Annotated in this window: 78 protein-coding genes, 1 tRNA gene and 1 pseudogene; 37 read left to right on the plus strand and 43 right to left on the minus strand. The window is 73.6% G+C overall.

The annotated features are described in order from the left end of the window. From ACFV04_RS08655 to zapE, 4 genes are all read right to left on the minus strand, one after another. Positions 1-989 (minus strand): TerC family protein (locus tag ACFV04_RS08655; RefSeq protein WP_380527722.1); only part of this gene is annotated, 989 nt, incomplete at its 3' end. 192 nt (positions 990-1,181) lie between these two features. Beyond that, entirely contained in the window at positions 1,182-1,760 is a 579-nt protein-coding gene (locus ACFV04_RS08660) for a TerD family protein (RefSeq protein WP_380339043.1), read from the minus strand. A 252-nt stretch (positions 1,761-2,012) separates the two neighbouring features. Further along, entirely contained in the window at positions 2,013-4,097 is a 2,085-nt protein-coding gene (gene uvrB / locus ACFV04_RS08665) for an excinuclease ABC subunit UvrB (protein ID WP_380527727.1), read from the minus strand. 149 nt (positions 4,098-4,246) lie between these two features. Beyond that, positions 4,247-5,293, minus strand: coding sequence for a cell division protein ZapE (gene zapE / locus ACFV04_RS08670; RefSeq protein WP_380527824.1), 1,047 nt, complete (start codon positions 5,291-5,293; stop codon positions 4,247-4,249). A 113-nt stretch (positions 5,294-5,406) separates the two neighbouring features. Here zapE and ACFV04_RS08675 point away from each other — a divergent pair, with 113 nt between their 5' ends. From ACFV04_RS08675 to msrB, 4 genes are all read left to right on the plus strand, one after another. Continuing rightward, positions 5,407-6,177 (plus strand): pyrimidine reductase family protein, encoded by a 771-nt coding sequence (locus tag ACFV04_RS08675; RefSeq protein ID WP_380527729.1) that lies wholly within the window; start codon positions 5,407-5,409, stop codon positions 6,175-6,177. Between the two features lie 73 nt (positions 6,178-6,250). Beyond that, on the plus strand, positions 6,251-6,712 hold the full coding sequence (locus ACFV04_RS08680; protein WP_360255912.1) for an indole-3-glycerol phosphate synthase: 462 nt from the start codon (positions 6,251-6,253) through the stop codon (positions 6,710-6,712). A gap of 208 nt (positions 6,713-6,920) precedes the next feature. Beyond that, the gene (murC, locus tag ACFV04_RS08685; protein WP_380527731.1) at positions 6,921-8,330 is read left to right on the plus strand and encodes a UDP-N-acetylmuramate--L-alanine ligase; all 1,410 of its coding nucleotides are present in this window, start codon (positions 6,921-6,923) and stop codon (positions 8,328-8,330) included. Positions 8,331-8,358: 28 nt separating this feature from the next. Then, entirely contained in the window at positions 8,359-8,763 is a 405-nt protein-coding gene (gene msrB, locus ACFV04_RS08690; RefSeq protein ID WP_380339026.1) for a peptide-methionine (R)-S-oxide reductase MsrB, read from the plus strand. A gap of 63 nt (positions 8,764-8,826) precedes the next feature. On the opposite strand, the gene ACFV04_RS08695 is transcribed toward msrB, so the two are convergent. The 7 genes from ACFV04_RS08695 to ACFV04_RS08725 all read right to left on the minus strand — a co-directional run bounded on the left by ACFV04_RS08695 (position 8,827) and on the right by ACFV04_RS08725 (position 15,491). After that, positions 8,827-10,023 (minus strand): cytochrome P450, encoded by a 1,197-nt coding sequence (locus ACFV04_RS08695; RefSeq protein WP_360255919.1) that lies wholly within the window; start codon positions 10,021-10,023, stop codon positions 8,827-8,829. Further along, positions 10,020-10,583, minus strand: a complete 564-nt coding sequence (locus tag ACFV04_RS08700) for an ATP/GTP-binding protein (protein ID WP_380339139.1) — start codon at positions 10,581-10,583, stop codon at positions 10,020-10,022. Before ACFV04_RS08700 ends, ACFV04_RS08695 begins: the two co-directional genes overlap by 4 nt. 103 nt (positions 10,584-10,686) lie before the next feature. Then, on the minus strand, positions 10,687-11,040 hold the full coding sequence (locus ACFV04_RS08705; protein ID WP_380339021.1) for a DUF742 domain-containing protein: 354 nt from the start codon (positions 11,038-11,040) through the stop codon (positions 10,687-10,689). After that, positions 11,037-11,471 (minus strand): roadblock/LC7 domain-containing protein, encoded by a 435-nt coding sequence (locus ACFV04_RS08710; protein ID WP_380527734.1) that lies wholly within the window; start codon positions 11,469-11,471, stop codon positions 11,037-11,039. Before ACFV04_RS08710 ends, ACFV04_RS08705 begins: the two co-directional genes overlap by 4 nt. Further along, positions 11,468-13,447, minus strand: coding sequence for an ATP-binding protein (locus ACFV04_RS08715; protein ID WP_380527736.1), 1,980 nt, complete (start codon positions 13,445-13,447; stop codon positions 11,468-11,470). Before ACFV04_RS08715 ends, ACFV04_RS08710 begins: the two co-directional genes overlap by 4 nt. A gap of 105 nt (positions 13,448-13,552) precedes the next feature. Then, positions 13,553-14,566 carry an MBL fold metallo-hydrolase gene (locus ACFV04_RS08720; RefSeq protein ID WP_380527738.1) on the minus strand — a complete coding sequence of 338 codons (1,014 nt, stop codon included), beginning with the start codon at positions 14,564-14,566 and terminating at the stop codon, positions 13,553-13,555. 121 nt (positions 14,567-14,687) lie between these two features. Beyond that, entirely contained in the window at positions 14,688-15,491 is an 804-nt protein-coding gene (locus ACFV04_RS08725; protein WP_380339011.1) for a hypothetical protein, read from the minus strand. 498 nt (positions 15,492-15,989) lie between these two features. On the opposite strand from ACFV04_RS08725, the pseudogene ACFV04_RS08730 reads away from it, so the two are divergent. The 3 genes and pseudogenes from ACFV04_RS08730 to ACFV04_RS08740 all read left to right on the plus strand — a co-directional run bounded on the left by ACFV04_RS08730 (position 15,990) and on the right by ACFV04_RS08740 (position 19,346). After that, positions 15,990-17,293 (plus strand): annotated as a pseudogene (locus ACFV04_RS08730) (DUF692 domain-containing protein). A gap of 30 nt (positions 17,294-17,323) precedes the next feature. Continuing rightward, entirely contained in the window at positions 17,324-18,436 is a 1,113-nt protein-coding gene (locus tag ACFV04_RS08735) for a TIGR04222 domain-containing membrane protein (protein WP_380339008.1), read from the plus strand. 127 nt (positions 18,437-18,563) lie between these two features. Next, a complete protein-coding gene (locus ACFV04_RS08740) occupies positions 18,564-19,346 on the plus strand; it encodes a TIGR04222 domain-containing membrane protein (protein WP_380339005.1) in 783 nt (260 codons plus the stop codon). Positions 19,347-19,579: 233 nt separating this feature from the next. Here ACFV04_RS08740 and hemQ read toward each other — a convergent pair whose 3' ends face one another. Genes hemQ through ACFV04_RS08755 form a run of 3 tightly spaced genes read right to left on the minus strand, consistent with a single transcriptional unit; the run spans position 19,580 to position 22,357 of the window. Continuing rightward, positions 19,580-20,305 (minus strand): hydrogen peroxide-dependent heme synthase, encoded by a 726-nt coding sequence (hemQ, locus tag ACFV04_RS08745; RefSeq protein WP_360255937.1) that lies wholly within the window; start codon positions 20,303-20,305, stop codon positions 19,580-19,582. Then, a complete protein-coding gene (gene hemG, locus ACFV04_RS08750) occupies positions 20,302-21,732 on the minus strand; it encodes a protoporphyrinogen oxidase (protein ID WP_380339002.1) in 1,431 nt (476 codons plus the stop codon). The genes hemQ and hemG overlap by 4 nt, the downstream gene beginning before the upstream one ends. 34 nt (positions 21,733-21,766) lie before the next feature. Then, positions 21,767-22,357: a Uma2 family endonuclease gene (locus tag ACFV04_RS08755; RefSeq protein WP_380527743.1), complete on the minus strand. Its 591-nt coding sequence runs from the start codon at positions 22,355-22,357 to the stop codon at positions 21,767-21,769. Positions 22,358-22,412: 55 nt separating this feature from the next. On the opposite strand from ACFV04_RS08755, the gene ACFV04_RS08760 reads away from it, so the two are divergent. After that, a complete protein-coding gene (locus tag ACFV04_RS08760) occupies positions 22,413-22,853 on the plus strand; it encodes a DUF523 domain-containing protein (protein WP_380338998.1) in 441 nt (146 codons plus the stop codon). Positions 22,854-22,970: 117 nt separating this feature from the next. After that, a complete protein-coding gene (locus tag ACFV04_RS08765) occupies positions 22,971-23,936 on the plus strand; it encodes a DUF4349 domain-containing protein (RefSeq protein ID WP_380527746.1) in 966 nt (321 codons plus the stop codon). Between the two features lie 61 nt (positions 23,937-23,997). Here the strand turns inward: ACFV04_RS08765 and hemE are convergent, their stop codons facing one another. Next, positions 23,998-25,011 carry a uroporphyrinogen decarboxylase gene (hemE, locus tag ACFV04_RS08770; protein ID WP_380527827.1) on the minus strand — a complete coding sequence of 338 codons (1,014 nt, stop codon included), beginning with the start codon at positions 25,009-25,011 and terminating at the stop codon, positions 23,998-24,000. Between the two features lie 236 nt (positions 25,012-25,247). Between hemE and ACFV04_RS08775 the strand changes: the two genes are divergently transcribed. From ACFV04_RS08775 to ACFV04_RS08795, 5 genes are all read left to right on the plus strand, one after another. Continuing rightward, positions 25,248-25,910, plus strand: a complete 663-nt coding sequence (locus ACFV04_RS08775; protein ID WP_380338992.1) for a DUF3000 domain-containing protein — start codon at positions 25,248-25,250, stop codon at positions 25,908-25,910. A gap of 320 nt (positions 25,911-26,230) precedes the next feature. Next, positions 26,231-26,947 carry a response regulator transcription factor gene (locus ACFV04_RS08780; protein ID WP_360255951.1) on the plus strand — a complete coding sequence of 239 codons (717 nt, stop codon included), beginning with the start codon at positions 26,231-26,233 and terminating at the stop codon, positions 26,945-26,947. Between the two features lie 199 nt (positions 26,948-27,146). Beyond that, positions 27,147-28,388 carry an HRDC domain-containing protein gene (locus tag ACFV04_RS08785; protein ID WP_380527750.1) on the plus strand — a complete coding sequence of 414 codons (1,242 nt, stop codon included), beginning with the start codon at positions 27,147-27,149 and terminating at the stop codon, positions 28,386-28,388. A gap of 230 nt (positions 28,389-28,618) precedes the next feature. Beyond that, positions 28,619-29,836, plus strand: coding sequence for an acetyl-CoA C-acyltransferase (locus tag ACFV04_RS08790; RefSeq protein WP_360255955.1), 1,218 nt, complete (start codon positions 28,619-28,621; stop codon positions 29,834-29,836). A gap of 2 nt (positions 29,837-29,838) precedes the next feature. Further along, positions 29,839-31,968: a 3-hydroxyacyl-CoA dehydrogenase NAD-binding domain-containing protein gene (locus ACFV04_RS08795; RefSeq protein WP_380527752.1), complete on the plus strand. Its 2,130-nt coding sequence runs from the start codon at positions 29,839-29,841 to the stop codon at positions 31,966-31,968. Positions 31,969-32,094: 126 nt separating this feature from the next. On the opposite strand, the gene ACFV04_RS08800 is transcribed toward ACFV04_RS08795, so the two are convergent. The 3 genes from ACFV04_RS08800 to ACFV04_RS08810 all read right to left on the minus strand — a co-directional run bounded on the left by ACFV04_RS08800 (position 32,095) and on the right by ACFV04_RS08810 (position 37,125). Beyond that, the gene (locus ACFV04_RS08800) at positions 32,095-33,621 is read right to left on the minus strand and encodes an ArnT family glycosyltransferase (protein WP_380338983.1); all 1,527 of its coding nucleotides are present in this window, start codon (positions 33,619-33,621) and stop codon (positions 32,095-32,097) included. A gap of 148 nt (positions 33,622-33,769) precedes the next feature. Beyond that, entirely contained in the window at positions 33,770-35,677 is a 1,908-nt protein-coding gene (gene dxs / locus ACFV04_RS08805; RefSeq protein ID WP_380338981.1) for a 1-deoxy-D-xylulose-5-phosphate synthase, read from the minus strand. A 269-nt stretch (positions 35,678-35,946) separates the two neighbouring features. Then, entirely contained in the window at positions 35,947-37,125 is a 1,179-nt protein-coding gene (locus ACFV04_RS08810; RefSeq protein ID WP_380338978.1) for an ROK family protein, read from the minus strand. Between the two features lie 680 nt (positions 37,126-37,805). Here ACFV04_RS08810 and ACFV04_RS08815 point away from each other — a divergent pair. After that, a complete protein-coding gene (locus ACFV04_RS08815) occupies positions 37,806-39,446 on the plus strand; it encodes a PQQ-binding-like beta-propeller repeat protein (RefSeq protein WP_380338975.1) in 1,641 nt (546 codons plus the stop codon). A gap of 258 nt (positions 39,447-39,704) precedes the next feature. After that, positions 39,705-42,290: an aminopeptidase N gene (pepN, locus tag ACFV04_RS08820; protein WP_380527756.1), complete on the plus strand. Its 2,586-nt coding sequence runs from the start codon at positions 39,705-39,707 to the stop codon at positions 42,288-42,290. A 274-nt stretch (positions 42,291-42,564) separates the two neighbouring features. Here pepN and ACFV04_RS08825 read toward each other — a convergent pair whose 3' ends face one another. Then, positions 42,565-42,795, minus strand: coding sequence for a hypothetical protein (locus ACFV04_RS08825; protein ID WP_360255970.1), 231 nt, complete (start codon positions 42,793-42,795; stop codon positions 42,565-42,567). A 97-nt stretch (positions 42,796-42,892) separates the two neighbouring features. Beyond that, a complete protein-coding gene (gene malQ, locus ACFV04_RS08830; RefSeq protein WP_380527758.1) occupies positions 42,893-45,019 on the minus strand; it encodes a 4-alpha-glucanotransferase in 2,127 nt (708 codons plus the stop codon). A gap of 1,217 nt (positions 45,020-46,236) precedes the next feature. Here malQ and ACFV04_RS08835 point away from each other — a divergent pair. Next, the gene (locus ACFV04_RS08835; RefSeq protein WP_380527761.1) at positions 46,237-50,184 is read left to right on the plus strand and encodes a beta-N-acetylglucosaminidase domain-containing protein; all 3,948 of its coding nucleotides are present in this window, start codon (positions 46,237-46,239) and stop codon (positions 50,182-50,184) included. 120 nt (positions 50,185-50,304) lie between these two features. Here the strand turns inward: ACFV04_RS08835 and ACFV04_RS08840 are convergent, their stop codons facing one another. Further along, positions 50,305-50,949, minus strand: a complete 645-nt coding sequence (locus ACFV04_RS08840) for an HNH endonuclease (protein ID WP_380338963.1) — start codon at positions 50,947-50,949, stop codon at positions 50,305-50,307. Positions 50,950-51,440: 491 nt separating this feature from the next. Between ACFV04_RS08840 and ACFV04_RS08845 the strand changes: the two genes are divergently transcribed. The 8 genes from ACFV04_RS08845 to ACFV04_RS08880 all read left to right on the plus strand — a co-directional run bounded on the left by ACFV04_RS08845 (position 51,441) and on the right by ACFV04_RS08880 (position 60,886). Continuing rightward, positions 51,441-52,610 carry a mechanosensitive ion channel family protein gene (locus ACFV04_RS08845; RefSeq protein ID WP_380338960.1) on the plus strand — a complete coding sequence of 390 codons (1,170 nt, stop codon included), beginning with the start codon at positions 51,441-51,443 and terminating at the stop codon, positions 52,608-52,610. Between the two features lie 302 nt (positions 52,611-52,912). Continuing rightward, entirely contained in the window at positions 52,913-54,103 is a 1,191-nt protein-coding gene (locus ACFV04_RS08850) for an ROK family protein (RefSeq protein WP_380527765.1), read from the plus strand. Between the two features lie 210 nt (positions 54,104-54,313). Beyond that, complete coding sequence (locus tag ACFV04_RS08855; RefSeq protein WP_380339133.1) at positions 54,314-55,633, plus strand: ABC transporter substrate-binding protein; 1,320 nt, start codon at positions 54,314-54,316, stop codon at positions 55,631-55,633. A gap of 27 nt (positions 55,634-55,660) precedes the next feature. Next, on the plus strand, positions 55,661-56,677 hold the full coding sequence (locus ACFV04_RS08860) for a carbohydrate ABC transporter permease (protein ID WP_380338954.1): 1,017 nt from the start codon (positions 55,661-55,663) through the stop codon (positions 56,675-56,677). A gap of 21 nt (positions 56,678-56,698) precedes the next feature. Next, entirely contained in the window at positions 56,699-57,619 is a 921-nt protein-coding gene (locus ACFV04_RS08865; protein WP_380527767.1) for a carbohydrate ABC transporter permease, read from the plus strand. Then, entirely contained in the window at positions 57,619-58,932 is a 1,314-nt protein-coding gene (locus ACFV04_RS08870; protein WP_380527769.1) for a 6-phospho-beta-glucosidase, read from the plus strand. The genes ACFV04_RS08865 and ACFV04_RS08870 overlap by 1 nt, the downstream gene beginning before the upstream one ends. Positions 58,933-59,080: 148 nt before the next feature. Continuing rightward, the gene (locus ACFV04_RS08875) at positions 59,081-60,100 is read left to right on the plus strand and encodes an N-acetylglucosamine kinase (RefSeq protein WP_380527771.1); all 1,020 of its coding nucleotides are present in this window, start codon (positions 59,081-59,083) and stop codon (positions 60,098-60,100) included. A gap of 123 nt (positions 60,101-60,223) precedes the next feature. Further along, positions 60,224-60,886, plus strand: a complete 663-nt coding sequence (locus tag ACFV04_RS08880) for a hypothetical protein (protein WP_380527773.1) — start codon at positions 60,224-60,226, stop codon at positions 60,884-60,886. 106 nt (positions 60,887-60,992) lie between these two features. Here ACFV04_RS08880 and ACFV04_RS08885 read toward each other — a convergent pair whose 3' ends face one another. Then, on the minus strand, positions 60,993-61,655 hold the full coding sequence (locus ACFV04_RS08885; RefSeq protein WP_380338946.1) for a response regulator: 663 nt from the start codon (positions 61,653-61,655) through the stop codon (positions 60,993-60,995). After that, entirely contained in the window at positions 61,652-62,830 is a 1,179-nt protein-coding gene (locus ACFV04_RS08890; protein ID WP_380338943.1) for a sensor histidine kinase, read from the minus strand. Before ACFV04_RS08890 ends, ACFV04_RS08885 begins: the two co-directional genes overlap by 4 nt. A gap of 134 nt (positions 62,831-62,964) precedes the next feature. On the opposite strand from ACFV04_RS08890, the gene ACFV04_RS08895 reads away from it, so the two are divergent. After that, the gene (locus ACFV04_RS08895) at positions 62,965-63,876 is read left to right on the plus strand and encodes an ABC transporter ATP-binding protein (protein WP_380527776.1); all 912 of its coding nucleotides are present in this window, start codon (positions 62,965-62,967) and stop codon (positions 63,874-63,876) included. Then, positions 63,873-64,718, plus strand: coding sequence for an ABC transporter permease (locus ACFV04_RS08900; protein ID WP_380527778.1), 846 nt, complete (start codon positions 63,873-63,875; stop codon positions 64,716-64,718). Before ACFV04_RS08895 ends, ACFV04_RS08900 begins: the two co-directional genes overlap by 4 nt. 283 nt (positions 64,719-65,001) lie before the next feature. On the opposite strand, the gene ACFV04_RS08905 is transcribed toward ACFV04_RS08900, so the two are convergent. Continuing rightward, the gene (locus ACFV04_RS08905) at positions 65,002-65,763 is read right to left on the minus strand and encodes a tyrosine-protein phosphatase (RefSeq protein WP_380527781.1); all 762 of its coding nucleotides are present in this window, start codon (positions 65,761-65,763) and stop codon (positions 65,002-65,004) included. A 223-nt stretch (positions 65,764-65,986) separates the two neighbouring features. Between ACFV04_RS08905 and ACFV04_RS08910 the strand changes: the two genes are divergently transcribed. The 7 genes from ACFV04_RS08910 (at position 65,987) to ACFV04_RS08940 (ending at position 78,184) form a co-directional block, all read left to right on the plus strand. Further along, complete coding sequence (locus tag ACFV04_RS08910) at positions 65,987-66,793, plus strand: GntR family transcriptional regulator (protein ID WP_380527783.1); 807 nt, start codon at positions 65,987-65,989, stop codon at positions 66,791-66,793. Between the two features lie 172 nt (positions 66,794-66,965). Further along, a complete protein-coding gene (locus tag ACFV04_RS08915) occupies positions 66,966-68,081 on the plus strand; it encodes a PucR family transcriptional regulator (RefSeq protein ID WP_380527785.1) in 1,116 nt (371 codons plus the stop codon). A 207-nt stretch (positions 68,082-68,288) separates the two neighbouring features. Then, positions 68,289-69,089 (plus strand): hypothetical protein, encoded by an 801-nt coding sequence (locus ACFV04_RS08920; protein WP_380338929.1) that lies wholly within the window; start codon positions 68,289-68,291, stop codon positions 69,087-69,089. Between the two features lie 108 nt (positions 69,090-69,197). Then, positions 69,198-71,228 carry a flotillin family protein gene (locus tag ACFV04_RS08925; RefSeq protein ID WP_380338927.1) on the plus strand — a complete coding sequence of 677 codons (2,031 nt, stop codon included), beginning with the start codon at positions 69,198-69,200 and terminating at the stop codon, positions 71,226-71,228. A gap of 151 nt (positions 71,229-71,379) precedes the next feature. Next, positions 71,380-76,164, plus strand: a complete 4,785-nt coding sequence (locus ACFV04_RS08930) for a DNA repair ATPase (RefSeq protein WP_380527788.1) — start codon at positions 71,380-71,382, stop codon at positions 76,162-76,164. A 191-nt stretch (positions 76,165-76,355) separates the two neighbouring features. Further along, positions 76,356-77,210 (plus strand): methyltransferase domain-containing protein, encoded by an 855-nt coding sequence (locus ACFV04_RS08935; protein ID WP_380338922.1) that lies wholly within the window; start codon positions 76,356-76,358, stop codon positions 77,208-77,210. Continuing rightward, on the plus strand, positions 77,207-78,184 hold the full coding sequence (locus ACFV04_RS08940; protein ID WP_380527790.1) for an aromatic ring-hydroxylating dioxygenase subunit alpha: 978 nt from the start codon (positions 77,207-77,209) through the stop codon (positions 78,182-78,184). Before ACFV04_RS08935 ends, ACFV04_RS08940 begins: the two co-directional genes overlap by 4 nt. Here the strand turns inward: ACFV04_RS08940 and ACFV04_RS08945 are convergent. The 10 genes from ACFV04_RS08945 to ACFV04_RS08990 form a co-directional block, all read right to left on the minus strand. Continuing rightward, positions 78,157-78,477, minus strand: a complete 321-nt coding sequence (locus tag ACFV04_RS08945) for a hypothetical protein (RefSeq protein WP_380527792.1) — start codon at positions 78,475-78,477, stop codon at positions 78,157-78,159. The two genes, ACFV04_RS08940 and ACFV04_RS08945, sit on opposite strands and share 28 nt — an antisense overlap. A gap of 418 nt (positions 78,478-78,895) precedes the next feature. Next, complete coding sequence (locus tag ACFV04_RS08950; protein ID WP_380527794.1) at positions 78,896-80,569, minus strand: FAD-dependent oxidoreductase; 1,674 nt, start codon at positions 80,567-80,569, stop codon at positions 78,896-78,898. Positions 80,570-80,636: 67 nt separating this feature from the next. Next, positions 80,637-81,572: a diiron oxygenase gene (locus ACFV04_RS08955; RefSeq protein ID WP_380338910.1), complete on the minus strand. Its 936-nt coding sequence runs from the start codon at positions 81,570-81,572 to the stop codon at positions 80,637-80,639. 419 nt (positions 81,573-81,991) lie between these two features. Then, positions 81,992-83,044 (minus strand): alpha/beta hydrolase, encoded by a 1,053-nt coding sequence (locus tag ACFV04_RS08960; RefSeq protein ID WP_360262417.1) that lies wholly within the window; start codon positions 83,042-83,044, stop codon positions 81,992-81,994. 786 nt (positions 83,045-83,830) lie between these two features. Further along, on the minus strand, positions 83,831-85,093 hold the full coding sequence (locus ACFV04_RS08965) for an RNA polymerase sigma factor (protein WP_380527798.1): 1,263 nt from the start codon (positions 85,091-85,093) through the stop codon (positions 83,831-83,833). Further along, positions 85,090-85,512 (minus strand): YciI family protein, encoded by a 423-nt coding sequence (locus ACFV04_RS08970; RefSeq protein WP_380527800.1) that lies wholly within the window; start codon positions 85,510-85,512, stop codon positions 85,090-85,092. Before ACFV04_RS08970 ends, ACFV04_RS08965 begins: the two co-directional genes overlap by 4 nt. Before the next feature lie 167 nt (positions 85,513-85,679). Beyond that, positions 85,680-89,072, minus strand: a complete 3,393-nt coding sequence (locus tag ACFV04_RS08975) for a tetratricopeptide repeat protein (RefSeq protein WP_380527802.1) — start codon at positions 89,070-89,072, stop codon at positions 85,680-85,682. A 14-nt stretch (positions 89,073-89,086) separates the two neighbouring features. After that, entirely contained in the window at positions 89,087-90,139 is a 1,053-nt protein-coding gene (locus ACFV04_RS08980) for an RNA ligase family protein (protein ID WP_380527804.1), read from the minus strand. A 148-nt stretch (positions 90,140-90,287) separates the two neighbouring features. After that, positions 90,288-91,535 (minus strand): 3-phosphoshikimate 1-carboxyvinyltransferase, encoded by a 1,248-nt coding sequence (gene aroA, locus ACFV04_RS08985; RefSeq protein ID WP_380527806.1) that lies wholly within the window; start codon positions 91,533-91,535, stop codon positions 90,288-90,290. A 223-nt stretch (positions 91,536-91,758) separates the two neighbouring features. Next, the gene (locus ACFV04_RS08990) at positions 91,759-92,373 is read right to left on the minus strand and encodes a TetR/AcrR family transcriptional regulator (protein ID WP_380527808.1); all 615 of its coding nucleotides are present in this window, start codon (positions 92,371-92,373) and stop codon (positions 91,759-91,761) included. Positions 92,374-92,510: 137 nt separating this feature from the next. On the opposite strand from ACFV04_RS08990, the gene ACFV04_RS08995 reads away from it, so the two are divergent. Next, complete coding sequence (locus ACFV04_RS08995) at positions 92,511-93,953, plus strand: amidase (RefSeq protein WP_380527829.1); 1,443 nt, start codon at positions 92,511-92,513, stop codon at positions 93,951-93,953. A 95-nt stretch (positions 93,954-94,048) separates the two neighbouring features. Here ACFV04_RS08995 and ACFV04_RS09000 read toward each other — a convergent pair whose 3' ends face one another. The 9 genes from ACFV04_RS09000 to ACFV04_RS09040 all read right to left on the minus strand — a co-directional run bounded on the left by ACFV04_RS09000 (position 94,049) and on the right by ACFV04_RS09040 (position 98,524). Next, positions 94,049-94,723, minus strand: a complete 675-nt coding sequence (locus tag ACFV04_RS09000) for a response regulator (protein WP_380527810.1) — start codon at positions 94,721-94,723, stop codon at positions 94,049-94,051. Then, the gene (locus ACFV04_RS09005) at positions 94,720-95,961 is read right to left on the minus strand and encodes a histidine kinase (protein ID WP_380527813.1); all 1,242 of its coding nucleotides are present in this window, start codon (positions 95,959-95,961) and stop codon (positions 94,720-94,722) included. The genes ACFV04_RS09000 and ACFV04_RS09005 overlap by 4 nt, the downstream gene beginning before the upstream one ends. A 61-nt stretch (positions 95,962-96,022) precedes the next feature. Next, positions 96,023-96,205 carry a hypothetical protein gene (locus ACFV04_RS09010; protein ID WP_380338885.1) on the minus strand — a complete coding sequence of 61 codons (183 nt, stop codon included), beginning with the start codon at positions 96,203-96,205 and terminating at the stop codon, positions 96,023-96,025. A 187-nt stretch (positions 96,206-96,392) separates the two neighbouring features. Continuing rightward, positions 96,393-96,476 (minus strand) — tRNA-Leu (locus ACFV04_RS09015). A gap of 70 nt (positions 96,477-96,546) precedes the next feature. Further along, positions 96,547-96,951 (minus strand): type II toxin-antitoxin system VapC family toxin, encoded by a 405-nt coding sequence (locus ACFV04_RS09020; protein ID WP_380338883.1) that lies wholly within the window; start codon positions 96,949-96,951, stop codon positions 96,547-96,549. 9 nt (positions 96,952-96,960) lie between these two features. Continuing rightward, complete coding sequence (locus tag ACFV04_RS09025; protein ID WP_380338881.1) at positions 96,961-97,158, minus strand: hypothetical protein; 198 nt, start codon at positions 97,156-97,158, stop codon at positions 96,961-96,963. 109 nt (positions 97,159-97,267) lie between these two features. Next, positions 97,268-97,462, minus strand: coding sequence for a DUF397 domain-containing protein (locus ACFV04_RS09030; protein WP_380527816.1), 195 nt, complete (start codon positions 97,460-97,462; stop codon positions 97,268-97,270). Between the two features lie 20 nt (positions 97,463-97,482). After that, positions 97,483-97,614: a DUF397 domain-containing protein gene (locus ACFV04_RS09035; protein ID WP_380338876.1), complete on the minus strand. Its 132-nt coding sequence runs from the start codon at positions 97,612-97,614 to the stop codon at positions 97,483-97,485. After that, a complete protein-coding gene (locus ACFV04_RS09040; RefSeq protein WP_380527818.1) occupies positions 97,577-98,524 on the minus strand; it encodes a Scr1 family TA system antitoxin-like transcriptional regulator in 948 nt (315 codons plus the stop codon). Before ACFV04_RS09040 ends, ACFV04_RS09035 begins: the two co-directional genes overlap by 38 nt. A 159-nt stretch (positions 98,525-98,683) precedes the next feature. On the opposite strand from ACFV04_RS09040, the gene ACFV04_RS09045 reads away from it, so the two are divergent. Next, positions 98,684-99,166, plus strand: a complete 483-nt coding sequence (locus ACFV04_RS09045) for an ATP-binding protein (RefSeq protein ID WP_380527821.1) — start codon at positions 98,684-98,686, stop codon at positions 99,164-99,166. A 15-nt stretch (positions 99,167-99,181) separates the two neighbouring features. Further along, a partial coding sequence (locus tag ACFV04_RS09050; protein ID WP_380527822.1) for a hypothetical protein occupies positions 99,182-99,484 on the plus strand: 303 nt, incomplete at its 3' end.

Here is a 99,484-nt window from a genome sequence, read left to right on the forward strand (position 1 = left end):
GCGTCGAGCTTCTCGGGCTCGGGCTCGGGCTCGCGCTCGGCCGCAGCGGCCTTCTTCGAGGCCCGCAGGCTGGTGAACGTGGTGACGGCCAGCACCACCACGATGAAGCCCAGCGAGAACGGGATGCCGATCTCCGGAACGTTCGCCCCGGCCTCGTGCGCGGCGTGCAGCACCAGCTTCACGCCGATGAAGCCGAGGATCACCGACAGGCCGTACGACAGGTGGACCAGCTTCTTCAGCAGGCCGCCGATCAGGAAGTACAGCTGGCGCAGCCCCATCAGGGCGAAGGCGTTGGCCGTGAAGACGACGTACGGGTCCTGGGTGAGGCCGAAGATGGCCGGGATCGAGTCCAGGGCGAACAGCACGTCCGTGGTGCCGATCGCCAGCATCACGATCAGCATCGGGGTGATCAGCCGGCGGCCGTTCTCCCGGATGAACAGCTTGGTGCCGTGGTACTTGTCGGTCGACGGGAAGCGCTGCGTGATGGACTTGAGCAGGCGGTTCTCCTCGAACTCCTCCTCCTCTTCCTCGGCCCGGGCCTCCTTGATCAGCTTCCAGGCCGTCCAGATCAGGAAGGCGCCGAAGATGAAGAACACCCACGAGAACTGGGAGACCAGCGCCGCACCGCCGGCGATGAACACCGCCCGGAGCACCAGCGCGATGATCACGCCGAACATCAGCACGCGCTGCTGGTAGATCCTCGGCACCGCGAACTTGCCCATGATCAGGATGAACACGAAGAGGTTGTCGACGCTGAGCGACTTCTCGGTGATGTAGCCGGCGAAGAACTCACCGGCCGGCTGGGCGCCGGAGTGCCACCAGAGGAACCCGCCGAAGATCATTGCCAGCACGACCCAGACGGCCGTCCAGATCCCGGCCTCCTTGATCGAGACCTCGTGCGGCTTGCGGCCACCGATGAAGAAGTCGGCCACGATCAGCGCGATCAGCACACCGATCGTGGTGACCCACATGGTTACGGAAACGTCCACTACTGCTCCTCCGGCAGGTAGGCGAGACAGTCATCGTCACTTGCCGGAGGTCTCTTCCGCCCATCGGGCCAGCGCCCCGGGGTGCCACGACGGGCACCCGTGATGACGGGGTCGGCTGTCGAGGAATACTCCCCTCCGCTGCCGTCAACAGTAACAGGGAAGGCAAAGAAAGGTAAAGAAGGTAAAGGACCGTCAGAGGTAGGGCTCGATCGCCGGCAGCAGGTCCTGGAAGGTGCGCCCCTTCGCCGGGGCGCCGATCGCCTGCATCTCCCAGCCGCCGTCGCCGTCCCGCACCACCTTGGCCATGATCTGCCCGGTGTGCGGCCCGCCGCCCGCCAGCTCGTAGCGGGCCAGTTCCAGCCCGGTGGTCTCGTCCACCAGGCGGCAGTGCGCCCGCTGCACCTCGGCGAAGGTCTGCCCGGTGTAGGAGCTCACCGTGAACACCACCTGGGTGATGTGCGGCGGCACGTGCATCAGGTCGACCAGGATCGCCTCGTCGTCCTCGTGCCCCGAGCCGCCCTCCAGGTTGTCCCCGGTGTGCCGGACGGAGCCGTCGTTGCTCTCCAGGTGCTGGAAGAACACCACGTCGGACGGGGTCCGCTCGGCGTACAGCAGCGCCGAGGCGTCCAGGTCGATCGTCCTGGTGCGGCTGCCGAACAGGCCCCGCTTGGGGGCGGCCTGCCAGCCGAGGCCCATCCGGACCACGGTCAGGGCCGCGCCCGCCCCCTTCTGGAGGCTGACCCGCTGCCCCTTGGCAAGGTTCACCGACACGACGTTGTCCTCTCTGCCGGCCACGCGGTCGCTGCCGCCCGGCTCCCCGGTGGAACACCCCGTCGCCGTCCCCCGGCTGAGGCCCCCCTCTACTACGGCCCGCGCCCGTCCCGTGGGCGCGATGCCGCAGGCCAGCCTAGGCCCTGCGACACCCCGACCTCCCCAGGGTTTCCCCGTTTGTGGCAAGGCTGAGACACCGCCGGGCTTGACCGGTGCCATTCCGGCCAAGCCCGGACCCCGCCCTCTGGTCGGCTACGCCACACCCGCCTCGCGCATCTGCCGCAACTCCTTCTTCAGCTCCTTGACCTCGTCCCGGAGCCGGGCCGCGACCTCGAACTGCAGATCGGCGGCGGCCGTGTGCATCCGGTCGGTCATCTCCTGGATCAGGTCCGCCAGCTCGGCGGCCGGCAGGGACTTGGCGGGCTTGCGCTCCGCGCCCAGCGACGGCACCGGGGCCTTGCCCTTGCCGCGGTAGCCGGTGGACAGCAGCTCGTCGGTGTCCACGTCCTCGCGGGCGAGGGTGTCCAGGATGTCGCCGATCTTCTTCCGCAGCGGCTGCGGGTCGATCCCGTGCTCCTTGTTGTAGGCCTGCTGCACGGCCCGCCGGCGGTTGGTCTCGTCGATCGCCTTCTCCATCGAGGGCGTGATCCGGTCCGCGTACATGTGGACCTGGCCGGAGACGTTGCGGGCCGCGCGGCCGATCGTCTGGATCAGCGAGGTGCCGGAGCGCAGGAAGCCCTCCTTGTCCGCGTCCAGGATCGCCACCAGCGACACCTCGGGCAGGTCCAGGCCCTCGCGCAGCAGGTTGATGCCGACCAGCACGTCGTACCGGCCCGCCCGCAGTTCGCGCAGCAGCTCCACCCGGCGCAGGGTGTCCACGTCGCTGTGCAGGTACCGGACCCGGATGTCCAGGCCGAGCATGTAGTCGGTGAGGTCCTCGGCCATCTTCTTGGTCAGCGTGGTGACCAGCACGCGCTCGTCCCGCTCGACCCGCCGGCGGACCTCGTGCACCAGGTCGTCGATCTGGCCCTCGGTCGGCTTGACGATCACCTCGGGGTCGATCAGGCCGGTCGGGCGGATGATCTGCTCGACCTGGCCGTCGCCGCGCGACAGCTCGTACGGGCCGGGCGTCGCCGACAGGTACACCGTCTGGCCGATCCGCCCCAGGAACTCCTCCCACTTCAGCGGGCGGTTGTCCATCGCGGACGGCAGCCGGAAGCCGTGCTCGACCAGGGTGCGCTTGCGCGAGGCGTCGCCCTCGTACATCGCGCCGATCTGCGGGACGGTGACGTGCGACTCGTCGATGACCAGGAGGAAGTCCTCCGGGAAGTAGTCGAGCAGGGTGTTCGGCGGGGAGCCGGGCTCGCGGCCGTCGAAGTGCATCGAGTAGTTCTCGACGCCCGAGCAGGTGCCGATCTGGCGCAGCATCTCGATGTCGTACGTGGTGCGCATCCGCAGCCGCTGGGCCTCCAGCAGCTTGCCCTGCTTCTCCAGCCTGGCGAGCGTCTCCTCCAGCTCCTTCTCGATGCCGGTGACCGCGCGCTCCATGCGTTCGGGGCCGGCCACGTAGTGCGAGGCGGGGAAGACGTACACCGACTCGTCCTGGCTGATGATCTCGCCGGTGAGCGGGTGCAGGGTGTACAGGGCCTCGATCTCGTCGCCGAACATCTCGATCCGGACGGCGAGCTCCTCGTAGACCGGGAAGATCTCGATGGTGTCGCCGCGCACCCGGAAGGTGCCGCGGGTGAAGGCGACGTCGTTGCGGGCGTACTGGATGTCCACGAAGCGGCGCAGCAGGTCGTCCCGGTCGATCTCCTGGCCGATCCTGAGCGGCACCATCCGGTCCACGTACTCCTGCGGCGTGCCGAGGCCGTAGATGCAGGAGACGGACGCGACCACGATCACGTCCCGGCGGGTGAGCAGCGAGTTGGTCGCCGAGTGCCGCAGCCGCTCGACCTCCTCGTTGATCGAGGAGTCCTTCTCGATGTAGGTGTCCGTCTGCGGGACGTACGCCTCGGGCTGGTAGTAGTCGTAGTACGAGACGAAGTACTCGACCGCGTTGTTCGGCAGCAGTTCGCGGAACTCGTTGGCCAGCTGGGCGGCCAGCGTCTTGTTCGGCGCCATCACCAGGGTGGGCCGCTGCAGCTTCTCGATCATCCAGGCCGTGGTGGCCGACTTCCCGGTGCCGGTGGCACCGAGCAGCACGACGTCCTTCTCCCCTCCCCTGATCCGCCGCTCCAGCTCGGCGATCGCCGCCGGCTGGTCGCCGTTCGGCTGGAAGGGACTGACGACCTCGAAGGGCGCCACGGACCGCTCAATACTCGTGATGGGACGCACGACTCCACCGTACGACCCACCACTGACAGGAGGTGCCGGTTCGCTCAGGCCGCGTGCGCCTCGAAGCTCATGGCCGGCTCGCGGGCAGGGTCGATGCGGACGACCGAGTCGAAGGCGGCGGCGAGGCGCCCTCAGCGGGAGGTCACGGCTCAGGCCTTGGCGCTGTCCCGGGCGAGGGCGACGAGGCGGGAGATCGCGCGCAGGTACTTCTTGCGGTAGCCGCCGCGGAGCATCTCCTCCGGGAAGACCCGGTCGAAGGGCAGGCCCGAGGCGGTGATGGGGAGTTCGCGGTCGTACATGCGGTCGGCGAGCACCACCAGGCGCAGGGCGGTGGACTGGTCGTCGACCTGGTGCACGCCGCGCAGGCAGACGGCGGTGACGTCGTCCAGCAGCGCGCCGTAGCGGCTGGGGTGGACGGCGGAGAGGTGGGCGAGCAGGGCATCGAAGTCGTCCAGGGAGGCGCCGGGGGTGCCGACGGCGGCGACCTCGACGGCCTCGTCGGAGTACGGCGGCGGGGCGTCGGGCAGGCCGCGGTGGCGGTAGTCCTGGCCGTCGATCCGCATCGGCCGGAAGTGCGCGGACAGGCCCTGGATCTCGCGCAGGAAGTCGGCGGCGGCGAAGCGGCCCTCGCCGAGCTTCTCGGGCAGGGTGTTCGAGGTGGCGCACAACTTGACGCCGTTGTCGACCAGGCGGCCGAGCAGGGTCGAGACCAGCACGGTGTCGCCCGGGTCGTCCAGCTCGAACTCGTCGATGCAGAGCAGCGTGTGCCCGGAGAGGGTCTGCACCGCCTGCTGGAAGCCGAGCGCGCCGACCAGGTTGGTCAGCTCGACGAAGGTGCCGAAGGCCTTGGGGCCGGGGGCCGTGTGCCACAGCGAGGCGAGCAGGTGGGTCTTGCCGACGCCGTAGCCGCCGTCGAGGTAGACCCCGGCCGGGCCGGTGGGCGCGGGGGCGGAGCGGCGGAACCAGCTGCGCTTGGGTGCCGAACCGTTTCCTCCGGAGAGGGTGGCCGCGAACTGCTCCAGGACCTGGACGGCCTCGTACTGGCTCGGCTGGGTCTGGTCCGGGATGTACGACCCGAAGCTCACGCCCGCGAACCGGGGCGGCGGGACCATCTCGGCGACCAGCCGCTCGGCGGGCACCACGGGGCGGCGGTCGGTGAGCGCGATCGGGGAGCCGGCCGCGCCAGCGGTGGCTATGGACTCGGTCGCGGTGTCGGGGCGGGAGGCTGCGGGCACATCAGTAGAGGGTACGCCTGGTCCCGGCCGCCTCCGAACCGTCTCCGGGCGACGCCCGGTGGAACACTGAGGGCATGCAACAGTTGATCAGCCCGCTGGGTGCGCCGGTCTCCGATCCGGCCGCGCTGGAGTCGCTCGCCGCCGTGTACGCGTACCCCGAACAGGTGAATCGGGGCCGTCCGTGGCTGCGCGCCAACATGGTGTCGGGCCTGGACGGCGGGGCGCGGCTCGACGGCCTCTCCGAAGGGCTCTCCGGCGACGCCGACAAGCGGATCTTCGGGGTGCTGCGCGCCCTGTCCGACGTGGTGCTGGTGGGTGCGGAGACGGTCCGCGCGGAGGGCTACCGACCGGCCCGGGCCCGCAAGGAGTTCGCGGCGGCCCGGACGGCGGCGGGCCAGGCGCCGGCCCCGGTGATCGCGGTCGTGACCCGCTCGCTGCAGCTGGACCTGACCGCGCCGCTGTTCACGGAACCGCTGGTCAGGACGGTGGTGATCACCACCGAGGACGCCCCCGCGGAGCGTCGCCGGGCGGTCGCCGAGGTGGCCGACCTGGTGCTCGCCGGCACCGGTTCGGTGGACCTGCGGGCGGGCGTGGCGGCACTGGCCGAACGGGGCTGGACGCGGCAGCTGACCGAGGGCGGCCCGCGGCTGCTGGGGCAGTTCGCGGCGGCGGGCCTGCTGGACGAGCTGTGCCTGTCGCTGGCCCCGCTGCTCACCGGCGGCGACGCGCCGCGCATCCTCCACGATGCGCAAATGCCTGACGTGCAGCGGATGCGACTGGTCTCATTGATCGAGCAGAAAGGATTCCTCTTCACCCGCTACCTGCGTCACCCGGGTTCGGAATGACCCCGTGACCCCCCGGTCGTGATGCCGTTATGCGATGCCGGGGCCCGGGGGCCGGCCACTGGAAGGGACTCACGTGTTCAAGACGGTACTGATGATCGAAAAGGCTCTCTCCGACGCGGACGTGGAGCTCGTCACCACGCTCCACAGCGACGAGGAGGTCTCCTTCGTCGTCCTCATGCAGCCGCGCGGCAGGCAGGACGAGCTGCTGCGGGCACTGGACGACGTCGCCCTCGGCCACCTCGACAAGGTGAGGCACGAGCACGACGAGTCCGAGACCGGGCCGACCGTGGCCACCGAGTCGCTGGAGCACAGCCTGCGCCACCTGCGCTCGGCCGGGGCCGAGGCGGTGGGCGAGCTCGTCGAGGACAAGCCCCTGGAACGGCTGCGCGCGGTCGTCGAGGAGCACCGGGCGGACGAGGTGGTGGTGCTCACCTCACCGCACTTCGTGGAGGAGTTCTTCCACCGCGACTGGGCCTCCCAGGCCCGGCACAAGGTGGGGGTCCCGGTGCTGAGGCTGTTCGCCAGCGACTCCTAGACGAGCCCTGGGGACCGCCGCCCGCGGGCGGGAGGTCCGGCGACGGACCCCGGCTCCGCGCGCCGGTGGTGCAGAATCGTCCTTGCGGTCCGCCCGCGAGGACGGTTCTGACGTGCGTGACGTGTGTGACGTCCCTGACGTCCGTGCCGTCGACGCGCACCGAACCGTCCGCCCGACCTGTCTGCCCCCGCCCGTACGGAGCCACGCCTTGAACGACGCCGCGCACGACCTGCACGCCCCGCACTTCATCGGCATCGGCGGCGCCGGGATGTCCGGCCTGGCGAAGATCCTCGCAGTGCGCGGTGCCAGCGTCTCCGGCAGCGACTCCAAGGAGTCCGAGACCGTCCTCGCGCTGCGCGCCCTCGGCGCCACCGTGCACGTCGGCCACGCCGCCGAGCACGTGCCGGACGGCACCAGCAGCGTGGTCGTCTCCAGCGCGATCCGCGCCGACAACCCGGAGCTGGCCACCGCCCGCGAGCGCGGCATCCCGGTGGTGCACCGCTCCGACGCGCTGGCCGCGCTGATGGGCGGCCGCCGCGCGCTCGCGGTCGCCGGCACCCACGGCAAGACCACCACCACCAGCATGCTCGCCGTCGCCCTCGGCGAGCTGGGCCTGGACCCGTCCTACGCGATCGGCGGCGACCTCGACGCCCCCGGCTCCAACGCCCACCACGGCACCGGCGAGGTCTTCGTCGCCGAGGCCGACGAGAGCGACCGCAGCTTCCACAAGTACGCGCCCGAGGTGGCGATCGTGCTCAACGTGGAGCTGGACCACCACGCCAACTACGCCTCGATCGACGAGATCTACGAGTCCTTCGAGACCTTCGTCGGCCGGATCGTCCCCGGCGGCACCCTGGTGGTCTCGGCCGACCACGACGGCGCCCGTGAGCTGACCTCCCGGGTGGCCGGCCGCGAGGGCCTGAACGTGGTCACCGTCGGCTCCGCCGAGGACGCCGACGTGCGCGTGCTCTCGGTGGTCGCCCGCGGAATGACCAGCGAGGTCACCGTCGTCCTGGACGGCACCGAGCTGACCTTCACCGTCTCGGTGCCCGGCCGCCACTACGCCCACAACGCGGTCGCCGCGCTGGCCGCCGGCGTCGCGCTGGACGTCCCGGCCGCCGACCTGGCCAAGGCGCTCGGCGCCTACACCGGCGTGCGCCGCCGCCTGCAGCTCAAGGGCGAGGCCGCCGGCGTCCAGGTGATCGACTCCTACGCCCACCACCCGACCGAGATGACCGCCGACCTGGAGGCGATCCGCGAGGGCCTGGAGGGCGAGGGCCGGGTGCTGGTGGTCTTCCAGCCGCACCTGTTCAGCCGCACCCAGCAGCTCGCCGAGGAGATGGGCCGGGCCCTGGCGCTGGCCGACGCCTCGGTGGTGCTGGACATCTACCCGGCCCGGGAGGACCCGATCCCGGGCGTCACCAGCGAGCTGATCATCGACGCCGCCCGCCGGGCCGGCGCCGAGGTCACCGCCGAGCACTCCTTCGCCGCCGCCCCCGCCCTGCTGGCAGGCCTCGCCCGCCCGGGCGACCTGCTGCTCACCATGGGCGCGGGCGACGTCACCAACCTCGGGCCCGAAATTCTCGAACACCTCGCGAACGTTGCCTCCAACGTCTGACGTACGTCCACCGCGACCGGGAGCCGTGATGAGCTACGAGATCGAGAAGTCCGACGCCGAGTGGCGCGCCCAGCTCAGCCCCGAGGAGTACCACGTGCTCCGCGAGGCGGGCACCGAGCGCCCGTTCACCGGCGAGTACACCGACACCAAGACGGTCGGCGTCTACGGCTGCCGGGCCTGCGGCGCGGAGCTGTTCAGCTCCGAGACCAAGTTCGACAGCCACTGCGGCTGGCCGTCGTACTTCGCGCCGCTGGCCGAGGACCGGGTCCAGTACATCGAGGACACCTCGCTCGGCATGCGCCGGGTGGAGGTGCGCTGCGCGCGCTGCGGCGGGCACCTGGGGCACGTCTTCGAAGGCGAGGGCTACGGCACGCCGACCGACCAGCGCTACTGCATCAACAGCATCTCGCTGACGCTCAAGCCGGCCGAGTAGCGGCGGCCGCACCGAGGGCCCGGACACCACTCGCGGTGTCCGGGCCCTCGGGCCGTCCGGGCGCTACCCGGCGACCGGCTCGAAGCGGACCGGGAGGTGCACCAGGGCGCGGTGGAACGGGCCCGGGCGCCAGAGCAGTTCCTCGGCCGGGGCGGCCAGTTCGAGGTCGCTGAGCCGACTGCCGAGCTGCTCGATCGCGGTGATCGAGATCAGCAGGGCCGGGTCCCGGGCCGGGCAGGCGTGCGGGCCGGCCGCCCAGGCCAGGTGGGCGCTCTCCCCGCTGCGCAGCGCGCCGGCGTCGTCGGTGGGCGGCGCCGCCTGGGAGTTGGCGGCCGCGTAGGAGACCAGCAGGAGGGTCCCGGCCTTGATCTCGCGGCCGTGGAAGACGATGTCGTAGCGCGGGTAGTGGGCGGAGAGGTTCGCCAGCGGCGGCTCGTGCCAGAGCACCTCGTCGATCGCCTGGTGGGCGGTCATCGCGCCACCGAACAGCGAACCGGCGTAGCGGGCGTCGGTGAGCAGGCGCAGCAGGGCGTTGCCGATCAGGTTGGTGGTCGGCTCGTGCCCGGCGATCATGGTCAGGGTGATCTGGCGGATCGCCTCGTCGTCGTCCAGTCCGAGCGGGTGGGTGACGAACCAGGAGGCGAGGTCGTGCCGGGGGCGCGCGCGGCGCTCGGCGACCATGGCGGTGACGACCGCGAGCAGCTTCCCGTACGCGGCGCCGGCCTGCGCGGTGGACTCGATCAGCCCGGTGATCGCGGCGACCACCTCGGCGTGCTGCGCCTCGGGCACCCCGAACCAGGTGGTGAGCACGGAGGCGGGCAGCTGGCGGGCGTACTCGGCGATCAGGTCGGCGCGGCCGACCGCGGCGAAGCGGTCGATCAGCCGGTGGGCGGTCTCGGCGACCTGGCGCTGCAGCCGGTGCGGTTCGAACAGCGCGAGGGCGTCGGTGATCACCGCGCGGTAGCGCGCGTGCGTCTCGCCGTCGCTGAACAGGGCCGTCGGACGGTAGCCGAGGACCGGCAGCAGCGGGGAGTCCGGCGGCACGGTCCGCTGCCAGGCGCGGGAGTCCTTGGAGAAGGTGTCGCTGTCGCGCAGCAGGTCCAGGGCGGCCTGGTAGTCGGTGACCAGCAGGGCCTCGACGCCGGGCGCGACCTCCACCGGGGCGACCGGGCCGTGCCGGCGCAGCCGCTCGTAGACCAGTTGGGGGTCGGCGGCGAAGACCGGGCCGTGGATCGGGGTCGGGCGGGTCTCGACGGTCACGGGCGCTCCTGGGTGGCGGTGGAGGCGGCGGCGGGCAGGGCGTCGAGGACGTGCTCGGCCAGGGCGATCAGCGCGTCCAGGCTGGCCTCGCGCTCGCGGGCGTCGCAGAGCAGCAACGGGGTGGCGGGGTGCAGGTCCAGGTGCGCGCGGAGCACCTCGACCGAGTGGACCGGCGCGTCCGGGAAGCAGTTGACGGCGACGGCGTACGGCAGGCCCTGCTCCTCGACCATGTCCATGATCTCGAAGGAGTCGGCCAGCCGGCGGGTGTCGGCGAGCACCAGGGCGCCCAGGGCGCCCCGGGCGATGTCCTGCCAGAGCGGGAAGAACCGGCGCTGGCCGGGGGTGCCGAACATGTAGAGCACGACGTTGCCGGGCAGGGTGAGGCGGCCGAAGTCCACCGCGACGGTGGTGGTGGTCTTCTCGGGCAGGCCGGCGAGGTCGTCCACCGGCCGGCCGGTCTCCGTCATCGCCTCCTCGGTGTGCAGGGTGGCGATCTCGGAGAGGGTGCGGATGAGCGTGGTCTTGCCGACGCCGAACGGGCCGGCCACCACCAGCTTCATCAGGGTCTGGTCCCGGTCGGGCAGGTAGCCCACCCGGTCCGGCTGGTCGGCCGAGCGGTCGGCGGGCCGTCCGACGGGCTGGTCGACCGGGTCGCCGGCCCGGTCACCGGAGCGCACGGAGTCCAACGAGGAGCCTCTCGACGAGGGAACGGTCGGTCTGCTGGGCGGGCGGGATCGGCGCGCGGGCGTGCAGGCAGCCCGCCTCGACCAGATCGGCCGCGAGGAAGACGGTGGCGCTGACCGGCAGGCGCAGGTGCGCGGCGGCCTCCACCACGGTCAGCGCGCCGGGGCGCAGCAGTTCCCAGAGCCGGCGGTGTTCGGGTTCGAGCCCGGTCGGCGGTTCGGCGCGGTCGGCGAACAGGACGGTCAGCCGCTCGAAGCCCTCGGTGCCGGGGCGGCTGCGGCCGCCGGTGGCCAGGTAGGCGGGCACCATCCGCCTGCGGGGGACGGCGGTCATGACCGGGCTGTGTCGTCGTCCTGTCGCCGGGACGGGCTCGCGAGCGCGCGGCCCAGCGCGGCGACCTGCACCTGCATCTGGTAGGACACGTTGCCGAGTTGGGCGTCCGGGGTGGTGAACACGGCGAGCGAGGTGTTCTCCCCGGCCGGGACCACGATGGCGTAGCCGAGGTCGGACTCCACCACGGTCTGGGCCAGCCGGGGCCGCTCGGAGTCGGTGAACGCGGTGGTGAACGCGCGGGCGGAGGCGTGCACGGTGGCGGTCATCGCGGCGACCCGCTCGGCGGAGGCCCGGCCCAGGCCCGCCGAGGCGCCTTCGACCAGGCCGTCCCCGGTGGCGATGACCGCGTGCAGCACCCCCGGCAGCTCCAGCAGCGGGGTCAGCACCCACGAGATCTCGTCGGTGGCGGTCGGGCTGGGCGAGCTGCTCACTGCTCGGCTCCTTCTAAGGTCGTCGGGCCGGTGGCGTGGTCACCGGTGGGGCGGTCGGCGGTGGTGTCGCCGGGGATGGTGGGCGTGCTGGTTCCGGTTCCGGTGCTGCAGGCGGGGCTCGTGCCGGCCCCGGTCGCGGCGCTCCCGCGGGCGGCCTCGGCGACGGCGGCGCGGCCGGAGTCGGTGCCCCGCTGCAGCGCCTGCCAGTGGGCGGCGGCCCGCTCGGGGGTGCGGCCGGGTACCGGGGTGGTGGCGGAGGCGGAGGCGGAGGCGGCGGCGGTGGGCGCACCGGTCTCCTCGGCGGCCAGCGGGCGGCGGCGCCGCCGGGTGGGCAGGCCGGTGCCGTCGTCCGCCGGGGAGTCCGGGAAGTCCGGGGTACCCGAGGCGTCGAGGCCGCCCGAGGAGGCCGGACGGCCCGGGAGGGGCGGGAAGCCCGGTGAGCCCGGTGAGCCCGGTGAGCCCGGTGAGCCCGGTGAGCCCGGTGAGCCCGGGACGCCTGCCGGGCCGGCGGCGTTCGCGGCGTCCGCACCGCCCGCGCCCGGGTCGGGCACCACGTGGATGGCGGGTGCCGGGTGCGGTCCGGGCTGGTTGTGGCGGTCGGCGAGCTGCGGGCCGTCCTGCTCGTCGGTGTCGCGCATCGGCGGTACCGCGGCGACGGCGGGCGCGAGGACGGGCCCGGAACCCGCCCGCAGCGGCAGCGGGGTGAGCACCGACAGCGGCTGCTCGTCGTCGACGACGGTCACCAGCCCGGCCGGGATGCGCAGGATGGTCCGCATGCCGCCGTACGGCGAGGGCTCGATGTGGCAGGCGAAGCCGTACTGGCGGGCGAGCTTGCCGATCACCGCGAAGCCGGTCTTGGGCGGGTTGCCGAGCTCGGTGAGCAGGAGGTCCGGCGGGCCGGCGAGCAGTCGGCGGGCCCGGCGCAGCTGGTCCTCGTCCATGCCGATGCCGCTGTCGTCGACGATCACCAGCGCGCCGCGGCCGCCCTGCTGGACGGTCACCGGGACGTCGGTCTCCGGGTGGGAGTAAGCCGTGGCGTTGGCGAGCAGTTCGGCGATGGTGACGGCGATCGGCTCCGCGGCCCGGGCGACCACGGCGAGCCGCTGCTCGCGCAGGTGGTTGGCGACCTTGATCCGGGCGTAGCCGGGCACCCGGGACAGCGCGCCGACGACGACCTCGGCGAGCGGCGAGTCGGTGCGGGCCAGGCCCGGCCAGGCCTCGCAGAGCACCGCGACGGTCTGGATCCGGCGCAGCGCGACCTCGTTGCGGAAGTCGACCTCCAGCAGCCGGGGGTCGTCGTTGTCGTGCTGGAGTTGCTGGACCAGGCTCTGGATCTGGTAGAGCAGGGTCTGGATCCGGGAGGTGGCGCCGCGCATGGCGGCGCGGGCGGCGGCGTCGACCCGTTCGCGCTCGTCGGCGAGGGCGGCGGCGGTGGCGTCGAGGACGGACTGCAGCGCCCGGACGGCCTCCGGGCCGACGGTCTGCGGGGCCAGCGGGCCGACCAGCGGGGCGTTGGTGTGGGTGAGCCGTACGGCGGTGGCGGCGACCCGTTCCTGGGCGAGGTGGCCGATCTCGGCGAGCAGCGCGGCGGCGCGCGCCTCGGCGGCGGCGAGGCGGTGGTCGGCCTCCTCGGCGCGGGCGGCCGCGGCGGCGCCCTGCCGGCCGGCGTCCCGGACGGCGTCCTGCGCCTCCAGGGCCGCCTCCTGCGCTTCGCGGACGGCGTCCTCGGCGGCGCGGGTGCGGCCCTCGGCCCGCCGGGCCTCGTCGGTGGAGCGCCGCGCGGTCTCCTGCGCCTCGCGCAGCTGCTGCTCGGCGCGGGCGAGGCGGCCCTCGGCGACCCGGGCGCGCTCCTCGCCCCGGGTGAGCGCGGTCTCGGCGGCCGCGGCCCGGGCGACGGCCCCGGCCCGGCCGCGGGCGAGCAGGACCGTGGCCACGGCGGCGACCAGCGCCAGGGCGGTCAGCGCGATCTGCGTCATCGGAGTCCTCGGGGTGCGGGCGGGTCGGGCCGGGCAGGGGTGGTTCCGGGCCGGGGCCCGGGCCGGTTCCGGGGTCGATTCCGGCGGCCGGTTCCGGGCCCGGGGTCAGTTCCGGGCGGTGCGCGGGCGCGGGATCCGGGCGGCGGCGTCCTCGGCCAGCTCCCGGGCGACCAGGGCGACCTGTCCCATGGCGTCCAGCACGCCCGGCGTCGCCGAGCCGTCCAGGTGCCGGTACTCGGCCGCGACGGTGAGCACCAGCCGCTCGGGCAGGCCGAGTTCGGGGTGGCGCTGCTCGGCGATCACCCGCCGGGCGGCGTCCAGGGCGGGTATCCCGGCGGCGTGCAGGGAGTGGGCGCGGTCGCGGACGTACGTCAGGTAGCCGATGTGCTCGTGGACGCCCGCGCGGTCGAGCACCGGGCCGTGGCCGGGGACGAAGATCTCCGCGCCGGTGGCCAGGGCCTGCTCACAGGCGCCGATGACGTTCTCCAGCGGGCCGGCCCAGTGCGAGGGGTGGTCGCCGGGCTGCTCGGGCGTCGAGGAGAAGATCACGTCGCCGGTGAACACCGCGCGCTGGTGCGGGAGGTGGACCATCAGGTCGCCGCCGGTGTGGGCGGCGGGCAGGCTGGTGATCTGCACGGGGTAGCGGCCGATCCGCAGCTCCAGCTCGCCGGTGAAGACGGTGTCCGGGTGGACCGGGTCGGTGGCGGACCAGTCGAAGCGCCCGAAGTGCTCCTTGAGGTAGCCGCCGAGCGGGGAGTCGGGGTCGCTGTCGGCGACCAGCGCGTGCTGCTGCTGCGGGGTGGGCTCCCAGTGGATGTGCTCCAGCGCCTCGCGGGTGGCGATCACCTCGGCGTCCGGCACCACCCCGGCGCCCCACAGGTGGTCGCCGTTGGCGTGGGTGACGACCACCCGGTCGACCTCGACCCCGGCGGGCATCAGCCGGCGGCTCGCGGCGAGGAACTCCCCGGCCATCGAGGGGTCGTAGGGGGTGTCGATCCAGAGCGCGGTCGTCTCGGAGACCAGCAGGCCGCAGTTGGCCAGGCCCCAGCCCCGCTTCGGGGGGAGCCACACGTACAGGTCCTCGGCAATCGCGCTCACGTTCGCGCGGTTGATCGTCATGTGCGCGATTATGCCCATGATGTGTCAAGAGCGGGGCAAAACCTGTACGACCGACAGGAGTTCGTGACCCGGTCTCTCCCGTGCTGTCCCGATTCGCACCACGTGGTCGAGACCAATTGTCTCACTGCTCGGGACGACTGGCGGACACCTCGCCCCGGAAGCCCGACGGGACGTCGGCCCGGGGCGCGGGCAGGGCGCGGCAGACCTCGACCGTGACGTCCACGGTGTCCAGCCCGATCACCCGGCCCTCGACCGCGACGAATCCTTTCTCCCCCGAGCGGAAGAGCGCCGCCAGCGGCGAGTTCCGGTTCGCCGTGGTCAGCGCCTCCACCGCCATCGCGGAGCCGAAGGCGAACACCCCGCAGAGCACGACACAGGGCGCGTGCCGCGGGGTGCGGGTCACGAAGACGAAGCCGTGGTCGCGGATCAGCTCCCCGGCCGGGTTGAACAGCGCCTCGAAGGTCATTCCGCCCCAGCGGGCGCGGGCCTCCTCCGGGTACTCGATCGCGAAGTCCGGGAAGACCGCGTCCAGCACGCCGGCGGAGTACGCGTTGACGCTCGGGCCGCCGATCGAGAAGGTCGGCATCCGCGGGTCCTGCGCGCCCGCCACCACCAGCTCGATCGTCGCCTTCCGGTTGACCTTGCGCAGCAGGTCGGTGAGTTCGGCTATCGCCCTGGCCTCGGCCATCGGCATGAACAGCACGTTCTTCGGCCCGCGGCTGGTCAGCTGGCAACCGTCCGAGGTGAAGGCGAACTCCGCGACCTCGATGCTCGGCGTGATGATCTGCACCCGGCCGTACGGCGCCAGCAGCGCCCGGAGGAAGCCGTAGCGCAGGAGCAGCCTGGTCCGGGCGAGGGAGCGGGCCGCGAGGAAGCCGATCACGGCCGGAACCGATGCGATCAGCACCTGGAGCAGGATGTCCATATCATCCCCCCGGAGGAAGACTCGACCACGAACGGTACGCCCTGGTTAAGTCCCCTCCCGTGGCCGGAAATACCCCCCTCGCGGCGATTCTGCACGTCAGAATCACCGTCCCGAGGGTCACTTCGGGCGCTTGCTCCCCTTGCGCTCCCCCGCACAGCGCTCGTACCCCAGCCACGCGTCGATCGCGATCGATGGATCGTCAAAGAGGTCATCGATCCCGACGCCGGACAGGTCCTGGCCGCAGCCGTTCCAGCCCCCTCGCCGCCTCCGAATTCCGCCTCGGCGGGGCGTTCTTCCGGCGGGGACGTCCGCCGCCCGGGGCCGGGGTCCCGCAGCACCGTGACGGCAAGCTCAAATAATGCTCTGAGAAGACCGGTTGAGGCTTGGCAGCCACCCCGCCCGGGGACATCCTCAGCAACACGGCCGCGTGGTCCTGGCGACGACGCCCGCACCACCCGACGGCCCTTCCCACCCCAGCCCTCCGAAGGGGGCGAACCGATGACTTCCCCTGCCCTGGACCTGCCCGCACGGGCCGCCTCCGGCGACACCGCCCCCACCCGCCTGGGCGTCGGCCTCGGCTGGCGCCCCGAGATCGACACCGTCGTCGAACGCCAGCCCGGCCTGGACTGGGTCGAGGTGGTCGCCGAGAACGTCTGCGCCGGCCACCTGCCCGACTCACTGGCGGTGCTGCGCGAACGCGGCGTCACCGTCGTCCCGCACGGCGTCGGCCTCGGCCTCGGCGGCGCCGACCTGCCCGACCCCGGCCGTCTCGCCCGGCTCGCCGACACCGCGCTGGCGCTCGGCTCCCCGCTGGTCACCGAGCACCTGGCCTTCGTCCGGGCCGGCGGCCTGGAGGCCGGCCACCTGCTGCCCGTCCCCCGGACCCGGGACTCGCTGCGGGTGATCGCCGAGAACGTCCGGATCGCCCAGGACCAGCTCCCGGTGCCGCTCGCCCTGGAGAACGTCGCCGCCCAGCTCGCCTGGCCGGACGACGAGTTCACCGAGGGGGAGTTCCTCGCCGAGCTGGTCGGGCGCACCGGTGTCCGGCTGCTGATCGACGTCGCCAACCTGCACACCAACCGGGTCAACCTCGGCGTCGACCCGGCCGCCGAACTCGACCGCCTGCCGCTGGAGGCGCTCGCCTACGTCCACGTCGCGGGCGGCACCCTGGTCGACGGGACCTGGCACGACACGCACGCCCACCCCGTCACCGAACCGGTGCTGGAGGTGCTGGCCGAGCTCTGCGCCCGGGTGGCGCCCCCCGGCGTCCTGCTGGAACGGGACGCGAACTTCCCGCCGCCCAGCGAGCTGGCCGGTGAACTGGACGCCATCCGCCGGGTGCTGGAGGGGAGCACCCGGCGATGAGCGACCCCACCACGGACCGGGAGCACCCCGGCGACCGGGACACCGCCGCCGCCCGGGAACGCCTGGCCCGCCGCCAGGCGGAGCTGCTGGCCGCCCTGGTCGCCGGCGGGCCCGTCCCGCCCGGCTTCGACCCGGCCCGGGTCCGCGCCCAGTCCACCGGCCTCGCCGCCAAGCGGCGGGACACCACCGCCAAGGTCGCCCCGGACCTGCCCCGCCTCCTCGGCGAGCGGTACGGTCCGCTCTTCCTCGGCTACGCCCGCACCCACCCGCAGACCGGCGGCTACCGCGCCGACGCCCGGGCCTTCGCCCAGTGGGTGCTCACCGACGGCGGCCCGCTCGCCGCCGACCACCGCCGGGCCCTGGAGCAGTGGCTCCACCCGGCACCCGTACGGCCGACCGGCCCGCTGGCGCGTCTGCGCCGGGCCCTGCGCGGCTAGCGACCCATCGTCACCCCGGGGGAACCGCCCATGTGGCACAACAGCTACTTCATCGTCCCGGCCGTCCTGCTGGCGGCCGCCACCCTGTACGCCGTCCGGGCCCGGCAGCGCATCGGCCACGTCCCGCACGCCAAGGGCCTGCCCGGCCGCGGTCTGCCGCTGCTCGACGCCGCGTTCCTGGCCGGCGGACCGGGCCGGGTGTTCGACACCGCGCTGGTCCGGATGCACATGAGCGAGCAGGTCGTGATCAGCCGCTCCGGCCTCGTCACGCTCGTCGGTGCCAAGCCGTACGACGCCGTCGACCAGGCGATCCAGGAGGCCGCCGGGCCCACCGGCAGCCGCGAGATCGCCCCGCTGCGCCGGATGGTGATGCGCTCCGCCGCCGTCCAGCGGGTCGGCGACCGGCTCGCCGACCGCGGCCTGCTGCGCCGCCCCGAGCGGATGCGGCGGGCCCGGACCGCCCGCCGGCTGCTCTGGCAGGCGATGCTCGTCGTCGTGGCCTTCGCCGTGGCCTCCGAACTGCTCGACGACGGTGCCCCCGGCCACGACCGCCCCAACCTGTGGATCCCCGGCTTCCTGCTGTTCGCCGGCGCCGTCGCGCTGCTCGCCACGCCGCTGGTCAAGGGCCGGATCACGCCGGCCGGGGCGCGTCAGCTGACCCTGATGGACGGCTCGCCGTGGACGCCGCACTCCGGCGTGTCGCCCAGGCTGGCGGGCGGCGCGCTGCTGGGCGCGCTCGCCCTCGGCGGACTGGCCGCCGCCGGGCTGGACGACCAGGAGCTGGAAGCCGCGATGCTGGCGGCCACGGCCGAGGAGGAGGCGATGCGGCAGGCCGCCGCGAACTCGTCCTCGTTCATGTCCTCCTCGTCCTCGTCCTCGTCCTCGTCGTCCTCCTCCTGCGCGTCGAGTTCCTGCGGCGGCTCCGCCTCCTGGTGCGGCTCCTCCGACTCCGGGTCCTCCGGCAGCAGCTGCGGCTCGTCGAGCTGCGGGTCCTCGTCCAGCAGCTGCGGATCCTCGTCCTCCAGCTGCGGCTCGTCCTCTTCCAGCTGCAGCTCGTCCTCCTCCAGCTGCGGGTCCTCGTCCAGCTGCAGCTCGTCCTCCAGCTGCGGGTCGAGCTGCGGCGGCGGCGGTTGCGGCTCCTGACAGCCGCCCCGCACGGGTGCGGGGCGGCCCCCGCGGCCGCGGCCCGTCCCCGGGCCGACGTCACAGTTCGGTATCGCGGACCGGGAAGTCGTTCCCCGCACCGGCGGGCCAGGCATACAACAAGGCCATGTGGTTGCTGTTCCTCATACCGGCCTGTGTCGCGGCGGTGCTCTCCTGCCTCCGGCTGGTCCGGATGACCGCCACCGCCGACGCCCTCGCCGAACAGGACGGGCTGCGCCCGCCGGAAGCCGTCGGCATCGGCCTGTACGAGACCGCCTACCTGGCCGGCGGCCCGGACCGGGTGGTCGAACTGGCCCTCGTCCTGATGGCCGGCCGGGGCCGCCTGCACCTGGCGCACACCGGCTGGACCACCGTCGTCGACCCCCGGGGCCGCAGCCGGCTGGAACGGGCGGTCATCGCCACCGTCGGCCCCGAGGGCCAGTGCCGCACGGACGAGCTGCGCCGCGCGATGGCCGAGCACCCCACCGTGCTGGAGATCGGCGCCCGGCTCTCACTGGCCGGCCTCGCCACCCCGGCACTGGTGCAGCGCAGCACCGTCGTGGTGGTCCGGCAGGTCCGCCACGCGCTGCTGCTCTCCCTGCTCCTGCTGGCCGCCTCGCTGGCCGTCAACGGCTTCACCGGCGGAAACGCCCTCGCCCCGCTCGCCTGGTTCTCGCTGCCGCTGGTGCTCACCTCGGGCACCCTGCTGATGGCCCGGGTCGACGTCTACCCCTACACCCGCTGGGCCTCCCCGATCGGCCAGGAAGTGCTGCGCGAGGTCCGCCCCGCCCGCCAGCGCGGCCTCGCCGACGACGAGGAGCGCGAACTGCTCACCGCCGTCGCCATGAACGGCCCCGCCGTCCTCCCCGACGCCCGGCTGCGCGCCGCCCTGCGCCCGCACCGCACCTGAGCCCGCCCCGGGACGGAAGACCGGCTGCGCCCCGACGAGCGGGGCACGCTCCCGCCCACGGACGAACGCGGCCCCGCCGAGCACCGCAACCCGGGAGTCCTGCCGGGTCGGCACCGGCACCGCCGCCGTGCTGCGCGAATTCGCCGGGCCGCTCCGACAGGGACGCCCGCGGGAACGCCGGGAGGCCGGTCCCCGTGCGTACGGGGCCGGCCTCCGGGGGGAACCGCGGTCGCTCAGACCAGACCGTTGAGCAGCTCGATGAGCGGCTTGCGGCGGCCGGTGAAGAACGGCACCTCCTCGCGGACGTGCAGCCGGGCCCGGGACGGGCGCAGGTCGCGCATCAGGTCCACGATCCGGTGCAGCTCGTCCGCCTCGAAGGCGAGCAGCCACTCGTAGTCGCCGAGCGCGAACGAGGCCACCGTGTTGGCCCGCACGTCCGGGTAACCGCGCGCCATCTTGCCGTGCTCGGCGAGCATCGCGCGCCGCTCCTCGTCCGGCAGCAGGTACCACTCGTAGGAGCGGACGAACGGGTACACGCAGACGTAGTCGCGGGCACGCTCGTCGGCGAGGAAGGCCGGGATGTGCGACTTGTTGAACTCGGCCGGGCGGTGCAGCGCCATGTTCGACCAGACCGGCTCCAGCCGGCGGCCCAGGCCGGTGCGGCGGAAGCGGTTGTACGCCTCCTGCAGGTCGTCCGAGTCCTCGGCGTGCCACCAGACCAGGATGTCGGCGTCCGCGCGCAGACCGGAGACGTCGTACGTGCCGCGCACGATCACGTCCTTGGCGGCCAGCTGCTCGAACAGCCCGTCCACCTCGGCGGCCAGGGCGGCGCGGTCCTCGGGCAGGGCGTCCTTGAGCTTGAACACCGACCACATGGTGTAGCGGATGACCTGGTTCAGGTCGCGCGCCTTCTTCTTCTCGGGCCGCTGCTCCGGCTCCCGCTCAACGCTCTCAGTCATGCGCCCATTGTCCTCTCCGTGGAACCTTCCCCGGTCGCCGGGGTCAACAGTCTGTCGACGGCGGCGGCCGCGGCCGCCGCCGAACCGATGCACGCCGGAATGCCCACCCCGTCGTACGCGGCGCCGCACAGCGCCAGCCCGCCCACCCGCTCGGCCGCTGCCCGGGCCCGGGCCACCTTGTCCGGGTGACCGACCGGGTACTGCGGCAGGCCCGCCGCGAACCGTGAGACGAAAGTGTCGTACGGCCGGGCGGTCAGCCCGATCGCCTCCCCCAGGTCCGCCAGCGAGCGGGCCACCAGCTCCTCGTCCGGCAGGCCCAGCGCCTCCTCCTCGCGGTGCCGGCCCAGCGAGGTGCGCAGCAGGAACGCGTCCGGCGCGGAACGCTCCAGCCAGCCCCACTTGTTGGAGGAGAAGGTCGACGCCTTGATCCGCCGTCCGTCCACCGGCGGCACCAGGAACCCGCTGCCGCTCGGGAGTTCGGCCAGGTCGGAGCGCCGGAACGCCAGCGTCACCAGCGCCATGCCCGCGTACTCGACGGTGTCCAGCTCGGCGGCGGCCGCCGGGGCGTCCGCGCGCAGCAGCCGGGCCGCGGCCGGGGCCGGGACGGCCAGCACCACGGCGTCGGCGCGCAGCACCTCGCCGCCGGTCACCACCCGCCAGCCGTCAGGGGTACGGCGCAGCTCGTCCACCGGGGCGTCCGTCCGCAGGTCCGCCCCCGCCGCGACGCAGGCCGCGGCGACCGCCTGCGGCAGGGTGCCGAGACCGCCGCGCAGGCCGTTGAACACCGGGGTGCCGACCGTCTTCGGCCGGGACGCCAGCTCGTGCACCCCCTCGACCAGCGAACCTCCGCCCCGGGCGATCGCCAGCAGCTGCGGCACGGCGGCCCTCAGCGAGATCTCGTCGGCGCGCCCGGCGTAGACGCCGCCCAGCAGCGGTTCGACCAGCCGGTCCACCACCTCCCGGCCCAGCCGGTCGGCGACGTAGCGGCCGATCGCGACGTCCTCCCCCACCTCGGTGCTCCGCTCGTGCCGGGCCCGTTCCAGGCCCTCGGCGGTGAGCACCCCGGACGCCGCCAGCGCCTCCAGGTCACCCGGCACGCCCATCACCTGCCCGCCCGGCAGCGGCCGCAGCGCCCCGCGCGTCCAGATCGCCGCCTTCGCGGTGGTCGGCGGCTCCAGTTCCCCGCCCAGCCCGACGGCCCGCGCCAGCTCCACCGCCTCCGGCCGCCGGGCCAGCACCGACTCGGCCCCGAGGTCCACCCGGACCCCGCCGACCTCGCCGCCCCACAGCTTCCCGCCGAACCGTCCCGACGCCTCCAGCACCGTCACCCGGGCCCGGGCGGCGCCTCCGGCCGCTCCGCTCAGAAAAGCGGCCGCAGCCAGCCCCGCGATCCCACCACCGACGACGACGACGTGTGCATCCGACATGGTCCGAAGTCTCGCAGGTCCTTACGCCGGAGCCTCAATCCCCTGCACGCCCGCTGCTCGGTACCAGGCCGTCCAGGTCGATCGTGACCGGGAACGGCACCGGGCGTTCGAGCGTGCCCCGGAAGATCCCGGCCGGGGCGTAGGTGCCCGTCGCCCCGTCCAGCTCGTAGACGTGCACGACCGGCAGGCCCTCCTCGTCCTCGACGATCCAGTAGTGCGGGATGCCCGCCTCGGCGTACTTGCGGACCTTGACGGTGCGGTCCCGGTGCGCGGACTCCGGCGAGAGGACCTCGACGACGAGCAGTACGTCAGCCGGGGCGTACCAGGTGCGGTCGGGGTCGTACTTCGCCGTGGCGACCACCACGTCCGGTTCCGGCCGGTTGCGCCGGTCGAGCTTGATCGTCATCTCACCCTCGGCCAGCACTCCGTCCGGCACCGACCGCTCCAGCGCGTCGGTCAGGCGTCGCACGACCCGGGTGTGCCACGACCGCTGCGGGGACATCATGAAGACCAGGGCTCCGTCGATCAGTTCGGTGTGCCGCGGTGCCTGCGGCAGGTGGTCGAGGTCGTCGGCAAACCAACCCTCGGCTCTGGGCGCGTACATCCAGTCCGGCAGCTCGCTCATGACCCCAAGATAGCGAGTTCGAGGGCACGACAGACCGCCGCCTACGCTGTGTGCCATGGAACCGATCGTGGTGAGCGCGTGCCTGGCCGGGATCCCCTGCCGGTACGACGGACGGGCGAGGACCTCGGCGGATGCCGTGCGCCTGGTCGAGGAGGGGCGGGCCGTCGTGGTGTGCCCGGAGGGGGCGGGCGGGCTGCCGACGCCTCGGCCGCCGGCGGAGATCGTGGGCGGGGACGGCGCGGACGTGCTGGACGGGCGGGCGCGGGTGGTGGACGCGACCGGGGCGGACTGCACCGGGGAGTTCCTGGCCGGCGCCCGGGCGGCGCTCGCGGCGGCCGAGGCGGCCGGCGCACGGCGGGCCCTGCTGATGGCGCGCAGCCCGTCCTGCGGCTGCGGGCGGGTCTACGACGGCACGTTCACCGGGGAGTTGCGGCCCGGTGACGGCGTGACGGCGGCGCTGCTGCGCCGGGCGGGGTTCGAGGTGACCGCCGGGTAGGTCGTGCTCGCCCTGCTCCCGAGCCGTGATGGAGTCGCGATCTCCCGGACGGGTCCGTACGGCAGGCTCTTCCGTCCAAGGGGGAGACCCGTCAACGGAGTTGGGGAGGGGCCGGGAATGCGGAGACGGACGAGAGCCGGGGCACTGGGGACGGCGGTGGCCGCGGTGGCGCTGCTGGTCGGGGGGTGCAGCGCGGGCGGCGCGGGGGAATCGGCCAAGGTCGACCCGGCGGTGGCCCCCGCCAGGCAGGGCGGTGCGGACGCGGCGGCGGCCGCGACCGGCACCCAGCCATCCGGCGCCCCCGCTGCGGCCGGGGTGACCCCGGCGGCCGACAGCAGTCGGCTGATCGCGTACACCGCGCAGCTCAGCCTGAGCGCCGGGGACGTCGGCCAGGCGCTGGCCAGGGCGCGGGAGTTGGCCACGACGGCCGGTGGCTACGTGAGCGCCGAGTCGGTCGCCGGCAGTGGCGCGAACCAGGCGGGCCAGCTGACGCTCAAGATCCCCTCGGCCGTCTACCAGCAGACCCTGGACCAGCTCGCCGCCCTCGGCGAGGTGTCCTCCCGCAAGAGCCAGGCGGACGACCTGACCCAGCAGGTCGCCGACGTGGCGAGCCGGGTGCAGACCCAGCAGGCGAGCGTGGACCGGGTGCGGGCGCTGATGGCACAGGCGAAGTCGCTGAGCGAGGTCACCTCGCTGGAGACGGAACTGAGCCGCCGTGAGGCCGACCTGGAGTCCCTGCAGAAGCAGCAGAAGGAGCTGTCGGCCCGGACCTCGTACTCCACCGTCACCCTGGAGGTCCGCCGCGAGGCCGCCTCCCCGACGCCCGCCCCGGTGCCGAAGGCCGAGGCCGAGGGCTTCGGTGACGCGGTCGGCTCGGCGCTCGGCGGCGGCCTGCACGCCCTGGCGGTCATCGCCCGCGGCCTGTCCGTGGCCTTGGCCGCGGTGGCACCGTTCCTGCTGGTGCTGGGCGTCCCGGCGGCCCTGGCCTACCGCTACCGGGCGCGCCGCCGCCCGGCGGCTGCCGCACCCAACGCCGCGGAGCCGGACCCGTGGGCGGCGCAGGACCCCGGCGCGGAGGGCTGAACGACGGCGGTGCCGGGCCCTCCGCGATCGGAGTCGCCCGGCACCGCCGTACGTCGGCGCCTCAGCGCGCGCTGGCCTCGTGGACGAAGGCGACCAGACGGCTGAGCGCGTCCGGGTCCATGGACGGCATGACGCCGTGGCCGAGGTTGAAGATGTGGCCGCTGCTGCCGACGGCGCGGGCGGCGTCCAGCACCTCGCGGGCCTTGGCCTCCACGACCCCGGTCGGGGCGAACAGCACGGCGGGGTCGAGGTTGCCCTGCAGGCCCTTGCCCGGGCCGACCCGCTCGGCGGCGACGTCCAGCGGCACCCGCCAGTCGACGCCGACGACGTCCGCACCGGCCTCGCCCATCAGCCCGAGCAGTTCGCCGGTGCCGACGCCGAAGTGGATCCGCGGCACGCCGTACCCGGCGACGGCGTCGAAGACCTTGGCGCTGGCCGGCATCACCGAGCGGCGGTAGTCGGCCGGGGCGAGCGAACCGACCCAGGAGTCGAACAGCTGGACCGCCGAGGCACCGGCCTCGATCTGCACCTTCAGGAAGGCCGAGGTGATGTCCGCGAGCCGGTCCACCAGGGCGGCCCACAGCTCGGGCTGCCCGTACATCATGGCCTTGGTGTTCTCGTGGTTCTTGGACGGCCCGCCCTCGACCAGGTAGCTGGCCAGCGTGTACGGCGCGCCGGCGAAGCCGATCAGCGGGGTCCCGCCGAGTTCGTCGACCAGGAGGCCCACGGCCTCGGTGATGTAGGGGACGTCGTCCGGTTCGAGCGGCCGCAGCCGCTGGAGGTCCTCGAAGGTGCGGATCGGGTCGGCGATGACCGGGCCGACACCGGCCTTGATGTCGACGTCGATGCCGACGGCCTTGAGCGGCACCACGATGTCGCTGAAGAAGATCGCCGCGTCGACCTTGTGCCGGCGCACCGGCTGCAGGGTGATCTCCTTGACCAGCTCGGGCCGCATGCAGGAATCCAGCATGGGGATGCCCTCGCGGACCTTCAGGTACTCGGGCAGCGAGCGGCCGGCCTGGCGCATGAACCACACGGGCGTGTGCGGCACCGGCTCGTTCCGGCAGGCGCGCAGGAACGCGGAGTCGTACGCGGCGCCGCGGCGCGCGGGGGTGGACGGGCCGCCGTGGGTGCCCGCCGTCGTGTCTGCCGTAGTCTCGCTCACGCGTCAAATCTTCGCACGCGTCCCGGGGGCCTCTCCCCGGCCGGTCTCGTCGGTTCCTCCAAGATCTGCCCGGGTTTGCCGTTCCGGCACGCCGCTGGGAGAGAAGTTGCGGCGATAACCCGGGTCTTCGACCTAGTCTTCGAGACATGGCAGCGGTCGGAGGGCACCCCGCGCAGGGTGGCGGAGCAGGTGGCGGAACGGGTCGCGAGGGGGCGCCGAGCGAGTTCCGGGCTGCCGTGGCGGCCCTGGACGGGGCCCGGCTGCGGCCCGAGGTGCAGCTCTCCCCCGCGCCGGCCCCGCGCCGGCTCGCCCCGCACTCCTTCGCGGTGACCGCCGCGGTCGAGGTGGACGGCGAGGAGCTGGCCGACGGCCGGCTGGTGCTGCTCTACGACCCGGCCGGGCAGGAGGCCTGGAACGGCGAGTTCCGCGTGGTCACGATGACCCGGGCCGAGCTGGAGCCGGAGATGGCCGGCGACCCGATGCTCTGCGAGGTCGGCTGGGCCTGGCTGCTGGACTCCCTCCAGACGCACGGCGCCGGGTACGCGGAGCCGTCCGGCACGGTGACCAGGTGCGCGTCCCAGTACTTCGGCGGTCTGGCGGAGCGCCCGTCGTCGACCGAGATCGAGATCCGGGCCTCCTGGACGCCCGCCGACGGCCGCTTCGAGCGGCATCTGGCGGCCTGGGCGGACCTGCTCTGCATCAGCGCCGGCCTGCCGCCGGCCGCGCCGGCGCCGCAGGGCCCCGCCGAGGCCCCGTCACTCGGTGGAGTGGTCCCGATGCCCGCCCGGCGACGCCCCCGGTCGCACTGACGAGTGGTGTCCGGGCCCGACGGCACCGAACGGCCGGACGCCACCCCCAGGGCTGACGGAGTGTGACTTCGGATCCGCTCTGCGTCAATTAGGCGGTCGACACCGACCGATCGGCATCGAATCTGATCGATTTTGTGCGAATACCAGGCATGTCGCATCAATCATTTGCGCGATTTGTCCGTATTGTTACTCACTAGATCGTGATCTTTCGCTAAAGCCGGGCACGGTAGCTGCCGAAGCAGACTGTGACCCTTTCCGAACGCGGAACACTCCGACCGCCCCCATCGGGGTTCCGTCCGCCACTCCCCGCAGGAGGCCTGGTGTCGGTCCTTCTTGAGCACCCCGCAAACGTGGTCGCCTACCGGCCGACCAAGCCCACCGCCATGGTGGTCATCGCCGATCCCCGCGTCCGAAACACCGTCACCCGTCACCTGTGGGCGCTCGGCGTCCGGGACGTGATCGAGGTGTCCTCGATCGCCGAGGCCCGTCCCCGGGTCTCCACCCCACGCGACATCTGCGTCGCCGACGTGCATCTGCCGGACGGTTCCGGACTGACCATCCTCGCCGAGACCCGCGCCGCGGGCTGGCCCAACGGCCTGGCACTGTCCGCCGCCGACGACATCGGCGCGGTCCGCAGCGCACTGGCCGGCGGCGTCAAGGGCTACGTGGTCACCGGCACCCGGACGAACGTCGCGATGCCGGGCCGCCCGGGCCTGCCGATCGGCGCCGCCGGGCTGGCCGGCCGGATGCGCCGCCCCGGGATGCCGGGCATGCCGGGCGCCGCCGGTGCTCCGGGCGCCCCCGGTGCCCCCGGTCAGCCGGGCCCGCAGCAGGCCGCCTACCGCGAGCTGTCCGGCCGCGAGGTCGAGGTGCTGCGCTTGGTCGCCGAGGGCCAGTCGAACAAGGCGATCGGCGTGGCGATGGGGCTGTCGGCCCTCACCGTGAAGAGCCACCTCGCCCGGATCGCCCGCAAGCTGGGCACCGGCGACCGCGCAGGGATGGTCGCCGTCGCACTGCGCACCGGAATCATCCACTGAGCCGAGCGCTCCGGACCGCCGCGGCGGCCGAGGAGGAACGTTTCCTCCTCGGCCGCTGTGGCGCTGTCCGCGCCCGGGACGTCGAGCGCACGCCGAGCCGAAGCGTCGGACCCGGAGCGTCCTGCGGGGGAGCGGGCGAGTGACTGTCTGACCAGTCCGACAACACTCCCGGCCGCGAGGACCGTCGTACCCTTGGGGGGTGACCGACGCCGTAGCAGCCATCCCAGAAGAAGCAGCCCCGGTCCCGCTCCTTGAGCCGAAGGAGGGGATCCCGCCCGTCGTGGCGGACGAGCAGGCGCTGGCCGCCACGATCGCCGCCTTCGCCGCGGGCTCCGGACCGGTCGCCGTCGACGCCGAGCGCGCGTCCGGCTACCGCTACGGGCAGCGGGCCTACCTCATCCAGCTGCGCCGCGCGGGCTCCGGCTCCGCCCTGATCGACCCGATCGCCTGCCCCGACCTGAGCGCGCTCGACGCCGCCATCGGGGACGCCGAATGGGTGGTGCACGCGGCCACCCAGGACCTGCCCTGCCTGGCCGAGGTCGGCATGAGACCCCGGCTTCTGTTCGACACCGAGCTGGCCGGCCGGATCGCGGGCTTCGCCCGGGTCGGCCTCGGGCCGATGACCGAGAACGTGCTCGGTCTGAGCCTGGCCAAGGAGCACTCGGCGGTCGACTGGTCCACCCGCCCCCTGCCCGAGCCGTGGCTGCGCTACGCCGCTCTGGACGTCGAGGTGCTGGTCGAGCTGCGCAACGCACTCGAACAGGAGCTGGATGCCCAGGGCAAGCTCGAATGGGCCCTGGAGGAGTTCGCCGCGATCGCCGCCGCGCCCCGCCCGGCCCCGCGCACCGACCCGTGGCGGCGCACCTCGCAGCTGCACAAGGTCCGCCGGCGCCGCCAGCTGGCCGTGGTGCGCGAGCTGTGGCAGGCCCGCGACCGGATGGCGCAGGAGCGCGACGTCTCCCCGGGCCGGGTGCTCTCGGACGCCGCGATCGTCAACGCCGCGCTGGCCATGCCGCTGAACATCGCCGCGCTGCAAGCCGTGCAGGGCTTCGGGCCGCGGGTGCACCGGCGTCAGCTGGAGCAGTGGCTGGCCGCCGTGCAGCGCGGCCGGGAGATCCCGGAGGGCCAGCTGCCGCCGGCCGCCGCCCCGCACGACGGTCCGCCGCCGCCGCGGGCCTGGGCCGAGAAGGACCCGGTGGCCGCCGCCCGGCTCTCCGGCGCGCGCAGCGCGGTCAGCGAGCTGGCCGAGCGGCACCACCTGCCGGCCGAGAACCTGATCACCCCGGACCTGGTCCGGCGGGTCTCCTGGGAGCCGCCGACCGACCGCGGCGCGGAGGGCGTGGCCGCCGCGCTGCGCCGGCTCGGTGCCCGGCAGTGGCAGGTGGACCTGGTGGCGCCCGCGATGGCCGCCGCGTTCGCCTCGGCCGTGGCCGAAGGCTGATCCCGGCAGGACCGAAAGGGGATGTCGTCCGTACCGGCGGCATCCCCTTCGTCGTCCCCGGGAACAGCTCTCCTGGTCCGACGTGTTGCGGGACACACCGTCGGATCCGTCCGAGGGGCCTGGGCAGGTTGGTTACCGACCGGTAGCATGGCCGTGATGCGGCGCCGCTCGGGTCTTCGCCGGCGGCAGCCTGCCCACCTCAAATGTTGGTCCCTGGGAGGAGAGCCCCCGTGCCTCGTACCGCGAGGGACGTCGTCTTCGTCGATGGCGTCCGCACCCCGTTCGGCAAGGCCGGCCCGAAGGGCATCTACCACGAGACCCGCGCCGACGACCTCGTCGTCAAGTGCATCCGGGAGCTCGTGCGCCGTAACCCGAACCTGCCCGTCGAGCGCATCGACGAGGTCGCCGTGGCGGCCACCACGCAGATCGGCGACCAGGGTCTGACCATCGGGCGCACCGCCGCCCTGCTGGCGGGCCTGCCGAAGTCCGTGCCCGGCTACTCGATCGACCGCATGTGCGCCGGTGCGCTGACCGCCGTCACCGCGACCGCCGGCGGCATCGCCTTCGGCGCATACGACGTGGTCGTGGCCGGCGGCGTCGAGCACATGGGCCGCCACCCGATGGGCGAGGGCGTCGACCCGAACCCGCGCTTCGTCTCCGAGAAGCTGGTCGACGAGTCCGCCCTGTTCATGGGCATGACCGCGGAGAACCTGCACGACCGCTTCCCGCACATCACCAAGGAGCGCTGCGACGCCTACGCCGTGCGCTCCCAGGAGAAGGCCGCCAAGGCGTACGCCAACGGCGACATCCAGCCCGACCTGGTGCCGATCTCGATCCGCAACACCAACCCCGAGGTCGGCGAGACCGGCTGGGGCCTGGCCACCGTGGACGAGCCGCTGCGCCCGGGCACCACGATGGAGTCGCTGGCCGGTCTCAAGACCCCGTTCCGCCCGCACGGCAACATCACCGCGGGCAACTCGGCCGGTCTGAACGACGGTGCCACCGCCTCGCTGCTGGCCGCCGAGGACGTCGCCGAGGAGCTCGGTCTCCCGGTCAAGATGCGCCTGGTCTCCTACGCCTTCGCCGGCGTCGAGCCCGAGGTCATGGGCATCGGCCCGGTCCCGGCCACCGAGAAGGCGCTGGCCAAGGCCGGTCTGACCATCGACGACATCGACGCGTTCGAGGTCAACGAGGCCTTCGCCGTCCAGGTGCTGGCGTTCCTCGACCACTACGGCATCGCGGACGACGACGAGCGGGTCAACCCGTTCGGCGGCGCGATCGCCTTCGGCCACCCGCTGGCCTCCTCCGGCGTGCGCCTGATGAACCAGCTGGCCCGCCGCTTCGAGCAGCGCCCGGACGTCCGCTACGGCCTCACCACGATGTGCATCGGCTTCGGCATGGGCGGCACCATCATCTGGGAGAACCCGCACTTCGAGGGTGGTAAGTGACCATGAGCACCACGACTGAGCTGCTCCAGCACGGCGCCGAGCTGTTCCCGGGCGAGGTCGTCACGACCGCCCACGTGCGCCACCTGGACCTGCCGCTGCAGGCCGGCAAGCTGGCCCTGATCACCCTGGACAACGGCTTCGACCACACCAAGCCGACCACCTTCGGCCCGGGCTCGCTGCTCAAGCTGTCCGCCGCGCTGGACCAGGTCGAGGCCGAGGCCGCCGAGGGCAGGATCGTCGGTGCCGCGATCACCGGCAAGCCGTTCATCTTCGCGGTCGGCGCCGACCTCAAGGGCGTCGAGCTCCTCAAGGAGCACGAGGACGCGCTGGCCATCGGCAAGGGCGGCCACGAGGTCTTCAAGCGGATCGCCGCGCTGCCCGTCCCGACCTTCGCCTTCTACAACGGCGCGGCCATGGGCGGCGGCGTCGAGGTCGGTCTGCACGCCACCTACCGCACGGTCAGCTCGGGCGTCCCGGCGTTCTCGCTGCCGGAGGTCTTCCTGGGCCTCGTCCCGGGCTGGGGCGGCTGCAGCATCCTGCCGAACCTGATCGGCCCCTCGAAGGCGATCAAGGTCATCATCGAGAACTCGATGAACCAGAACAAGCAGCTCAAGGGCAAGGACGTGTTCGAGCTGGGGATCGCCGACGCGATCTTCGAGCCGGCCGACTTCCTGGAGCAGTCGCTGCTGTGGGCCGCCAAGGTCCTCAAGGGCGACGTCGTCGTCGAGCGCGAGGAGATCGACCGCGGCAAGGCCTGGGACGACGCCGTCGCCTGGGGCCGCCTGGTCGCCGACGCCAAGGTCCACGGCGCCGCCCCGGCCGCCTACAAGGCGCTGGACATCATCGCCCGGGTCAAGGACGCCGACCTGCAGGCCGGCTTCGACGCCGAGGACGCGGCCCTGGCCGACCTCATCATGAGCGGCGAGCTGCGCAGCGGCATCTACGCCTTCAACCTGGTGCAGCGCCGGGCCAAGCGCCCGGTCGGCGCGCCGGACAAGTCGCTGGCCCGCCCGGTCTCCAAGGTCGGCGTCGTCGGCGCCGGCCTGATGGCCTCGCAGCTCGCGCTGCTGTTCGCCCGCCGTCTGGAGGTGCCGGTGGTCCTCACCGACATCGACCAGGCGCGCGTCGACAAGGGCGTCGGCTACGTCCACGCCGAGATCGACAAGCTGCTCTCCAAGGGCCGCATCGGCAAGGACAAGGCCAACCGCCTCAAGGGCCTGGTCTCCGGCTCGCTCGACAAGGCCGCCGCCTTCGGCGACGCGGACTTCGTCATCGAGGCCGTGTTCGAGGAGATGGGCGTCAAGCAGACCGTCTTCGCCGACCTGGAGAACGTGGTCTCGCCGACCTGCGTGCTGGCGACCAACACGTCCTCGCTGTCGGTCACCGAGATGGCCTCGAAGCTGAAGCACCCCGAGCGGGTCGTCGGCTTCCACTTCTTCAACCCGGTCGCGATCCTGCCGCTGCTGGAGATCGTCCGCGGCGACGAGACCGACGACGCGTCGCTGGCCACCGCCTTCGCCGTGTCGAAGAAGCTGAAGAAGACCTCGGTCCTGTGCAAGGACGCCCCGGCGTTCGTGGTGAACCGGATCCTGACCCGCTTCATGGGCGAGATCCAGGGCATCATCGACGAGGGCACCCCGATCGCCGACGTCGAGAAGGCCGTCGAGCCGCTCGGCCTGCCGATGTCCCCGATCGTGCTGCTGGAGCTGGTCGGCCCGGCCATCGCCCTGCACGTCTCGGAGACCCTGCGCGGAGCGTTCCCGGAGCGGTTCACCGTCTCCGAGAACCTCGGCAAGGTGGTCAAGGCCGGCAAGCGCGGCTTCTACACCTGGGTGGACGGCCAGCAGGTCCTCGACCCCGAGGTGCTGGAGCTGCTGACCTTCGGCGACACGGTGCTCACCGCGGAGCAGGTCCGCGCCCGCGCCCTGGAGGCCGTGGCGCAGGAGATCGGCCTGATGCTGGAGGAGGGTGTCGTCGCCGAGGCGCAGGACATCGACCTCTGCATGATCACCGGCGCCGGCTGGCCCTTCCACCTGGGCGGGATCACCCCGTACCTGGACCGTGAGGGCGTCTCGGAGCGCGTGAACGGCAAGCCGTTCCTGGCCCCGGGCGTGGCCTCGGTGCCCGCCTAAGGCGTAGCGGTACGGAGGAGCCCCGGTGACCTGCTGGTCACCGGGGCTCTTGCGTGTTCCAGGCCCCGCGTGTTCCGGGGCCCTGCGTGTTCCGGGGGTCCCGCGCGGGCCGGTGGTGCGGGCCGCTCAGTGCTTGAGGCGGTAGACCACGGTGTCGGCGAAGACACCGACCATCTCGTAGTGGGTGTCGAGCAGGTTCTCGATCCGCGGGACCATGACCGGCTGGTACGGAGCGATGCCGGAGTCGTCGACCACGACCTCGGGCAGGCCGTTGGCCAGCTCCTTGTCGAAGGTCTGCCAGGCGTTGGAGACGCTGAACTGCTCACCGACGTTGGCGCTGCCGTCCTTGCCGCCGCTGTAGTTCGTGAGGAAGCCGGCGGTCAGGTAGCGGGAGGCGGGCTTGCGGTCGGCCAGCCAGTACAGCTCCGGGTGCATGCCCCAGACCAGCACGGTGTCCTTGGGGGTGGTCTGGGCGGCGACGGCGGTGGCGACCTCGGTGGTGCGGTCGAGCCGCTCCCCGGGCCAGGCCAGTGCCAGGCCCCAGAACACCGTGGCGGCGACCGTGGTGTACACCAGGACCGGCTTCCAGCGGACCGCCGAGGTGGCGACCGCGCCGGTGCCCAGCAGCACCAGCGGCGGGATCAGCTGCAGGTAGTAGTGGCCGAAGAAGTGGAAGCCGACGCTGACCGCGACGACCGAGGAGAGCAGCCAGACCCACAGGTCGGTGGTCGAGCCGTGCTCCTCGCCGGCCACCGGCAGCGGGCGGTGGCGGTGCTTGAGCCAGAGCCGGCGTCCGACCGGGAGCAGGAAGCCCAGGCCGGCCGCGGCCAGGATGGCGGAGTTGCCGAGCGCGCGGCCGACCATCTGCAGCCAGGCGCCGCCGAAGGAGGCGTAGTCGCCGCTGCCGGTGACCACCCAGAAGAGGAAGCCCTTGGGCTTGGTGAGGATCACCGCGACCAGCGCTATCGGCAGGGTGAAGCCGAAGGCGATCTTGAAGAGCGCGGGCGGCCAGCGCACCCCGCGCCGGCGGGTGTCCTGGAACAGCATCCAGAGCACCGGCAGCAGCACGGCGCCGCCGGTCTGCTTGGTCAGCGAGCAGAGCGCCACGGCGATCCCGGCGGCCAGCCAGCGGCGGCGTTCGGCGTAGCGGAAGGCCGCCACCATCGCGGGCAGCATGAAGACCTCGAAGGTCGCCGCCTGGGTGTCCTCCGGGGAGAGCCCGATGGAGACCAGCAGGTAGAGCAGTCCGGCGCCGGCGCCGGCCCGGTTGCCCCACCGGCCGCGGGCGATCGAGGCCAGCAGGATCGCGGTGACCAGGTGGGCCACGACCGCCAGGGTGCGCAGCGGCCAGAGCGAGGCGGAGCCGAACACCGCGAAGCAGGCCTGGTAGAGCCAGGGCAGCAGCGGCGGCTTGCGGTCCACCACGGTGTCGTACAGCACTCCGCCGTCGGCCAGCATCCGGGCCTGGGTGGCCAGGAAGCCTTCGTCCGGGCTCCAGACGGGCCGGGCGAAGGAGGGGATGTGGGTGATCAGCGCGACCAGCGCGAGCACCGGCACCAGCCTGGTCCAGTACCCGACGCGGACTCGGGTCAGGACGCTCTCGGGCAGGCGCTCGGCCAGTCCGGCGGGGCGGAGGCGGGTGGGGGTCGGCACGGTTGACAACCTACCGGGCGGGATCGGCGCGGGTGGCGCCGGTCCCGCCTTTCCGTAGGATCATCAGCTTGTTCCGTGACGAACTGTTACGGAGTTACGACAAATGGTCGTCGCCGGAACAGGGGACGGCCCCGCCGACGGCCTCCGGTCAGGCCTTGACCGGCGCCGCGTCCAGCTTGGCGACCAGCGCGGTCACCTTCCGGGCGATGTCCGGGGCGTTCAGGCCGATCTCGGCCAGGATCTCGGCCCGGCTGGCATGGTCCAGGAACTCCTGCGGGATGCCGAAGTCGCGCACCGGCAGATCCACGTCCGCGTCCCGCAGCGCCTGCGCCACGGCGGCGCCGACACCGCCCACCCGGCCGTTGTCCTCGATGGTGACGACCACCCGGTGCTCGGCGGCCAGACCCGGCAGGGCCGGGTCCACCGGCTTGACCCAGCGCGGGTCCACCACGGTGGCGGTGATGCCCTGGGCGGCCAGCAGGTCGGCGACCTCCAGGCTGGTCGGGGCCATCGCGCCGACCGAGACGATCAGCACGTCGGCGCGGTGGGCGCCGGAGGGCTCCTCGGCGGCGCGCAGCACGTCCATGCCGCCGACCCGGCCGACCGCGGGAACGGCCGGGCCGACCGTGCCCTTGGAGTAGCGGACGACGGTCGGGGCGTCCTCGACCTCGACGGCCTCGCGGAGCTGGGCGCGCAGCTGGTCGGCGTCGCGCGGGGCGGCCAGCCGCAGGGTCGGGATGATCTGCAGCATCGACATGTCCCACATGCCGTTGTGCGAGGCGCCGTCGTCACCGGTGACACCGGCCCGGTCCAGCACGAAGGTGACGCCCAGCTTGTGCAGGGCGACGTCCATCAGGACCTGGTCGAAGGCCCGGTTGAGGAAGGTCGCGTAGACCGCGAACACCGGGTGCAGACCGTTGGTGGCCAGGCCGGCCGCGCTGGTGACGGCGTGCTGCTCGGCGATGCCGACGTCGAAGATGCGCTTCGGGAAGGCCTCCGCGAACGGGGCCAGGCCGACCGGGTGCAGCATCGCGGCGGTGATGCCGACGATGTCCTCGCGCTCGTGGCCGAGCGCCACCATCTCCTCCGCGAAGACCGAGGTCCAGCTCCGCCCGCCACCGCTCTGGATCGGCAGGCCGGTCTCCGGGTGGATCTTGCCGACCGCGTGGAAGCGGTCCTCGTCGTTGTTCTCGGCGGCGTGGTAGCCGCGACCCTTCTCGGTGAGGCAGTGCACGATCACCGGGCCGCCGAAGCCGCGCGCCTTGGTCAGCGCGGACTCCAGGGCGGTCATGTCGTGGCCGTCGATCGGGCCGATGTACTTGAGGCCGAGGTCCTCGAACATGCCCTGCGGGGCGATGAAGTCCTTGAGGCCCTTCTTGGCGCCGTGCAGCGTCTCGAACAGCTGCTGGCCGACCACCGGGGTGCGCTGCAGCGCGTCCTTGCCCCAGGACAGGAAGCGCTCGTAGCCCTGGGTGGTGCGCAGCGTGGCGAGGTGGTTGGCCAGGCCGCCGATGGTCGGCGAGTACGAGCGCTCGTTGTCGTTGACGACGATGACGACCGGGCGGTCCTTCGCGTCGGCGATGTTGTTGAGCGCCTCCCAGGCCATGCCGCCGGTGAGCGCGCCGTCGCCGATGACGGCGACCACCGGGTCGTTCTTGCCCTTGAGCTGGTTGGCCTTGGCCAGGCCGTCCGCGTACGAGAGCACGGTGGAGGCGTGCGAGTTCTCGATCACGTCGTGCTCGGACTCGGCGCGGGACGGGTAGCCGGACAGGCCGCCCTTCATCCGCAGCTGCGAGAAGTCCTGGCGCCCGGTGAGCAGCTTGTGGACGTAGCTCTGGTGACCGGTGTCGAAGAGGATGCGGTCGCGCGGCGAGTCGAAGACCCGGTGCAGCGCCATGGTGAGCTCGACCACGCCGAGGTTGGGGCCGAGGTGGCCGCCCGTCTTGGAGACCTCGGTCACCAGGAAGGTCCGGATCTCCTGGGCCAGTGCGGCCAGCTGTCCGGGCGTGAGCCGGTCGAGATCGCGCGGTCCCCGAATGCGGGTCAGCAGGGCCACCCGTTCCTCCTCGTTCAGTGTTCGCGGACCGCGGGCGGTCCGACGGGCGTCGCTGCCCGGTCCGGCGGCAGGCCGGCGGTCGCGGCCGGTACCGACCGGTCGAGTCTAATGTCCGCTTGCCGGACACCGAGCGGCGCGCCCGGTGCCACCGTTCGGTTGCGGCCATTCCGGGAGGTCGGCCGGGGTGGACGGGTCACGCCGGGTTGACGCACGGACGTTCGATCGCCTTTATCCCGGCGACCACGGCGCCGGCCCCGCCGCCGGCGGCGTCAGGCGCGGCCCAGTGCCCCGGACTCGCCCATCTCGCTCATCACCAGCGCCAGCGCGCCGAGCACCTCGGCCCGGCCGCCGAGGGTGCCGGGGACCACCGAGAGCTGCCGGGCGGCACTGGGGATCGCGTAACGGGCCACCGAGTCACGGATCGGGGCGAGCACCAGCTCACCGGCCTCGGCGAGGTCCCCGCCGAGGATCACCCGGCGCGGGTTGAGCAGGTTGCACAGGGTCGCGACGCCGGTGCCGATCTGCCGGCCGGCGTCGGCGATCACCCGGCGGCAGCCGAGGTCGCCCTGGTGGGCCAGCTCGACCACCCGGGGCAGCGTGAGGTCCGGGCCGAGGGTGGAGCTGAGCAGGGAGAGCAGGTAGCGGGAGCCGACGAAGGTCTCCAGGCAGCCCCGGTTGCCGCAGCGGCAGACCGGCCCGGCCTCGTCCAGCGTGATGTGCCCTATCTCACCCGCCGTACCGCCCGGGCCGCGGTAGATCTGGCCGTTGACCACCAGGCCGGCGCCCACGCCGCTGGCGATCTTGATGTACGCGAGGTCGCTCAGTCCGCGGCCGGCGCCCCAGACCAGCTCGCCGAGCGCGCCCAGGTTGGCGTCGTTGTCCACGTGCACCGGCATGCCGAGCCGCTCCCCCAGCTCCCGGCCAGGGGCGATGCCCGTCCAGCCGGGCAGGATCGCGGTGGACCCGAGCGCGCCGGTCTCCACGTCGATCGGGCCGGGCACGCCGAGGCCGACGCCGATCACCTTGTCCGGCCGGAAACCGGCCTGCGTCAACAGCCGCTCGACCATCGCCTCGGCGCGGTCGAAGCCCTGCTGGGCGGAGACGTCCACGTCGATCGGGGCGCTCTCCTCGGCCAGCACCCGGTGCGCCAGGTTGCCGACCGCGACCCGCAGGTGGGTGTGGCCGAAGTCGATGCCGACGACGATGCCCGCGTCACCGCTGAGCGAGACGCTGCGGGCGCGGCGGCCGCCGGAGGAGGTGTCGGCGACCACGACGGTGCCGCTCTCCTTCAGCTCCCGCACGATGTTGGACACGGTGGCCGCGGAGAGACCGGTGCCGCGGGCGATCTCGGCCTGGGTCAACGAGCCGGCCATCCGCACCGCGCGCAGCACCCGCTCCAGGTTCGCCCGGTGCAGGGACGACTGCGAGCCCGGTGTGTCCGTCGACATGATCCACCCTCCCAGGGCGGGGAACCCTCCGCCGGGCGTCCCCTTCAATTCCTGAAGGGTACGGCCCGGGGCCCCGGGCGGGGGCGTCGACGGGGACGGCCGGGTGCGGGAGGAGCCGGGCGGCGCGGGCGGCCCGACGGCGCCGCAGAGGCGGGGGCGGGGCACCGGCCGGGGGCTGCCGGGTGCGGGGGCACCGGCGCTCGGGGTGGATGCGGGACAGGTGCGGGACGGGCCCCGGGGTGGATGCGGGACGGGCCCCGGGGCGGGTGCGGGACGGGCCCCGGGGGTTGCTCCGGACGGGTGATGCCCGCCCGGGAGACGGAGGCCGGGCCAGCCGGGCCGGCGCCCCCGGTCACGCGGCGGTGTCGGCGGTGGGGGCCGGGTGATCGGGCAGTGAAGGTGTTGCACGGCCTGGACCTGCGGGGACTGGGTTCGGCGGTCCTGGCGGCGGCCGAAATGCGCGCACCACTAGCATGGTGCCCAATTCTCACCCGTCCCACCGGAACCGAGGACGGTACCGGCAGGGGGCGCTTCCAGACATGACGGGGAATCAGATGGCAGGGGATCACCCTACGCCGGGGGCAGGCGAAGCGCCCGGCAACGGTCCGCAGGACAACCGGGGCGTCTCGTTCGGACGTCCGCCAGCGGGCGGTGTGGATCCGGCCGCGGTCGCGGACCAGATGACGCAGCTCGACGGATCGGCCGTCCCGGGACCGGCCGCCCCCGCCGGGCCGCCGCCCGCACAGCCGCCGGCACCGCCCGCGCAGCCCCCCGCCGGCGCCGACTACGCCGCGTACGCGCCGACCGCGACCGGCTTCCCCACCCAGGCCCCGCCGCCTCCGGGCGCCGCACCCGTCGGCCCGTACGACCCGGCGCCCGGCGCCCCGTACGCCACGGACGGCGGGCAGGGCTACAACACCGGCGGCTACAACTTCCCGCAGCAGCCCGGGTACAGCTACCCCGTCGCCCCCACCCCGCCCAAGCGCAACCCCGTCATGCTGTGGGGCGGCATCATCGGCGGCGTGCTGGCGATCGCGATCGTGATCGCCCTGGTCGTCCTGCTCAAGGACCCCTCCCCCGCGCCGAACCCGGGCCCGGGCCCCGTCAGCACCGACGGCACCAGCGACGGCCCGACGAACGACCCCGCCCCCGGCCCCGCCGCCAAGGGCGCCACCTTCAACGTCGCCTGGACCGCCCCCAAGGGTGCCAACACGGACGGCGCGAACCAGATGCTCGGCGTCTGGGGCACCGACAAGCTCGCCGTCCGTGCCGACAGCACCGGCATCAAGGCCTACAACCTGACGGACGGCAAGGAGGCCTGGACGATCCCCGTCCCGGCCGGCAGCAAGGAGCTGTGCACCGCCTCGTACGCGGCCAACTCCAAGAGCATCGCCGCCGTCTCCTTCAACACCGGTGACAGCGACTGCTCCACCGTCGGCGCCGTCGACCTGACCCAGGGCAAGCTGCTCTGGAGCGTCAAGGTCTCGGCCGACCGGATGTCCTCGCCGACCCTGAGCGTCACCGACAACGTCGTCGCCATCGGCGGCAACATGGTCGGCGCCCTCAACGTCACCACCGGACAGCCCGCCTGGCAGTACCAGCCGCGCGACAAGGACTGCAGCGTGCGCGGCCGCGCCGCCGGCGCCCAGATCGCCGTCAGCGACCGCTGCTACGGCGGCAGCGGCCCGAAGTCCCAGCTGGTCATCGTCAACGCCGAGACGGGCAAGGCGACCAGCACGCCGATCACCCTGACCGGCAGCATCGAGCAGGTCGACCAGGTCGTCCAGGACAAGCCGCTCGTCCTGCTGATGTCCAGCGGCCCGCAGGGCGACTACATCCTGCCGTTCGACAAGGACAACAAGCCGGGCAACCAGATGTCCGTCAAGGAAGCCGGTTCGGACAGCCTGCGCCTGTCCGGCCAGGACGAGGCCCTCAGCCGCAACGTGGTCAGCGGCTCCACGCTGTACGTCCAGGTCAGCGGCACCAAGCCGGGCATCAACGCCTACGACCTGAACACCGGCAAGCGCCTGTGGGCGGCCACCACCTCCTCGGCCACCAACGACATGCGCCTGGTCTCCGGCACCGACAAGGACGGCAAGGTCCGCGCCGTCGTCGAGCAGGGCTACGACAAGCCGGCCCGCCTGGTGACGCTCTCGCCGACCGACGGCTCGATGACCGACATCGGCACCATCGCGATGTCGAACGGCCTGGACATCGGCAGCAGCACCTCCGAGTACGTCATCTCGGACGACGGCCTCGCGGTGTACGCGTTCCGCCGCTACAGCTCCACCGACGGTCCGCTGACCAAGTGGAAGAAGTGACGACGGGAGCGATGACGGGAGTGACGTCGGGAGTGACGTCGAGGTGATGCCGGGGGCGTGACCCCTCGTCGCGGCCGACCGGGCCACGACGGCACACGGGCGGGACCACGACAGCACACGGACAGGTCACGACGGCACACACGGGCGGGGCGGGAACGGGCGAACAGCCGGTTCCCGCCCCGCCCGTGAATTTCCGGCGGGTCCGTTCACCGGACGTGCGAGGATTCGGACCACCAGCCTGACAAAGGAGTGCAGCGAGTGCCCGGCACAAACCTGACCCGCGAGGAGGCCCGCACCCGGGCCGATCTTCTCCGTGTGGACGCGTACGACATCGAGCTCGACCTCGGCTCGGCCCGTGAGGGCGGCACCTTCCGGTCCACCACCGTCGTCCGGTTCACCGCCACCACGCCCGGCGCGGACACCTTCATCGACCTCGTTGCGCCGAGCGTCGAGGAGATCACCCTCAACGGCGCGTCGCTCGACCCGGCGAGCTTCTCCGACAGCCGCATCCCGCTGCCGGGCCTGGCCGCCGAGAACGAGCTGCGGATCGTCGCCGACTGCGCGTACACCAACACCGGTGAGGGCCTGCACCGGTTCGTCGACCCGGTCGACGGCGAGACCTACCTGTACACCCAGTTCGAGGTGCCGGACGCCCGCCGCGTCTTCGCCACCTTCGAACAGCCCGACCTGAAGGCCGCGTTCACGTTCACCGTGACCGCCCCCACGGGCTGGGTCGTGGTCTCCAACTCGCCGACCCCGGAGCCGGCCCCCGCCGGCGATGGCTCCACCCAGGTCTGGAAGTTCGAGCCCACCGGCCGGATCTCCAGCTACATCACCGCGCTGATCGCCGGCCCGTACGTCGGCGTCTTCGACAGCTACGAGAACGGCGAGCAGACGGTGCCGCTCGGCGTCTACTGCCGGCCCTCGCTGCGCGAGTTCCTGGACCCGGAGGCCATCTTCGCGGTCACCAAGCAGGGCTTCGACTACTTCCAGGAGAAGTTCGACTTCCCGTACCCGTTCGCGAAGTACGACCAGCTGTTCGTCCCGGAGTTCAACGCCGGCGCGATGGAGAACGCGGGCGCCGTCACCCTGCGCGACCAGTACGTCTTCCGCTCCAAGGTCACCGACGCCGCCTACGAGGCCCGCGCCGCGACGATCCTCCACGAGCTCGCCCACATGTGGTTCGGCGACCTCGTCACCATGGAGTGGTGGAACGACCTCTGGCTGAACGAGTCCTTCGCCACCTTCGCCGAGGCCGTCTGCCAGGCCGAGGCCCCCGGCTCCAAGTGGCCCCACTCCTGGACCACCTTCGCCAACCAGATGAAGACCTGGGCCTACCGGCAGGACCAGCTGCCGTCCACCCACCCGATCATGGCCGACATCAACGACCTGGAAGACGTCCAGGTCAACTTCGACGGCATCACCTACGCCAAGGGCGCCTCGGTGCTCAAGCAGCTGGTGGCCTACGTCGGCCAGGACGCCTTCTTCCAGGGCGTGCAGGCCTACTTCAAGCGCCACGCCTGGGGCAACACCCGGCTCAGCGACCTGCTGGGCGCCCTGGAGGAGGCCAGCGGCCGCGACCTCAAGGCCTGGTCCAAGTCCTGGCTGGAGACCGCCGGCATCAACGTGCTGCGGCCCTCGATGGTGCTGAACACCGACGGCGAGATCGAGTCCTTCGCCGTCCTGCAGGACGCCCCCGCGCTGCCCGCCGGCGCCAAGGGCGAGGCCGTGCTGCGGCCGCACCGCATCGCCATCGGCCTGTACGAGCTCGACGGCGACACCCTGGTGCGCACCGACCGCATCGAACTCGACGTCGACGGCCCGCGCACCGAGGTGCCCGAGCTGGTCGGACGCCACCGCCCCGCCGTCGTCCTGCTCAACGACGACGACCTCTCGTACGCCAAGATCCGGCTCGACGAGGACTCGCTGGCCGTCGTCACCGAACACCTCGGCGGCTTCACCGACTCGCTCCCCCGCGCGCTCTGCTGGGCCTCCGCCTGGGACATGACCCGCGACGGCGAACTCGCCGCCCGCGACTACCTGTCGCTCGCGCTGTCCGGCATCGGCCGCGAGTCCGACATCGGCGTGGTGCAGTCCGTGCAGCGCCAGGTCAAGCTCGCCCTCGACGCGTACGCCGACCCGGACTGGCGCGAGGAAGGCCTCACCCGCTGGGCCGCCGCCGCCGAGGAGCACCTGCGCGCCGCCGACCCCGGCAGCGACCACCAGCTCGCCTGGGCCCGCACCCTCGCCTCGGTCGCCCGCACCGACGGTCAGCTCGCGCTGCTCGCCGGACTGCTGGACGGCTCCGTCGAGGTCAAGGGCCTCGCCGTGGACACCGAGCTGCGCTGGACGCTGCTCACCCGCCTCGCGGCCACCGGCCGCGCGGACGAGGCCCGGATCGCCGCCGAGCTGGAGCGCGACAACACCGCCGCCGGCCAAGAGCACGCGGCCACCTGCCGCGCCGCCCGGCCGACCGCCGAGGCCAAGGCGACCGCCTGGGCGTCGGTGGTCGAGTCCGACCAGCTGACCAACTACGTCCAGGAAGCCGTCATCGCCGGCTTCCAGCAGTCCGACCAGCGCGAACTGCTCGCCCCGTACGCGGAGAAGTACTTCGCGGCGGTCAAGGGCATCTGGGAGACCCGCAGCCACGAGATCTCGCAGCAGATCATCATCGGGCTGTACCCCGGACTGCAGGTCACGCAGGAGACGCTGGACGCGACGGACGCCTGGCTGGCCTCCGCGGAGCCGGCGCCGGCGCTGCGGCGGCAGGTCGTCGAGTCGCGGGCCGGCATCGAGCGCGCGCTCAAGGCCCAGGCCGTCGACCGCGCGGCGGGCGGGCGCTGACCGGACCGACGGTCACTGCCGGGGCCCCGCCCGATGTGCCCCGCCCGGTATGCCCTGCCCGGTACCGGGCGGGGCGCCGGGCTGGGCCGACCGGGCCCGGGCGGGCCTGGCGGGGCGCCGGGCGTGCTCTGCTGAGGGCTCTGCCCAGTCGCTGACCGGGTGCTGAAACCGCGAAGGGGCGCCGGACGGGATCGTCCGGCGCCCCTTCGGCGTTCGTGCGGGATCGGGTCCTGACGGACGCCGTACGCGTCCGGGCGGACCGGGCGCGCGATGGTCAGTTCTTCTTCTTGCCCTTGCCCCACGGCATACCGGCCAGGCCGGCGATCACCAGGAAGAGGACGAGCGGGAGAAACACGTACAGGCCGAGGGTCTGGCCGATGCTCAGGCCGGTACCGGGGTCATCGCCGTCGTCCCTGGTGTAGGCCATGGCGGGCGACGACAGCAGCATCATCAGCGTGACCGTTGCGGAGACCGCGCCGGCTCGCAAAGCGTTCCTCTTGTCCACGTTTCCAACTTACCCGCCGCTTATGGGAGGGCGCTCGTCGGGGTCGGCCTGGTGGGTCGGGAGGGCCTCCCCGAGGATCGGGAGGGCCTCCCCCGGTTCAGCGGGACGCGGTGCCGGGCCCGGACGGCGGGGCCAGGAGGTGCGCGAGCAGGCGGGCCGTGGGGGCGGTGACGAGGCGGTCGAGGGTGACCGGGTCGCCCGCGCCGTCGGCGACCGGGAGGCGCCAGTTCGGGTACTGGTCCCAGGTGCCTGGCAGGTTCTGCGGGCGTGGGTCCCCGACCAGGTCCGGCAGCCAGACGCCGACCAGCTCCGCCGGCGTCGCCCGCAGGAAGCGGTACAGCACCGGCATCGACAGCGGATCACCTGGTGTGAGCAGCCCCCGGGCGGCCAGCTCCGCCCGCCAATCCGCCAGCTCCTCGACCGCCTCCTCCTGCTCCTCCCCCAGCGGCCGGGCCAGCAGGCCCAGCCGGTGACGCAGCTCGACGTGCTCGCCGGAGAGGCGGGCCGCCGTACTCGGCAGGTCGTGGGTGGTGAGGGTGGCCAGACAGCCCGGCCGCCAGCGGTCCGGGGCCAGGATGCCCCCGCCGGCCTGCCAGTCCCGTTCGAACCAGAGGACGGAGGTGCCGAGCACGCCGCGCGCCGCCAGTTCCTCCCGCACGCCCGGCTCCACCGTGCCGAGGTCCTCGCCGATCACCGCCGTCCCGGCCCGGTGCGCCTCCAGCGCCAGCACGCCCAGCATCGCCTCCGCGTCGTAGCGGACGTACGCGCCCTCGGTCGGCGAATGGCCCTGCGGGACCCACCAGAGGCGGAACAGGCCCATCACGTGGTCGATGCGCAGGGCGCCCGCGTGCCGCGTCGCCGCACGCAGCAGCTCCGCGAACGGGGCGTAACCGGCCTCGGCGAGCGCGTCCGGACGCCAGGGCGGCAGACCCCAGTCCTGGCCGTGCGCGTTGAAGGCGTCCGGCGGGGCGCCCACCGAGATACCCCCCGCCAGCACGTCCTGCAGCGCCCAGGCGTCCGCGCCGTCCGGGTGGACGCCGACCGCCAGGTCGTGGATCAGGCCGACCGCCATCCCGGCCTCGCGGGCGGCGCGCTGGGCGTCGGCGAGCTGCTGGTCGACCTGCCAGGCCAGCCAGCGGTGGAACTCCACCCGCTCCTGCAGTTCCTTCTCGGCCTGCTCGACCTGTGGGCCGTCCGGGTGACGCAGTCCCTTCGGCCAGTGGTGCCAGTCGGCGCCGTGCACCTCGGCCAGGGCGTTCCACAGCGCGTGCCGGCCCAGCCACTCGCCCTCGCGGCGATGGAACGCCTCGTACGCGGCCTGCCGACCCGGCCCGCGCGGCACCTCGTGCAGCAGTTCCAGGGCCTCGCGCTTCAGCGCCCAGACGGCGTCCCGGTCGATCAGACCGTCATGGCCCAGGACCTCCTCACGGAGGCGGGCGGCCCGGACGGTCAGGTCGTCGGCCCTGCGTCGTTGCTCCGCGGTCAGGTAGGCGTACTCGGGGACCGCCTCGATCCGCAGGTGCACCGGGTCGGCGAAACGACGGGAGGACGGGCGGTAAGGGGACGGGTCGGACGGGGCGCCGGGCAGGCCCTGGTGCAGCGGGTTGATCTGCACGAAGCCCGCACCGAGGCCGGCGCCCGCCCACTGGGCCAGCTCGGCGAGGTCCCCGAGGTCACCCATGCCCCAGGAGCGGTCGGACAGGACGGAGTAGAGCTGGGCAAGGAAACCCCAACTGCGGCCCGGGAGTTGGGGCAGCCGCTCGGGGGCGACGATCAGCGGTGCCTGGGCCCTCCGCTCACCGGTCTCCGCCCTGAGGGTGTGCCGCCCCAGCGGCAGGTCCGCAGGCAGCCAGTGCGAATGCCCGCGCGGCAACTCCCAACTCCCGCCGCCCTCCAGCTCCACGCACAACCGGGCGTCCGCCGGCACGTCCAGCGCCGTCCGCCGCCCCTGCCGCACCACCACGCACGGCGGCAACAACCGGGCCCGCTGCTCTGCCCAGTGACGCTCCAACGCCTCGCGGGCCTCCCCCGGCGACCCGGCCGCCACCCCCAGCGCAGCCAGCACCGCCACCAGCGTCCGCGCCCCCACCCCCTGCCCACCCGGCCCCGGATACCGGGCATCCACCCCGTACGCCTGCGCCAGCGCCACCAGTTCGGCAGGCGGTGGTGGCGCATCCTGCGCCGGTACCTGCTCGGCTCCGTCACTGTCGTGGTAAGCGGCCACTCGCGGCTCCTGCGATGTCTCGGCGACTCCCGGGTAGGACAGCCACAGTCCTACCCGGGTAACCACCCGGCCACGCTGCGCGACACGGCGGTGCCGGGTGGATCAGTCGGGCCGGCGCCGCAGGGGCAGCCGGCAATCCAGCGCCGCGGAGCTCGAATCCCCAGATCCGACAAGACACGCGGGGCCCGGCTCGACGGATCGAAACCGCGGCCCCGCACCCCTTCCGGCATCTCGGACCCCTCTCGGCCAGCCCCACCCGATCCTCCACCTCGCGCTGGGGCGACCCCTTTCGAGTGTTCTCACCGTTGACATGCCGGTAGCCCTCCGTACGCATGTCGAGGCACGATTCGAGATTCATGGAGAACCCTGTGTTCGTCACCGCCGACCTCATGGAACCCAATCACTGTTCGCCACGCGCTTACGCGGTCGCCACACCCCGCATCACCCGACGCCTTCGCCCCTTACGCGAACGAGGACGGCAGTAGCCTCCCGAACAGCGAGGAGGAGGGCGCTCAACGGTGATGGGGTCGGGGCTGATGAAGCGGCCCGTCGTGGGGTCGTACTCGCGTGCTCCGAGGAGGGTGAAGCCGGTGGACTTCTCCTTGACGGAGGTGGTGTTGCCCGCGGCGTCGTAGATGTAGGAGGTCACCGCGGTGCCGGCCGGGCTGGTCCGGGTGGACTTCACCAGCGCGTGCGGACCGCCGGTGCTGCCGCCCGTCTTCGGGTCGGTGGACGGGGTGTTGGGGCCGGTGCCGAAGGTCTGGGTGGTGGTGACGTCCTTGATGCCGTCGCTGTCGGTGCCCTTCTGGGCCGGCTTGGTGCCGGGACGGTACGCGGCGCCGTCCCAGACCTCGGCCGCGGACGGCCGTGCCGCCCGCTCCGCCGCCTTCCTGAGTACCGCTCCCCGGTCGAGTGCCCAGGCCCGCTTCGCCAGGCAGCGGGGTGGCCGGGGTGGCTTTGGGGCAGGCCGTGGTGACGGGGGTTCAGGGCCTCCCCGGGATCGTCACGGAATCGTCACGGACCGGACCTGACCAGCGGCGGAGTGGTTCGGGCGGCGGAGTTCCGGGCACTCGGGGCGGGGCTGTGCGCGGGCCGCGGGGACGGTCCGACATGGGCTCGAACACGGCAAAACGGTCATAGCCGTCAGTGGCGTTGACACCGGGTTGGGTAGCTGGTGGGGTTGCGGCGATGTCGTTGTGCCTGGCGAGGAGGCTCCTGTGCAAGCCCGAGTGTCCGTCGCCGCCGGGCGGCGTCTGAGGTCGCAGTTGGAGCAGAGTCCGGCGTTGCGGGAGGTGCTGCAGCACCCGGCGGCGTTGGTGGCTCGGCGGGCCACGGCGCGGACGTGCCGTCAGTTGGCGCCGCGGACGGCGGACCGGCTGATCGCCGATCTCAAGGGGACGGAGCCGCTGCTGGCGTCGGTGCGCGCGGAGCGGGCGGCGGGGCGGCCGGGCCGGCGGGCGATGCAGATCGCGGCCGGGGTGGCGGCGGCCGCGGTGGTCGGCGGGCTGTTGGCGGGGCCGCTGCCGTCGGCGGCGTACGCGGCGACGCCGGGGACGGACGTGGTGAGCACCGCCCCGCAGACCCCGTTGGGGAGCGTGACCGACCCGCAGGTGTTCCCGCGGCCGCAGGAGCAGACGGTGGCGGGCAAGGCGGTCGTGGTGCCGGGCGCGGTGACGCTGGTGGCGTCGCCGAAGGCGGACATCGGCGCGGTGTTGGCGGTCCGCGAGGTGCTGGCGGTGGCCGGGACGACGGACGTGACCTCGCAGGGGGAGGGCGGGACGCCCGCGGCCGGCTCGCTGGTGGTGTACGTCGGCGGGCCCGCCGAGGGTGCCGGCGGCGAGGTGGACCGGGTGCTGCGGCAGTTGACCGCCGCGGCCGGCGGCAAGGAGGGCGCCGCGCCCTCGACCGCGAACCTGCCGTCCGGCGGGTACGTGTTGTCGGCCGGTCAGCTGCCCGCGCAGGGCGGCGGGACGTACGGCGCCGTGGTGCTGGCGGGCGTGGACGCCACCGGGACCTTCTACGCCGCACAGAGCCTGCGCCAGTTGCTGGCCGCCGTGCCGGCCGGGCAGGGGCAGGCGGCGGGCGCGAACGGGCTCGGCCTGCCGGGGATCACGCTGCGGGACTGGCCGAGCGGCGCGCCGGTGCGCGGCACCGCCGAGGCGTTCTACGGCACCCCGTGGACGGCGCAGCAGCGGCTGGACCAGGTCGACTTCCTCGGCCGGTCCAAGCAGAACTTCTACCTCTACGCGCCCGGTGACGACCCGTACCGGCTCTCCCGTTGGCGCAACGCCTACCCGGCGGCGCAGGCGGACGAGTTGCGCGAGCTGGCGGGCCGGGCGCGCCGCAGCCACGTGACGCTCGGCTACGCGATCGACCCGGGGCAGTCGCTCTGCTTCAGTTCCGGCAAGGACGTGGACGCGCTGGTGGCGAAGCTGGACGGGCTGCGCAAGATCGGCTTCACCGCGTTCCAGCTGCAGTTCCTGGACGTCAGCTACGACGAGTGGCACTGCGACGACGACCGCGACGAGTACGGCACCGGGCCCGCCGCGGCCGCCAAGGCGCAGGCCGAGCTGGTGAAGACGGTGCAGGACCGGCTGATCGCGAAGAACCCGGGCCTGGCACCGCTGTCCGTCGTCCCGACCGAGTACCACCAGCAGGGCGCCACCCCGTACCGCAAGGCGCTGGCGGCGGCGCTGCCGGCGGGCGTGCAGGTGGCCTGGAGCGGGGTCGGGGTGATCCCGGAGAAGATCACCACCGCGCAGGCCTCCGACACCGCCGACCTGTACGGCCACCCGCTGGTCACGATGGACAACTACCCGGTCAACGACGCCAATCCGGACCGGCTCTTCCTCGGCGCCTACACCGGGCGCGACCCGGGCGTGGCCACCCGCTCGGCGGTGATGCTGACCGGCGCGATGCAGCAGCCGGTGGCCTCCCGGATAGCGATCTCCACGGCCGGCGACTTCGCGTGGAACCCGGTCGGCTACAAGTCGGACGAGTCCTGGCAGGCGGCCGTGCGTTCGCTGGCCGGGCCGACCGGCGCCGGTGTGACGCCCGCCGGGACGGCGCTGCCCGCGGTCACCGCGCTCGCCGGCAACAGCACCTCCTCGCCGCTGTCCAAGCAGGAGTCCGGCTACCTCACGCCGCTGCTCGACCGCTTCTGGGCGATCGCCGAGCCGACCTCCGGCGTGGCGCCCGACCTCGCCAAGCTGATAGAGGCCGCCGCCCCGCTGCGGGAGTCCTTCGCCGCGATGGCCACCGCCCAGCAGACCCTGGTCGGCACCCCGGCGACCGCCCAGCTGGCCGGCGAGGCCGCGCCGTGGCTGGGACCGCTGCGCGACTACGGGCTGGCCGGACAGGCCGCGCTGAACATGCTGCTCGCCCAGCACGGCGGCGACGGCGCCGCGGCCTGGAAGGCCCGGGTGGAGCTCAACCAGCTGCGCGAGCAGCTCGACCGCGCCCCGGCCACCATCGGCGCCGGGGTGCTCGGCCCGTTCCTGGAACGCGCCGTGCGGGCCGCCGACAACTGGGCGGGCGTGGTCAGCGGCGGGGTCACCGCGACCACCACGATGGGCACCGCGCAGGACCACCTGCCCGCGCTGATGACCGACGGCGTCGCGGACACCTTCTACTGGAGCTCCGCTCCGCCGCAGCCCGGCGACGCGGTCGGCCTGGACCTGGGCGCGGGCCGTCCGGTCAGCAACGTGACCGTGCTGATGGGCAGCTGGGGCAACGGCGCGGACGCCCGGACCGCCGTGGACGACTACATCCGCGACGGCGTGCTGGAGTACTCCACCGGCGCGGGCGGCTGGAAGCAGCTCGCCGTCGTCAAGAACCAGAAGACGGTCAGTGCCCAGCTCCCGCCGGGCACCGTCGTCCGGGCGGTGCGGCTGCGGGCCACCGCCGCGCAGAAGACCGCCGTCGCGGTGCGCGAGTTCACCGTCAGCGCCCCGGACGAGTCCCCGGCGAGCGTCACCGGCGGCCCCGACGCGCTGCCGGGTTCCTCCGCCGCCGCCGTGCTGGACGGCAATCCGGACACCGCGTACCGGGCCGCGAAGGCCCCGACCGCGCAGGACGAGCCGCTCACCGTGGAGCTCGGCGCCGCCCGTCCGCTGGACCGGCTCACCGTGCTGACCGACCCGGGCGTGCGCGCCACGGCCACCGTCGCGGTGCGCCGGGCCGACGGCACCTGGGCGGACATCGGCACCGTGCAGCCCGGCTACAACGAGCTGCCGGCGGGCGGGCAGGTCGCCGACGCGTTCCGGATGACCTGGAAGCCCGGCGGCGACCCGCCGGTCGTCAACCAGGTGATCCCCTGGTACGCGGACGCCCCGGCGGCCCGGCTGAGCCTGTCCGACCCGGCCCTGGACGTGGTCACCGGTGCGTCCGCGCCCGCCCAGACCCGGGCCACCGTGGAGGCGGGACGCCCCGAGGGCACCACCGGCGAGCTGCGCACCGACGTGCCTGCCGCCGCCAAGGGCCTGACCGTGACCCCGGCCGGGCCGGTGACCGTGCCGCGCGGCGGCCGGGTGGGCGTGCCGCTGTTGGTCAGTGCCGCGCCGGGCACGCCGTCCGGGACGTACCAGGTGCCGGTGCAGTTCGTGGCCGGGACGACCACCGTCAGGCAGGTGCTCCAGGTGCACGTGGTGCCGCCGACCGGCGGCGCGGACCTGGCCCTCGGCGCGAAGGCCACCTCCTCGGGCGACGAGGCGGCGGGCTTCCCGGCCTCGGCGGTCACCGACGGCGACCCGAAGACCCGCTGGTCCTCGCCCGCCAAGGACGACGCCTGGGTGCGGCTGGAGCTGCCGCAGGCGACCAGGCTGGGTGCGGCGGTGCTGCACTGGCAGGCCGCGTACGCCGCCTCGTACAAGATCCAGGTCTCGGCGGACGGGAACTCCTGGACGGACGCGGCGACGGTGGACAACGGCAAGGGCGGCGACGAGACGGTGCGCTTCGACGCGCCCGGCGTCCGGTTCGTCCGGGTCCAGGGCGTGGCGCGGGCGACCAAGTACGGCTACTCGCTGTGGGGGGTCGAGCTGTACGCGGTGACCCCGCCGGCCCAGCCGCAGCCCCCGGCCGGCCAGCCGGCGCAGCCGCCCGCGCAGCCGGCCGGCGCGCCGGGCACCCCTGCGACGACTCCGCCGGCGGCGCCGCAGAAGCCGTAGCCGGAGGCGGGCCCGGTACGAGAACGGCGGCGGGCCGCCGTGCTCCCCGGTGCGGGGGGCGCGGCGGCCCATGAGGCGCGTGCCGACGGTGTGACGGGCGGGCCCTTTGTGTCGCTTCGGTCAGGCGGAGAGCGGTTCGGGCTGCTCGCCGCGGCGGACGGGAGAGGAGTGGGCGCCGTGCGCCCGGCCGATGGGGACCGAGTGGTTGGCCTCGGTATGGTCGTGGTGCTCGTACTCGCCCCACTGTGGGGCGCGCAGTTGGTCCCCGCCGCCGTAGGGCTCCAGGTAGGGGCGCCAGCGCGGGTCCTTGATGCCGGTGCCGATGATCCGCCAGGCGAGTCCGCTGGGCGGTGCGGGCGGGCGCTTCATCCGCCACCCCAGTTCGGTGAGGTGGCGGTCGGCCTTGGTGTGGTTGCAGCGGCGGCAGGCGGCCACCACGTTGTCCCACCGGTGCTGGCCGCCCCGGCTGCGCGGGATGACGTGGTCGACGCTGGTGGCGGCGGCCCCGCAGTAGACGCAGCGGCCGTGGTCGCGGGCGAACAGCGCCCGGCGGGTGAGCGGGACGGGCCCGCAGAACGGGACCCGGACGAAGCGGGTCAGACGGACGACGGACGGCGCCGGAAGGGCGCTGGTGGCGCTGTGCAGAGTGACTCCCGAGTCCTCCAGGCTGACCGCCTTGTGGTTGAGGACCAGGATGAGTGCGCGGCGCATCGATACGACGCCGAGTGGCTCGTAGGACGCGTTGAGGACCAGGACATGCGGCACGGATGCCTCCTTGGACGCCTGCGGCGCGTGGCTCGCGCCGGGACGAGCGGTTGGATCGCACAACGAGTGCGCGATCTACCCCAGTGTCGCCTTACGCCGTTGTACGGCGCCACCACTCCTGTGTAACGGACCTGACGTGAACTCCGGGTGTGGTCTCTGTCATAACCGGTATGCCCGGGGAAGGTCGGGTTGCACCCGGGTGCCGCCCGGGCACCCTCCGGTGGCCCTCCCGGGGGACGACTCGGCCGGTCGGAGCAGTGCCGGGCCGGGCGGGACGGCCTCCGGGCCGGGGTCCGGGGGGAGCGCACCGGGGCGTTGACGGGGCGTCCGGGCCGTCCTGTACGCCCTCGGGCGGCTTCCCGCAAGGCCGCGGACGGCCTCCGGCGTGTCCGGGCGGGTGTGCGGCGGCGGATAGGCTAAGGCGCACGGTCCCCCGGGCCGCTTGCCGGCGGTGCGGGCCCGACACGCAATCCAGCAAGGAAGGTCCGCACGTGTTCAGCTCCGGCGCCACCGGTCTGTCCGACGCGTCCTCGACGCCCTCCGCCCCGACGCCGGCCCCCAGCCCCACCGGGCAGCTGCCGAATCTGGACCTGCGGATCCCGACCAGCGCGCAGGAGGTCTCGGACACCACCAAGCAGGCCGCCAGCTGGTTCGACACCCACTGGCAGGGCTGGCTGGCCTCGGGCCTGCGGATCGTCTTCATCGTGCTGCTGGCCCTGGTGCTGCGGGCGATGGTGCGCAAGCTGATCACCCAGCTGATAGGGCGGATGGCCCGCTCCCCCGAGCACCAGGAGGAGAGCCGGCTGGGCGGGCTGCTGGCCAACACCGGGGTGGTGAACCCGGAGCGGCGCCAGCAGCGCTCGGAGGCGATCGGCTCGGTGCTGCGCAGCGTGGCCTCCTTCACCATCCTGGGCACGGCGGCGCTGATGGTGCTCTCCGCGCTGGGCGTGAACCTGGCACCGCTGCTGGCGAGCGCCGGTGTGGCCGGTGTGGCGATCGGTTTCGGCGCCCGCAACCTGGTCACCGACTTCCTCTCCGGGGTCTTCATGATCATGGAGGACCAGTACGGCGTCGGCGACGAGATCGACACCGGGGTCGCCACCGGGACGGTGCTGGAGGTCGGCCTGCGGGTGACCAAGCTGCGCGGCGCCAACGGCGAGATCTGGTACATCCGCAACGGCGAGGTGAAGCGGATCGCCAACATGAGCCAGGGCTGGGCGACCGCCTCGGTGGACGTGCAGATCGGCTACAAGGAGGACCTGCTGCGGGTCGAGGACCTGATCCTGCAGACCGCCGAGGAACTGGCCAAGGAGGCGCCGTACGACGAGCTGGTCTGGGCGCCGGTGTCGATCCTGGGCGTGGAGTCGGTCGCGGCGGACTCGGTGATGGTGCGGGTCGAGGCCCGGACCGCGCCCGGCAAGTCGGCGGCGGTCTCCCGGGCGCTGCGGCAGCGGCTCAAGGTGGCCTTCGACCGGGCCGGGATCAAGGTCAAGGAGGAGGCCCCGGCGGCGGCCGGTACGGCGGGCGCGGCGACCGGAGTGGTGATCGCACCGGCGCCGGCCCCCGCGGCCGAGCAGGCGGCACCGTCCGCGCTCGCCGACCCGAACTCGGCCCGGTTCCGGGCGAGCGAGCCGATCGCGGTGCCGAAGTCCGAGCTGTAGGACTTCCCGGGTGCCGGGCCACCGGCCACCGGTACGGCGGGGCCGCGGGCGGGGGCCGCGTGAACGAGACGATGAGCCCCGCTCCCACGGTCGTGGGGGCGGGGCTCCGTGGTGTCCGGTAACGCTTCGGCATCCTCCGTTCCGCCGACCATTGACACCCCGCTGACGCGGCCCTTACCGTCCTTGCCAAGCGACTGGAAAGTTTCCTAACAGTTCGCCCGGAGCTCGCGCCCGTCCGCACGGAAGCCGTCCGACAGCCACCCGGCGGCATCCCCGACCAGCCGAAAGAGGAGGATTCCGGCATGACGAAGAGCACCGCCAAGGCCCCCCTCGCCGGCACGCCGAGCCTGCTGCGGGCCATCAACGACCGGGCCGCCCTCGAACTCCTGCTGGAGAACGGCCCGCTCTCCCGCACCCAGATCGGTGCCCTGACCGGGCTGTCCAAGCCCACCGCCTCCCAGCTGCTGGCCCGGCTGGAGGCGGCCGGGCTGGTCCTGCCGGTCGGCACCACGGCGGGCGGGCCGGGGCCCAACGCGCAGCTGTACCAGGTGAATCCCGCCGCCGGGTACGTCGCCGGGCTGGACGTCACCAACGGCGGGATCCGGGTCGCGGTCGCCGACATCACCGGCACCACGCTGGCCGAGCACACCGTCACCACCAAGGGCGTACCGGCCGCCGAGACCGTCGCCACGGTCGCCGCCGCGGTCGCCGGGGCGGTCCGGACGGCCGGGATCACCGGGACCGGCCTGCACGCCGTCGCGATCGGTCTGGGCGGCGCCCCCGACCCGGTCACCGGCAAGCTGCGGTACGCCTCCCACCTGCCCGGATGGCACTCACCGCGACTGGTCGAGGAGCTGTCCGAGGCGATCGGCGCACCGGTGTCCATCGAGAACGACGTCAACCTGGCCGCGGTCGCCGAGCAGGCCTCCGGCGCGGCGGCCGGGTTCGAGGACTTCGTCCTGCTCTGGGCCGAGGCGGGCGTCGGCGCCGCGATCGTCATCGCCGGGCGGCTGCACCGCGGCTTCACCGGCGGCGCCGGGGAGGTCGGCTACATGCCGGTGCCCGACTCGCCCGTCGAGTGGGACTCCCGCCGCCGCAACTTCGGCGGCTACCAGGCCCTGGTCGGCGCGCCCGCCGTCCGGGCGCTGGCCCGCGAGCACGGGCTCGGCGCGCCCACCGCGGAGGAGTCGATCGCCCGGGCGCTGGCCACCCCGGGCGCCGGCGACGCCTTCCTCGCCGAACTGGCCGGGCGGCTCGCGGTCGGGCTGACCGTGATCGTCGCCGTCGTCGACCCCCAGCTGGTGGTCCTCTCCGGCGCGGTGCCCAGCGCGGGCGGCGAACGCCTGCGCGCGCTCGTCGAGGACGAACTCGCCAAGCTCTCCATCGCCCGGCCCGAGGTGCGCAGCAGCGCCCTGCCCGACTCGCCGGTGTTGCTCGGCGCCCTGCAGCGCGCCCTGTCGGACGCCCGCGAGGCGGTCTTCTCCACCCACTGACGCCACCCACCGACGCCACTCACCGCCGCCGCCACCGCCCACCGACGTTCCCGCCCGCGGCCGCCCCCGCCGCTCCCACCCACCGACGCTCCCCTGCGCCCACCTCTCCCCAACCCCCGAACGCGGGAACCGAGGCAACGACGCCTGCCCGCGCACTCCCAGGAGGACCTCGAAGTGCACGCCACCACCTCCCGCCGAGGCCGCCGCACGATGGTCGCCGTCGCCGGCAGCGCCGTCCTCGCCCTGCTCGCCACCGCCTGCACCGGTTCCAGCGACTCGGGCGGCAACGACGACTCGGCCAGCGGCAAGGACGTCACCATCACCTTCTGGCACGGCTGGAGCCAGGACAACGAGACCAAGGCGATCGACGACAACATCGCCGCCTTCGAGAAGGCCCACCCCAACATCCACGTCAAGGCCGTCGGCAACATCCCGGACGACAAGGTCAACCAGGCCCTGCGGGCCGGCGGGAACGACGCGCCCGACGTGGTCTCCTCCTTCACCACCAACAACGTCGGCATGTTCTGCTCGACCAAGGCCTTCGTCGACCTCAAGCCCCTGCTGCAGCAGAGCGGCATCGACGCGGCCAAAACCTTCCCGGCCGCGATGCTCAACTACACCCAGTTCCAGGGCAACCAGTGCTCGCTGCCGCTGCTCGGCGACGCGTACGGCCTGTACTACAACAAGACGGCCTTCGCCGCCGCGGGCATCGCCCACCCGCCCAAGACCTTCAGCGAGTTCGCCGCGGACGCCGCCCTGCTGACCGTCCCCGACGGCGACTCGTACAAGCAGCTCGGCTTCATGCCGCTCTACCACGGCTACGAGTCCACCACCGAGCACTACCTCGGCCAGTACGGCGCCACCTACTTCGGTGCCGACGGCAAGTCGAACATCGCCGCCGACCCGAAGGTCGCCGCGATGCTCAAGTGGCAGAAGGGCATGGTCGACCAGCTCGGCGGCTACGCCAAGCTGGAGAAGTACCGCTCGACCTTCGGCGAGGAGTTCAGCGCCAAGAACCCCTTCCACACCGGCCAGCTCGCGATGGCCCTCGACGGCGAGTGGCGCACCGCCTCGCTCGCCGAGAACAAGCCCGGCTTCGAGTGGGCCACCGCCGCGTTCCCCGTCCCGGACGACCAGGCCGACACCTACGGGCGCGGCTACCAGACCGGCACCATCGTCGGCATCGCCAGCACCAGCAAGAAGCAGGCCGCCGCCTGGGAGTTCGTCAAGTACCTGACCACCGACACCGACGCGGTCGTCAGCTTCGCCAACGCGATCCACAACGTGCCCAGCACCTTCGCCGCGCTCGACTCGCCGAAGCTGGTCAGCGACGACAACCTCAAGACCTTCCTGGACATCGCCAAGAACGCCAACTCCGGCACCACCCCGCCGGCCGTCAACGGCAGCGGCTACATCGTCTCCCTGCAGAACCTGGGCTACGACTACGAGTCCGGCAAGCAGACCGACCTCCAGGCCGGTCTGACCGCCACGGCCAAGCAGATCGACACCGACATCGCCCAGGCCAAGTAAGCGCCGCGAACGGCCCACGGAGCTCCCATGTCACTCACGTTCGGCACCCGGAAGGGGAACGGCGGCAAGGCCGGCGCCGGACCGTCCCGCCCGGCGGCGCCCTCCACGCAGCACCTGCTGCGCCGGAAGCGCCGCCGGGAGGCGGCCCGCACCCTCGCCTTCCTCTCCCCCTGGCTGGTCGGGTTCGGCGTCTTCTTCGTCTACCCGCTGGTCTCCACCGCCTACTTCTCCTTCACCTCGTACAACGGCTTCGGCCAGCCCACCTTCAACGGACTGAAGAACTGGGACTACGTCTTCGACCAGCTGCCGACGTTCTGGCAGGGCCTGCGCAACACCCTGTGGCTGGTCGTCGTCATGGTGAGCCTGCGGGTCGCCTTCGGCCTCGGCGTGGGGATGCTCATCACCAGGGTCAAGACCGGCGCCGGCTTCTTCCGCACCGTGTTCTACCTGCCGTACCTGGCCCCGCCGGTGGCCGCGACCGTCGCCTTCGCCTTCCTGTTCAACCCCGGCACCGGCCCGGTCAACCACCTGCTGGGCGAGATCGGTCTGCCGCAGCCCGGCTGGTTCGCCGACCCGGACTGGTCCAAGCCCGCACTCACCCTGCTCGCCATGTGGGGCGTCGGCGACCTGATGGTCATCTTCATGGCCTCGCTGCTGGACGTCCCCAGGGAGCAGTACGAGGCGGCCGAGCTGGACGGCGCCGGCCCGTTCCAGCGGTTCCGGTACGTCACGCTGCCGAACATCTCGCCGATCATCATGTTCGCGGTGGTCACCGGGGTGATCCAGACCATGCAGTACTACACCCAGGCGATCGTCGCCGGGAAGGTCGCCAGCGGCATCGCCGGCAACTCCGGCCAGCAGTTCGAACCGGGCTACCCGGGCGGCTCCACGTGGACCCTGCCGCAGATGGTCTACAACCTGGGCTTCCAGCGCTTCAACTACGGCGCGGCGTGCGTGGTCGCCCTGGTGCTGTTCGCCATCTCGATGGCCGTCACCTCGATCCTGCTCCGCCGCAAGTCCGGCTTCATGGCGAACGACGACTAGCGGGCCAGTGAGGACCTGACCATGACTCCCAGCAACACGCTCACCGAGGCGCCGGCCCCGACCGGCCCCACCCGCCCCGCCACCCGCCCCGGCAGCCCCGCCGCCCGGGCCGCCCGGCGCCGCGCACTGCTCGACTGGGTGGCCGTCCACTCCCTGGCCGTCGCCGCCGCGCTGTTCTTCCTGCTGCCCTTCGTCTTCGTCCTGCTCACCTCGCTGATGGACGACCAGCAGGCGCTCACCACCGACTACTGGCCCACCCACTGGGAATGGGGCAACTACGGCAAGGTCTGGAACACCCCCGGCTTCCTCACCTGGTGGCGCAACACCCTGCTGTACGCGGGCGCCGGCACCCTGCTGACCGTCGTCTCCAGCCTCCCGGTCGCCTACGCGCTCGCCAAGTTCCGCTTCCGGGGCCGCAACCTGGCACTGATGGCGGTCATCGCGATGATGATGCTGCCGCCGCAGGTCACCGTCATCCCGATGTACCTGTTCTGGTCGAAGCAGATGGGTCTGAGCGGCTCGCTCTGGCCGCTGATCATCCCGATGGCGTTCGGCGACGCGTTCTCCATCTTCCTGCTGCGCCAGTTCCTGATGACCATCCCCAAGGAGTACATCGAGGCCGCCCGGATCGACGGCTGCGGCGACCTGCGCACCCTGCTGCGGGTGGTCCTGCCGATGGCCAGGCCGGCCATCGCCGCGGTCGCGCTGTTCCAGTTCTTCTACTGCTGGAACGACTACTTCGGCCCGCAGATCTACGCCAGCAACAACCGCGAGGCCTGGACCCTGTCGTACGGGCTGGAGTCCTTCAAGGCCGCCCACCACACCAACTGGAACCTCACCATGGCCGCCACCCTGCTGGTGATGGCACCGGTGATCGTCCTCTTCTTCTTCGCTCAGAAGGCCTTCATCGAAGGCGTGACACTGACAGGGGTCAAGGGCTGATGTCCGCACCGAAGACGTCCGGCGCCACCGCGCTCAAGCTGGCCATCGTCGGCGGTGGTTCGACGTACACCCCGGAACTGGTCGACGGCTTCGCCCGGCTGCGCGACAGCCTGCCGATCGGCGAGCTGGTACTGATCGACCCGGCCGCCGAGCGGCTGGAGCTGATCGGCGGGCTCGCCCGGCGGATCTTCGCCAAGCAGGGCCACTCCGCCGCGGTCTCCGTGACGACCGACCTGGCGGCGGGCGTCGCGGACGCCGACGCCGTGCTGCTGCAGCTGCGCGTCGGCGGGCAGGCGGCCCGCGACCAGGACGAGACCTGGCCGCTGGAGTGCGGCTGCGTCGGACAGGAGACCACCGGCGCCGGCGGGCTCGCCAAGGCGCTGCGCACCGTCCCGGTGGTGCTGGACATCGCCGAGCAGGTGCGCCGGGCCAACCCGGACGCCTGGATCGTCGACTTCACCAACCCGGTCGGCATCGTCACCCGGGCGCTGCAGACCGCGGGCCACAAGGCCGTCGGGCTGTGCAACGTCGCGATCGGCTTCCAGCGCAAGTTCGCCGCGCACCTCGGGGTGGCCCCGGAGCTGGTCAGGCTCGACCACGTCGGGCTCAACCACCTCACCTGGGAGCGCGGGGTGACCCTGCTGGACGGCCCGGGCGCCTCCGGCGGACGGGAGGTGCTCCCCGAACTGCTGCGGGACTTCGGCAAGGACATCGCGGACGACCTGCACCTGCCGCTGCCCGTCATCGAACGGCTCGGCGTCGTGCCGTCCTACTACCTGCGGTACTTCTACCAGCACGACGCGGTCGTCGCCGAGCTCAAGGAGCAGGGCTCGCGGGCCGCCCGGGTCGCCGAGATCGAGCGGCAGCTGCTGGAGATGTACGCCGACCCGGCCCTGGACACCAAGCCCGAACTGCTCGGCGAGCGCGGCGGCGCCTTCTACTCCGAGGCCGCCGTCCAGCTGATCGCCGCCCTGCTCGGGACCGGCGGCGGGACCTCCGTCCAGGTGGTCAACACCCGCAACGACGGCGTCCTGCCGTTCCTGCCGGACGACGCCGTCATCGAGGTGCCCGCCGAGGTCGACTCGGCCGGCGTGCGCCCGCTGCCCCAGCGCCCGCTGGAACCGCTGTACGCCGGCCTCGTCGCCGCCGTCACCGCGTACGAGCACCTCGCCCTCGACGCCGCCCTGCACGGCGGGCGCGACCGGGTCTTCGACGCCCTGCTCGCCCACCCGCTGGTCGGCCAGATCGAACTCGCCGACCGGCTCACGGACCGGCTGCTCGCCCACAACCGCGAGCACCTCGTCTGGGCCTGACCCGGCCCGTGGTGGCCCGCCCGCGACCCCCTCGGGGCGCGGGCCGGCCACCGCGAGGAGACCGTCCACCCCCGGCCGACGACCACCCGGCCGGGCACCCCCGGCCGACGACTTCCCGGCCGGGCCACGTACGAGCCGCGGGGACCCGATGACCCACCAGCCCGAACCCCTCCTGCCCGGCGTACTCGCCATCGACGCGGGGAACTCCAAGACCGACGTCGCCCTGATCGGCGTCGACGGAACCGTCCTCGGCACCGCCCGCGGCGGCGGCTTCGCACCCCAGAAGATCGGCGGCGCCGCAGCCGTCGCCGGCCTCGCCCCGCTCGTCCGGCAGGCCGCCGCCCAGGCCGGGCACCCGGCCTGGAGCGGCGTGCTCACCAGCCACGTCAGCGCCTGCCTCGCCAACGCCGACCTGCCGGTCGAGGAGCGGGCCCTGCACGACGCCCTCGAATCCCACCCCTGGGGCGTCAGCAACACCGTCGCCAACGACACCTTCGGCCTGCTGCGGGCCGGCACCGACGGCCCGCGCGGCGTCGCGGTCGTCTGCGGCGCCGGGATCAACTGCGTCGGCCTGGTGCCGGACGGGCGCACCGCCCGCTTCCCCGCCCTCGGCGAACTCACCGGCGACTGGGGCGGCGGCTCCGGCCTCGCCATCACCAGCATGTGGCACGCCGTACGGGCGGAGGACGGCCGCGGCGGGCCCACCGCGCTCGCCCCCGCCATCGCCCGGCACTTCGGCCTGGCCAGTGCGGGCGCCGTCGCCGAGGCCGTCCACCTCGGGCACCTGCCGGTCGAGCGGCTGCACGAGATCGCCCGGGTGCTGTTCGCGGTCGCGGAGGGCGGGGACGCCGTCGCGCTGGAGCTGGTCGACCGCCAGGCCGACGAGATCGTCCGGCTCGCCGTGGTCGCGCTGAGGCGCCTGGGCCTGCTGGACTCCCCGACGCCGGTCGTGCTCGGCGGCGGCGTGCTCGCCTCCGAACAGCCGCTGCTGCTGGACAACCTGAAGGACCGTCTCGCGCGGGCCGCGCCGCTGGCCGAGCCCCGGGTCGTCGTCGCGCCGCCGATCCTGGGCGCGGCCCTGCTCGGACTCGACCACCTGCGGGCGGGTGCGGAGGCGCAGACGCGGCTGCGCAAGGCGTACGAGCGGCCGCGGACGGTGGCGGCCTGACGCCGCCTCGAAGACTTCCTCCCCCGCCGGACCCGCACGTCCGGCGGGGGAGGGAACCTACTCTCGGTAGTTGTCGTATGACCTATGTACCGACAACCGACGCCGCCCGGGGAGACTTGTGCCATGGCCGTGCCCCGCAACCTCCTCGCCGTAGCCCTGCTCGCCTGCGGCACCGCAGCCGTCGCCACCGGCTGCACCCCCGCCGAGTCCCGCCCCACGGTGACCGCCGCCTCCGCCGCCGCCGTCGCCGACGAGGCCGCGGACGACTTCCTCGACGAGGACTACCTCCTCGACGACGAGGAGTACGGGGTGGAGGGGGAGGACGGGGAGGAGGCCTACGCACCCGCCGAGGACCCGTCGGCCACCGCCACCGCCCCCTCCTCCGACTCCGCCTCCGCCTCCGACTCCGCCGCCGCCTCCGCCTCCGCCACCTGCACGGCACCCGCCGAACGTCCCGGCCACGAGGTCCTCGTCGTCGTTGCCGCGAGCACCGCCGAACTCACCGCCCGCCCCGCCCGCCACGGTTGCGGCCCCGCCCGCTACACGGCCACCGGCAGCGCCGTCCACTACGGCTTCTCGGCGGACGGCGTCACGGCCACCCTGGTCGACCGGTCGCACGGCGACCCGGCCCGGCCCGTGCCGCTGGAGGACCTGGTCGTCCACCTCAACGACTGCCTGGCGGAACGGGATCCGGCGGATCCCTACGGGTGCCACGGCAACGCGTACGACGTGGCGCTGGACCCGCACGGACGGATCACCTCGATCGGCGAGGTCGCGGGTTCCTAGCGGCAGCGGGTCCGCGGTCCACCCGGGCGGTCCCGGTGGCCCGGGTGGACCGGGCGGACCGGGTGGCCGTCCGGGCCCGCCCCGGTGCTCCGCGAACGCGCGGTCCCTACGGGCTGACGAGTCCGAACTCGTAGGCCTGGATGACCAGGTGGACGCGGTCGCGGGCGGCGAGCTTGGTGAAGAGCCGGGCGACGTGGGCCTTGGCGGTGGCCACGCTGATGGTGAGCTCCTCGGCGATCTCGGCGTTGGACAGGCCGCGGCCGACCAGGGTGAGCACCTCGCGCTCGCGCTCGGTGACGGCGCCGACGACGGCCCGCCGGGGCCGGTCCGCGGCGGCGGCGTCCGGACGGGCGGCGAACTCGCCGATCAGGCGGCGGGTGATGCCGGGGGCGATCAGCGCGTCCCCGGCGGCGACGACCCGGACGCCGTCCAGGATGGTCTCCAGGGCGAGGTCCTTGACCAGGAAGCCGCTCGCGCCGGCCCGCAGCGCGCCGTACACGTAGTCGTCGTCGTCGAAGGTGGTGAGGACGAGGACGTGGGTGGGCAGGTCCGGGTCGGCGGTGATCCGGCGGGTGGCCTCGATGCCGTCCACGCCGGGCATCCGGATGTCCATCACGGCGACGTCGGGGCGCAGCCGGGCGACCAGTTCGACGGCCTCGGCGCCGTCGCCGGCCTCGCCGACCACCTCCAGGTCCGGGGCGTCGGCGATGAGCACGCGCAGGCCGGTGCGGATGAGCGGCTGGTCGTCCACCAGAACGACACGGATCACGGTCCCACCTCCACGGGGATCGGCAGTCGGGCGGCGACCCGGAAGCCGCCTTCGGGGCGCGGGCCGGCGCTGAACTCGCCCCGCAGCAGGGCGACCCGCTCGCGCATGCCGGCGATGCCGTAGCCGGTCCCGGGGCCGGCCGCCGCCGGTCCGGCGCCCAGGTCGACGACGGCGACGGCGAGTTCCTCCGGCCGGTAGTCGACGGTGACGTGGCAGTCCCGGGTGCCGGAGTGCTTGACCACGTTGGTCACCGCCTCCTGGACGATCCGGAAGGCCGCGAGGTCGACGTCGGCGGGCAGTGCGCGCGGCTCGCCGTCGCGGGTCAGCGCGACCCGGACGCCGGCACCCGCGCTCCGCTCCACCAGCCGGTCCAACTCGGCCAGCCCCGGAGCGACTTCGAGCGGGGCGGACTCCTGCTCGCCGGCCCGCAGGGCGCCGAGCATCCGGCGCAGGCCGGCCAGGGTCTCCCGGCTGGTCGCCTCGATGGCGTTCAGCGCGTTGCGGGTCTCGGCGGGCTGGGTGTCCATGACCCGGCTGCCCATGCCGGCCTGGATCGCGATGATGCCGATGTTGTGCGCGACCATGTCGTGCAACTCGCGGGCGATCCGCAGCCGTTCGGCGGTCACGGCCTGCTCGGTGGCGCGGCCGCGCAGGGCCTCGGTGTGGGCGCGCCCCTGGTGCACGGTGTTGCCGACCAGCCAGGCGATCAGGACCGTCCCGGCCAGGGCCCCGAAGGCCATCGGGTTGACGGGGTACCCGTTCCAGGCGCCCCAGGACAGCATCCCGGCGGCCACCGCGACCGGCATCGCCGCCGCGCACAGCGACACCGCACGGGACCGGGTGGCCGCGGTGTGGCCGACGACCACGTCGGCGATCAGGAACTGCGCCACCGTCGTCTCCGGGACCCTCGTCATCCCCAGGGTGAAGAGGAACCCGGCCAGCGCCACGGCGATCGCGGCCAGCGGCAGCCGGACCAGCAGCGCCGTGACCAGGGTGGTGACCACCGCGGTGACCAGCAACGGCATGGACTCGATGTTGCCGTCGTACTCGAAGAGGAGGCGCAGCTCGTCCTCGCGGGTGAACACCCGGAAGACGATCACGAGCGTCCAGAGCGCCCCCACCCACACCCCGGCGGGCAGGCGCTTGAGCAGCGGCCGACGACCTTCGATGATCATGACGCGATGGTAGCGGCGGCCCGCACGGGGACACATCGGCCCGCGGGCGTAATCCCCGGGGCCAGTGCCACGGCCCGCGGTTGTGGCCCGGCGCCCGATGCCGAGGCGGGGCGCCGACCGGCAGCGTTGTCCCCGTGATCGAGATCGAGCGACTGACCAAGCGGTACGGCGCCACCACGGCCGTCGACCAGGTGACCTTCACCGTCCGGCCGGGCACCGTCACCGGCTTCCTCGGCCCCAACGGGGCCGGCAAGTCCACCACCCTGCGGATGATCCTGGGCCTCAACACCCCCACCGCGGGCACCGTCACCGTGGACGGCGTGCCCTTCGCCGGCCGCCCGCGCGGCCTGCGCCACGTCGGCGCCCTGCTGGACGCGGGCGACGTGCACGGCGGGCGCAGCGCCCGGGCCCATCTGTCGGCGCTGGCCCGCAGCAACCGGATCCCGCTCGGGCGGGTGGACGAGGTGCTGACGGAGGTCGGGCTCGGCAAGGCCGCCGGTCGGCAGATCGGCGGCTACTCGCTGGGCATGAAGCAGCGGCTCGGCATCGCCGGCGCCCTGCTCGGCGACCCGCCCGTGCTGCTGTTCGACGAGCCGCTCAACGGCCTGGACCCGGAGGGTGTCCTGTGGGTGCGCGGACTGTTCCGCCGCCTCGCCGCCGAAGGGCGTACGGTCTTCGTCTCCAGCCACATGATGGCCGAGATGGAACACACCGCCGACCGCCTGGTGGTCATCGGCCGCGGCCGACTGATCGCCGACGAGAGCCTCGCCGAGTTCTCGGCCCGCAACGCGGCCACCTCGGTGACCGTACGGGCCACCGAACTGCCCCTGCTGGCGCAGGCGTTGCGGGCGCAGGGCGCCGACGTGACCGAGGTGGAACCGCAGCTCGGGATCGTCACCGGCCTGTCCGCCGAGCGGATCGGCGAACTGGCCCGCCGGCACGACGTGGTGCTGACCGAGCTCGCCACCCGGACGTCCTCCCTGGAGTCCGCGTTCATGGCCCTGACCGCCGACAGCGTCGAGTACCCGGCTGGAGAGACCCGATGAGCACCACCGCCACACCCCGCTTCGCCGAGCCGGCACCCCGGTTCACCGACCTGCTCGCCGCCGAGTGGATCAAGCTGCGCTCCCTGCGCTCGACGTACTGGGTGCTGGCCCTGGCCTCACTGGTGGCGATCGCGGTCAACCTCAACGCCGTCCACTCCGACCTGCCGTACCTCGACCACCCGCCCACGCCGATGCCCGGGCAGTCGCCGTACACCTACGACCCGCTGTTCCACGGGCTCAGCAGCATCTCCGGCGACCTGATGGCGATCGCGGCCAGCAGCCTCGGCGCGATCACCGTGTTCGGCGAGTACACCACCGGCCTGATCCGCACCACCTTCGCCGCGGTGCCGGACCGGCGCGGGGTGATCGCGGCCAAGGTGGTGCTGATCGGCGGGATCACCACGCTCGCCGGGGTGGTGGTGTCGGCCGGATCCTTCCTCGCCACCAACGCGATGCTCGCCTCCCGGCACGTCGGGCTCTCCCTCACCGACCAGGGCTGCCTGCGGGCCGTCCTCGGCTACGCGGCGATCGTGCCGGCCTGTGCGCTGATCGGCATGGCGCTGGGCGCGCTGCTGCGGCACGCCACCGCGTCGATCGTCTCGCTGGTGATGCTGATGTTCATCCTGCCGATGATGTTCGGCGGCGACCGCTACCGGTGGCTGAAGGAGATCGGCACCCACCTGCCGCTGGCCACCGTGCAGCGGCTCACGATCAGGCCCGGCTCCTCGACGACGATGGGGAAGTACGCGCCGAGCGTGCTGGACTCCTGGATCACCATGGGGGTGTGGGCGGTCGCCGCGGTGGCGGTCACGGTGGTCGTGGTGCGGCGCCGGGACGTGTGAGGGACCGGTCCGGCGTCGGGCGAGCGGGCCGCCGACCGGCCGGCCGATGCCGAGGCGCCGCACGGTCGCGGCGGGCGGCGGGTAGGCCTGGTAGGTCTGGTAGGTCTGGTAGGGCACGATCGTCCGGCCGTCGTGGTCGGCTCGGTCGGCGCTGCCGTCGCGGATCTCGCGCAGTGCGGTCATCGGTGCACCCCCCAACCCGGCACGCCCGCCCGGCCCGGCACGCTGCCGGGCCGGGCGGGGGCGGCGCGACGCTATGGCGCGGGCGCTCCGGCGCGGGTGCTCAGACCGCGGCCGCGCCCGCCTTGGTGCGGAAGGCGGTGAGGGTGGCCGCCGGGACACCGCAGGTGGGGAGGAAGGAGGCGGCGCCGCCGTGGTGGGAACGGACGCGGTCGAGGAAGACCGCCATCGCCTCGGCCGGGGCCTCCAGCAGGGGCGCGGGGATGGTGAGGTTGCGGCCCCGGGAGTCGGTGACCCGCGAGGTGGTGCGGTCGTTGAGGGCGGTGCGGTGGCGTTCGGCGAGGCCCGCGAAGATCTGCGGGAGGGCGTCCGTGGTGCGGGCGTAGTCGGCGACGATGCGGTCGGCGGAGGCGCCGAGCAGGTCGAGGAGGAGGGCGGTCAGCAGACCGGTGCGGTCCTTGCCGGCCGCGCAGTGCAGCAGGACGGCGCCGGGGCGGACGGTGGCCTCGACGGCGGCGGCGACCGCCTCGGGTGCGGACTCGGCCAGCAGCACGTAGAAGTCGCCGAGGTCGGCGGCCGTGGCCATGGTGCTCATCCGCGCGGTGAGGGCGTCGGTGGCCGGGTTCACCGGGGCCGCGACGACGGCTATCCCGGCGGCCTCGGCGGCGGCCCAGTCGGCGGGGTCGGTCTCGCGCGGGTCGCGCAGGTCGACGACGGTCCGGATGTCGCAGGCGCGCAGCTGGGCGACGACGGCCTCGTCGGCAGCCGGGAACGGCTGGGCGGAGCGGTACAGCACGCCGGGGCGGACCCACCGGCCCTCGGGGTCACCGAGGGCGGCGGCGTCGCGGAAGTTGACCAGGGACATGCGGGAGGCCTTTCGGTGGAGCCGCGCTCGGGAGGGGCGGATGTCCGGGTGGACATCTAGACGTCTAGATGTCTAACCCCTCCGGGGGTCGCCGGGCAAGCGGCGACCGACGGCGCTCCCTCCATCCCACCCCCGCCCGCGCACCGGGGCGACCCGAACGGGACGGGTGACAGGAGCCGGGACGCGGCGGGCACCGGCCGGTGGGCTTCGTAGGATCGAGCGTGTGGCGACCAACCCCCCGAACACCCCGGACACCCCGAGCACCCCGCTGTACCGCCGCCTGGCCCGCCGGCTCCAGGAGCGCGTCGACGCGGGGACGTACCCGGCGGGCACCCGGCTGCCGAGCGAGCCGGAGCTGAGCGCGGAGTTCGGCGTCAACCGGCTGACCGTGCGGCAGGCGGTGGCGGAGCTGGAACGGGCGGCCGTGGTGGAGATCCGCCGGGGTGTCGGCACCTTCGTCCGCCCGCCCGCCGTCCGCGTGTCGATCGCGGTGGACCCGCGCAGCCAGCGCTTCGACCTCGGCAGCGTGCACGCGGCCCTGCCCGACCGCGGCCGGGACGGCGACCCGGGCGTTGAGGGCGACCCGGGCGACGGCGAGTTCGTCGTGGCCGCGCCCGAGGTGACCGGCTCGGCGGAGGACGCGGAGGCGGCCCGCCGGCTCGGCCGCGAGCCCCGGGAGCTGTTCCGGGTGGACTCGGTGATCCGGCTGGGCGGGCGGCCCCGGGCGGCCTGCAGCTACTGGGTGCCGTTCGGCCCGCTGCCCGCCGACCTGGTCCGGCCGGGCCGTCCCGGGAACCTGGTGCTGGACCTGGCACGGGCCGCCGGGGTGGAGCTGGAGTACGACTGGCGGGCCTTCGGCGCGGTCGGCGCGGACCTCGCGGACGCCGAACTGCTGGGCATCCCGCCGGGCACCGCGCTGCTGGTCCGCGAGGGCGTCAGCTGCACCCCGGACGGCACGCCGACCCTGTACGTGCGGCGGCGGATCGACGGCAGCAGCGCCCGGTTCGTGCTGCACTTCCGGGACCGGTAGCGGCGGGTGGCACCCGGGCCCGGTACACCTGCGGTCGGCGCCCGGTCCCACACTCCGTCCCGCGCCCGGTCCCGCACGGGTTCCAGGGTCGGCCGCACCCGGCCCCCGGCGGACCGTTCCTGCTAGTGTTCAGCGCCGAAATACCAGGTCGTACGGGGGATGGCAGGACACGGTGACCGAGGGCATCGAGCACGACATACCCACCGAGCTGGCCGAGGCCTACCTCGTCCTGCTCGCCGACGCCTCCCGCACCGGACGGCTGCTGCGGCGCGACGAGCTGGAGGGTCTGCGCAAGCTCGGCGAGCACTGCGCCGAGGCCGGGTACGGGATGCGCGAGGTGGTGGCACACTGCCTGGCGGCGGCCCGCCGGGCCTGGCAGACACTGCCCGGGACGGCCGCCGCGAGCAGCGTCAACGAGCTGCGCCGGATGGGCGACGCCGTCCTCGCCGCCACGGACGCCGCGCTGGCGGCGCTCGGCGAGGGGCACGAGCGCGCACAGCGCCTGGCGATCCGTCAGGAGGAGGCGGCCCGGCGGGAGTTCATCGACGACCTGCTGTTCGGCCGCAGTGACCTCGGCCTGCTCGCCGAACGGGCGGAGCGGTTCGGGCTGCGGCTGGCGAGCGCGTACACGGTGGCGGTCGCGGTGGGCGACGAGCCGTTCGCGGACGTGCATCCGCTGGTGCACCGGGTGGAGCGGGAGCTGGCCGGGCGGTTCGGCGAACGGGACGTCCTGCTGGCCGGCAAGGACGGTCGCCTGGTCTGCATCGCCCCGGACTCCGAGCGGGCCGTGCTGGAGGCCTTCGCCGACCTGTCCCTGCATCCCGGCCCCGGCTACCGCCCGGTGCTGCGGGTGGCCACCGGCCGTCGGCACTCGGGGCCGAGCGGGGTGCTGCGCAGCTACGAGGAGGCGCTGGACGCGCTGGACTACGCGCACCGCCTCGGCCTGCCGACCGAACTGCTGAAGGCCGAGGACCTGCTGGTCTTCCCGGTGCTGATGCGCGACCGGGCGGCGATGGCGGACCTGGTGCGCAGCGTGCTCGGCCCGCTGACCGAGGCGCGCGGCGGCGCCCGTCCGCTGCTGGACACCATCGCCGTGCAGGCGGAGGCCGCGTACGTGAACGCGGAGGCGGCGCGCCGGCTGGGGCTGAGCGTGCGCACGCTGGGCTACCGGCTGGAGCGGATCAAGGCGCTCACGGGGTACGACCCGGCGGACGCGCTGCAGCGCTTCACGCTGGAGACGGCGGCGATGGGCGCGCGGCTGCTGAACTGGCCGGAACAGCCCCTCTAGACCCGTCCCCGCCAAACCCGCGCGGGCCCGCTGCGACAGCCCGGCGGTCGCCCTGTTGCCCGGCTGTTGCAGTGTCACGCGGGTCGCGCGTACCAGGGTGTCAAAGGGCCGTAAAGATTGCCGGATCCTGGCAATGTGCGGCGGGCTCCCCCACTGTCATGATCTCCCCGGCGCCGAAGTGCGGTGCCGTGGGGGAGGCGGGGGAGCGTGGCCGGGACGGGGGGATTCTTCGCGGCCGCGCTGGCCTTTCCGACGGCGCTGTTCAGCTTCGCGCTGGTGGTGGTCGTCGGGTACTGGCTGCTGATGCTGCTCGGCGGACTGGGGTTCGACGCCCTGCACGGGGGACACGGCGTCGGGCACCACCCGGGTGCCGGGCACGTCGGCCATGCCGGCCACGTCGGGCACGTGGGTCACGTCGGGCACGGTGCCGGGGGGCACAGTGCCGGGGGGCACGTGGCGCACGGGACGTCCGGCGGGCACGGCACCGGCGGGCACGGCACCGACGGGGGGAACGGCGGCAAGGGCGCCCAGGCGGGCTCCGGCCACCACGGGGGCGTGCTGGACGCGCTGGGGCTGGGCGGGGTGCCCGTGACGGTGGCGGTGTCGCTGCTGGTCGCGCTCGCCTGGTTCGTCAGCCTGGCCGGCACCGTGCTCACCTCGGGGGCGCCCGCGCGCGGCGGCGTGTTCGCCGTCGCGCTGGTCGCTGCCTGGGCGGGCACCCGGGTGCTCGTCAAGCCGCTGAGGCGGCTCTTCCCGCAGGACCGGCCGACCACGCGGGGGGACTTCGTCGGCCGGGTCTGCGTGATCCGGACCGGCCGGGTGACGGCCGACTTCGGACAGGCCGAGGTCGCCGCCGAGGACGGGTCCAGCGCGACCGTCCAGGTCCGCACGGCCACCCCGGAACCCGGGCTGACGGCCGGGCGGACCGCCCTGATCTTCGACTACGACGCCGAGGGCGAGCACTTCCTGGTGGCGCCCTTCGACCCGTCGCCGCCGGGCCTCGACTGAGGCTCCGCACCGCACCACGCCACACCGTCCAGGATCCGACGATCCGTCACTTCACTCTGCTCGCTTTCCACTTCGCACCATCTCGTCATCTCGTCAAAGGACTCCGTGATGGACACCATCGCCGTGGGTTTCGGCGTACTCGTCGCCGTCGTGCTGCTCATCGTGCTCGCCATGCTGCTCTTCGTGGGCCGCCTGTTCCAGAAGGTCGAGCAGGGCAAGGCACTCATCGTCTCCCGGACGAAGAAGGTGGACGTCACCTTCACCGGCACGATCGTCCTGCCGATCCTGCACAAGGGCGAGCTGATGGACATCACCGCCAAGACGGTGGAGATCCACCGGGCCGGCCGGGACGGCCTGATCTGCCGCGACAACATCCGCGCGGACATCCGGATCTCCTTCTTCGTCCGGGTGAACAAGACCGTCGAGGACGTCGTCAAGGTCGCGCAGTCGATCGGCACCGGCCGGGCCAGCGACCCGCAGGCGATCCAGGACTTCTTCGCCGCCAAGTTCGCCGAGGCGCTCAAGACCGTCGGCAAGCAGCTCGACTTCACCGACCTGTACACCCACCGGCACGAGTTCCGGGACCAGATCATCGCGGTCATCGGCACCGACCTCAACGGCTTCACGCTGGAGGACGCGGCCATCGACCACCTGGAACAGACCCCGATGAGCCAGCTGGACGGCGACAACATCCTGGACGCCCAGGGCATCCGCAAGATCACCGAGCTGACCGCGATCGAGCACGTGCGCACCAACGAGTACCAGCGCACCGAGGAGAAGGAGATCACCCGGCAGAACGTCGACGCCCGGGAGACCGTCCTGGAGCTCGAACGCCGCCAGGCCGACGCCGAGATCCGCCAGCGCCGCGAGATCGAGACCCTGCGCGCCACGGAGGACGCGGTGATCGCCCGGGTGCAGGAGGAGGAGCGGCTCAACGCGCAGACCGCCTTCCTGCGCACCGAGGAGCTGCTCGGGGTCCAGCGGGAGAACCAGGCCCGCGAGGTCGCGGTGGCGCAGAAGAACCGCGAGCGGGTGATCGCGGTGGAGAACGAGCGGATCGAGAAGGACCGCCTGCTGGAGGTCGTCGGCCGCGAGCGGGAGACCGAACTCGCCACGATCGCCAAGGTGAAGGAGGTCGAGTCCGCCAAGCGGGAGGTCGCCGACGTGGTCCGCGAGCGGGTCGCGGTGGACCGCACCGTCGCCGAGCAGGAGGAGGCCGTCAAGACGCTGCGCGCCACCGAGGAGGCCGAGCGCGTCCGCAAGTCCGTCGTCATCCAGGCCGAGGCGGAGGCGCAGGAGAAGCTCGTCAAGGACATCAAGGCCGCCGAAGCCGCCGAACAGGCCGCCACGCACAAGGCCCGCGAGGCGCTGGTGCTGGCCGAGGCCCGGCAGCGAGCCGCCGAGCTGGACGCGGCCGCCAAGATCCGGATGGCCGAGGGCGTCCGGGCCGAGGCCGCCGCCGAGGGCTTGGCCCGCGTCCAGGTGCGGGAGCAGGAGGCCGCGGCGGTGGAGAAGGTCGGCCTCGCCGAGGCCGTCGTCCAGGCCGAGAAGGCCAAGGCCGCCGCGCTGGAGGTCGGTGCCAAGCTGAAGGCCGAGGCCGAGGGCCTGACCGAGAAGGCCGCGGCGATGGCCAAGCTGGACGAGGCCTCGCGCGGGCACGAGGAGTACCGGCTGCGGCTGGCCGCCGAGAAGGACGTCCGGCTGGCCGGGCTGGACACCCAGCGGCAGATCGCCGAGGCGCAGGCCGCGCTGGTCGCGGCCGGCCTGGAGAAGGCCAAGATCGACATCGTCGGCGGGGACTCGGTGTTCTTCGACCGGCTGGTGCAGTCGGTCACGGCCGGCAAGAGCGTGGACGCCTTCGTCGGCCACTCGCAGACCGCGCAGGCCCTGGCCGGCCCCTGGCTGGACGGACGGGCCAGCTTCACCGAGGACCTCACCCGGGTGCTGTCGTCGGTCTCCACCGCGGACGTGCAGAACCTGACGGTGTCCGCGCTGCTGATGAAGCTGATCGGCTCGGGCGCCGGCGAGCAGTCCGGGCAGCTGCGCCAACTGCTGGACTCGGCGCGGAAGCTGGGCGTCGCCGAGACCCCGATCGGGTCGCTGGCCGGTGGCCTCGCCCCGGTGAACGGCTCCAAGTAGCGTACGGACCCGGGCGACGCCGCTCCCAGCGGCACCACTGCGGACGGCGTCGCCCCGGGCAGCCCGGCTCGGGGCGACGCCGCTCCGGACGGAGCCGCCCCGGGCAACACCACTCCGAGCAACGATCCGCCGAGTACCTGAGGAACTGACCGTGGACGCCCTCGACGCCCGGCTCGACGCCGGCACCTACGAGGTCCTGCGCGACCGGCTCGCCCGGTCCGCCGCCGAACTCGCCGACCGCGCGACGGCGTTGAACGCCCGCCGGGTCGAGGAGTTCGGCGGCGGGGAGCTGCGGCTGACCGGCACCGGGCGGCTCACCACCGCCCGGGCCTGCCTCCCGCAGGACCTCACCGCCGCCGGCGGGCTGCTGCTGCTCGGCACCCGCCCGACCGAAGTCGAGGACGGCGCCGGCGACTTCGCCGACGTCCTCGGCCTCCACGGCCCCGACCTCTCCCCCGCCCCCGCCGAGGGCACCCTGCTGGACGACCCGCGGCTGCGCCAGGACCTCGCCGACCTGCGCCGCTACTTCCGCGACGCCCGGCTGGAGCGGCTGCGCCCGGTGGAGGGGCGGCTGCTCGCCGTCTTCCGCACCGGCCCGGCCCCCACCGACGTCCGGGTGCTGCGCTGGCGCCTCGACGACGGCGCCGACGACGCCCGGCCCGCCTACCTGGACGGGCGCGGCGAGCGCGACCACACTCCCGCCGACGGGCAGCAGCTCCCCTGGACGGCGCTGACCCGCGACGACCAGCTGCCGGCCGGCCCCGGCCGCCCGCCCCGCGCCGACCTGGCCGGCGAACTCCACCTCGGCGTCGACGGCGGCCGGTTGACCCTCACCGCCCCGGACGGCCGGGAACTGCACCGCGAACCACTGGCCGAAGCCCTGCAGACCCTCGCCGACGCGCAGGTCGCCCACGCCCGGCTCGGCACCCTGCTGCTGGTGCGCGTGCGCCCGTACCAGGAGGAGACCGTCCGGCACCTGGTGGTGCACCTGCCGACCGGCACGGTCACCCGGATCGACGCGCTCGGCCAGGCCTGCCTGCGGCTGCCCGCCGACCAGGGCGTGGCCTTCCCCGGCGGCTGCCACCTGGTCGACGGCACCGTGCGCACCTTCGACCAGCCGGTGGACGGCCTGGCGTACGAGCGCACCGTCGTCTCGCCCAACGGCGAGGACGTGCTGTACGAGTTCCGCTCCCCCACCGACGGCCGCGCCCTGCTGCAGCCGTACAACAGCGTCCGCCAGGAGGCCGCCGCACCACTGCCCTGCCAGGGCTACGCGCTGCTCGCCGACGGCACCCTCGTCGCCCTGCGCCCGGCCGAGGACGGACCCACCCGGCTGCACCCCGCACAGCTCTGGCAGACCCCGTTCACCAGCGAACGATTCGCCGCCCACCAGCCGCCCGGCACAGGGCCGTTGGCCCGGATCGGCAACGCCGACCTGGTCCGCGGCCTGGCCGACTGCCTGGCGCTCGCCCGGCTGGCCGCGGCCGGCACCGACAGCCCGGCCGGCCACCGGGCCGTCCTCGCCGCCTGCACCCGCACCACCGACCGGCACCACTGGCTCGGCCAGAGCGGCCTCGGCGACCTCGCCGCACCGCTCGCCGAGATCCGCGACACCGCCCGGCAGGTCATCGCCGAGTACGAGGCGACCGCCCAGCTCACCGCACACGCCGCCCGCCAGGCCGACGAGGCGGCCGAGCACGTCGAGGGCCTGCTGCGCACCGCCCGCGGCGAGACCTTCGCCGACGCCGCCGAGTGGGTCGACCGGCTCGCCGGACTGCGCCGCGCCCAGGGCCGGGTCGAGGCGCTGCGCGACCTGCCGCGCGCCGACCCGCAGCGGATCGACGCGCTCGCCGCACACCTCGCCGAGGGCCTGGCCGAGGCCGCCGCCCGGGCCGTCGTCCAGCTCGCCGAACCCTCGGCCTTCGAGCCGCACCGGCGGCGGGCCGCCGAACTGGCCGAGCACTGCGCCGCCATCGCGACCGCCACCGAGGCCGAGCCGCTGTCCGAACGGCTCACCGGGCAGAGCGAGGCCCTGCAGACCGTCTCGGAGCTGGTCGGCACCCTCGACCTGGCCGACGCCACCACCCGCACCGCGATCCTGGACCGGCTCGCCGACGTCCTCGGGCTGCTCAACCGGGCCCGGGCCGCGCTCACCGTGCGCCGCCGGGAGCTGCGCACCCGCGAGGCCGCCGCCGAGTTCGCCGCCGAGACCGCCCTGCTCGCCCAGGCCACCACCGCCGCGCTCGCCGCCGCCGACACCCCCGAGGCCTGCGACGACCAGCTCGGCCGGCTCCTGCTGCGGATCGAGCAGTTGGAGACCCGCTTCGCCGACGCCGACCCGGCCCTCGGCGAACAGCTCGCCGACCGGCGCACCGGGATCCACGACGCGCTCACCGGCCGGCGCCAGCACCTGCTGGAGGAACGGGCCCGCCGCGCCGACCGGCTGGCCGCCTCCGCCGCGCGCATCCTCGACACCCTGCACCGGCGCCTGGCCGCCCTGGACACCGCCGCCGAGATCGACGCCGCGCTCGCCGCCGACCCGACCGCCGTCAAACTCCGCGACCTGGCCGGCCAGTTGACCGCGCTCGGCGACCGGGTCCGGGCCGAGGAGCTGACCGGACGGCTGCGCGCCGCCCGGGGCCGCGCCCAGCGCGCCCTGCGCGACCGCGCCGAACTCGCCGGGGACGGCCCCGGCACCCTGCGGCTCGGCCGGCACCTGTTCGCCGTGACCACCCAGCGGCCCGAACTCGCCCTCGTGCCCTGGCGCGGCCGGCCCGCCTTCACCCTCACCGGCACCGACTACCGCTCCCCGGTCACCGACCCGGCCTTCGCCGCCACCGCGCGCTACTGGGACCGGCCGCTCCCCTCCGAGACCCCGCAGCTCTACCGCGCCGAGTACCTCGCCGCGAGCCTGCTGCTGGCCGCCGAAGCGGGCACGTTCACCGCCGGACCGGGCTCGCTCACCGCCGGACCGGGCTCGCTCACCGCCGACGCGGACCTGCTGGAGTACGTCCGGCGGGCCGCCGAACAGCGGCCCGACGAGGGCTACCAGCGCGGAGTGCACGACCACGACGCGGCCCTGCTGCTCCGCGCCCTGCTCGAACTCGGCGCCGAGGCAGGACTGTTGCGCCACCCGGCGGGCGCCAGGGCAGCCGCACAGCTGTACTGGGCGTACGGCGCCGACGAGCGGCAGCGACGGCTCTGGCACACCCGGGCCCGCTCGCTCGGCCTCGCCCGGCAGGCCTTCGGCGGCGTCCCCGCGCTGGACGCGCTGGCCGCCGAACTCTCCGCCGCCGTCGCGGGTTTCGTCCCGGGCGCGGAGGCCGACGGCCCGGCCGGCCCGTACCTGGTCGCCGAACTCGCCGCCGAGAAACCCGCGTTCGCCTACTCGGCGGGCGCCGCCACGCTGCTCGACAAGTTCCGCGCCGCCCCCGAGTCGGCCGGCCTCACCGAGGCACTGGCCGCCCTGCCCGACGAGCCCGGGCTGCTGTCCGTACGGCGCCAGCTCGCCGCCGCCTGGCTGGAGGCGGGCGCCGGCGACGCCGACCCGGCCGACCTCGCCGAGGCCACCGCCGTCCTGCTCTGCCCGGCACTGCCGCGCCGTCCCGCCGAGGGCGCGGTGAGCACCCGGCTGACCGGGCTGGTCGGCGACCACCCGCGTCTGACGGGCGGCGCGCTCGACCTCCGCCTGGACGAACTGCTCTCCCGAGTACGGGAGTTCGAGGAGGTCGAGGTGCCCGGCCACCGGGCCTACCGGAAGCTGCGCGGAGAACTGCTGGCCGCCGAGCACGCCCGGCTGCGGCTCGACCAGTACCGGCCGGCCCCGCTCAACGGCTTCGTCCGCAACCGGCTGATCGACCAGGTGTACCTGCCGCTGATCGGCGACAACCTCGCCAAGCAGCTCGGCACGGCCGACGCCGGCGGGCCGGTCGACCGCAGCGGCCTGCTGCTCCTGGTCTCCCCGCCCGGCTACGGCAAGACCACCCTGGTCGAGTACCTCGCCGAGCGACTCGGCCTGCTGCTGGTCTCCGTCAGCGGCCCGGCGCTCGGCCACCGGGTCACCTCGCTGGACCCGGCCGAGGCCCCCGACGCCACCTCCCGCCGCGAGGTCGAGAAGCTCAACTTCGCCCTGCACGCGGGCGACAACGTGCTGCTCTACCTGGACGACGTCCAGCACACCTCGCCCGAGTTCCTGCAGCGTTTCATCCCGCTGTGCGACGCGCAGCGCCGGATCGACGGCGTCCACGACGGCGAGGCCCGCGAGTGGGACCTGCGCGGCAAGCGCTTCGCCGTCGTGATGGCCGCCAACCCGTACACCGAGTCCGGCCGGCTCTTCCGGCTGCCCGACATGCTCGCCAACCGCGCCGACGTGTGGAACCTCGGCGACGCCGTCGCCGGACGCGACGACCTCTTCGCACTCAGCTTCGTCGAGAACGCCCTGCCCGCCAACCCCCACCTGGCCCCGCTCGCCACCGCCGAACGCGCCGACCTGGAGGTCCTGCTCGCCCGCGCGGCCGGCGCCCCGGGCGGCACCGGCACGACCCTGGCCGGCGCCTGGCCCGCCGCCGAGGTCGAGCGGATGACCGCTGTCCTGTCCGGGCTGCTCCACCTGCGCACCACCGTCCTGGCCGTCAACCGCGCCTACCTGGACTCCGCCGCCCAGGACGACCGCACCCGCACCGAGCCGCCGTTCCTGCTCCAGGGCTCCTACCGCAACATGGCCAAGCTCACCCAGCGCCTCGACCCCGCCCTCACCCGGCCCGAGCTGGACGCCCTCCTCGCCGACCACTACCGCGCCGAGGCCCAGCCGCTGGGCGCCGACGCCGAGGCGCAGCTGCTGAAGCTGGCGCAGCTGCGGGGAGCCCTGACGGAGGAGCAGGCGGAGCGCTGGGAGGAGCTGAAGCGCGTCTGGCGGGAGCGGGGCCGGGAGCGCTGACCACCGGCGGCCCGGCGGGGCGGCGGGGCGGCGGGGCGGCGGGGCGGCGGGGCGGCGGGGCGGCGGGGCGGCGGGGCGGCGGTCAGCTGATCGGCCGGTCACACGACCAGACGACCACACAACACGTCCCGCCGGGGCAACCCCCGTGGCGCCGCCCGGAGCGGGACCGCACCCGCCGCTAGCGTGTCCGCATGGGCGCTCAGCAACTCGATCTGGCCGGGCTGCGCCGGGTGTACGGGCGGTCCGGGAGCCGGTGGTTCTACACCCGCGTCGCACGCAACGCCCGGCACTGGGGATGGACGGAACCCGGGCAGTCCAAGTGGCGGCTGTGGCGGGCGCAGCGGCAGCTGCAGGACGTGCTGGGGCGCAAGCTGGCGCTGCCGGTGGGAGCCCGGGTGCTGGACGCCGGGTGCGGGGCCGGGGTGGTGGCGCGGGCGATGGCCGCACGCTTCGGCCTGGTGGTGACCGGGGTCGACGTCCTGGACTTCCACCTCGCCGAGGCCCGTCGGCTCAGCAACCGCGCCGCGCTGGACGACCGGACCGCCTTCTCCTGGGGCGACTACCACGAACTCCCCTTCCCCGACGACACGTTCGACGGCGCGTACTCGATGGAGACGCTCGTCCACTCCTACGACCCGCCGCGCGCCCTGGCCGAACTCCACCGCGTCCTGCGCCCGGGCGGCAGGCTGGTACTCCTCGGCCCGATGAGCACCGTCCCGCTGGAGGAACTGGAGCCGGACGCCGCGGCGTTGCTCGTCCCCTACCTGGACGCGATGACGATGACGGGCGCCAAGCTCTACCACGCCCGCAACCTGCCCCGACTGCTCGCCGAGGCCGGGTTCGAGGTCGAGGAGGCACTGGACGCGACGCCCTGGTACACGCCCACCTCGGAGGCGGTGTACGCGTACTTCCGGCTGCCGTGGGAGGTCCTGCGCCGCTGCGGCGACCCGGCGAAGTGGCTCAACCTCCGCTCCACGGTGGAGATGTACGGCGTCCGCGAGTACGTCGCCTGGTACGTCCACACCGCCGTCAAGCCGACGGCGTGACCTCCGCCGCGAACGGACCCGGCGCACCGCTGCCGTACCCGAACGGCTGGTTCTGCGTCGGCCGGGCCCGGGACCTGCCGCCCGGGCGGGTGCGGACGGCCCGGCTGATGGGCGAGGACGTCGTGCTGTACCGGACCCGCGGCGGCGCGGTGCGCGCGGTCGGGCCGCACTGCCCGCACCTGGGCGCGCACTTCGGGGCGGGCGGCACGGTCCGGGGCGAGGAACTGGTCTGCCCGTTCCACGGTTTCGCCTTCGGCCTGGACGGCTCGTGCACCGGGGCACCGGACGGCACCCGACTGCGGGCCTCGCTGACGGTGCGCCGGATCCGGGAACGGGACGGCGCGCTGTTCGTCTGGCGGGGCCCGGACGGCGAGCCGCCGGGGTGGGAGCTGCCGCCGGCCGTCGGGGTGCGTCCGCTCGCCTGGTGGAGCGGGGAGGTGCTCTCACACCCGCAGGAGGTGATGGAGAACAGCGTCGACTTCCGGCACGTGAAGGTGCTGCACGGCCTGGACACCCGGGAGACCGCCCCGCCGGACGTGGACGGGCCGCTGTTCACCGTCCACCAGCGCACCACGACCCGCTTCCCGGGGCTGGGGGCGGTCAGCCTGGAGCAGCCGGTGACGCTCGCCGGGCTCGGGATGATGCGACTGGTGGCCGAACTGCCGGAGCTGGGCGCGACGCTGCGGGTCTGGGTCCTGGCGACGCCGGTCGCGCCGTGGCGCACCAGGGTGCGGTTCGCGGTGGCCTGCAGCGTGCCGGTGCCGGTGCCGGGCGGCGGGTCGACGCGGGCGCTCGACCGGACGGCGTCCTGGCTGGCACTGCGGGCCTCGGTGCGGATCATCAAGCAGGACCGGCCGGTCCTCGCCCACAAGCGGTACCTGGCGCAGCCGCGGCTCGTGCCCGGGGAGCGCTCGATCGGGCTGTTCCGCCACTGGGCCCGGCAGTTCTACCCGGACGCGAACCCGGTGGAGTAGGTCACGGTGGAGTAGGTCCCGGTGGGGTGAGTCCCGGTGGGGTGGCTCACGGTGGGGTGAGTCCCGGTGGGGTAGGTCCCGGTGGGGTGAGTCCCGGCCGAGTGCGGCGCCGCAGGGCGCGTCACCTCGGGGTGACGCACGCCGCGGGGCGCGGCCAGGGTCTCCCACACCGGGTCGGGCAGTCCGGGGACGGCCCGACCCTCCGCCTGCCACCGCCGGGCCAGCGCGGCGTAGATGGGCGCCTCCGCCCCGGGAACCTCCGCCCCGGCGGCCTGCGCTTCGGGAGCCTCCATAGCGGGAGCCTCCGTATCGGGCGGTGCCCCGGGTGGCTCCACCCCGTGCAGGATCGTTTCTTCGGCCGGCCGCCACCGCGGTACCGGCATCACCCCAAATCCACTCACACCCACCCAACGCACCCCGCCCACGTCGGGACACGGCCGCGTCAACCCGGCGGCCCGCACATCAACCCCTGGCGGGGCCCCGCACCGGCGCCGCGCGGAGAGCCGGCACCGGGCCGACGTCCCGCGCGGCCCTTACGCGCGCCAGCCGTCGCCCGTGGACACCAGGCTTCGTACGCGCCAGCCGTCGTCCGTGGACCACCGCACTTCGTACCCGGGCCAGCCGTCACCCGTGGACCACCGCACTTCGTACCGTCAGCCGTCGCGACCCGGACGGGCTTTCGACGGCCCCTCCGCCTCGGCCGGACAGGGCCTATCGGCGCCGGCCCGCCGCCAGCAGCTCGGGCACCGTAGCGAGCTTCACCCGGGGCCGCCCCTCGGCTTCGCCCCGCTCCCGCTCGGCCCGGTCCACCGCCCTCAACTCCTTCAGCCCGACCGCGTCCGGCCGCCGGCGCCGCACCAGCCGGTCGAAGTCCTTGTGGTCCGCCTCCGGAACGGGCAGTGCCCGGGCGACGGCGTCGTCCAGCAGCGCGTCGACGGTCTCCCGGGCGCAGGCCCGGTTGGCGCCGATCCCGCCGGACGGCCCGCGCTTGGCCCACCCCACCACGTACGCCCCCGGCAGCGGCCGCCCGGTCGCCGGGTCGACGATCCGGCCGCCCCGGTGCGCGACCGTCCCGGTGCGCTCGTCGAACGGCAGCCCCGGCACCGGCACGCCGCGGTGCCCGATGGAGCGCACCACCAGTCCGGCCCGCAGCACCTCCCGCTCACCGGTGCCCTCGGCCCGGTCACCGTCCACGAGCGCGGTCCGTTCGACGGCCAGCGCCTCGACCCGCCCGTCCCCGGACAGCCCGACCGGCGCCGACAGGAACCGCAGCACGATCCGCCGCCCCGCGCCCGGCGCCGCGGCCCCGTCGTGCGGGACCAGCGGCAGACCGGCGAGCAGGGCGGCCTGCGAGCCCGGCACGGCCCGCCGGTCCGCGGCCGCCGCCTCGATCGCCGCCCGCACCTGCGGATGGTCCTCGACCACCACCTCGACACCCGGCAGCTGCCGCAGCGCCAGGAACTCCGCCCGGGTCCACGCCGCCTGCTCCGGACCGCGCCGGGCGAGCAGCACGACCTCCCGCACCCGGCTGCGGCGCAGCGCGGCGAGCGCGTGGTCGGCGATGTCGGTGGCGGCGAGCCGGTCCGGGTCGGTGAGCAGGATGCGCGCGACGTCCACGGCCACGTTGCCGTTGCCGACCACGACCACGCGCTCCGCCGAGAGCTCCACCGCGTCGGCCGGCACGGTCGGATCGGCGTTGTACCAGCCGACGAAGGCGGTCGCGGGCAGGCTGCCGGGCAGGTCCTCGCCGGGCACGCCGAGCCGGCGGTCGGAGGCCGCGCCGACCGCGTAGACCACCGCGTGGTGGTGCGCGGCGAGTTCCGGGTGGGTGACGTCCGTGCCGACCTCGACGTTCAGGTGCATCCGCAGCCGCGGGTCGTGGAAGACGCTCGCGAAGCTCTCCGCGATCCGCTTGGTGGACTGGTGGTCGGGCGCGACGCCGTGCCGCAGCAGTCCACCGGTGACCGGCAGCCGGTCGATCATGGTGATCTCGGCGCTGGTGCTGCGCAGCAGTTCCTGCGCGGTGTACCCGGCGGACGGCCCGGTGCCGACGACGGCGATCCGCAGCGCACCGACCTCGCCCGGCAGGCTGCGCGGAAAGCTGGGCCGACCCCAGGCGTGGTCGCTGGGGTGGTCGCGGAACCAGTCGCGGTTGAGGTCGCCGAACACGGTGTCCGGGCCGCGCAGCCGGTCGACCGGGAACACCGCGTCCACCGGGCAGGCGTCCGCGCAGGCGCCGCAGTCGATGCACGCCTGCGGGTCGATGTACAGCATGTCCGTGGTGCCGAACTCCGGCTCCTCCGGGGTCGGGTGGATGCAGTTGACCGGGCAGACGGACACGCAGGAGGCGTCGTTGCAGCAGGTCTGGGTGATCGCGTAGGCCATGGCCGGAGTGGGGTCCTCGCTGCGCGTGGGGGAAGGGTGGCGGGGCTCGACGTGACCCGACTGTCCGTCAGAGCATGTGCACGCGGCGGTAGACGGCCGCCGAGCGACCGGTGAGCAGCCCGGTCTCGGCGAGGAAGGCCATCAGGTGCCGGGAGCTGGTGCGCATCATCGCCTTGCGGTGCTCGTTGGCCCGCACCTCGGCGAGCGCCCGCTGCACGTCGAGGCCGGCGGCCTTGTAGACGCCCGGGTGGACCATGCTGCTGACGATGACGTACGCGCCCACGGCGATGCCGGTGGCCGAGGCGCGCCGGCGCGCCGGGCTCGCGTGCCGCATCCGCTCGCGGATCTCCTGCCGGGCGAACTTCATGTGCCGCGACTCCTCGACCACGTGGATCCGGGACGTCCCGCGGACGATCTCCAGCACGTTCTCGCCGCGCATCCAGTCGCGCTGCATGACGTCGAGCACCTCTTCGGCCACCAGGATGCCACCGTAGGCGAGTTCACCCTTGGCGAGCGCCTTGAACGCGCGTCCGGCCTGGGCGATCACCTTGTTCGGGCGGTAAGCGGGGACACCCATCTTCTCGCAGGCCCGGGCGAACATGATCGAGTGGCGGCACTCGTCGGCGATCTCGGTGAGCGCGAACCGGAACTCGGCGCTGGCGGGGTTCTTGAGGTACTGGTCGCGCAGCACCATCTGCTGGAGGATCATCTCGAACCAGATGCCGGTGTTCATGATCGAGCAGACCTCGTGCCGGGTCAGCGTGACCCGCTGCCGCTCCGTCATCTCGTCCCACAACCGGGTGCCGAAGAGCGTGCTCCACTCCGGATTGAGGCCGTAGTGCTCCTCGGGGAGCGGGGCGTCCCAGTCGATCTCGGTCGAGGGGTCGTAGGAGAGGGTCGCGGCCGACTCCAGCAGCCGCTTCGAGACGTCGTCGTCGGCCGTGGTGTGGCGGTCGTCCGGACGGTGACCCCGCCTCCGCGCCACCGGGTCGGTGAGAGCCATGGCTGCCTCCTGGTGCCTGCCCCTGCGGGTTCCCGCTCACCCGCTTATTAGACGGAAAGTACAATAAGAGCCCGCCGCCGAGAACCCCCCGCGCACCGGCGAACCTGCCCGGGCGGGACGGTGTGGGTGGGGCGGAGCGGGACGGCGCGCACCGCACGGCCCGCGCCCCGGCGGCCGGACGCGGCACCAGGCACGGCGCCCGGACACCGCCGCCGCACGGACGGCACCCGGGCACGGCGAAGGGCGGGACCTCCGGAGGTCCCGCCCTTCCACCCGTACCGGGTTCTTCACCTTCCGCCGCGTCACGACCGGTCCGCTGTACGACTGTCCGGCTCTCCGACTGCCAGGCTGCCCGACCGCCAGCCTCTCCGACTGCCCTCCTGCCGTCCCGCCGGAGCGACCGGCTCTGCGGCTGTCCGCTACGCCGCGCCCAGCGCCTTCCGCAGCGCCTCCGCCGCCTCGGCCATCGCCTCCCGGAAGCGGTGGCCGATGCCGATGTAGTTGGCGTACCCGTGGATGAGGTCCGGCTGCCGGCTCAAGCGCACCGCCACCCCCGCCCCCTGCAGCGCCCGCGCGTACGCCTCGCCCTCGTCGCGCAGCGGGTCGAAGCCCGCGGTGCCGACGTACGCGGGCGGCAGGCCGGACAGGTCCCCGGCGAGCAGCGGCGACAGCCGCGGGTCGGTGCGGTCGGCGGGCTCGGGCGCGTACCGCTCCAGGAACCAGTCCATGTCGGCGTCGGTCAGGAAGAAGCCGTCGGCGAACAGCTCGCGCGAGGGGCGACGGGTCGAGGCGTCCGTCGCCGGGTACAGCAGCAGCTGGAACACCGGCGCGGGACCGCCCCGCCGCACGGCCTCCTGCGCCGCGACGGCGGCCAGGTTGCCGCCCGCGCTGTCCCCACCGACCGCGATCCGCTCCGGGTCCGCACCCAGGTCGGCCGCCTTGGCGTACGCGTAGTCGAACGCGGTCAGTGCGTCCTCGGCCGCCGCCGGGAACACGTGCTCGGGCGCCAGTCGGTACTCCACCGACAGCACCCGCACGTGTGCGCGCTGCGCCAGGAACCGGGCGACGTGGTCGTGGCTGGACCGGCTGCCGACCACCCAGCCGCCGCCGTGCAGGTACACCAGCAGGCCGGATCCCGCCGCCAGGCCGTCCGGCGTGTACAGCGTCGCCGCCAGCTCCCCGTGCTCCTGCGGGATCCCGACGGCCCGCGCGGCCACCGACCCCAGCGTCGGCCCGCCCACCAGGTGCCGCGCGTACTCCATCGCGGCCCGCGAGGGCCCGACCCCGCCCGGCATCACCAGGGCCGCCTTCGACTGCCGCTGCAGTTTGAGGATCAGCTGCGCGTCCAGCGCGAGCGTCTGCCCGTCCCGCACCACCGGCTTGCCCGCGATCGCCCGCCGCAGCCCCTCCGGCAGGGCGTACATGCCCCGGACGACGGCGGCCTGGATCCGGACGGGGAGTGGGATCGTCATCTCTTCTGCCTCCTGGGGACGGTTCTGCCCGAACGGGAGCCCATGATGGGGCCGTCCCAGCGGAGTTGGAAGCCCCCTCGACGCCCCCTGAACCCACCCTCGACCCACCACTTCGCCCCACCGAGGCCGCCACAGGGCCGGCCGGGGCAGAAATTATGCAGACCGGTCTACACATTTACCGTTCGAGAACCTGGCACCAGGGGGACCGGTTTGCGCGAAAAGTCGACCAGGCCGACTTCCTGCGCACTCCCGACCCGCCCGGCAGCGAATCAGTAGACCGACCGACATAATCCTGCCCCGACAATCCCCCTCCGGGCACGAAAAGTCGACCACACCGACTTCCCGCGCACCCCAGACCCGCCCGGCAGCGAATCAGTAGACCGACCGACATAATCCCGCCCCCACCACCACCGCCCGCCCCTCACCCACCGAACACCGAACAGTGAGCAACCGAGCACCGAGCACCGAGCACGAAAAGTCGGCCAGGCCGACTTCCTACGCGCACCCCGCCCGCCGGCCCATGAATCAGTAGACCGACCTACATAATCCTGCCCCGACAATCCCCCTCCGGGCACGAAAAGTCGACCAGGCCGACTACCTGCGCACTCCCGACCCGCCCGGCAGCAAATCAGTAGACCGACCGACATAATCCCGCCCCCACCACCGCCGCCCGCTCCTCACCCACCGGGCACCGGGCACCGAACACCGAACACCGCGCGCAAAAAGTCGGCCAGGCCGACTTCCTGCGCGCACCCCACCCGCCGACCCGTGAATCAGTAGACCGACCTACATATGTGACCCGGCTTCCACCCGATGGGCCCGGGCTGTCAGGTAGCGGCGCTCCGGGGCGCTGGAGGTGCGGGCGGCAGCCTCGCGGTACGTCCGGGCGGTAGCGGACGGGTCGGTGCCGAGGCGGTCGAGCAGGTGTGCGCGGACGGCGAGGAGGCGGTGGTGACGGGCGAGGCGCCGGTCGGCGGCCAACTCGTCGAGCAGGGCGAGCCCGGCCGACGGGCCGTGGACCATCGCCACCGCGACGGCCCGGCCGAGGGCGGCCATCGGGTTGGCGTCGAAGCGCAGCAGCAGGTCGTAGAGCGCCAGGATCTGCGGCCAGTCGGTGTCCTCGGCGGTCGCCGCCTCGCTGTGCACTGCGGCGATCGCCGCCTGTACCTGGTAGGGCCCGGGCTGCCCGCCCGGGAGCGCGGCGTCGATCAGCTGCAGCCCTTCGCCGAGCGGTCCGCGGTCCCAGCGCCCGCGGTCCTGTTCCTCCAGTGGCACCAGTTCGCCGTACGGTCCGGTGCGGGCGGGCCGGCGGGCGTCGGTGAGGAGCATCAGGGCGAGCAGTCCCGTCGTCTCGGCGTCGCCCGGGGTGAGGCGCAGCAGCAGCCGGGTCAGCCGGATCGCCTCGGCGGCGAGCCGCGGGGCGGTCAACTCCTCACCGCCGCTGGCCGTGTACCCCTCGTTGAAGATCAGGTACAGCACCTGCCGGACCTCGCCCAGCCGCGCGGCGCCGCTCTCCCCCTCCGAGAGCGCCAGCCGTCCGCCCGCCGTCCGAAGCGTCTGCTTGGCCCGGCTGATCCGCTGCGCCATGGTGGCTTCGGGCACCAGGAACGCGGCGGCGATCTGGGCGGTGGTCAGGCCGCCGACGGCGCGCAGGGTGAGCGCGATCCGGCTCGGCACGGACAGCGCCGGGTGGCAGCAGAGGAACAGCAGCGCGAGCGAGTCGTCCGCCGCCGGGTCGGGGGCGTCGGCGGCCGGGGCGAGCAGTGCCGCCTGCGGTGTGGCCAGCGCCAGTGCCTCCTCCCGGCGGCGGCGTGCCGACTCGCTGCGCACCCGGTCGATCAGCCGACGGTCGGCGACGGTCACCAGCCAGCCGCGCGGATTGGCCGGCACCCCCTCCGTCGGCCACTGCAGCGCGGCGGCCAGCAGCGCCTCCTGCACGGCGTCCTCGCACGCGTCGAACGCCCCGCTGTGCCGTCGCACCAGCACGCCGAGGACCTGCGGCGCCAGTTCGCGCAGCAGGCCCTCGACGGGAGCGCCGCCGACGGTCACCCGTTCACCGAAGGGTCGTTCACCGAAGGGCCGTTCACCGAAGGGCCGTTCACCGGGAGGTCGTTCACCGGCGACTCGTGCAGGATCGGCCACAGCTCCACCGGCTCCACGTCCGCGAACGGCATGTCGGCCGCGATCCGCTGTGCCCGCTCCAGACTCTCGCAGTCCAGGAGGTAGAAGCTGGCCAGGTACTCCTTGGTCTCCAGGTACGGCCCGTCGGTGACCACCGGCACCCCTTCGGCCCGCCGCACCAGCTGCGCGGCGGCCGCGTCCGCCAGCCCGTACGCGCCGACCAGTTCGCCGCTCTCCCGGTACTTGGTGTTGAACGCCTCCTGCTTGGCGATCGCCTCCGGCCACGCCTCGGCCGGGAAGGAGTCCCACTTGGCCTGGTTGCCGTAGATCATCGCGACGTACTTCATCTCGGGTGTTCCCTCCGGTCCCGCGCGCCCCTGTGGCGCGCTGTCACCTCTCGGTCGGAACCACGGAGCGGTCCCTCGACATCGGCCGGGACTCTTCTCCGAGGAATCCGTCCGCGCCCCCGCAGCACCCACGGCACCCACGGCACCCACTCGGGAGGTGCCGGTGGTCACGGTACGACGGGCGTCCCGAGCAGCCGCGACGCAGCCTCGGCCCGCGGTCCGACGGGGAGTTCCGCCCGGGCCAGTTCCTCCACCGTCGCTCGGACATCGACCAGCACCACGCTGACGCCGGGCTCGGCGAGGAACTCTCCGACCAGGGCGTCCGGAGCGGTGTCCCCGGCGACCAATCCGTGAAGCAGCTCTGCCGATGAGGATTCGCCGGCGCTCCCGGAACCGTGCGCGGCCTCCCGGTATTCGTTCCAGGCGGCGAGGGACGCCGCCCGTCCGTTCTCCGTCAACTGCAGCAGGGCCGATTCCGCCAGCAGGCCGACGTCCTCGGGGTCCACCCGTGCAGCGCGGTGGAGGGCGGCCCGTGCGTCCTGGAGCCTCCCGTTCCGGCGGTGAACCGCGATCAGTGCGCACGACATCCACAGGCTCGCCGGTGTGTCGTCGACGGCCTCCGAGAGGTTCGCGGCCGCCTCGTCGAACCTGCCCAGCAGCCCTTGGGTCTGTCCCAGGCACCCGCGCGCCAGCTTGTCCCGGGGATCCAGCGCCAGGGCGGCGGTGAGGTCCGTCACCGCTTCGTGCAGCCGACCCGCCATCCGGTGAGTATCACCCCGAGTCACAAGTGCTCCCCTGCTGTGGTCGGGACACCTGTCGATGACCGTGCCGTAGTCAGCCACTGCCTCATCGAACCGGCCCGATTCCACGTACGCCATGGCACGCGTGGTCAATGTCCATGCGTTCGCGGGATCGGTGTCGCACGCGGCGGTGAGGTCCGCCAAGGCTTCGTCGTACCGGCCTGACAACCGGTGGACCTCACCGCGCTGGGCGAGCGCCCATCCGTCGCGGGAGTTCAGTGCGACGGCTGCCGACAGGTCTGCCACCGCCTGGTCCAACCGCCCTGCCAGCCGGTGGGCTTCACCTCGCTGGGCGAAGAGCCGTCCGGCCCCGGGCTCCGATGCCAGGGCGGCGCTGAAGTCGGCGACCGCCTCGTCCGGGCGCCCCGCGGAACGATGAGCCTGTCCCCTGAGCTCGAACACCCAGGGCAGACGGCGCGGATCCTGCTCCAGGGCCGCATCGAAATCGGCCATCGCTTCGTCCGGGCGCCCCGCCGACCAGTGGGCCTGCCCTCGGAACCCCAGCAGCCATGTCAACTCGGGGTCCAGTGCCAGAGCGGCGCTGAAGTCGGCGACCGCCTCGTCCGGGCGCCCCGCCGAGCGGTGGATGTCCCCGCGGGTTGCGAGCGCCCAGGCGTCTCCCGGATCCAGCTCCAGGCTCGCCGTGAAGTCGGCCAGTGCCTCGTCCGGCCTGCCTGCCGAGAGATGGACCTCACCCCTGCGCGCCAGCAGCCAGCCGGCGCCGGGGGTCAGTCGGTGGGCTTCGGTCAAGTCGGACACCGCTCGGTCCCACTGCCCCACCAACCCGTTGGCCTGCCCCCGGAACCAGAGGATCCAGGTCATCTCCGGGTCCAGTGCAAGAGCCGCGTCGAAGTCCGGCACCGCCTCGCCGGGTCGGCCCGCGACGATCTGCGCGACACCGCGATATCCCAGCGCCCACGGGTACACGGGGTCGATCCCGAGAGCGACGTCGAGGTCGGCCAGGGCTTGCTCCGTACGGTTGTTCATCGCGTGGTTGCGGCCGCGGAACGCGCGTGCCTCGGGCAACCCGGGCGAGAGCGCGACCGCGCGGTCGAGATCTGCGGTGGATTCCTCGTACCGGTCCAGCGCGAAGTAGCGATCGCCCCGGTGTGCGAGCGCCCAGGCGCGTACCTGTGGAGGCGATTGCGGACCACAGAGCGCGGTGAGCGCTTCCAGCTCCGGCTGCTCGGCTTCTGCGGCATCACCCAGGCGTGAGGCCCACTCCGCCAGCTCCACGTCGCCGCTGTCCTGCGCCGCACGCGTGAGCATGGTGCTCCATGCCGCCAGATCCGTGGGTGCGTCGCCGACGATCCTGGCGAGATGTTCCAGTGCCTGTGTCAGGTTCGCCGGCGCGTCCGCGCACAGTCCGTGGTACGTCTCGTTCAACGCGTGCCGACGCCACCGTTCGTCCCCCCTGTACCGCCACCGGGGCAGTTGCCGCTCCACCGCCTCCCGGGCAGCGGAGAAGTGCTGTACCAGTCGCCCGTGCGCCGCGGACCACTGCACGGGCGAGTGCATCCGCTGGCGGCGCAGCATGCTCGCCCGGACCACGGCGTGGTACTGCCGGTAGGAACCCCGGCCGGACACGAAGGGCTGGTTCAGCAGCCAGTCCCAGGCGTCCCCTGCGGCCTGCGGCACCGCACAGGTGAACAGATCGTGGTTGAGCTGGAGGGGCAGCGCCGCCGCCAGGACGGTTTCGCGACGTTCTGGCTCCGGGATCCACTGGAGGAAGCGCCGGACCGCGTGGTCGGTGAGGTCGGCGCCCGCCTCCGCGACGTCGTCGACGGCTTGTAGGTCGGTCTGGGCCAACAGCGCGACCAGGAGCGGCAGTCGCATCGACATGCCCGTCACGGCCTCGACGACGTCAGAGGCGGTGACGCCCCGGGCTGCGAGGAGTTCACGGGTCTCCTGCTCGGTGAAGACGTCCAGTGGGACGTCCACCACGGCCGGACGCAGCGCGCCCCAGTCCCGTTCGCTCAGCTCCTCGCGGCCGGCCAGGACCACCACGACGTCGAGCGGGACCTCGCCGTAGGCACCGTCGAGAAGATCGCGCAGCCATCCGTCGAGGTACTGACCGGTCAGCTCCCAGGTGTCCAGGAACAGGACGACCCACCGCCCGCCCCGTCCGCACAGCTTCGTCAGCTCCGCGACGAACGCCCGGCTGAGCGCCGCTTCCTCGCCGTCGTGACTGCGTCGTCGTTGGCGCATGCCCGCGATGAGGCGGTCCGCGCCGAGGGCGACGTTGTCGGGGTTGGCGATGGCCGCGACGACGCCCGCACCCGGCAGCATCGACGCGGCCCCGAAGGCAGCCTGCGTCACCATCCGGGACGGCAACGAGGCGGCCCCGCCGCCGACAGGCTGTTCCGGCACGTGGTCGGCGGTGGCCTGCGACGCCCGCCGGAACTGGTCGAGAGCGCGATCGAAATCCTTCAACGGGCCAACTTGTTCGGCCAGTTGTTTGGCAAGCGCACCCAGAGTGGTTTCCACGCCGCGGACGTCGTTCTCGTCCACCACCGCCGTCAGCGCCCCGGATCGCTGAGCCGCCTCGCGCCATTCGGAGATCAGCGCGGACTTGCCGACGCCCCCGACACCACGCACGTGGAAAAGGAAGTCGGCCGGGTCGTCGGTGGCCTCCGGGTCGGGGTCCTTGCGCAGGTTCTCCGCGAAGAGGGCCAACTGGGCGCGCCGACCGACGAACTGCGCCCCGGAACGCCGTCGTAGCGCCTCCGTGCGCGACAACCGCTTCCTCGTCTGAGCCATTCCGCTCCCCACGGTCAGGAGTTGCGCCGTCCGCGCCGATCCTGCGCGTCGAACGACGCCAGCGTACGTGCTGCGGGCTCCAGGGCCAGGCGCAATGCGGTCAGCGCCGGAGTGTCCAACCCGCCCAGAGCCTCGGCGAGTTCGTCCGTCACGTCGTGGGTGATCTCCGCCGCGACCGCGTCGCCGCCGGCCCGCGGTCCCAGCTTGCTCACCGCGGCCGCCGCACGGGCCGGGGTGAGCAGTGCCGACGCCTGGACCAGCAGCCAGGCCGGCACCCCGGCCGCGCCCTCGGGCGGGGGCAGGTACGGGCGGGCGCCGCCGTAGCGCTCGTCCTCGGCGAAGGCCGGTTGCTTGACCTTCACCAGTGGACGGGCCGCTGCCCCGGCCGCGCCCGTGTCCTGCCACTGCCCGGCCGGTTTGAGGACGTAGCCCTCCGCGTGGTTGTCCGCCAGTTCGGGCAGCCCGAACAGGGCCGGCACCCGGGTCGGGAACAGCACCGGCAGGTCCTGCAGGGAGTTCAGCGTGCCGTGCCCGAGGAGCGGAACGCAGGTGAGCCCGGCGGCGTCCGCGGCCGTACGCAGGGCGCGGTCGGCGATCCACCAACGGCCTTCGGGCGTCAGGACGGTGGCGTCGAAGGGCAGCCAGCGCAGGCCCGGGTCGTAGCAGACGCCGGTCTGCACCGGGCCGGTCCCCTCAGGGCCGGTCCCGGCGGTGGCGGGCACGTCGGGGTGCGGGTAGTGGCCGCCGGCCAGCTCGCCGTAGACGGTCACCACTGCGGCGGGGCCCCACGCCCCGCGCACCTCGGCGGCGAACCGGGCGGCGGCGACGGCGAGTCCGGGCCAGATCCGGCTCACGCCGAAGAAGCCGTCCAGCCCCTCGTCGTCCAGCAGTTCGCGCCGTTTCGCGGGCCGTACGGAGTCGCCCTCGCAGACCACCGCGAAGTGCGCGCCGTGCACCTTCTCCGCGGCGGTCCACTCGCGGCTGCCGGGCCCGCCGGGGCGGCCGCGCGCGGGGATCTTGGGATAGGGCCGCAGCTCGGACCCGTCGAACGCCGTCGTCTCGGACACGGACTCGATCCTCACCGGCCGGCCCGCCGGGCGGCAACCGGATTCCCGGCGCCACCCGCCCCGGCGTGGCCCCGCCGCCGCCCGTGCGCGCCACCGCCCGTGCGCGCCACCGCCCGTGGGCCTCCGGCGGGTGCGGGCCGGGCTCCCGTCAGAGCGCCCAGTCCGCCCGCAGCCGCGCGAACGCCTCGTGGAACCCCGGGAAGGTCTTCCGCACGCACCCCGGGTCGTCGAAGGTGATCCCCGGCGTGCGCAGCGAGGTGACGGCGAAGGACATCACGATCCGGTGGTCGCCGTGGGTGGCGATCTCGACCGGGCGCGGGGTGCCGGGGTGGATCTCGATCCAGTCGTCCCCGGTCGCCACGGTGACGCCCATCGCCCGCAGGTTGGCGGCGCAGGCCTCCAGCCGGTCGCACTCCTTGACCCGGGTGTTGTGGACGTCCTCGATCCGCACCGGCCCGGAGGCGAAGGGCGCGATCGCCGCGAGGGTGGGCATGGTGTCGGAGATGTCCCGCATGGTGACGGTGGTCCCGGACAGCGTGCCGTCTCCCGTCACCGTCGTGCGGTCGCTCCCGACGTCCGCCCGGACGCCCATCCGCCGCAGCACCTCCACGAAGCGCAGGTCGCCCTGGAGGGCGTCCCGGCCGAGGCCGGGGACGGTGACCTCCCGGCCGGCGACGGCCGCGGCGGCGAAGAAGTAGCTCGCGGTGGAGGCGTCCGGTTCGACGGCGTACCCGGTCGCCCGGTAGCCGCCGGGCGGCACCTCGAACACCTCGCCGTCCGACGTGAGCTCCCGCGTCACCTCGACCCCGAACTCCCGCATCATCGCCAGGGTGATGCCGACGTACGGGGCCGAGACCAGCCGGGTGACGGTGATCCGCAGCCCGTCGCGGGTGAGCGGGCCGAGCAGCAGCAGGGCGGTCAGGTACTGCGAGGACTCCCCGGCGTCCAGGGTGAGTGCACCGCCCCGGACGCCGGCGGCGACGACGGTGAGCGGGTGGTGGCCTTCGGCCTCCTCGTGCCGCAGGTCCACGCCGAGTTCGCGCAGCGCCCGGGTCAGCGGGGCGACCGGGCGGCGGCGCATCTGGGCGGAGGCGTCGAAGCGGTAGGTGCCGTGACCGGCGGCGGCGAGCGCGGGCAGGAAGCGCGCGGTGGTGGCGCCGTCCCGGCAGTACACCTCGGCGTTCGCCACGGCGGGCCCGGCCGGCCGGCCCGTGATCCGCCACCGGTCCGCCGCCTGCTCGACCCCGTACCCGAGCGCCTCCAGCCCCTGGGCGAAGCCCTCGGTGTCGTCCGAGGCCAGCGGCCGGTGCAGGGTGGTCACGCCGTCGGCGGCGGCGGCCAGGAACAGCGCCCGGGCGGTGATGGACTTGGACCCCGGGATCTCGACGGCAGTCACGGCAGGTTCTCCCAACACAGGTGTGTCCAGCGGCGTCGGCCCCGATCCTGCCGCAAGGGCCCCGTTCCGTTCCGGACCTTCCACGGACCGGACGGCAACGGACCGGACGGGGACGGACGGCACCGCAGCGGCCGACACCGCAGCGGCCCGACCGACAACGGACCGGCGGACGCGCGCCCGGCTCCCCGGCCGTACCCCGGCCGCCGGCCGTGCCCCCGTCGGCTCAGCAGCGCCCCCAGAGCCCGGCCAGGTGCACCTGCAGGACCTCCTCCGCCTCCGCCTCCGTCAGGTGCCCGATCAGCACGTGCGCGGTGAGCCCGTCCGCGAGGGCCAGCAGCGTGCGGGCTTCGACCCGCCCGGCCGGCGTCCCTCCGGAGGCCTCCGCGACCAGGCGCGCCACGAGGTCCTCCAGCCCCGCGTAGCTGCTCCGCAGTGTCCGGGCGAGTTCCGGGTTGACGGCGGCCCCGGCGACGAAGGCCAGCCAGATCCTGGCCTCGGCCCGGTGTTCCTCGCGCAGCAGTGCCACTTCCCCGGCGACCAGGGCGAGTTCGTCGGCGGCCGACGGCACCGGGCCGGGTTCACCGGCGGCCGATGGCATCGGGCCGGCCGCCAGGCGGCTCCGCACCCGATCGGTGACCCGCTCGCCGATGTGCGCGAGGGCGAACCGCAGCATCTCCTCCTTGGTGCGGAAGCAGCGTTGGACGGCTCCCATCGACACGTCGGCGCGGGTGGCGACGTCCCGCAGGGTGACGCCTTCCAGGCCGTGTTCGTCCACCAGCAGGCAGACGGCGTCGGCGATCCGCCGGCGCCGGCCCTCGTGGTCGACCTGCTTCGGCATGTCCGGTCTCCTCGCCGTCCCGCTCCCCACGTTATTTCGATGCAAGCGTATCGCCTCCCGGGCTATGGTTCCGATGCGATCGCATCGGAACCAGTCGGAACCAACCGGAACCCATCGAGGAGACCACCGCCGTGCCCCTGTGGAGCAAACCCGCCGCCGAACTCGCCGCCGCCGTACGGGCCGGCGACGTCTCGGCCCTCGACGTCATCGACAGCCACCTGGACCGCATCGCCGAGGTCAACCCCCGTCTGAACGCCGTCACCCAGCTCCTCGCCGACCGCGCCCGCGACGCCGCCCGGCACACCGACCGCCGCCGCGCCGCGGGCGAGGAACTCGGCCCCCTCGCGGGCGTGCCCTTCACCGTGAAGGAGTGCACCCCCATCGCGGGCGTGCCCACCACCTTCGGCACCCCGCACCTGCGCGGCCACGTCGCGGCCGCCGACGCCGTCCCCGTCGCCCGACTGCGCGCCGCGGGGGCGATCCCCATCGGCCACAGCAACATGCCGACCCTGATCCTCTCCGGGATGCACACCGTCAGCGAGCTCTACGGCGACACCCGAAACCCCTGGGACCCGAGCCGCACGCCCGGCGGCAGCAGCGGCGGCGACGGCGTCGCGGTCGCCGCCGGCATGGCCCCGCTCGGGCTCGGCAACGACTCCGGCGGTTCCGTCCGGATCCCCGCGGCCTTCTGCGGTGTCGCCGCGCTCAAACCGACCACCGGCCGCTTCCCCGCCGACCAGCGCCTGATCGGCCCGGACGACCCCGGACCGGCCTCCCAAGTCCTGCTCACCGACGGCCCGTTGGCCCGCACGGTCGCCGACCTGCGGCTCGCCTACGAGACCCTGGCCGGCCCCGACCCCCGCGACCCGCGCGCCGTCCCGGTCCCCCTCTACGGCGGTCCGGTCCCCCGGCACGGCGGCCCGCCCTCCGCGGAACCGCACGACGGCCCGCTCCGGGTCGCCGTCGTCGCCGACCCGGGCGGCCTCGGCGTCCACCCCACCGTCCGCCGGGCCGTCGAGACCGCCGCCGACGCGCTGCGCGCCGCCGGGTACGACGTGCAGGACGTCCCCGACGTCCCCCGGCTGGACGAGGCCCTCGACGTCTACCACCGCCTCGCCGTCACCGAGTTCGCCTCGAACTGGCCCGCCGTACGGCGCCTGCTGGGCGCGGGCGGCGAACGCTACATCGAGCTGACCATGCGCAGCACCCCGCCCGCCGACGCCGCCGGGCTCATCCGCCTCATGGGCGCCTGGATGAACATCCGCCGCTCGTGGACGGAGTTCCTGCACCACCACCCGCTGCTGCTCGGCCCGGTCTTCACCGAGCCGCCCGTCGAACCCGGCCTGGAATCTCGGGACCAGGAGGGCCGGGACCGCGTCGCCACGGCCATGCGCCTCTGCTCGGTGACCAGCTTCGTCGGCGTCCCCGCCGTCGCCGTCCCGACCGGACTCGCCGCCGACGGCCTCCCCACCGGCGTGCAGATCGTCGGACGGGCGTTCCGCGAAGACCTCTGCCTGGCCGCCGCGCAGGCCGTCGAGGACCGCCTCGGCGTCCTCACCCCCGTCGACCCGAGGCCCTGACCCGTACCACCGCCCGACGGCGGCGGCGGGGACGGCGGCGGGGCGGGGGCGGCAGCGGGGCCGGGCGGCGGGGCCGGCGGCAGGCCCCGGGGCGGTCACGCGCCCGGCAGGCCCGGAACCACCAGCCCGGACTCGTACGCGAGCACCACCGCATGGGTGCGGTTCTGCGCGCCGAGCTTGGTCAGCACGTTCCCCACGTGCGTCTTCACCGTCTCCAGGCTCACCGTCAGCGCCACCGCGATCTCCGGGTTCGACGACCCCGTCGCCATCAGCCGCAGCACTTCTTCCTCCCGGCCGGTCAGCGCCGCCCGGGGCAGCGCCTCCGCCGCACCCAGCGGACGGGCCGCCACCATCCGGCGCAGCGCCGCCGGGAACAGCACCGCCTCCCCGGCCGCCACCACCCGCACCGCCTCCGCGATCTGCGGGACGGGCCGGCGCTTCAGCACGAAGCCGCTCGCGCCGGCGCTGAGGGCGGCGGTGACGTAGTCGTCGTTCTCGAAGGTCGTGATCACGACCACCTTCGGCGGGGCGGCGCTGTCGGCGAGCAGTTCGCGGGTCGCGTCGATCCCGTTGCGGCGCGGCATCCGCACGTCCATCAGCACCACGTCCGGCCGCAGCTGCCGGACACGCTCGACCACTTCGACACCGTCCGCCGCCTGCCCGACCACGGCGATGCCCGGCTGGAGGCCCAGCAGGGTGCTCAGGCCGCTGCGGGTCACGGCGTCGTCGTCCGCGATCAGGACGGTGACGGGGGCTTCCGGGCTGCTCACGCGGCCCACCGTATCGGCAGCCGGACGGCCAGCCGCCAACGCCGCTCGCCGGTGCCGCTGCCGCTGCCGCTGCCGACACCGTACGGCCCCGCCTCGAACTCGCCGTGCAGCAGGCGCACCCGCTCCGCCAGGCCGGGCAGGCCGTGGCCGGAGGTCGGAAAACCACTCGGCCCCGGCTTCGCCTCGTTGTCGACGCTCAGGTCCAGCCCCTCCTCGGCCACCGCCACCCGGAGCAGGATCGGCCCGCCCGCGCCGTGCCGCAGCGCGTTGGTCAGGCCCTCCTGCAGGATCCGGTACGCGGCCCGGGACAGCGTGCCGTGCACCCGCGCCCCGTCACCGAGCACCTCCGCCTCCACGACCGCGCCCGCGTGCCGCAGCCGGTCCAGCAGCTCCGGCAGGTCCGCGAGGGTCCGGGTCGGCGCGGCGGCCGCCTCCTCGTCCCGCAACACGCCCAGCACGTAGTCCAGGTCCTCCAGCGCCGCGCGGGTCGACTCCTCGATGCTCCGCATGGCGGCCCGGGCCGCCGCCGGATCGGCGGCCAGCATCTCACCGGCAACGGCGGCCTGGATCGTGGCGGCGGTCAGCGTGTGCCCGATCGAGTCGTGCAACTCGTGCGCCAGCCGGTTGCGTTCGGCCAAGGCCCGCTCCCGCTCCGCCGCCATCGCCAGCCGCTCCGCCGGCGACGGCCCGAGCAGCCGTGGCGCCAGCCACCGCAGCGCACCCGACACCGCCACGAACAGCGCCACCGCCAGCACCAGGCAGGCCGCCGACACCACCCAGCTCCAGCCGCCCGTCAGGTCCGTGGCCCACCCGAAGAGGCTGACCCGCGCCTCACCCGACACCCACGCCCCCGGCAGCGTCACCGCCATCGTCAGCAGGACGCTCCCGCCGAACAGCACCGCCCACCCCAGCGCCACGTGCAGCACCAGGAACGCCGGCGTCCGCCAGCGCTCCCCCGCCGCCCCCTTCACCGGATCCGGCAGCGCCACCGCGAGCAGCCGCCGCGCCGACCGGACCAGCACCCGCCGGGTGGCCCCGGCGAGGCCCACCGCCCCGATCAGCACCACCCACAGCGCGAGCGACAACACCGCCGACAGGAAGTACGGGTCCGCCTGCATCCCGGCCACCGGCACCAGCGCGACCAGCGCCAACGGCAACCCCGCCAACGCCCCCAGAACGGCGAACAGCACACCCGAATACGTGGAGCCGCGCAGCAGCGGCCGAAGAACGTTGATCATGGACGCAAGTATTGCCAGGCGCCGGGGAGCCGACCTCCCCCGATCGAGGGAGCAGTCCCGATCACTGCCAGGCCCGCTCGCCCACCACGCAGTGGTAGCAACGCGCGACGACGCCGTCGTGGTTGTACCACTCGTGGTTCCCGCAGTCCCGACGCCCCTTCCCGGCCACCTCCCGGTCGACCAGGAACCACGGCAGGCGGCCGCGCAGCCGGGTGCGCCACCGGTAACGGCCCGTTCGATTCATCCCGGAAGGCTAGCGCGGGTATTCGGCGGTCCCGGCGATCGGTGAGCGCTGGCCGGGGCCCGCCGAGCAGCTCCGACCTCGACCCGGTGGTGGCGCCGGGCGGCCGGGGCGAGCTTGGCGAGGACGGCGGCTCGGCTGAACAAAACAAAGCGGCCGGTCGATCCGAAGATCGACCGGCCGTTCGCTGTGCGCGAGGGGGGAGTTGAACCCCCACGCCCTTTCGGGCACTGGAACCTGAATCCAGCGCGTCTGCCTATTCCGCCACCCGCGCATCTGGGTGATGGGTTAACTATAGACCATCCCGAGGGGTACCTCCGACCACCTCCGGGCGACGGGGTGCACTACTCCGCACCCAGCACGCGCAGCCCGTGTTCCTCCCTGAAGTACGCATAGTCCTTCAGGTTCAACGTCGCCAGCGGAAGGTCGTAGGTGAGACAGCAGGCCGCGATCCACATGTCATTGACCGGACGCGGAAGGCCGGCCTTCAGGCCTGCGGCCGAGAGCCTGCCCCAGGTAGCGGCCACCGCCTCGTCGCCGGGGAGTACCGGGATGCCCGACAGCCAGTCCGCGAGCTCCTGCCGGCGTCTCCCGCCCCAGTCACGAACCTCGCTCCACTTCGCCAGTTCGCCGAAGGTCACGAACGTGATCACCGGTCGCCGACCCACCAGGCGGCTCGCCAGCGGATCGGCCAACCTGCGCTTGTGAGTCAGCGAAGCAACGTCGGTGTCCAGGATGACAGGTTGCACCTTGCTCCCTCAGGCCACATTCCGCTGACGTTCGGCACGCACGAATGCCAGGAACTCGTCCAACTCCTCGTCCGACTCGAAGGTGTCGGCTTGGAGATCGTCGAGAGAGCGGATCGGCTGCGTGTTCTTGGCAGCCAGCAGTTCTTCCACCGTGACCCGGGGGCGCACGGACGGGTAGATCGGGCGTTCAGCTTCCGCAGCGCTCATGGGTGACCTCCCGCTGGCGATCGGCTGGGACTTACGGGAACCATGATAGGGCCCCACCACGGTGGGTGACTTCGTCGGCACTGAACGCGAAGGCATCGGGGCCGAGGAGTCAGTCGCTGCCGGAGAGGACGCCGGTGCGGACGGCGCAGAGGAAGGAGTTCCAGGCGGAGGCGGGAAAGACGAGGACCGGGCCGTCCGGGTCCTTGGAGTCACGAACGGGGATGAGGCCGGGAAGTCCGGGGGCCACCTCGATGCAGTTGCCGCCGTTGTTGCCGCTGTAGCTGCTCTTCCGCCAGACCAGCATGGCCAACTCCCTCATGAGCCCTACGCCGGAAAGTCGCCCTCACGGACGGCCGTCACGAAGGCTTCCCACGCGGCCGCCGGGAAAACGAGCGCCGGACCCTGCGGGTCCTTCGAGTCACGAACGGGGACGAGGCCGGGGAATCCGGGGGCCACCTCGATGCAGTTGCCGCCGTTGGTGCCGCTGTAGCTGCTCTTCCGCCAGGCGGCTGCGGCGAGCTCGTTCTTCGTCATCCCTGAACCCCTCCAGCGCCTCGGCGATCAGCCGAAGCGAGTCACTCTCTGACAGGCACTCGCCGCGGAGTCGATCATAGCGACGCTGGTGCCTGGCCACGGTGGCGGAATCATTGCTCAGATGCCCTCGATCGAGGCTCTCCGAGTAGACCAGGTGCTGCCCTTCCGGCAGTTCCAACAACACCATAGCCGTGTCGATGACAGTCCGCCGATTCGAAAACGGCACCACGTGAATGACGATGTTCCTAAGCTGCGCCACTCGCAGTAGATGCTCCATCTGACTTCTCATCACGCTCGGCCCACCCACGACCGCGCGGATGGCACTCTCATCGAGGATGACCAGCAGCAACGGCCCGTCGGCCGCGAGGAAACGGCTCTGCCGACTGAGTCGAGCCCTGGTCAGCTCTTCGATCTCCTCCGAGTTTCCGGCCGCATCGCCGGCCGCGAAGATCGCCCGCGCGTACTGCGGACACTGCAACAGGCCGTACATCACACTGTCCTGGTACGCCCTCAGCCCGATAGAAATGACCTCAGCGTCTGCATACTCCTGGAACCAATCCGGGTGCTCGATCGAGGCGCTCCAGTCGACCCGGCCGTACAGCCGCATCAACAGGTCCACAGCGTTCAACAGCCGACCCAGGTCCTCGACTTCCTCGATCGACGGCTTCCGCTTGCCGCTTTCGATCCGCGAGAGCACCGTCCGGTCGCAGTGCAGGAGCCTGCCGACCGCTTCCTGCGTGTAGCCCGCCGCCTCGCGGGCGTACTTGAGTTCCTCGCCGAACATGATCGCGGAGCTGGCGGTCGTCCCCCGCTTGGTCTTCCGCTGTGCCATGACTGCCCCCAGTTGTGCTCCGCACGTCCCGCACGTCGTTCTGGCGTCACCGTACCTCCGCAGCCTCGATGATTGACACCAGAACGCAGTCATTTGCATGCATAGCGTGATTGCGCACTACTCTCGCGCTCCCTCATACGCCCCCTGAGGTACTTCGCCATGCCCGTTTCGCGCCGCCCCCGCATGTTCTCTGCCCGGCTGGACTCCCGCACCGCCTCCACGCCGCTGGCCCGTCTCTTCCTGCGGGCCTACCTCGCCGGCCTCCCCTCCGGCGAGCGCTACGCCGACACCGCCGAACTCCTCCTCGGCGAACTCTTCGCCAACGCCGTCCAGCACTCCGACGCGCCCGACGACCGGTTGATCGGGGTCCGCTTCGCCGTCATCCGCGACCGCCTCCGCATCGAAGTCCACGACGCCGGCACCGGCCGCCCCTCCCTCCCCACCGCCCCCGCCGACGCCGACGCGGACGCGGAGTGCGGACGCGGGCTGTTCCTCGTCAACGCGCTGGCCGAGCGCTGGGGTTGCTGCCCCCGCTCCGGCGGCATCGGCAAGTTCGTCTGGGCCCTGATCGCCCCCGCCCCCGCGCCCACACCCGTGCCCGCGCCCACGCCCGCCCACGCGCCCGCCGCCCACGCCGTCTGAACGGAGGCCCCCACCATGCGACTCGCCCTCACCGCCCGGCACCTCCTCGACACCGCCGTCACCCCCGCCGCCGCCTACGCCACCCTCGCCCGCCGCACCGGCCACCCCCTGCGCGCCGCCCAGGCGGTCTGCGCCGCGCTCGGCATCCCCGCCGCCGAGGCCACCCGCCGCCTCGACGACTGCCACACCGCCCTCCTCGCCCACCCCCGCCCGGGCTCGGAGACCGACACCGGCGAACTCCTCGAAGCCCTCGGCGTCTTCGACGTCCCCGCCACCCTCACCGACACCGACCGCGCCGTCATCGACCTCTTCCTGACC

The organism is Kitasatospora sp. NPDC059599 (genome assembly GCF_042735125.1).
Lineage (GTDB): Bacteria > Actinomycetota > Actinomycetes > Streptomycetales > Streptomycetaceae > Kitasatospora.

Coding starts and splice junctions, on each gene's coding strand:
- ACFV04_RS09010 (WP_380338885.1), bottom strand. CDS start 96,205: ATGAATCGAACGGGCCGTTACCGGTGGCGCACCCGGCTGCGCGGCCGC.
- ACFV04_RS08875 (WP_380527771.1), top strand. CDS start 59,081: ATGACCCACCAGCCCGAACCCCTCCTGCCCGGCGTACTCGCCATCGAC.
- hemQ (WP_360255937.1), bottom strand. CDS start 20,305: ATGACTGAGAGCGTTGAGCGGGAGCCGGAGCAGCGGCCCGAGAAGAAG.
- ACFV04_RS08740 (WP_380339005.1), top strand. CDS start 18,564: ATGTGGTTGCTGTTCCTCATACCGGCCTGTGTCGCGGCGGTGCTCTCC.
- ACFV04_RS08705 (WP_380339021.1), bottom strand. CDS start 11,040: ATGACCGCCGTCCCCCGCAGGCGGATGGTGCCCGCCTACCTGGCCACC.
- ACFV04_RS08725 (WP_380339011.1), bottom strand. CDS start 15,491: ATGGACATCCTGCTCCAGGTGCTGATCGCATCGGTTCCGGCCGTGATC.
- ACFV04_RS08945 (WP_380527792.1), bottom strand. CDS start 78,477: ATGGAGGCTCCCGAAGCGCAGGCCGCCGGGGCGGAGGTTCCCGGGGCG.
- ACFV04_RS08880 (WP_380527773.1), top strand. CDS start 60,224: ATGGCCGTGCCCCGCAACCTCCTCGCCGTAGCCCTGCTCGCCTGCGGC.
- ACFV04_RS08775 (WP_380338992.1), top strand. CDS start 25,248: ATGGCAGCGGTCGGAGGGCACCCCGCGCAGGGTGGCGGAGCAGGTGGC.
- ACFV04_RS08735 (WP_380339008.1), top strand. CDS start 17,324: ATGTGGCACAACAGCTACTTCATCGTCCCGGCCGTCCTGCTGGCGGCC.
- ACFV04_RS09045 (WP_380527821.1), top strand. CDS start 98,684: ATGCCCGTTTCGCGCCGCCCCCGCATGTTCTCTGCCCGGCTGGACTCC.
- ACFV04_RS08970 (WP_380527800.1), bottom strand. CDS start 85,512: ATGAAGTACGTCGCGATGATCTACGGCAACCAGGCCAAGTGGGACTCC.
- ACFV04_RS08700 (WP_380339139.1), bottom strand. CDS start 10,583: ATGAAGCTGGTGGTGGCCGGCCCGTTCGGCGTCGGCAAGACCACGCTC.
- ACFV04_RS08905 (WP_380527781.1), bottom strand. CDS start 65,763: ATGTCCCTGGTCAACTTCCGCGACGCCGCCGCCCTCGGTGACCCCGAG.
- ACFV04_RS08855 (WP_380339133.1), top strand. CDS start 54,314: ATGGTCGCCGTCGCCGGCAGCGCCGTCCTCGCCCTGCTCGCCACCGCC.
- ACFV04_RS08955 (WP_380338910.1), bottom strand. CDS start 81,572: ATGGCTCTCACCGACCCGGTGGCGCGGAGGCGGGGTCACCGTCCGGAC.
- ACFV04_RS08900 (WP_380527778.1), top strand. CDS start 63,873: ATGAGCACCACCGCCACACCCCGCTTCGCCGAGCCGGCACCCCGGTTC.
- ACFV04_RS08720 (WP_380527738.1), bottom strand. CDS start 14,566: ATGACGATCAACCGCGCGAACGTGAGCGCGATTGCCGAGGACCTGTAC.
- ACFV04_RS08795 (WP_380527752.1), top strand. CDS start 29,839: ATGAGCACCACGACTGAGCTGCTCCAGCACGGCGCCGAGCTGTTCCCG.
- ACFV04_RS09025 (WP_380338881.1), bottom strand. CDS start 97,158: ATGAGCGCTGCGGAAGCTGAACGCCCGATCTACCCGTCCGTGCGCCCC.
- ACFV04_RS09030 (WP_380527816.1), bottom strand. CDS start 97,462: ATGCTGGTCTGGCGGAAGAGCAGCTACAGCGGCAACAACGGCGGCAAC.
- ACFV04_RS08890 (WP_380338943.1), bottom strand. CDS start 62,830: ATGATCATCGAAGGTCGTCGGCCGCTGCTCAAGCGCCTGCCCGCCGGG.
- ACFV04_RS08975 (WP_380527802.1), bottom strand. CDS start 89,072: ATGGCTCAGACGAGGAAGCGGTTGTCGCGCACGGAGGCGCTACGACGG.
- ACFV04_RS08935 (WP_380338922.1), top strand. CDS start 76,356: ATGGGCGCTCAGCAACTCGATCTGGCCGGGCTGCGCCGGGTGTACGGG.
- hemG (WP_380339002.1), bottom strand. CDS start 21,732: ATGTCGGATGCACACGTCGTCGTCGTCGGTGGTGGGATCGCGGGGCTG.
- ACFV04_RS08925 (WP_380338927.1), top strand. CDS start 69,198: ATGGACACCATCGCCGTGGGTTTCGGCGTACTCGTCGCCGTCGTGCTG.
- ACFV04_RS09040 (WP_380527818.1), bottom strand. CDS start 98,524: ATGGCACAGCGGAAGACCAAGCGGGGGACGACCGCCAGCTCCGCGATC.
- ACFV04_RS08850 (WP_380527765.1), top strand. CDS start 52,913: ATGACGAAGAGCACCGCCAAGGCCCCCCTCGCCGGCACGCCGAGCCTG.
- ACFV04_RS08960 (WP_360262417.1), bottom strand. CDS start 83,044: ATGACGATCCCACTCCCCGTCCGGATCCAGGCCGCCGTCGTCCGGGGC.
- ACFV04_RS08865 (WP_380527767.1), top strand. CDS start 56,699: ATGACTCCCAGCAACACGCTCACCGAGGCGCCGGCCCCGACCGGCCCC.
- ACFV04_RS08715 (WP_380527736.1), bottom strand. CDS start 13,447: ATGACGCAGATCGCGCTGACCGCCCTGGCGCTGGTCGCCGCCGTGGCC.
- ACFV04_RS08870 (WP_380527769.1), top strand. CDS start 57,619: ATGTCCGCACCGAAGACGTCCGGCGCCACCGCGCTCAAGCTGGCCATC.
- ACFV04_RS08950 (WP_380527794.1), bottom strand. CDS start 80,569: ATGGCCTACGCGATCACCCAGACCTGCTGCAACGACGCCTCCTGCGTG.
- ACFV04_RS08765 (WP_380527746.1), top strand. CDS start 22,971: ATGCGGAGACGGACGAGAGCCGGGGCACTGGGGACGGCGGTGGCCGCG.
- msrB (WP_380339026.1), top strand. CDS start 8,359: ATGAGCTACGAGATCGAGAAGTCCGACGCCGAGTGGCGCGCCCAGCTC.
- ACFV04_RS08675 (WP_380527729.1), top strand. CDS start 5,407: ATGCAACAGTTGATCAGCCCGCTGGGTGCGCCGGTCTCCGATCCGGCC.
- ACFV04_RS08990 (WP_380527808.1), bottom strand. CDS start 92,373: ATGCCGAAGCAGGTCGACCACGAGGGCCGGCGCCGGCGGATCGCCGAC.
- ACFV04_RS08815 (WP_380338975.1), top strand. CDS start 37,806: ATGACGCAGCTCGACGGATCGGCCGTCCCGGGACCGGCCGCCCCCGCC.
- ACFV04_RS08760 (WP_380338998.1), top strand. CDS start 22,413: ATGGAACCGATCGTGGTGAGCGCGTGCCTGGCCGGGATCCCCTGCCGG.
- ACFV04_RS08860 (WP_380338954.1), top strand. CDS start 55,661: ATGTCACTCACGTTCGGCACCCGGAAGGGGAACGGCGGCAAGGCCGGC.
- ACFV04_RS08810 (WP_380338978.1), bottom strand. CDS start 37,125: ATGTCGACGGACACACCGGGCTCGCAGTCGTCCCTGCACCGGGCGAAC.
- ACFV04_RS09005 (WP_380527813.1), bottom strand. CDS start 95,961: ATGATCAACGTTCTTCGGCCGCTGCTGCGCGGCTCCACGTATTCGGGT.
- ACFV04_RS08755 (WP_380527743.1), bottom strand. CDS start 22,357: ATGAGCGAGCTGCCGGACTGGATGTACGCGCCCAGAGCCGAGGGTTGG.